This is a genomic window from Janthinobacterium sp. HH102 (assembly GCF_001758625.2).
Classification (GTDB): Bacteria; Pseudomonadota; Gammaproteobacteria; order Burkholderiales; family Burkholderiaceae_D; genus Janthinobacterium.
Map to the genome: position 1 here is coordinate 3,017,321 of NZ_CP062062.1, position 115,343 is coordinate 3,132,663.

Consider the following 115,343-nt stretch of genomic DNA (forward strand, 5'->3'; position numbering starts at 1 on the left):
GGCGTGACCAAGGAGCAGGTGCAGGCGGCCACGGGCGCGGAACTGGACGTTTCCGCCGTATAAACGGATCGTTGCATGCATAAAAAAAGCGGACAGCGATGTCCGCTTTTTTTTTCGCCGCGCACGCACTACGTCTGCGCCATGTCTAAGGCTGTCCCTGGAGTGTGCCTATGCTGGAACGGTGCAGGGCAGACGAAGTCACGACAAGGAGCAGTCATGAAGGCAAACTGGTACGCATCGCCACTACTGAGGCGCATGGCAGGGAGTGTGTTGGCAGCGGGCTTGGCGGCGTTGCTGTCCGCCTGTGCTGCCGCCGGCGGCGAGCACGTCAACCCAGTGGTGACGGAGAAAGTATTCACGGGCGATCCCGCCCTGGCAAAAAACATCTTTGTCTTTCTGGATGGGACGCGCAATGACAGCGCCTCCGGGACCAATGTGCGCCGGGTCTTTGATGCGGTGCTCCATGCCGACGAGGCGCAGACCAGCGCCATCTATATCGAAGGCGTGGGCAGCGTCGAAAGTCCCGTGCTGGGCGCCAGTCTCGGCCTTGGCATGGAGCCGCGTATCCTGCGCGGCTATGACTTCGTCGCGCAGGCGTTTCGCCCCGGTGACAAGCTCTACATTTTGGGCTTCAGCCGTGGCGCCCACCAGGCCCGCGCACTGGCTGGCCTGATCGCCTATGCGGGCGTGCCGGCCAGGTCGGAAGACGATATCGAACAACGGCTTCGGCGCGATAACGCCATCCTCGAAGTGGTCAAGCGCAAGAACGATGAAGCCTATGTGGATGCGTGGAAGGCGTGGCGGCCGGGACAGGAGCCGATCGCCGGTAAAGAACTGCGCGAACGTTTCAAGGTTGCCGTGGTGCCGGTGGAAATCCAATTTCTCGGCCTGTGGGATACCGTGCCCGGTTCCCTGTTCAAGGACTTCGGTGTGTGCAAGGAAATGAGCGACGGCAGGGACGGCGACCGCTACAAGTCCGATTCCTATCCGCCGATCCGCCGCATCCTGCACGCCGTGTCGCGCGATGAAAAGCGCAGCCGCTTCCATCCCATCTTGCTGTGTCCGCCCATTAATGCGGACTACACGAGCGTCAGCGAACTCTGGTTTCCCGGATCGCATGCCGATATCGGTGGTGGTTACGCCGATTCACGGTCGTTGTCCGACCTGTCGCTGGCGTGGATGATGACGGGCCTGGCGCAAGATTATGCGCTCCCGCCGTTGCAGCTGGCTGGCGATCCGCTGGGCCTGGCGCATTGGTCGATCGGCGACCGGCCGGCCAATTTGTTCAGCCATTGCGAGGACAGGGTATTGCCCGACGGCGCCATGCAGGCCCCGGCCCTGCAAGTGAGGACCGTTGCCGGCAGCGCGCCGTTGCGCATGCAGGGTGTGATCGAGCAACGGCCCTATCCGTTGGAGTGCTCGCGCTAGCCCGGTCGTTTATGCGGCGCCAGCCTTGCCGCGCAAGCCGTCCAGGCTGTAGGCGCCAGCGCCAGCAACTGCGAAGTACAGGAAGGTGAAGCAGTACATCACGGCCATTTCGCCGCCGTTCAGGATCGGTAAAAAGCCGGCAGGCGCATGCGCGATGAAATAGGCGGCTGCCATCTGGCCCGACAGGATGAAGGCGACGGGGCGCGTGAACAGGCCGACCAGCAGCAAGCTGCCGCCCACCAGCTCGATGACCCCGGCCGCGCCCATCAGGGAAAACAGTTGCAAGCCGTCGAACATGGCCACGTGCGGCGCACCGAACAGTTTTGCCGTGCCATGCTGCAGGAAAAGAAAGCCGAGGATGATGCGCAGCAAGCCCAGCAAGCGTGGGGACCAGGTGGCGTAGAGGGCGGGCGAGAGGGACATGGCGTACTCCATTCAAAGGTGGATGGTTCGGTGTCTGGCTTGCATTAACGCAATGTCATTATGCGGGAGCCTGGCGGCGAACAATAGACAGCACTGTAATGGTTTTTCATTCATTGATCATCCGATGAAATATTGATGCATGATTTACCATATGTTGATGATGCAATAAAAAACCCCTCGCGCATGCAAAAAGCCCCGCAGATCGCTCTGCGGGGCTTTTCAATGGAGAGTACAGCTTGCTTGGCGGGCTTACTTGACGATATTGACGGTCGGTGCAACGTAGGCGTCGTCGGTCGGGTGGGTGGGATGGGCCAGCTCGCTGTGCAGCTTGTCCATGTCCAGTTCCTTTTCCCATTTCGACACGACGATGGTGGCCACGCCGTTACCGACAAAGTTGGTCAGCGCGCGGCATTCGCTCATGAAGCGGTCGATGCCCAGGATCAGCGCCATGCCGGCCACGGGAATCGTCGGCACCACGGCCAGGGTGGCGGCCAGGGTGATGAAGCCGGCGCCCGTGATGCCGGACGCGCCTTTCGACGTCAGCATCGCCACGCCCAGGATGGTGAGCTCTTGCCAGATCGTCAGTTCCGTGTTGGTTGCCTGTGCCACGAACAGGGCGGCCATGGTCATGTAGATATTGGTGCCGTCCAGGTTGAACGAGTAACCGGTCGGCACGACCAGACCGACGACTGGCTTGGAGCAGCCCAGGCGCTCGAGTTTCTTCATCAGGGCCGGCAGGGCCGATTCCGACGAGCTGGTGCCGAGCACGATCAGCAGTTCTTCCTTGATGTACAGCAAGAAGCGGCCGATGGAGAAGCCCGTGTACTTGGCGATCAGGCCCAGCACGACGAAGACGAACAGGAAGCAGGTCAGGTAGAACGAGCCCATCAGTTTTGCCAGCGGAATCAGCGACGCCAGGCCGTATTTACCGATGGTAAAGGCCATCGCGCCGAACGCGCCGATCGGTGCGACTTTCATGATGATGTTGACCATGCCGAAGATGGCATGCGACAGCTCGTCGATCAGCTTGGTGACCGGACGGCCGCGCTCGCCCAGCAGGGACAGCGAGAAGCCGAACAGGATGGCGATCAACAGCACTTGCAGGATGTCGCCCTTGGCGAAGGCATCGACGAAGGTCTTCGGGATGATATTCATCAGGAAGTCGACGGTGCTCATGCCTTCGGCGTGCGTGTATTGCGCGATCGACTTGGCATCGAGGTGGGCCGGATCGGCGTTGAAGCCGGCGCCCGGTTTCAGGATGTTAGCAACCAGCAAGCCAATGGCCAGCGCGAAGGTGGAGACCACTTCGAAGTACAGCAGGGCCTTGCCGCCCACGCGGCCGATTTTCTTGACGTCCTGCATGCCGGCGATGCCGGAGACCACGGTACAGAAGATCACGGGGGCGATGATCATCTTGATCAGTTTGATAAAGCCGTCGCCCAGCGGTTTCATGTCGACGGCGTTCGAAGGGTAGAACACCCCCAGCAGCACGCCAGCCACGATGGCGAACAGCACCTGTACGTACAGGATTTTATAGAATGGTTTTTTCACGAGTGGTCTCCTCTTGCGGGTTGATGCTGCGAATCATCCGCCCATTGGCAGGCGTGCTCAATTGTGGATAACCGCAGATATGCAGTTTCGCTATATCGGGTATTGCGCCATGGCGAATGTGCCAGTGCTATGCTGCGACGCAGCAATTCAGCCGCGCGCTTGGAGCATTGCCCGCGCTGCGCTACACTGCCGTAGCGTCGCGCGCGGGACATCCCTTGGCAGGCAGAAAGCGGTGCTCTTTTTATATCGAATAAGGAAATCGAATGATCGAAGCGAGCATCAAATCCGTCCAGTGCATCTCCCCCGCAGGCCTGCATACCATGTCGTACAAGGAGTGGGGCGCACCCGACAATCCGAACGTGCTCGTCTGCGCCCATGGCGTGACGCGCGTGGCGGACGACTTCGACAACCTGGCGCGCGCCATGGCCAGCGATTACCGCGTGATCTGCCCCGACGTGGTGGGACGCGGGCGCTCGGGCTGGCTGGCCAATCCCCAGTTCTACCGCGTGCCCCAGTATGTGAGCGACATGGTGACCCTGCTGGCGCGCGTGCTGGCCAATGGCGAGCGCCAGACGGTGGACTGGTTCGGCACCTCGATGGGCGGCTTGATCGGCCTGGGCCTGGCCTCGTTGCCGCACAGCCCGATCAGCAAGCTGGTATTGAACGATATCGGCCCAACCCTGGCGCCGGAAGCCTTGCAGCGCATCGGCGACTACATCGGCCAGGACTTGCGTTTCGATACCTTCGAGCAGGGCGCCAAATTTGTGCGCGACGTGTCCGCCAGCTTCGGCCCGCACACGGATGCGGAATGGCATAAACTGGCAGTCGATGTGTTGCGGCAGGACAAGGATGGCCATTGGCGCCGTCACTATGATATGGGACTGGCCATGCCGTTCCGCTCGGCCACGCCGGAATCGGCGGCCAGCGACGAAGCCATGCTGTGGGCCGCGTACGATGCCGTGCGCTGCCCCACCTTGCTGGTGCGCGGCTCGGAATCCGATCTGCTGTCGCACGAGACGGCGCAGATCATGCTGGGCCGCGGCCCGAAAGCGGAACTGGTGGAAATCGCCGGCGTGGGCCATGCGCCCACTTTCGTCCACGACGACCAGATCGCCATCGCGCGCAAGTTTTTGCTGGGCAAGTAAGAAGGCAACAAGCAATACCGCTGTACAGATTTTGAAACAACCGAAAGAAGAAGCATGGAAATTACACGACTGCACGTAGGCAAACGCCTTTCTGAAGTAGCGATACATAACAACACCATCTACCTGGCGGGACAGATCGCGGAAGACACCACGCAAGGCATCGTCGGCCAGACGCGTGAAGTGCTCGGCCACGTCGACCGTTTGCTGATGGAAGCGGGCAGCGACAAGACGTGCATCCTGTCGTGCCAGATCTACATCGCCGACATGAAGGATTTCGACGGCATGAATGAAGTGTGGGACGACTGGGTCGCTTCCGGTCACACGCCGCCGCGCGCCACCGTGGAAGCGAAACTGGCCAATCCGGCTTGCTTGGTGGAAATCGTCATCATCGCTGCAGAGCGCTAAGTTATTGAGTTGTTAAGTTTATAAGGTATCACATGGTTTCCATCTCGGCCCCGAATAGCGCCACCTCGGAACAACTGGTAGAGGGCTTGAGTGCGCCGGACTGCGCGCGCGTGCTGGACGCGCTCGCGTATGCCACCGCAGCGTATGGCGACAAGCAGACCTTTGCCGGCCGCTCCGCGCTGGACTTCGCCATCGGCGTGGCCACCACCCTGGCGTTCCTGCGCAGCGATGCGGAAACACGCATCGCCGGCCTGATGTTCGAGCTGACCTTGCTGGAACCCGACACGGCGGCCGACATCGAGCCGCGCTTCGGCAAGCAGGTGTGCGACCTGGCGACAGGCGTGCGCCAGCTGATCCGTTTGCGTGCGCTGACCCAGGCGCAGCACGGCGGCGCTGCCGGTCGCGGCAAGAATGCTGCGCAGCAAGCCGTGGCCCAGGTGGAAACCTTGCGCAAGATGTTGCTGGCGATGGCGTCCGACATGCGTGTCGTGCTGGTGCGTCTGGCCGCCTGCGTGACGACCTTGCGTTACTTTGCCGACTTAAAACTGTTCAATGAAATGACGCGCGAGTACGGCAAGGAAACGCTGGATTTGTACGCGCCGCTGGCCAACCGCCTCGGCATCTGGCAACTGAAGTGGGAACTGGAAGATTTGTCGTTCCGCTTCATCGAACCGGAAGCGTATAAACGCATCGCCAAGATGCTGGAAGAAAAGCGCATGATGCGCGAGGGCTTCGTGTCCTCGGCGATTCTGCGCCTGCAGACGGAACTGGCTTCGGCCGGTATCCAGGCGGAAGTGTTTGGCCGCCCGAAACATATTTACAGCATCTGGAACAAGATGCGCGGCAAGGAACTGGATTTCACGGCCCTGTACGACGTGCGCGCCTTCCGCGTCATCGTTGCCGACGTGAAAACTTGCTACACGGTGCTGGGCGTGGTCCACAATATCTGGACCCCCATCCCGAAAGAATTCGACGATTACATTTCGCGCCCGAAACCGAACGGTTACCAGTCGCTGCACACGGTGGTGACGGCCGAGGATGGCCGGCCGCTGGAAGTGCAAATCCGCACGAATGAAATGCACAGCTTTGCCGAATACGGCGTGGCTGCGCACTGGCGCTACAAGGAAGAGGGCGGCTCGAACTTTGCCGGCCAGAAGTACGACGAAAAGATCGCCTGGCTGCGCCAGTTGCTGGCCTGGAAAACGGAGGTGGCCGACGCCGTCGTGGGCCAGGAAGAAATCCAGCGCGAATGGGTGGAAAAGCTCAAGTCCGCCACATTGGACGACCGCATCTTCGTCATGACGCCGCAGGCACGCGTGCTGGAATTGCCTGTCGGCGCCACGCCCGTCGACTTTGCCTATCACCTGCACACGGACGTGGGTCACCGCTGCCGCGGCGCCAAGGTCGACGGCATCATGGTGCCCCTGAATACGCAATTAAAGAATGGCCAGACTTGCGAAATCATCACGGCCAAGGGCGCGCCGGGCACGGCCGGGCCGTCGCGCGACTGGCTCAGCGCCGGCTACGCTGTCAGCACGCGCACGCGCTCGAAGATCCGCGCCTGGTTCCATGCCATCGACATGCAGGAAACCCTGGCCCACGGCCGCGCGCTGGTGGAAAAATCCCTGCAGCGCGAAGGCAAGACGGCCGTCAACCTCGAGGCGCTGGCGCAAAAGCTGGGCTTTGCCAAGGTCGACGAGTTGTTCCTGTCGGTGGGCAAGGATGAATTCAGCCTGCGCCACGTGGAGCAGGCGCTGCACGACAATGGTGAAGTGGTGGTGCCGGAAGACGCCGTGCTGGTGGGTAAAAGCCGCGCTTCCAGCGTGGAGCAGGGCGCCAAGTCCGGCGTGCTGGTGGTCGGTACGGAAGGCTTGATGACGGTGCTGGCCAAGTGCTGCAAGCCCGCGCCGCCGGACAGCATCGTCGGTTTTGTGACGCGCGGCAAGGGCGTTTCCATCCACCGCGCCACCTGTAAAAACTTCGAGGAAATGCGCGCCAAATCGCCCGAGCGCGTGATTTTTACCGAATGGGGCAGCACGGGCGGGCACGACACCGTGTATCCGGTCGACATCTTTATTCTGGCAGGCGACCGCCAGGGCTTGCTGCGCGACATCTCCGAAATCTTTTCGCGCGAAAAGATCAACGTCATCGGCGTCAACACCCAAAGCGCCAAGGGCCAGGCCCGCATGACGTTTACGGCCGAGATCAGCTCGACGGCGCAGCTGTTGAAGGCGCTGAATGTGATCAAGGATGTCAGCGGGGTCCTGGAAGCGCGGCGCAGTTAGTTGGAGTTACCCCGAGAGCAGAGGCTGGGGTCAGACCCGGCGGGTCTGACCCCGGTCTTTGCCGTTGGGTTCAATTAATGCGTCTTGTCACCCTGATGCAGCCCCGCCATTGCCGCCGTCTCCGGCTGCAAAGTAATATGGTCGATGCCATGCTTGGCCAGCAACATCTTCTTGATCGCCCGCAAGACCTTCGGCCAATGGTCGAGGTGCTCGATTTCCACATGGCCGATCAGGGCCGGCTGGCCCGGCGACATGTCCCACACATGCAGATCGTGCACGGCAATCACGCCATCGACTTGTTCCACGTCCGTGCCCACTTCGATGTAGTCGATGTGCAGGGGCACGCCTTCCATCAGGAAGTGGTACGACTCCTTCAATACCCCGAACGTGGATTTCAGGATCAGCAGCGATACCAGCACGGACAGCAGCGGGTCGATCTGCATCCAGCCCGTAAAGTAAATTACGGCGCCCGCGACGATGGCGGCGACCGAGCCGAGCAAATCGCCCATCACGTGCACGAGGGCGGCGCGCGTGTTCACGCTTTGCTTGTCTTTCGACAGTACCCACGCCACCACCACGTTGATCGCCAGGCCGATGAAGGCGACGATGAAGACCATGCCGCCCTTGACGGGTTGCGGGGCGGAAAAGCGCAGCACGGCTTCATAGCAGATCCAGCCCACCACGCACAGCATGGCCAGGCCGTTGACGAAGGCGGCCAGCGCTTCGGCGCGGCCGAAGCCGAACGAGTGGCGCGGCGAGGGCGGGCGGCGGGCGATGATCTGCGCCAGCAGGGCCAGGCCCAGCGCGGCCGCGTCCGTGACCATGTGGCCCGCATCGGAAATCAGGGCCAGCGAATTGGACAGGAAGCCGGCCGCCACCTCGATGCCGGCAAATGACAGGGTCAGGCCCAGCGCCCACGCGAGGATGCTCTGGCTGCGGCCCTCGAAAGAGTGGGTGTGCTTGGCGTCGCCTTTCAGGTGGGCGTGCAAATGGGTGGCGTCGTGTTCGGTGTGGGTCGGCTGCATGGAATGCTTTGTTGAATGAGGTTGCCGCCAGTGTAATTGAAAAGCAACAACATAGTCGGCACGTAAAAAAACCTGCAGGCCTAAAGGCACTGCAGGTTTTTGCTGAGATACATCATTTACTGCGCGGCCGTCTCGCCAAACTTGCCTTCGCGGAAATCCTGTACGGCCTGGAATACTTCCGCCTGGGTATTCATGACAAACGGGCCATACTGCGCGATCGGCTCGTTCAAGGGCTGGCCGGCGACGAGGATCACGCGGCCGCCTTCCGGTGCCTCGATGCGCACGCCGTCGCTGCCCGGTGTGTTGGCGAAGATGGCCATGCGCAGGGCGGGCACGGCCTTGCCATCGACTCGCACTTCGCCGCGGAACGTGTACAGGAAGGCGTTATGGCCTGGCGGCAAGGGCTGCTCGAAGCTGCTGCCAGCTGGCAAGTCGATATCGAGGTACAGCGGTTCCGTCAATTCGCGCTGCACGGCGCCCGTCACGCCATGGCTCTCGCCGGCGATCACTTGCACGGCCACGCCTGCGTCCGTCGTGTAGCGGGGGATTTCGCTGCTCGTGAAATCGCGGTACCACGGCGTGCGCATCTTGTCGCGCGCGGGCAGGTTCAGCCACAGCTGAAAACCTTCCATCACGCCTTCTTCCTGCTCCGGCATTTCCGAATGGATCACGCCGCTGCCGGCCGTCATCCATTGCACGCCGCCCGACGTCAGCAAGCCTTCGTGGCCCGCGCTGTCCTTGTGGCGCATGCGCCCCGTGATCATGTACGACACCGTCTCGAAACCCCGGTGCGGATGCTCGGGGAAGCCGGCAATATAGTCGTTCGGCTTGTCGCTGGCAAAGTTGTCGAGCATCAAAAACGGGTCGAGACGGCGCTGCAGCTGCTGCGTGAGCACGCGGTTGATCTTCACGCCGGCGCCATCCATGACGGCCTGGCCGGAGATCACGCGCTCGACGGCGCGCGGTGTGTTGACGGTAGTGATGTCGCTCATTGTGTTCTCCAGTTGGGAAGAACGGCGCTCGTGCGCCGTCCCGGTTTGATGCCCATGAATCTTTGTACTTATACCAGGATCGCGTTGATCTCGGCATCGGCTTGCGCCTGTGCCTTGGCCACGGCTTCCGGACCCATGCCCATGCCTTCCGAATACACGTATTGCACGTCGGTCATGCCCAGGAAGCCGAACATGGTGTTCAGGTAAGGCACCTGGCTATCGTTGGCGCTATCGCGGTGCAAGCCGCCGCGGGACAGGCCCACGTAGACTTTCTTGCCGGTCAAGAGGCCCACGGGGCCGTTTTCCGTGTACTTGAAGGTGACGTTGGCACGGGCAATCGCGTCGAACCAGCTTTTCAGTTGCACGGTGATGCCGAAGTTGTACATCGGCGCGCCGATGACGATGACGTCGGCCGCTTGTACTTGCGCAATCAGCGCGTCGTCCAGGGCGATGCGGGCCGCCTGTTCCGGCGTGCGCTTGTCGGCCGGGGTGAACAGCGCTTGCAGGGTCGGCTCGTCGAGCACGGGGTGCGGTTGGGCAGCCAGGTCGCGGCGGGCCAGGGTGGCGCCGGGATTGGCCGCTTGTACGCGGGCAACGATGGCGTCAGCCAGGCGGGTCGAGGCGGAACCGGTGCTGCGGGCGCTGGAATTGATTTGCAGGATGTTCATCTTGTTTTCTCCGTTGTGAGGTGTCTTGCGATGGATGAACTATAGCAATTCCAAAAACCATCCGGAAGCCGTTAAAATGGATAACATTAATCCACCCATGGAACAATCAAAGCTATGGATATCGATCCCGGAGATTTATTGCTGTTCGCCCGCGTCGTCGAGTGCGGCAGTTTTTCGCGCGCCGCCGTGCGCGTGGACTTGCCCAAGTCGACCCTGTCGCGCCGCATCTCGCAGCTGGAAGCGAAGCTGGGCGAACGGCTGCTGCTGCGCACCACGCGCAAGCTGGCGCTGACGGAATTTGGCGCCAGCCTGCTCGAGCATGCGCGCAAGGTGGTCGAGGAAACGGAGGCGGCCGGCGCGCTGGCCCAGCACCGCCAGGCGGGACCCAGCGGCTTGCTGCGCATTTCCATGCCGGCCGACTTCGGCGACGCGCTGATGCGCCAGGTGCTGGCCGAATTCGTGCGCCGCTATCCGGCCATTTCGCTGGAACTGGACTTGTCGGCGCGCCGCGTGGATTTACTGGAAGAAAATTTCGACCTGGCCATCCGCATGGGCAACTTGCCCGACGACGCCAGCCTGTCCGCGCGCCGCGTGGCCTTCAGTACGCTGGCCTTGTATGCCTCGCCGCAATACACGAGCGTGCACGGCTTGCCCGAGCATCCCGACGATTTATATGGCCATGATTTGCTCAGCTTGCCACGGGCCGTGCATGGCCTCGTGCATTGGACTTTGATCCGCGGCAAGACGACGTGGGAGCGCGACTTGCCCGTGCGCTTGCTGGCAAACTCGCCGGAATTGCTGGTGCGCATGGCCTGCACGGGCGTGGGCATCGCGGCCAGCACGGACCGCTTCGCCAAGGCCTATGTGGCGACGGGGGAACTGGTGCGCGTGTTGCCGGAGTGGAGTTTCCCGCTGGTCACGGGCTGGGCCGTATTTCCCGGCCGGCGCCTGATGCCGGCCAAGACGCGGGCGTTTCTGGACTTGATGGAAGAGATGTATCGCACGGACGCGCCCGTGTAGGCGCGCATCCTGTTGGCTTAGCTGGGCACGTTGCCCATGACTTCGCCCAGTTGCACGGGGCCGGCCGGTTGCCAGTTGGCGTTGAATTGCACGGTGTCTTTCGGGAACAGCATCACGACGGTGGAACCGAGCAGGAAGCGGCCCAGCTCTTCGCCCTGTTTCAGCACCACATTGTCGTTGGCATAGCTCCAGTCGCGGATCTCGCCCGTGCGGGGCGGGTTGACGACGCCGTGCCAGACGGTGGCCATGCTGCCGACGATGGTGGCGCCCACCAGGGTCATGACGAAGGGGCCGTTGGCCGTGTCGAACACGCAGACGACGCGCTCGTTGCGGGCGAACAGGCCGGGAATGCCGCGCGCCGTCGTCGGGTTGACGGAGAACAATTCACCGGGCACATAAATCATGCGCGTCAAGCGGCCGTCGCACGGCATGTGGATGCGGTGGTAGTCGCGCGGGCTCAGGTACAGGTTGGCGAAGCTGCCATGTTCGAACTGGGCCGCCAAGGCCGCGTCGCCGCCCACCAGGGCCGTGGTGCTGAAGTTGTGGCCCTTGGCCTGGAAGATCTGGTCCTTGTCGATCTTGCCGAACTGGCTGATGCGGCCATCGACGGGGCAGATGTAGTCGGCCTTGGCCAGCGGACGGGCATCGGGGCGCAGCGCGCGCGTGAAAAAGTCGTTGAAGCTCGTGTAGTGCGTGATGTCCGGGTCCAGCGCCTCATCCATGTTGACGTTGTAACGGCCGACGAACCAGCGGATCAAACGCGTGGTCATGGCGCCGCCTTTGGCGCCGGCGATCCGGCCGGCAAAGTTGGTCAATGCTCCTTTTGGAAGCAGATATTGAGGCAGGACGGCAAGACGGTCAGACACGATGGGAAGCCTTTGACGGGGTGATGGGAACAATGGTGAAAACGCATTATAGCGGCGATGTGGCGCGCAATGATATGCGCCGTATGCAAGGGGACGTATCGCAGCCTGCCGCCGAATTTAATTTGCTATAGGAAATATTTTCGGGAAACTGTGCCAGTCAGAAAAAATTACAGCACAATACGGCGGCCTGTTTTTTAGCTTTCAGCCATTTTTATTCAGCCAACTTTTTTCAGTCAGGTCATGATGCCACGCCGTTGCCTCCGCCTCACCGTCCTTTGTTCCGCCGTTTTACTTGCATGGAATGCCCATGCCCAGCAATCCGAAACGCCGGCCGTTGATACCGCCGCCGTGCCGTTGAAGGCCGAAAAGGCTGAAAATCCCATGCAAACCGTCGAAGTCAAGGGCAGCGGCTACGATCCGCGCCGCGACGATACGGCCAGCAAGATGATCGTGGGCAGCGAGGAAATCCTCAAGTATGGCGACACGAACGTCACCGACGTGCTCAAACGCTTGCCCGGCATTACCGTGTCCGGCGCAGCCGGGCGCTCGGGCGGCGAAATCCGCATGCGCGGGCTGGGCAGCGGCTACACGCAGATATTGCTCAACGGCGAACGGGCGCCGGCCGGTTTTTCGCTCGACACCCTGTCGCCCGACGTGATCGAGCGCATCGAGATTTTGCATGCGGCCAGCGCCGAATACAGCACGCAGTCGATCGCCGGCACCATCAATGTGGTGCTCAAGAAAGCCGTGAAGACGGCGCAGCGCGAACTCAAGCTGGGTGTGCAGGGCAGCGACGTGAGCTTTTCGCCCAGCGTGAATCTGCAACTGTCTGACCGCGACGGCAATTTTTCATACTCGCTGGCCGGTTCGCTGTACCGCTACGACTACCATTACGACAATCCCGGCCTGGAACTGGGCTACGCGCCCGACGGCCGGCAAAACCTGCTGCGTCGCACGAACGGCACGGGCGATGGCCGCCCGGAAGGCATCAATCTGTCGCCGCGCCTGAACTGGGTGCTGGCCAACGGCGACAACGTGACGGCGCAATTCTTTTTCAACGGCGGGCGCTCGAACCACCGCAATTTCAGCCGCGCGGAAACAGAACTGGGCTTGCGCCCCGATTACGACACCAACGCGGGCAGCTCCAGCAACCACAATGCCTTCGGCCGCAGCGACTTGACGTGGATGCACAAGCTGGGCGGCGGCGCCAAACTGGAACTGAAAATCGGCGCCTCGGCCGCCCGCAATACGTCCGACAGCCTGCAGCAAGGCTTTATCGACGGCGGCGGCCTGGCGCTCGAGCGCAAGGTGGGCGTGAAGGCGACGGAAAACGGCGTCAGTTCCACCGGCAAGTATTCCTCGCCCCTGCTGCCCGGCCATGCCCTGTCGATGGGCTGGGATGGCGCCTACACGGAGCGCGAGGAAACGCGCCGGCAGCGCGAAGCGGCCCTGGGCGTGCGTCCGCCCGTCAACAGCGACGAGGGTTTCGACGCCACCATCAAGCGCCTGGCGCTGTACGTGCAGGATGAATGGGAAATCACGCCGCGCTGGTCCATGTATGCGGGCGTGCGCTGGGAAGGCATCGATACGCGCAGCGCGGGCGATACCTACGACGAAGTGAACCAGCGTACCAGCGTGTGGAGCCCGCTGCTGCAAACCCTGTGGAAGTTGCCCGATACCAAGGGCGACCAGGTGCGCCTTGCCCTGACGCGCACCTACAAGGCGCAGCCGACGTCGAGCCTGATTCCGCGCCGCAATACCTCGACGAATAACAGCCAGACGGACCCTGACCGCGAAGGCAATCCTTACCTGAAACCGGAGCTGGCGCTGGGCATCGACGCTTCCTACGAGCATTACTGGGCCGAAGGCGCCTTGCTCAGCGCGCGCGCCTCGGCCCGCCGTATCGATGGTTATACGCGCCAGGGTTTGCTGTTTATCAATGAGCGCTGGGTCTCCACGCCCGTCAACGATGGCCGCGCCAATACGCAGACACTGGAACTGGAAGCGAAGTTCCCGCTGCGCGCCGTGCTGGCCGCGCCCGTGCCGGCCATCGACCTGCGCGCCAGCGTCAGCCGCAACTGGTCGCAAGTGGAGCAGGTGCCGGGGCCAAACAACCGGCTCGACCAGCAAACGCCCGTCAGCGGCAACGTTGGCCTCGACTACAAGACGCCGGACGGCGTCTTGACCACGGGCGGCAGCTTCAACTTCCGCAATGGCGGCCCCGTGCGCATCACCGAGCGCCAGAGCGCCTATACGTCGCCGCGGCGCGACCTCGACATTTATGCGCTGTGGAAATTCGATGCGAAGAACCAGCTGCGCCTGGCCGTGTCGAACCTGCTGGCGCAAGACTTCGAAAGCGATACCATCTATGCGGACGCCAGCGGAACCATCGTGCGCAACAGCATCTCGCCGAGCTCGCCGCAGGCGCGCGCCACCCTGGAAATGAAGTTCTGATGGCGATGTTCTCGCGCTGAAAACCCCGGCCGGCATCCCCGCTGGCCTATAATCTCGGCAATTGCGCGCGCGGCCAGCCCGTGCGCGCCGCCTTTTCATTTGCCAAGATTGCTTTCCCCATGACGTTTTCCTCCCTCGGCCTGATCGATCCCCTGGCCCGCAAACTCGATGAGCTCGGCTATGCCAAGCCCACGCCCGTGCAGGCACAGGCAATCCCGGCCGTGCTGGCCGGGCGCGACCTGATGGCCGCCGCCCAGACGGGCACGGGCAAGACGGCGGGCTTTGCCGTGCCGCTGCTGCAGCGCCTGACCCTGGAAGGCGTGGTGGCGCCGCAATGCGTGCGCGTGCTGGTGCTGGTGCCCACGCGCGAGCTGGCCGAGCAAGTCTATGCCAGCTTCCGCAGCTATGGCGGCAACTTGCCGCTGCGCAGCTTTGTCGCCTATGGCGGCGTGCCCATCGAGCCGCAGATCAGCAAGCTGCGCAAGGGCCTCGACGTGCTGGTGGCCACGCCGGGCCGTTTGCTGGACTTGCAGACGCAGGGCGCCGTCAAGTTCGAGCAGGTGCAGACGCTGGTGCTGGATGAGGCGGACCGCATGCTGGACCTCGGCTTCGAGCGCGAACTCGATATCTTGCTGATGACGATGCCCAAGCAGCGCCAGACCCTGCTGTTCTCGGCCACCTTCTCGGACGCCATCCGCGCCATGGCGAAAACCATGCTGAAGGACCCCGTGTCGGTGGAAGTGAGCGCGCGCAACAGCACGGTGAAAGCCGTCAAGCAGTCGGTGATCGTGTGCGACAAGAAACGCAAGCCGGAACTGTTCTTGCACTTGCTGAAGAAAAAGCGCTGGGGCCAGGTCCTCGTCTTCGTCAAAACGCGCAAGGGCGTCGAGCTGCTGGTGAACACCTTGCTGGAGCAGGGCGTGCGCGCCGATTCCATCCACGGCGACAAGACGCAGCCGAACCGCTTGCGCGCGCTGGCCCGTTTCAAATCTGCCGAGGTGCAGGTGCTGGTGGCCACCGACGTGGCCGCCCGTGGCCTCGACATCGACCAGTTGCCCGTCGTCGTCAATTTCGACTTGCCCACCGTGGCGGAAGACTATATCCACCGCATCGGCCGCACGGGCCGCGCGGGCGCCTCGGGCGAAGCCATTTCCCTCGTCTGCGCCGACGAAGTCGAATTGCTGTCGGCCGTTGAAGCGCTGACGCGGCAAACCCTCAAACGCAACGAGGAGCCTGGTTTTGAGGCGGAACACCGCGTGCCGGGCACATCCGCTGGCGGCACGATTCAGAAAAAGATCGTGAAAGTGCTGGCGCCGAAGGCGGCGGAGCGGGCGAAAAAGCGCCGTTTTTATAAGTAAAGGACGCACAAGGCGCGCAGCACGGATATCGCATTCGTGCCATCATGCGCCATGACCTCGATACCTTTGTTCCCGCTCAATACGGTGCTGTATCCCGATGGCTATCTGCCCCTGCAGATCTGCGAGGTGCGCTACCTGGACATGATACGTCAGTGCATCATGGGAGAGCAGCCGTTCGGCGTGGTGCAGCTGCTGGACGGCGCGGAAGTGCGCAAGCCGGGCCAGCTGGAAACCCTGGCGCCCGTGGGTACCCTGGCGCGCGTCATCGACTGGGCCGCGCCCTTGTCGGGCTTGCTGCAAATCAAATGCATGGGCATGCAGCGCTTTCATATCGTCTCCAGCGAACAGCTGAAAAACGGCTTGTGGATGGCGCAGGTCGAAACCTTGCCGCCCGATAAAACCATTCCCATCCCCCAGGAGCAGCAGAACGTGGCCGACGCACTCGGTGCCCTGATCCGCACCTTGCAGGAGCAAAAGATTCCGCCCGATCAAATGCCCCTGCAGCCGCCGTACCGCCTCGACGAGTGCGGCTGGGTGGCGAACCGCTGGTGCGAGCTGCTGTCCCTGAGCGCCATGCAAAAGCAATTGCTGCTGAGCCAGGACAATCCCGTGCTGCGCCTGGAACTGGTGCAGGATATGCTCACTGAAAACGGCTTGCTGGAAGAGTAGACACGCCAGCCCGCATGTTTTCTCGCGCTTCCGTTGTGCAATTGCAATTTCTATTGAGAAATACTTTACGCTTTGCCGCCGCTGGCATAAGATAATGCCCCTGGGCAAGATTGCCCTGGGCAACATTCAAGAGCAGACGACATGGCAAAAGTAAGCGCGGAACAGATCAATGCGGCAATGGAATCGATGGCGGGTGAAGGCCAGGCCATCACGGTGCGCGCCTTGCGCGAACGGCTCGGCAACGCTGCCTGCCTGGGCACCATCAGCAAGCTCTTGCAGCGTCGCAAGGCGGGCGCGCAGCGCCAGATCGCTGCCGCCGCCGAACTTTCGCCCGTGCTGCAGCAAGCCATCCTCGATTATGTAGGGCAGGAATTAAGCGCCAGCCACAGCGCGCATGAAGCCGAGATGAACGACAATCAACAGGAATTGATGGACCTGGCCAGCGAGAACGAGCGCCAGCAAGAGTTGCTCGACTTGCAGGCGGGCGAGCTGGAAACCTTGCGCGAGGAACTCGAGCGCGAGCGGCAGGTGGCGAATCAGGCTAGAACGGACCTGGCCAAGGCGCAGCTGCGCCTGGAAGGCTTGCCGCGCCTGGAAGAGGCGGCCGAGCAGGCGCGCATGGACCTGGCCAAGGCGCAGTTCAAGCTCGAAGGCATCCCGCGCCTGGAAGAGGCCGCCGAAGCGGCGCGCGCGGAACTGATCCAGGCCCAGCTGAAGCTGGAAAGCCTGACGCGCGTGGAAACGGAACTGGCGGCCGCGCGCCTGGAACTGGAAGCGGAACGCGAAGAGCTGGGCGAAACGCGCGCCGAGCTGGACGAAGAACGCACCTTGCGCATCAAGGCGCAGCAGTTTATCGTCGATCCGATCTTCAAAACACCTGTCTGAGGACGCCTGGCCTAAGCTGCTGCGCGTCGGTATAGGTAGCTCGCGACGGTTTTGTCAGGTGTCGATACGTCGGGGGAATATGTCATGCGGGCCTTGCTGGCTTAAAATGGCGCACTGTTGCGCCATGCCATGCCATGCCATGCCATGTGACGCCTTGATCGCAAAGAAGGTTTATGTCTGTAGAAAAAGAAGTACCGCTCCCGCTTGCGGCCGCCCCCATCGCGCCGCGCGCGCTGCCGCCCCGGCCGGCAGCCGAATTCAGCTCGCCCGAAGCGGCCCTGGCACGCAAGCTGGCGCGCGAAGACAAGGATGCGCAGGTGCGCGGCGTTACGTCCATCGACGCCATGCGCGAGGCCATCAAGCGGGCGGCGCGTGACTTGCCCGCCATTACCGAAGTGCCGCGCCTGGCCATGCTGGACGCCGCCGCCTTTCGTGCGCGCGCCGCGCTGGGCTTGCCCTTCCTGATGCGCGGGCTGGTGCGGCGCTGGCCTTTGTCGGCATTGGGGCCAGAGGTCTTGCGCGAACGGTTCAGCCACGTGCCCGTGCGCGCGCGGGTGGGCGACTATATCAATACGGCGTTCGCGGCCGACCGCGCCATGCAAGACATGTCGATGGGGCAATATCTGGATATGGTGGAAGAAGGGGCGCACGCGTTGCCGCCGTACCTGGGCAATCTGGAATTGCGCGAGCTGAACCGCCTGTGCCACTGGCCCACGTATTTCGACAAGATGGGCCCGCCGCGCTTCTGGGTGGGGCCGGCCGGCACGGTGACGCCATTGCATTGCGATTACGACGATAATATTTTCGCGCAAGTGTGGGGCCGCAAGCGCATCTTCCTGGCGCCGCCGCACCACGATGTCTTCCTGTACCCCAGCGAAGCGAACGCCATCCTGTTCGGTTCGCCGTTCGACCCGGAAGCACCCGATTTCCAGCGCTTTCCCCTGGCGCGCCAGGCAACCATGATCGAATGCCTCGTCGAGCCGGGCGACATGCTGTACGTGCCCGCCGGCTGGTACCACCAGGTGCGCGCGCTGACGTTTTCGCTGTCGTCGAACCGCTGGGCCAGGGCCATGCCGCTGGCCCTGCATGGCGGAGCGGCGCTGCGGCGTACGGAGGCCTGATCTTATGGCGCGATGGCCAGTGCCGGCAGGCGCAGCGCGGCACCTCGTGCTGGCAGTGGAAACCGGATGAGTGTGGCCAGCCAGGAATCCACGGAGAATCATGATGACCTCAACTTTGCACAAACCAACCTTGCACAAGCGCTATCTGGGCGCCTTGCTGGGGCTTGCCTGCGGCGATGCCGTCGGTACCACAGTGGAATTTTCTCCGCGCGGCAGCTTTGCGCCGGTGACGGGCATGACTGGTGGCGGTCCGTTCGGCTTGCAGCCGGGACAATGGACCGACGATACGTCGATGGCGCTGTGCCTGGCCGAAAGCCTGGTCCAGAAAGGGGCGTTCGATGCGGCGGACCAGATGGTGCGGTACTTGAACTGGTGGCAATGGGGCTACCTGAGTTCCACCGGCACCTGCTTCGATATCGGCGGCACGGTAAGGAGCGCGCTGGCCAGTTTCCAGGAGACGGGCAATCCCTGGAGCGGCTCCGCCGCGCCTGACACGGCGGGCAATGGGTCGCTCATGCGCCTGGTCCCCGTCGTGCTGTTTGCCTATCCCGATGCCGAAGCGGCCATGGCCTGCGCTGCCGACAGTTCCCGCACCACTCACGCGGCGCCGGAAGCCGTCGAAAGCTGCCAGCTGCTCGCCGCCTTGCTGTGCAGCGCGCTGGCGGGCACGGCGAAAGACGCGCTGCTGGACAGCATTGCGTTCCGGCCTGCGGAACCGAAGCTGGTGGAGCTGGCCAGCGGCAGTTTCCTCGCCAAAACGGAGCAGCAGATACGCGGCACCGGTTATTGCGTGGAATCGCTGGAAGCGGCGCTCTGGTGCTTCTTCCATACCGACTCACTGGAAGCGGCGGTATTGCGCGCTGTCAATCTGGGCGAAGATGCCGATACGACCGGCGCCATCGTCGGCCAGCTTGCCGGCGCCTATTATGGCGCCCAGGCGATTCCCCCGCTATGGCTGGATGCGCTGGCCATGCGCCGCGATATCGAGGAACTGGCGGGCAAATTGTTCGAGCGGGCTAGGGACTAGCGCAGGCTGCAGCCCACCAGCAGCAGCATCGGCCGCTCGCGCTCTTCCGCCAGGGCCGGCTGCTGCGCCACCTGCGCATCTGTCGGCCCCCATTCTTCCACGTGTTCCAGCTGGAAATCCGCTTGCAGCAGCGCATTGATGGTCGTGCCCAGGGTGCGGTGCTGCTTGATCACGCCGGGCGCCAGCCAGTCCGACACGCGCGGACCTTGCTGCTGGTAGCTGTCGACGGGCCAGCGCTTGCGGCCCTGTCCATCCGTCAGCCAGCCCGGCTGGCGCGGCGCCATGAAAATCGGGTGCTCGATGGAAAACACCAGCTTGCCGCCCGGCTTCAAGCCGTGGCGGATGGCGGCCAGCAAGGTGGCGAAACCTTCGACGTAGTGCAAGGCCAGCGAGCTATAGACGAGGTCGTAGCCGGCTGGCGGCAAGGCCAGTTGTTCCAGATCAAGCCGGGCATAGCTGACAGCTGCATGTTCTCCCATGCCGCCTGCCTGCGCCAGCATCTTTTCCGACACGTCCACGCCCAATACCCGCGCCGCGCCCTGTTCTGCCGCCCAGCGGCAGAACCAGCCATAGCCGCAACCCAGGTCGAGTACTTGCTTGCCTTGTACGTCTGGCAGCATGGCGCGCAGGGCCGGCCATTCGGGCGCGCTGTCGAGGCCGCCGATGGAGCGGGGCAGCTGGCTGTAGGCCGTGAAAAAGGCGTCGTTGTCGTAGATATTTTGGGTCATGGTTCAAGATCCTGATGGGCGCTGCGCTTGGCATGGCCGCCCCGCTGCGCCCGGTAAATGCCAGCGTGGCCGGAAAACAGGTAGGCCACGACGCAGGCGATGGCTGCGTACACGCCGATCTCGGCGCCGAACAGCTCCATCGCCATCAGGGTCGAGGCGATCGGCGTGTTGGCGGCGCCGGCGAATACGGCGACGAAGCCGATGGCGGCCAGCAGAGCGAAGGGCTGGTGCAGTACAGGCCCCAGCGCATTGCCCAGGGTCGCGCCGATGAAGAACAATGGCGTCACTTCACCGCCCTTGAAACTGGTGCCCAATGACACGATGGTGAACGCCATCTTGCCGAGGAAATCGTATGCAGGCAGCGGTTCCTTGAGCGCGTCGACGATGGTGGGAATGCCCAGGCCGATATATTTGTCGGTGCCCAGCAGCCACACGGCGAGCGCGACGGCGAGGCCGCCCGCCAGCGGGCGCAGCGGCGCGTAGGCGATCTTGCGCTTCATCAGTGCGCTCAAGCCGTGCGTGACGTGCGCAAACACCTTACCGGTCACGCCGAACAGCACGCCCGCGACCACCATGGCGGATAAAGTCCAGGCGGAGAGGGCGGGGATCAAAGGCACGGCGTAATGCGTATGCTGGACGCCCCACAGCAAGCCTACCTGGTCGGCGATGACGGCGGCAGCCAGGCAGGGCAGCATGGCTTCGTAGCGCAAGCGGCCGATGGCCAGCACTTCCAGGCCGAAGATGGTGCCCGCCAGCGGCGTGCCGAAGACGGAGGCAAAGCCGGCGCTGATGCCGGCCATCAGGATGATGCGGCGGTCTTCATTGTTCAGGCGAAACATGCGCGTGAGCTGGTCGGCCAGCGCGCCGCCCATCTGCACGGCCGTGCCTTCGCGTCCGACGGAGGCGCCGAACAGATGCGAGATGACGGTGGCGCCCAGCACCAGCGGCGCCATGCGCAGCGGAATGATTTTTTTCGGATCGTGGATTTCATCGATGAGCAGATTCGCGCCGCCCTCGACACTGCTGCCGTAGCGCAGATATAGCCAGCCGACGGCAAAGCCGGCCACGGGCAGCAGCCAGATCAGCCAGGCGTGCGCCAGGCGCGTCGCGGTTGCCCATTCAAGGGCGAACAGGAAACCGGCCGAGGCGGTGCCAGCCAGCACGGCCACGACAAAGGCCAGCAGCAGCCATTTCAAAAGATGCTGCAGCAGATCGGTGAGGGCGCTCAGGCGGTGCATCGGTCATCCAGTCATGGGCGATGGGTGGGTGTTTCTTACAGGCCCAGTTCCGCCACCAGCGCCTGGCCGATGGCCCGCTGTTCGGCCAAAATGGCGCGCAGGTGGTGGGGGCGCGTCTTGACGTTCGTCATGACCACGCGCAATACATTCGTCGGGCCAGGGTAGCGCGTCGATTCCAGGACCGTGCGCGACACAAAACTGTGGCCTTGCGCCTTTTGCCGGTTTTGCAGCTTGGCGTTCAAGGTGTTCAGTTGCTTGTTCAGCTCGGTCGCCGCCTCGACCTGTCCGCCGGCTAGCAGGCTGTCCATGCGCTGGCGCAAGGGCGCGGGCACGTAGCGGTAGGTGAGAATGAAGGTGTCGGAGCGCGTGACGAGTTCGAAATCCTGCTGGTCGGCCAACAAGTCCTGCAACTGGCCGGACAGGGTGGCCGCCTGCTGCAGCAAGGTCGTGTAGCCGGACACGCCCAGCACCTTGAACGAGGTCCACAGTTTCAAGGCGTCGAAGCGGCGCGAGCCTTCCAGCGAGGTCTGGCCCAGGTCGCCCGAGTTATCGCGCAGGATGTAGTTGGCGTTGTGCTTCAGCAGGTTCAGGCTGGCGCCATCCTTGAACAGCACCATGCTTTGCGCCATCGGCACCCACAGCAATTTATGCCCGTCGATGACGACGGAGTCGGCCAGGGCGATGCCGTCGTACAGGGGGCGGTACTGTTCCGCGATCAAGAGCGCGCCGCCCCAGGCCGCATCTACGTGGAACCAGATGCCTTCCCGCGCGGCAATGGCCGCCATGGCGGCCAGCGGGTCGATGGCGCCCGTTTCCGTCGTGCCGGCGATGCCGATCATGGCGACGACCTTGATCTTGCGCGATTTCAAATCGGCAATCGTCGCTTCCAGCGCGGTGACGTCGATGCGGTTGTCGCGGTCGACGGCCACCAGGTGCAGGGCGTTTTCGCCGAGGCCCAGGGTCGCCAGCGCCTTTTTCACGGAATAATGGCTGCGGGCCGAACCGATCACGGCCAGTCCCGCGTAGCCGGATTCTTGCATGGCGGCAAACAGACCGCGTTTGCGCGTGCCGGGCAATTGTTTTTCCAGTGCCACGGCCAGCGCCGTCAGGTTGCCCATGGTGCCGCCATTGACGACATTGCCCAGCGCGCCGCTGGTGGCGGCCATGGCCTGCGCGTAGACGGCGTCCGGCTGCTGGTACACCTGGCGGTGCAGCCAGCCCAGGATCTGCTTTTCGATCAGGGTCGATACGTACGCCGTCTCGATCTTGACCTGGTTCTGGTTAAGGGTGGCCGTAAACGCTTCGGCCAGCACGCTGATCCAGGGCAAGGCCTGCGTCATGTGGCCGATGTATTGCGGATGGTTCAGCTGGGCCGTATTGGCCAGCACGGTGGTGTCGAGCTCCTGCAGGAAATCCGTTATGGGCATGCCATGCGCGGGCAGGCAGGTATCGGACAGCTGCGTCAGCAGTTCCGCGTACGGCGTGTGCGGATACGGTTCGGCGCGTTCGGCCGCCAGCCAGCCGCCCAGCATGTGCAAGGCCTGCTGCAAGGGCGCGGGTGCCTGCTGTAGCGCATCGATGGAAAAATGCTGCTGCAGCAGTTGTTCGATAGGGGTCTCGGTCATGGCGCGTTGTCTTCTCTACGGATTGCTGGTGCCACGGTGACAAACGAATTGCGCCCAGGCGGAAGCGGGATTTTACCCGACTCCGCCTGGGCGCATCAGTTTGCTATTGCTGCGGGCGATCAGAAGTAGTTGAGGCCCAGCGCCGACTTGACTTCGTCGGCCGTGCGGGCCGCCACTTCGCGCGCCTTGAAGGTGCCTTCCTTGAGCATCTGGATGACCTGGCCCTTGTCTTTGGCGAACTCTTCGCGGCGGGCGCGGATCGGCGCCAGCATTTCCTGCAAGACCACATCCAGGCGCTTCTTGACGATGCTGTCGCCCAGGCCGCCGCGCACGTAATGGGCTTTCATTTCGGCCAGTGCCGCTTTTTCCGGATCGAACGCGTCCAGGTAAGTAAACGCGATGTTGCCTTCCAGGTGGCCCGGGTCTTCCACGCGCAGGTGCAGCGGGTCCGTATAAACTTTTTTCACGGCAGCCGTGATTTCGGCCGGGGTCGCGCCCAGGTTGATGGTGTTGCCCAGCGACTTGCTCATCTTCGCCTTGCCGTCGATGCCGGGCAGGCGGCCGATGTCCGGCACCAGCGCCTTGCATTCCATCAGCACTTCGCGGTTGTACATGCGGTTGAAGCGGCGCACGATTTCATTCGTTTGCTCGATCATCGGGATCTGGTCTTCGCCCACGGGCACCACGCCCGCCTTGAATGCCGTGATGTCGGCCGCCTGGCTGGCCGGGTAGGTCAAGAAACCGGCTGGAATGTCGCGCTCGAAGCCGCGCAGGCGGATTTCTTCCTTGACGGTGGGATTGCGCTCGAGGCGCGCCACGGTGACGATGTTCAGGTAGTAAAAGGTCAGCTCGGCCAGTTCCGGAATCTGCGACTGGATGAAGACCGTGGTCTTGCTCGGGTCGATGCCGACGGCCAGGTAGTCGAGCGCCACTTCGACGACGTTGCGGTGCACCTTGTCGATGTCTTCCATATTGTCCGTCAGCGCTTGCGCGTCGGCCAGCATGATGAATTGCTTGTAGCTGTTCTGGTAGCGGACGCGGTCGCGCAGGCTGCCCACGTAGTGACCCAGGTGCAGGGGGCCGGTCGGGCGGTCGCCCGTCAGGATCACGGATTGCGAAGCGATGGCAGCGGGCGACAGCGGTGCTGCCGGTGCGTCGTGCTGGTCTTGGGTATCTGGGGTGTTAGGCAAGCTCATCAAGTTTCCTTTTGAGCCGCCTGCATCGGGGATGATCCAGGCTGAGCCTGTTACGCCACCGATCGAGGCGGCGTGGATCAAATTCACATCACTGTAGAGTGGCCGCGCGAAAGTGAGCGGGACCACCAATTCAAGCAGGCGTGTTGTGACGGGATAAATTTCATGGCGTTATGGTTGCAGTTCGGACGCGTTCTGTCAAGTTGCGTGCCCATATATCTGCTGCGCTGCGTCAGAGGCTAGCCTATTGTGGAACTTGCTTTCCGGGTACTATTGCCATTCGGCCACTTTTGCGTGGCATGAATCATTGGAGAACAGTATGCGCGTGTCGTCCCCCGTCCGGCTCACCGGCCTGGCTTTTGTTATCAGTTCCTTGTTTGCAGTACCGGCGATGGCGCAAACGCCGCCGATGACGCCCGATATCGGCGCCAAGCTGGTGCTGCCCGATATGAATGATTACGTCAAGCGCGTGGTGATGATCCCCATGCGCGACGGCGTCAAGCTGTACACGGTGATCGTCGTGCCGAAAGACGCCAAGCGGGCGCCCATCATGCTCACGCGCACGCCGTACAACGCGGCGCGCCGCGCCCAGCGCGCCACCAGCGCCAGCATGCTGGCCACCTTGCCGCAGGGCGACGACACCCTGGTGGAAAACGGCTACATCCGCGTGTTCCAGGACGTGCGCGGCAAGCATGGCTCGGAAGGCGATTACGTGATGACGCGCCCCGTGCGCGGCCCGCTGAACAATACCAAGGTCGATAACGTGACCGATGCGTGGGACACCATCGAGTGGCTGTCGAAAAATATTCCGGAAAGCAATGGCAAAGTGGGCATGCTCGGTTCCTCATATGAGGGACATACGGTGCTGATGGCCCTGGTCGATCCGCATCCGGCGCTGAAGGTGGCCATTCCCATGAGCGCCATGGTCGACGGCTGGCGCGGCGACGACTGGTTCCATAACGGCGCCTTCCGCATGCCGAGCTTGTCTTACCTGGCGTGGCAAACGAGCGTGCGCGGCAGCGGTGAGGCGCCCGTGCTGGGCGTCTACGACGACTACGACGCGTATCTGCGCATCGGCTCGGCCGGTGATTTCGCGAAGAAATTTGGCATCGACAAGCTGACCTATACGAAAAAGCTGTTCGAGCATCCGGCTTACGACAGTTACTGGCAAGAACAGGCGCTCGATAAAATCCTGGCCAAGCGTCCGCTGATCGTGCCCACCATGCACGTGGTGGGGCAGTGGGACCAGGAAGACATCTATGGCCCCTACGCCACCTACGCGGCGATGGAAGGGCGCGACAAGCACAACAACCTCAATTACCTGGCCATCGGCCCGTGGCGTCACAGCGGCGTCAACTATGACGGTTCCAGCCTGGGCGCCCTGAAGTTTGACGGCGATACGGCGCGCCAGTTCCGCGAAAAAGTCATGCAGCCATTCCTCAATCAATACCTGAAGGATGGCGCGCCGGAAGCGAACACGGCGCCCGTCGTGTCCTATCAGAGCGGCACCAACCAGTGGCAGCGCCTGCAGCAGTGGCCGCTCTCCTGCGAGACGTGCGACACCAAGCTGACGCCGATCTACCTGCAGGACGGTTCCAGGCTGGGCTTTGCGGCGCCATCGGGCGCTGCGGATGCGGCGCAAGGCGCGTTCGACGAATACGTGGCCGATCCCGCCAAACCCGTGCCTTTCGTGCCCCGTCCCGTGCGCCTCGGCGATGCCGACGTGTGGAAACCATGGCTGGTCAGCGACCAGCGCGGCTATGCGGACCGCACGGACGTGCTCAGCTATGTTTCGGAACCGTTGAAAACGGCCGTGCGCATCGCCGGCGCGCCGATGGTCAACCTGTTCGCGGCCACCAGCGGCACGGATGCCGACTGGGTGGTGAAACTGATCGACGTGTATCCGGACGAAGTACCGTCGCAGCCGGCCATGGGCGGCTACCAGCTGGGCGTGGCCATGGATATCTTCCGCGGCCGTTACCGCGACAGCTTCGAGCACCCGACACCGATACCGGCGGGCAAAGTGGAGCGCTACCGCTTCGCCTTGCCGAACGCGAATCATGTCTTCCTGCCCGGTCACCGCATTGCCGTGCAAGTACAGTCGAGCTGGTTCCCGCTGTACGACCGCAACCCGCAAAACTACGTGCCGAACATCTTCCTGGCCGACCCGGGCCATTATAGAAAGGCGACGCAGCGCGTGTACCACGCGGCAGGGGCGGCCAGCGCCATCGAGTTGCCTATCGCGCCGCTCGACGCCCGCTAGGCGATGCGCATCAAGACTGCTCCCGCCGCGATCAGGCCGATGGCCAGGTAGCGGCGGGGGCTGATTTTTTCGCGCAGGAACAGGGCCGCAATGGCGATGGCGAACAGGATCGACGTTTCGCGCAGGGCCGCGATGGCGGCTACGGGCGCCTGCGTCATGGCCCACAGGGCCAGTCCATACGAGGCCAGGGTGCCGAAACCGCCGAGCGCGGCCAAACGCCATTGCGTTTGCGCATAGGCAAGCAGGCCGGCGCGGCGGCGCAGCACCGTCCACAGCAGCAGCCCGGTTCCGTTCAAGACGAAAATCCACATCGTGTAGGCGGCCGGCGCGCCGGACAGGCGCACGCCGATGCCGTCGATCAGGGTATAGCTGGCGATGACGCAGGCGTTGCCCAGTGCAAAGGCGGTGGCGCGTCCCGTGTTTTTCGCGGCGATGGCCGTGGCGGGCCCGCGCGCGGCAATATACAGGCCGAGGATGCCCGCGCAGATGCAGGCGATGGCGCCCATTTGCATGGAAGACAGGCGTTCGCCGATCAGCGGCCAGCTGGCCAGCGCCACGATCAGCGGGGCGCTGCCGCGCATCAGCGGGTAGGCGTGGCTCATGTCGCCCGCCTTGTAGGCGGCCGCCAGCAGAGAATAATAGGCAAGCTGCGCCACGGCCGAGGCGGCCACGTAGGGCCAGCTGGCGGGCGCGGGAGCATCGACGAAGGGCAGGATTGCCAGCGAGATCAGGGCCGCGCCAGCGGAGACGAGCACGGTCGTGAGGAAGGTATCCTTGCCCGACTTGACGATGGCATTCCAGCTGGCATGCAGCAGGGCGGCAAACAGGACGACGGCGACGACGAAACCGGACATGCAGGCCTTAGCGCGGGCGTATGCTCTGCGACAACAGTTCCTGGCGGTGATGGCGCTGGAAGCCTTCCATCAGGGTGCCCGAGCGGCTGGCTTTTTCCAGCAGTTCGCGCAGGGCCGCCTGGTCATCCGCCGTCAGCGACTTGCGCGACAGGTAGACGCCGCTCATGCCCCACGGCAATTCCGGCAAGGCTTCCAGACGCAGGCGGTCGGCCAGGCCATACACGCGCGCATCGTTTTGCGCCACGCCGGCCAGGATGGTGGGGCTCATGATGGTGGCGTCGATGAAGCCGCTTTGCATCAGGCGCGCCACGGACAGCGCATCGACCTCGTAGAACAGGCGGCCCTGGCTGCTCAGTTCCTTGGCCAGCGCCTGGTAAGAGGCGCCATAGTCGTAGCCGCGCACGAGCGCCACGCGCAAGTCGCGCCGCTCGATCAGTTCCTGCATGGTGTTGATGGGCGCGCGTGCGCCTTGCAGCGAGATCAGCAGGGGCCGGTTGCCCATCAAGGGGATGAACAGGCCGTGCTGGTCGCGCCGCGGCGTGCTGCTGGCGGGAATCAGCATATCGGCCTTGCCCGCCTCAAACATCGCCTCCAGGCGCGCCCGGGGCACGGCCGTGAAGATGAAATTGCAGCCCAGCTTGGCGCCCATGCTACGCAGCAAGTCGGGGTAGATGCCGCCGATGGCGGCGCCATTGACCACCACGCTGGCGCCGATGGCCGAGACGGGCACCTGGATGTCGCGCGAGCATTGCGCGCCCGCCAGGGTCGGCAGCGCCAGCGCCAGCATGGCCACGGTCCGGCGCCAGGCGCTGGAATAAAAGTCAGTCATACCCATCCTTGCTCACCATCGAATCGCGGGCGTCGGCAACGTCCGCTTGATTATCCCATTCTCGCCTATTTATTTCTCAAATGCAATATTATCCTGCCGACTACTTTGTGGTGGAAACCGCAAGTCTGGCCAGGCGCTGCGCCTGGAAGTAGCGCCAGGCCACCACGATGCCCAAGGTTTGCATGATGGCGCACAGATAGAAGGTGCTGCCGATGCGCCAGTCCTGTGCTGGCAAGTGGCTCAACTCGCCGAGGATCATGCTGCCGAGCAAAGGCATGATGATGATGCCCAGGCTGCTGATCGATTGCAGGGAGCCCATCAGTTCACCCTGTTCGCCGGCGTTCGATGATTTCGAGATGATGCCCTGCAGGGCCGGACCGGCGGCAAAGGCCAGCAGGTTGCACAGGATCAGCGCGTACATCATCCAGCCTTGCGTGGCCAGGCCGTACAGCAGGTAGGTGAGGGCGCCCGAAGCCATGCCCAGCAGTGACAAACGCACTTCGCCGAAGCGCTTGATGAGGATGCCCAGCAAGCCCGCCTGCACGACGGCCGCGCACAGGCCCACGCAGAACATGGCGATGCCGTTCTGGCGCGGCGTCCAGTCGAAGCGGAAATGCGTGTACAGCACCCAGGTGGTGTTGAGCATCATCTGCGCAAACGTCATCAGGCCGAAGGCCAGCACCAGGCCGCGGATCTCCACGCGGCGCACCAGTTTCAGCAGGGCGGCAAACGGATTGATGCGCGCCCAGGTAAAGGACGCGCGGGGACCGGGCTGCAGCGATTCGGGCACGCAGAAATAGCCGTAGAGGAAATTGGCCGCCGACAGGCCGGCCGCCACGTAAAACGGCAGGCGCAGATTGACCTCGCCCAGCAGGCCGCCCAGCATGGGCCCGCAGATGAAGCCCAGGCCGAAGGCGGCGCCGATCTTGCCGAAACTCTTGGCACGGTTGTCGTGCGTGGAAATATCGGAGGCGTAGGCGGACGCGACCGACATGCTGGCCGACGAGACGCCGCCGATGATGCGGCCGATGAACAGGCAGGCCAGGTTCGGCGCCCAGCCCGTGGCGAGAAAGTTGATGCCCATGCCGGCCATCGAGTACAGCAGCACGGGACGGCGTCCCACGCGGTCGCTGATGGCGCCCAGCATGGGCATGAAGATGAACTGCAGCAAGCCGAAGACGGCCGCCATGATGCCGTACCAGAATGCCTGCGCATCCTTGCCGTCGACAAAGTCGCCGATCAGGATGGGCAGCACGGGCACCACCAGGCCGATGCCCAGCATGTCGATGAAGACGCAGACGAGGATGAAATTGAGATTGCCGGCGCGCGCGGGCGCGGCGGGCGAGGACGGGGAATGGCTGTCGGGGCTGGTTTTATCGGACATGCATGCTTTCGGCGCGTTGGCATCGCGCCGGCGCGTTACAGGATGCTGCTGACGCGCGGCGCGATAGCTGAGGCTTGCATTATAGACAGCATGCGCGTTGCTGGCTATCGCCGCCAAGCTTATGCGCCCATTCCCCATTCGTCGGCAAAGGCGGCGCGGAAATCCGTCAGCACGGCCAGGCGCTGTTCGGCCAGCGCGCGGCCCGCCGCCGTCTGCATCTTGCCGGGCAGCTTGTCGAGCTTGGTGACGATATGGTCGAGTGCGTAGGCCTTGTCGTCGAGCGGGCGATGCGCTGCCAGCGGATCCGTGCCATGCGCCAGCGCGCTATCCATGCGCGCAGCCGTGTAGAACAGGCGCGCCAGTCCCACGGCGCCCAGCGCGTCGATACGGTCGGCATCCTGCACGATCTGCGCTTCGATCGTGTGCGGCGTCAAGTTGGCGGAAAAACTGTGCGTCTCGATGGCGTGGGCCACGCCGGCCAGTTTTTCTGGTGGAAAATCCAGTTCGGCCAGCTGGCGGCAAGCCAGCGCGGCCGCCTGGCGCGAGGCCAGATGGCGCTCGGGGTGGTTTTTCGGCAGGTTGATCAGGTCGTGCAGGTAGCACGCTGCTATCACGGTGAGGGCGTCGGCCTGCGCATATTCCTGCAGCAGAACGCTGGCATTGCGCCAGACGCGGTGCAGGTGGTTGATGTCGTGGGCGCTGTCATCGCCCAGGCCGGCCGAGGCCAGCGCCAGCAGGCGTGGCTGCCATTGGGAAAGCAAAGAATGCATGGTTCACCATCATAAAAAGCGGGGGGCGCCAGTGTGGCATAAAACGTGCGCACGCAACTATCCATTGCTCTAATGGTATTTGCTTTTTTATTTACTTCTGAGCAGAATGCGCGTCTTGGGGTTTTATTGCCCATCAGATATTTTTTTAAAACAATCATTCCACATTGAAAAGGATGCTCATGCACCGTTATTGGCTGATAGTCGGTTTGTTACTTGCCTGCGGTCACGCGGCCACCTGGGCCCAGGAAGCTCCCCGCTATACCTTGACAGAGGATATGGCGCAAACAGGCACAGTCATTAAACACAAGGGTGTGAAGGCCGGTATTCCCTTGAATTACAGCTATGCGCAACTCAGTGCGGAGCAGAAGCTTGCCGTACGGGATCAGTACGAAGGCATGCCGGCCACAGACGAGCCTCCCTATCCGCTCAAGGGCTTAGCACCTTTCTTGCGTGAAGTGTACGCGGCGCAGCGCATCTTGCAGGTGCGGGGCCAACTGGTGCTGGCGGTGCAGGTAAATAGCAAGGGGGAAGGCAAGGAAGTGGCCATCTTCGAGTCTCCGGACGACAAGATGGCGAACTTCGCCGCGGCTGCCGCCATCAAGCAGCGCTACAAGCCGGGGCTGTGCGGCGGCGTGCCTTGCACCATGGATTTTGTGTATACCGTGACATTCAACCTGCCGTCGAACGAGGAGGGCGGGGAGAGGGCGGCACCATAGCGGCTGGCGCCCAGGCGTGATGCTTTTGCTACAAAGTCAGATAATCGCGGTCCAGCGGAAACAACGATGCTCTTTTTTAGTGCACTGAAAATTTACATGCGGTAACATTGCCGTATTGCAATTTCAGTGCATTATTTAATAAATTCCCTATGGGCGTCCAAGATTGGTGATAGGCGCGTCCTGCGACATTTCTAAAGGATCATCATGAACACCAATTCCAGCGACACTGGCGCCACCGTTGCCAAGGCTGCCGAGTACCTGGCCTTTACCCTGGGCCAGGAAGAGTATGGCATCGACATCCAGAAAGTCAGCGAAATCCGCAGCTATGAAACGCCGACCCGCATCGCCAACGCCCCCGAGTTCGTCAAGGGCGTGGTCAACCTGCGCGGCATCATTGTGCCGATCGTCGACATGCGCATCAAGTTCAACCTGGGCACGCCCAGCTATGACCAGTTTACCGTCGTCATCATCCTCAATATCGGCAACCGCGTCGTCGGCATGGTCGTCGACCGCGTCTCCGACGTCACTACCCTGATGCCGGAACAGATCAAGCCGGCGCCGGACATGGGCCGTTCGATCAACACGGAATACGTGATCGGCCTGGGTACCATCGACGAGCGCATGCTGATCCTGGTCGACATTGACCAGCTGATGTCCAGCGCCGACATGGGCCTGATCGAAAAACTCGCAGCCTAGGCCGCCAGGAAAAGTCCGGGACGGCGTTGCATTGCCCCTGAACATTTCCCGACATCCTAATCCGAGAGGGTTTCTTAAAAACAATTGACTCTCGACATTGCTTGGTTTTTCTGCAAGGCGCACGCTAGCGCATTTCCTGGCGCACGGTTCCGCCGAACCGTGCGCCAGTTTCACTTCAGTTTCACTTTTACACCCGCCTTGACACCGCCGCCAGCCAGCGCGCCAAAGGGAAGCCATCAGCCGTGCGGCATGCTGGCATCAGGGCTTTTTAGGATAGTCACATGAATGTATTACGCAACGTCAGCATCGGTGTCCGCCTCGGACTCGGTTTTGCCGTGATTTTGCTGTTTTCCATGCTCATTACGGGCATCAGCGTCTGGCGCCTGCACGACGTGGCCAGCGCCACGCGCGTCATGATGGAGCAGCCGCTGGCGAAGGAACGCTATATTTCCGACTGGTATGGCCGCATCGACAGCGCCGTGCGCCGCACCATCGCCATTGCCCGCAGCAGCGATACCTCGCTCAGCGGTTATTTCGCCGAAGAATCGAAAGTCTCGTCGGCCAGCTCGGCCGAGCTGCAAAAGAAAATCGAGGCCTTGATCGACAAGCCCGAGGAAAAAGCCATGTTCGCGGGCTTGCTGGAGCAGCGCAAGGTGTACATCGGTTCGCGCGACCAGGTCTACAAGCTCAAGGGTGAAGCGCAGGTCGATGCCGCCAATGAAGTGTTTGAAAAGACCTTCGTGCCGGCCGCCGCCAAGTACCAGAAGATGGTGCAGGACTTGCTGGAACACCAGCGCGCCAGCATCGACACGACGGCGCGCGAGATCGACGCCGTCGCCAATACCAGCCGCAACCTGATGCTGGTGCTGGCCGCGCTGGCGCTGGCTTTTGGCGTTGTCTGTGCCTGGGTCTTGACGACGGGCATCGTGCGCCCCCTGCGCACGGCCGTGGATATCGCCCGCAAGGTGGCCGATGGCGACTTGACGGCGCAGATCGACGCCAGCGCCAAGGATGAAACGGGGCAATTGCTGCAGGCGTTGAAGGACATGAACACGAGCCTGCTCAACATCGTTGGCGAAGTGCGCAGCGGCACGGACAGCATCGCCACGTCCTCGACGCAGATTGCCGCCGGCAACCAGGACCTGTCTTCCCGCACGGAAGAGCAGGCCGGTTCCCTGGAAGAGACGGCGTCTTCGATGGAAGAGCTCACTTCCACCGTGAAACAGAATGCGGACAATGCGCGCCAGGCGAACCAGTTGGCGGCGTCGGCCGCGCAAGTGGCCGTCAAGGGCGGCGAAGTCGTGGCGCAAGTGGTGGGCACGATGGAATCGATCAATGCGTCGTCGAACAAGATCGTCGACATCATCAGCGTCATCGATGGCATCGCCTTCCAGACGAATATCCTGGCGCTGAACGCGGCCGTGGAAGCGGCCCGTGCAGGCGAGCAGGGCCGCGGCTTTGCCGTCGTGGCGTCCGAAGTGCGCAACCTGGCGCAGCGCTCGGCCAGCGCCGCGAAAGAAATCAAAACCCTGATCGGCGCGTCCGTCGAGCAAGTCAACGCGGGCAGCATGCTGGTGGCGCAAGCCGGTTCGACCATGAACGATATCGTCGACAGCGTGCAGCGCGTGAGCGACATCATCACGGAAATTACGGCCGCGAGCAGCGAGCAAAGCGTGGGCATCGACGAAATCAACCGGGCCATCGGCCAGATGGATGCCGTCACGCAGCAAAATGCGGCGCTGGTGGAAGAATCGGCGGCCGCCGCCGAATCGATGCAGCACCAGGCGCACAACCTGGCGCAGGTCGTCAGCGTGTTCAAGCTCAACGGCCAGCAGGCCAGCGGTGCGAACGGTGTAACACAAGCGCTGAAACGCCCGGCAGCGCCGCAAACCACCTTGCGCATCGGCACGCGCTGATGCCGCTGCGGCCGCCCCGTGCGGCCGCTTTCTGCTGTCCCCCTTTTATATAGTCTGGTTCCGCTTTTTTAGGATATTCACATGAATTTGTTAAGAAACGTCAGTATTGGTGTGCGCCTCGGCCTGGGTTTTGCCGTGATTTTGCTGTTTTCCATGCTCATCACGGGCATCAGCGTGTGGCGTTTGCACGACGTGGCCACGGCCACGCGCACCATGATGGAACTCCCGCTGGCGAAGGAACGCTATATTTCCGACTGGTATTCCAAGATCGATAGCGGCGTGCGCCGCACCACGGCCATCGCGCGCAGCAGCGACACGACCTTGGGCGCGTATTTTGCGGAAGAGGCGAAACAGTCGTCCGTCGTCTCGGGCGAACTGCAAAAGAAAATCGAAGCCTTGATTTCCAGCCCGGAAGAAAAGGAACTGTTCCGCCTGGTGAGCGAACAGCGCAAGGTTTACCTCGATTCACGCGCGCAAGTATCGAAGCTGAAGGCGGATGGACAGGAAGCGGAAGCGGAGAAGGCTTTCCAGGGTATCTTCGTGCCCGGTTCGACGAAATACCTGAAAGTGGTCAACGACATGCTGCAGCACCAGCGCGCCAGCATCGACACGACGGCGCGCGAGATCGACGATGTCGCCAAGACGAGCCGCAACTTGCTGCTGACCCTGGCCGTGCTGGCGCTGGGCTTTGGCGTCGTCTGCGCCTGGTTGCTGACGATGGGCATCGTGCGTCCCCTGCGCACGGCCGTGGACATTGCCCGCAAGGTGGCCGATGGCGACTTGACGGCGCAGATCGATGCCAGCGCCAAGGATGAAACGGGGCAATTGCTGCAAGCGTTGAAGGACATGAACACGAGCCTGCTCAACATCGTCAGCGAAGTGCGTACGGGCACGGACAGCATTGCGACCTCGTCGACGGAAATTGCCGCCGGCAACCAGGACCTGTCTTCCCGCACGGAAGAGCAAGCCGGTTCCCTGGAAGAGACGGCGTCCTCGATGGAAGAATTGACCAGCACCGTGAAGCAGAATGCGGACAATGCGCGCCAGGCGAACCAGTTGGCGGCATCGGCGGCGCAAGTGGCCGTCAAGGGCGGCGAAGTCGTGGCGCAAGTGGTGGGCACGATGGAATCGATCAATGCGTCGTCGAACAAGATCGTCGACATCATTTCCGTCATCGACGGCATCGCCTTCCAGACGAATATTCTGGCGCTGAACGCGGCCGTGGAAGCGGCCAGGGCCGGCGAGCAGGGCCGCGGCTTTGCCGTGGTGGCCTCGGAAGTGCGCAACCTGGCGCAGCGCTCGGCCAGCGCCGCGAAAGAGATCAAGACCCTGATCGGCGCGTCCGTCGAGCAAGTCAACGCGGGCAGCATGCTGGTGGCGCAGGCAGGCTCGACCATGAACGACATCGTCGACAGCGTGCAGCGCGTGAGCGACATCATCACGGAAATCACGGCGGCCAGCAGCGAGCAAAGCGTGGGCATCGACGAGATCAACCGCGCCATCGGCCAGATGGATGCCGTCACGCAACAGAATGCGGCGCTGGTGGAAGAATCGGCGGCGGCCGCCGAATCGATGCAGCACCAGGCGCACAACCTGGCGCAGGTGGTCAGCGTGTTCAAATTGAATGGGCAGCAGGCCAGTGTCAGCGGCTTGAAGGGGGCCAAGCGTCCGGCAGCCAAGGCGCCAGCAGAAGCATTGCAGCTCGGCCGCGCCGCCTAAGTTGCTTACCCAGTAACGGCTGGGGTCGTACCCTGAGGGTACGACCCTGGTATTCAAGCCTCTGGGGTGAAGCTTGCGATCGCCAGCTGCGACAGCCGGTCCGCCTCGCCATTGCGGTGGCGCGGCAGCCAGCGCAAGCTCACATCCGTGAATTGTTTCAGCAGGGCCACTACGGTGGCCCTCTGCGTTTCCAGCCCCTTGGCGCCGACCGGCGTCGTCCCCAGCACATCATTGATCACCACCTGACTGTCACCGTACAGCAGCAGTTGCACGGGCGGCGGGCGCACGCCGAGTGCCGCCTGCAGCACGGCCGTCAGGGCCGCATACTCCGCGTCGCTGCTGCTGCCATAACCGGCCGCTTCGCTCACTTCGATGCGTTCGCCATGCGGTCCCAGCAGCAGGGCGCCTATGCCCAGCTTGCCAGGGTTCGGGTGGGCGGACCCGTCGAACCAGCCGCGCCAGGCCAGCGGCCCGCCATGGTCCTGGCGCTTGAGCGCCAGCTGTGCGCGGCGCGCCTGCATCCTGGCTTCCTTGCGCAGTTTGCGCGCCTCTGCTTCCGCCGTCATGGCTTGATCAGGAAGGTGTCGATGAGGCTGCCGATCCAGCACGCCACCAGCACACACACGGCCACCGTCATGGCGGGGCCGTCGTTGGCGGAGAGGGCCTCCACTTTTTCCATGATCAGCTGCACGTCGAGGGGCAGGGCGCCGCTGTCGATCTGTGCCATAACCTGGTCTAACCGTGCCATGATCTGGCGCACTATGATCGCCAGCGCAACCAGGGCCGGCACGAGGAAGAGGCAGCCACGGGCCTTGCGTTGCAAGACAAAATGCCCGCTGCCGGGGAAGACGAGGGCCGACAGCAGCAGGGCGAGATGACGTTTGGAAAGGGAGGAGCCGCTCATGCGTGCCTTTTGTAGGGGAAAGAGCGGCTCATCATACTATTGCCAGCCGAATTTGCGCAGATACACGCGTTTCATGAACGTCGTCAGCACGGTGTAGCAGACGAGGATGCCCAGCAGCCATGGGAAATAGCCCAACGGCAAGGCTTGCAGCTTGAAGTAGGTCGCCAGCGGTCCCATCGGCAGGAACACGCCCACAGCCATGATGACGGTGGTGGCCACCAGCAGGGGCACGGACGCGATGCTGTCGATGAAGGGCAGCTTGGGTGTGCGGATCAGGTGCACGATCAGCGTCTGCGTCAGCAAGCCGACGACGAACCAGCCGGACTGGAACAGGGTCTGTTGTTCCGGCGTATTCGCGCCGAACACATGCCACATCAGGATAAACGTGCTGATGTCGAAGATCGAGCTGATGGGCCCGAAGAACACCATGAAGCGGCCGATGTCGCGCGGGTTCCAGGTCAAAGGCTGCTGGATCAGCTCGGCGTCGACATTGTCGAACGGGATGGCGATCTGCGACACGTCATACAGCAGGTTTTGCACCAGCAAGTGCAGCGGCAGCATGGGCAAGAACGGCAAAAAGGCGCTGGCCACCAGCACGGAAAACACATTGCCGAAGTTCGAGCTGGCCGTCATGCGGATGTATTTGAGCATGTTGCTGAAGGTGCGCCGGCCTTCCAGCACGCCTTCTTCCAGCACCATCAGGCTTTTTTCCAGCAGGATGATGTCGGCCGCTTCCTTAGCGATATCGACGGCCGAGTCGACGGAAATACCGATGTCGGCCGCGCGCAGGGCGGGCGCGTCGTTGATGCCGTCGCCCATGAAGCCGACGATATGGCCGTTGCCGCGCAGGGCGCGCACGAGGCGTTCCTTGTGCAGCGGGCTGAGCTTGGCAAACACGGTATTCTCTTCCGCAGCGCGGGCCAAAGTGGCGTCGTCCATGTCGTCCAGTTGCGGGCCTTGCAGCACGCCGTGCACGGCCAGGCCCACTTCGCGGCAAATCTTCGCCGTCACCAGGTGGTTGTCTCCCGTCAATACTTTCACGGTGACGCCATGTTCCGCCAGCGCGCGAAGGGCGGGCGCCGTCGATTCCTTCGGCGGATCAAGAAACGCCACATAGCCGATCAGGGTCAGCGCCGTTTCATCGGCCACGCCGTACACGGTCTTATGGGGCGGCACTTCCTTGACGGCCACGGCCACTACGCGCAATCCTTCCGCGTTGAGGCCATGCGTGGTTTCCAGTACCTTGTCCAGCAGCGCGGCATCGAGCGGAATGTTGACGCCGCCGAGGCGCAGATGGCTGCAGGCGGCGAGGATTTCCTCGACGGCGCCCTTGCAGATCAGTTCATGGTGGTCATTCTTTTCAGAGACGACAACGGACATGCGGCGGCGCACGAAATCGAAGGGGATTTCATCGACTTTCACGTAATCGCGGGCCAGTTGCATTTCCGTCTGCAATTCCACATGGTCGAGCACGGCGCGGTCGAGCAGGTTTTTCAGGCCGGTCTGGTAGTGGCTGTTCAGGTAGGCGAATTGCAGTACTTCATCGGACGGCTGGCCGAACACGTCCGTATGGCGTTCCAGCACGATCTTGTCCTGAGTCAAGGTGCCCGTTTTATCTGTGCACAGCACGTCCATGGCGCCGAAGTTCTGGATCGCATCCAGGCGCTTCACGACGACTTTCTTTTTCGACAGTTTCACGGCGCCCTTGGCCAGGGTGCTGGTGACGATCATGGGCAGCATTTCCGGCGTCAGGCCCACGGCGACGGACAGGGCGAACAGGAACGCTTCCATCCAGTCGCCCTTGGTCCAGCCATTGATCAGGAACACGAGCGGCGCCATCACGAGGGCGAAGCGGATCAAGAGCCAGCTGACGCTGTTCACGCCCGCCTCGAACGCCGTGGGCGTGCGCTCGGTGGCCGTCACTCGCGTGGCGATGGTGCCGAAATAGGTGCGGTTTCCCGTGGCCAATACCAGCGCCGTGGCCGCGCCGGAGATTACATTCGTGCCCATGAACAGCAGATTGGCCAGTTCCATCGGGTCTTTGCCATGGGCGTCGGCCAGCTCTGCCATCTTTTCCACGGGCAGGGATTCGCCCGTCATGGCGGCCTGGCTGACGAACAGGTCTTTCGCGGACAGCAGCCGGCAGTCGGCGGGGATCATGTCGCCGGCCGACAGCACGATGATGTCGCCCTGTACCAGCTGGCGGATGGGCAGCTCAATCTGCTGGCCATTGCGCAGCACGGTGGCGGTATTGCTGACCATGGCTTTCAGGCGTTCGGCGGCGCGGTTCGAGCGGCCTTCCTGCACGAAACGCAGCAGGGTTGATAAAATCACCATGGTGCCGATGACGATGGTCGCCTTCGGGTCTTCCGTCAGGTAGGACACGATGGCCAGCACGGTGAGCAGCAGGTTGAACGGATTCTTGTAGCACAGCCACAGGTGCTGGTACCAGGCCAGCGGTTTCTCATGTTCGACCTCGTTCGGCCCCGTCTGCGCGCCGATGACTTGCGCCTCGGCATCGCGCAAGCCTTCCAGGCGCGTGTGCAGGCGGTTCAGGGCGCTGTCCAGGTCTTCATGGGCGGCGGCCAGCAGCTGGCGCGCCAGGTGGTCGGGCACGGGCCGGGCCGTGCTGTTTTCCAGCGGCATGGCGCGGCGCCGGAAGTTGCCGGCCGTATGGCGCTTGCGCAGGAACGATTCGAATAAGCGGGTGAAGAGATTCATGGCTCTTCCTTTCACGACGAGGTGTTGACGGGCGGCGCAGCCGCAGGCAAGACTTGCGTGCCGCCAAGACACAATCGTGCTGGCGGGCAATCCGGGTCAGTAGCCGGTCGCGATCGGAAAGAGGGGGGGGGAGAGGCGCGCAGCCGGAGTGGCCGCGCGAGACACCGCACCTTGCTCAGCAAGGCACGGAGGAAAGAGCGTTCCGCGTTGCTTGCTGCTTAGCTGCCGAGGCAATCACCGATACAAGATCGGCTACTGTCACTAGAACAAGTACCCACGTGGGACTCCGTAAATGAATAATGGGGGCATCTTATGGATGGGCTGCGAGGGTGTCAACTGAAGAAATCTTAGGTTTCCAAAGTGTAATGTGGGTGTGGGTGTTGTTTTGGCCGGACGCGGCCATTCGCGTTGCTGTGACAATGTGTGATCCTTTCTGCTTGGCAATCCGTTATGCTCGGGTACGCTGATGGGCTGTAAATAGCCATGGTGAACACGATGCAAATACAGAAAAACACATGTCTATGGAATTCATCGTTGGGGCAGTCATAGCGGGACTTGTTGTCATGTTCTTTGCCGGCAAGCACTTTTCAAAAAAACTGCCCAAAGAAACACATTTCGAATGTGCCCGTTGCGGCACGCTTGCACGCCATACCGATCGCACCATCGACGCCTGGCGCAACAACAAAACCACATTCTTTTGCCAGTCCTGTCATCTCAAATGGGTGCGTGCCAGGGCGCCGCGCGAGTGTGAGCGTAGCGCTTCCCCTGCAGGATCCAGACCTGGAGCGAGATCAGGTTGCCTTGGCGTTGTTGTGTTGTTTGCCGTCGTTCCGCTGGCTGGCTTTCTACTGGTGTATGCCTATGCCTGACCCATTTTTGGCGTGGCGCGCCTCGCCAAAAAACTATCGTTCCCTGCCAGTTTCCACGCTGCTGCTGCTCCGCATGCGTAGAAACCCGTGGATGCCTGTTTTACGGCAAGCACTATTGGCAGCGACGGACGACTTTCGCCCCATTGTGTTGAGAAAGTCGAGCGGCAATGATTTCCAGAGGCTTCCGGCCGCCAGGCAGCCGGTGATCGTTCACCGGCGGCGGTACAGGCCAGGCTGGGCTGGCAGGATATTGATCTAAGGGTCTACCTGTCTGAGTTTTTCAACATCATAGGGCGTGACCGGCCAACGATAGCAAGCGGCCAGGAGCAGTCGTTCGAAGCGAAACTTGAGTAACTAAAATCAATGATAAAAATTATGGAATCTCAAATACAACTTCAGTTGGGACAGAAAATTTCCCGCATTTCCTTATTTTTTTTTCGCGTCAATTTTCTTTGGCTGCGCCTTTGCTCCTGACGTTGTACCGGCTAATGTAAGGTTTTTTTCCTTGGCTCTATCGGCATTATTTTATTGTGTGGGAAGCAATAAGTCTGCCTTGATTTCACCGACGAAGAGCCTGCAATGGAAGTTCATGCCGCCGATACCACGAGCTTTGTTTCTCGCTTTTTTTCAGTTGCTAGTATTGTCGGCTGTGATGATGCATCCTGGATGCTTAAATTGCCACGATTTCACTAGACACTGCTGAACTGCTCATAAGCTCTGGCTGGGCGACAGTTGCAAACAGTAAGCAATGCATGCAACGGGGCGGAGCCTGCCAACGACGGAAAACGGCGCACGCGGAACTTCGCATGCGAAAAATCCGGCAGCAAGCCGCACCACATTTGAAGGTGGCAAACCGCTGCTTCCGAAGAGTCGATGGCGGCTTGTGTCAGACCTGGTTGTCGGTTCAGCGTGTGACAGTTAGCTATACCGCATCAGGCCGGTTGCGCCGCCATCGCCAGCGAATCGGACAATATCTGCCACAGCGCCGCATGGCGCTGCTGCAGCGCGGCGCCGCCCGCGTAGATCAGCTCCACATGCAGGCTGTCGACGATGCCCAGGTAGGCTTGCGCATACAGGTCGATGCGCGCGGCCGGCAACGCTGGCGCGCAGCGGCCCAGGCTGGCCACGTAGTGCCGCTGCAATTGCGCCAGCAAGGCTTCGTAGCCCGTGCCCACTTCCACGCGCAGGGTGGCGGGCGGCAGGTACGCCGTGCGCAGCAAAAAGCGCAGATGGGCCGAATCTCCGTAGCGTTGGGCCATGCGGTCGCAGTACAGGGCGCCGGCCAGCTGGCCGCCCGGTGCCGCCAGCGCCGCCTCGTCGGCAAAGCAGGCGTCCATGAAGGCTTGCTCTTCGGCCAGTGCGTCGGCAAACACGTCAAGGAAGAGGGCGTCCTTGCCGGTGAAGTGCGAGTACAGCGAAGCCTTGCGCATGCCTGCCTGCGCGGCGATATCGCTGAGGGACGAGGCATCGTAGCCGTGTTCGGAAAAGTGCACGACGGCAACGGCACAGATGTTATCGGCCGAGGCCGAGCGTTTCTTCATATGAGGGTAGTAGTTGTGTGAAGCGTCAGTGCGCTCCCAGGCTGTTGGCGTGTGCCGGATGGACGCGCGCAGTGGCCAGAGTCAGCCATGATACCAGCAGGCCGGCCACCGTCAAGAACAGCAGCCAGGGCAGCGGCCCCCGTTCGGACAGGCCGGCCGCCAGCGGCGTGGCCAGCGACGACAAGGTCATCTGGATGGCGCCCAGCAGGGCGGCCGTGGAACCGAGCGCACGCTGTTGCGAACCCATGGCCATGGCCATCAGCGCCGCTTCCGCGATGCCCAGGCCACACAGGGACGCGAACATGCCGGGCACGACGGCGGCGATGCCGAAGCCTGCCCAGGCACCCAGCAGGGCCAGTCCCGCGCCGCCCAGCATGGCCACGCTGCCCGCCACGCTCAAGCGCGCCACGCCATGGCGGCTTACCAGGCGGCCGCTGGCCATGGCACCGAGCAGCACGGCCACGCCCGTCGCGCCGAACACGAGGCCGAAACTGCCGGCGGACAGGCCGAAATCGCGCTGGTACACGAGCGACGCGCCGCCGATATACGCAAACAGGAAAAAGAAGGCGGCCGACAGGGCCAGCGCGGGCAGCAGGAAGGCGCGGTCCAGGGCGATGCCCGCATACGTGCGGTGCATGCCTTTCGGCGATACACGCTGCTTCGGCGGCAAGGTTTCCTGCAAGAACAGCGCGCTATTAAGCAGGGTCAAGGCGCCCAGCGCGGCCAGGGCCAGCATCACGGCGCGCCAGCCGTAGTAAGAATCGAGCAAGCCGCCCACGGCGGGCGCCAGCACGGGCGCCAGGCCCACGATGGTCATCAACAGGGCAAACAGCTGCGCCGCTTTAACCCCATCGGCCACGTCGCGCACCATGCTCATCACCACGACCAGGGTCAGCGCCGCGCCCAGGCCTTGCACCGTCCGCGCCAGCAGCAGGGTGCTCAATTGATCCGCCTGCGACGCCCACACGGCCGCCATGATGTAGACGGCGATACCGGCCAAGAGCGGACGGCGCCGGCCCAGCATGTCCGTCAGCGGCCCGCACAGCAGCTGCCCGCCGCCCAGGGCCAGCAGGAAGACGGTCAGGCTCAGCTGCACGTTCGCATACGAAGTGTGCAGTTCGCGCGCCATGGCGGGCATCGACGCGAGGTACATATCGATGCCGGCCGGACCGAGCACGGCCACGAGGGCCAGGGAAGCCGCCAGCCCGAGACTGGCGGCGGGGAGAGTGGTTTGCTGCTGCATTGTGCTTCCTTCATCGTTCAAAAACACGGCATGGACATCGCCGTGTTTTTTATTGTACACTTACTGCCTACCGGTAGGTAGCTTGCTCAATCAATGAAAAGGATGGGGACGATGAAAAAGGAAACCATGACGGATGCGTTGCATCCGCAGGGAGGGCTGGCATGACGGAAGTGGGCATTTCACTCAGCGGCGTGGCCGTGGCCTTGCTGTTTGCCGCCTGGAGTTCGCACCGCACGCGCTGCGAGCGGCGCGATGTCGTGTTGCTGACGATGCTGGGCACCGCCCTGGGATTGCCGGGCGCGGCCTTGCTGGCGTTGTAGGTCGGATTAGCGCAGCGTAATCCGACGTCACCATATACGCCAACCATGTTGTCGGATTACGGCCCTTCGGGCCTAATCCGACCTACGATAAAAAAAAGCAGGCCGCGTGGCCTGCCTTTCTATCGCTGGCACGCCCGCCTAAGCGGGCGCGTGGCGCTTACTCTTCCTCGTACGAGCTGATCGGTGCGCAACCGCAGAACAGGTTGCGGTCGCCGTATACGTTGTCGGCGCGGCCGACCGGCGGCCAGTATTTGCGCTGACGCAGGGAAGCGACGGGGTAGGCCGCAATTTCACGGCTGTACTTGCGTTCCCAGTTGTCCGACATCAATACCTGTGCCGTGTGCGGCGCGTTTTTCAGCGGGTTGTCGTCGTGGTCGAATTCGCCGCTGGCGACCTTGGCGATTTCCGCGCGGATGGCGATCATGGCGTCGATGAAGCGGTCGATTTCGACTTTCGATTCGCTTTCCGTCGGCTCGATCATCAGGGTGCCCGGCACGGGGAAGCTCATGGTCGGCGCATGGAAACCGAAGTCCATCAGGCGCTTGGCCACGTCTTCATTGCTGATGCCGGTGGCGTCCGTGATCGGGCGCAGGTCCAGGATGCACTCGTGCGCGACCAGGCCGTCGTGGCCCGAGTACAGCACCGGGTAGTGCGGCGCCAGGCGGCGCGCGATGTAGTTCGCCGCCAGAATCGCCGTCTCGGTCGCTGCCGTCAAGCCTTCCGCGCCCATCATGGCGATGTACATCCACGAAATCGGCAGGATGCTGGCCGAGCCGAATGGCGCGGCGCTGACGGCGCCGATGCCGGCCGCGTCGCGCTGGTAGCCCGACGAACGCTGGTTCGGCAGGAATTTCGCCAGGTGGGCGCCGACGCCGATCGGGCCCACGCCTGGTCCGCCGCCGCCGTGCGGGATGCAGAAGGTCTTGTGCAGGTTCAGGTGCGACACGTCGCCCCCAAAACTGCCGGGAGCGGCCACGCCGACCAGCGCATTCATGTTGGCGCCGTCGATGTAGACCTGGCCGCCGTGCGAGTGGATGATCTCGCACAGTTCCTGGATGCCTTCTTCAAACACGCCGTGGGTGGATGGGTAGGTGACCATCACGCAGGCCAGGTTGGCGCTGTGCTTTTCCGCCTTGGCTTTCAGGTCGGCCAGGTCCACGTTGCCGTTGGCGTCGCAGCTGGTGACGACGACCTGCATGCCGACCATGTTGGCCGATGCGGGGTTGGTGCCGTGCGCCGACGATGGAATCAGACAGATGTTGCGGTGGCCTTCGCCGCGCGACTCGTGGTAGGCCTTGATCACCAGCAGACCCGCGTATTCGCCCTGCGAGCCGGCGTTCGGCTGCAGCGAGACGGCCGCGTAGCCCGTCAAGGCGCACAGCATCTCTTCCAGTTGCGCGATCATTTCGCGGTAGCCGACCGTTTGCGCGTCGGGGGCGAACGGGTGGATGTTCGAGAACTCGGGCCAGGTGACGGGAATCATTTCGCTCGTCGCGTTCAGCTTCATGGTGCACGAACCGAGCGGGATCATGGTGCGGTCCAGCGCCAGGTCCTTGTCGGCCAGGCTGCGCAGGTAGCGCAGCATTTCGTGTTCCGAGTGGTAGCTGTTGAAGACGGGGTGCGTCAGGTAGGCGCTCTCGCGCGCCAGCTGCGCCGGCAGCGCGCTGGTCACCGCCGCTTCGACGGCGTCCAGGTCAGGCGCGGCAGGCGCGTTGGCCAGGCCGTGCGCGAACACCTTCCACAGCAGCGCGATGTCGTCGCGCGTGGTGGTTTCGTCGAGCGACACGCCCACATGGGTATTGTCGATCTTGCGCAGGTTGACACCGTGGTGCATGGCCGTCGCGTGCAGCTGCGCCGCATCGGCCACATTGATGGTCAGGGTGTCGAAGTAAGTCGCGTTGACGACGCCGTAGCCCAGGGTCTTCAGGTTGGCGGCCAGCACGCCCGTAAAGCGGTGCACGCGCTGGGCGATCTGCAGCAGGCCGGCAGGGCCGTGGTAGACGGCGTACATCGAGGCCATCACGGCCAGCAGCACTTGCGCCGTGCAGATATTCGACGTCGCTTTTTCGCGGCGGATGTGCTGTTCGCGCGTTTGCAGGGCCAAACGGTACGCCTTGTTGCCTTGCGCATCGACGGTCACGCCCACCAGGCGGCCCGACATATTGCGCTTGAATTCATCGCGCGTGGACAAATAGCCCGCGTGCGGGCCGCCGAAACCGAGCGGCACGCCGAAGCGCTGGCTGTTGCCGACGACGACGTCGGCGCCCCATTCGCCCGGTGGCGTGAGCATGGTCAGGGCCAGCAGGTCGGCCGCGACGATGACCATGGCACCATTCGCGTGCAGCTTTTCCACGCCGGCGCGGTAGTCGCGCACGACACCGTTTACGCCAGGGTATTGCAGCAGCACGCCGAAGCAGGCGTCCAGCGACTCGATTTCGGCCGGGTCGAAGGTGCGCACTTCGATGCCGATCGGCTGGGCGCGCGTCTGCACCACTTCCAGTGTTTGCGGCAGCACGTCATTGGCGACGTACAGCACGTTCGATTTCGACTTGCCCACGCGCTGGATCAGGGTCATCGCTTCGGCGGCGGCCGTGCCTTCGTCCAGCATCGAGGCGTTCGAGATGCCCATGCCGGTCAGGTCCGTGATCACTTGCTGGAAGTTCAGAATCGCTTCCAGGCGGCCTTGCGAAATCTCGGGCTGGTAAGGCGTGTACGCCGTGTACCAGGCCGGGTTTTCAAAGATGTTGCGCAGCACGACGCCTGGCGTAAACGTGTTGTAATAGCCCTGGCCGATCAGGGACTTCAATACCTGGTTCTTGCCGGCGATGGCTTTCAGGCGCGACAGGGCTTCCTGTTCCGGCATCGGCTGCGAGTACGCGCCCAGGGGCAGGGCACCCTTGTTGCGGATGTTGGCCGGTACCAGGGCGTCGATCAGCGCGGCGCGCGATGGATAGCCGAGGGTCGCCAGCATGGCTTGCTGTTCGGTGGCGGAAGGGCCGATGTGGCGGGCGATGAAGGCATCGCGTGCTTCGAGTTGGGTCAGGCTGGTGCGGGTCATGATATAGAGGCCAAAAAAGACTGAAAAACCGGGAGGCGGCGCGCGGGCGCGGCGGCGGGGTATCGCTACAAAATTAAATGCAAACGGGCCGCAAACGCGGCCCGTGAGTCAAACGCGATTACGCGCTGGTGGTGGCGCCATAGGCGGCGGCGTCGAGCAAGCCGTCCAGGGCCGACACGTCGGCTGGCTTGATCTTGAACAGCCAGTTGGCGTAGGCGTCGGCGTTGATCGATTCAGGCGAGTTGACGACGTCGTCGTTGACGGCCACGACTTCGCCGGCGATCGGCGCGTAGATGTCGCTCGCTGCCTTGACCGATTCCACCACGGCGGCGTCGTCGCCGGCGCCGTAGCTGTTGCCCACGGTTGGCAGTTCGACGAAGACGATATCGCCCAGCGCGTCCTGCGCGTACTCGGTGATGCCGACGGTGATGGTGCCGTCGCCTTCAAGGCGTACCCATTCGTGGGAAGCGGTGTACTTCAGGTCTGCAGGAATGTTCATGTGTGGCTCCAGATGGTAAGTGTTCGTTATTGATTATGGTTGTACGGTCTTGCGGGCGGCTCTATAAATACGCTTACGCAGCCAGGATTTTACCGTTACGCACGAAAGGCAGCTTGACGACGGAAGCGGCCAGCTGCTTGCCACGGATTTCCACGTGCACGGTGTCGCCCACGGCCACGCCGTTGGGCACGCGCGCGAGAGCAATGGCTTCCTGCATCGTCGGGCTGAAGGTGCCGCTGGTGATTTCACCGGCGGCGTCGCTGCCGGCGATGATGACTTTCTGGTGCGCGCGCAGCACGCCGCCTTTTTCGCGCAGGATCAGGCCCACGAATTGCGCGTTCTGGCCCTTGGCCAGCAGGGCGGCCTTGCCGATGAAGTCGCGCTCGCTGACCAGGTCGATGGTCCACGCCAGGCCCGCGTCGAGCGGGTTGACGCTTTCGTCCATGTCCTGGCCGTACAGATTCATGCCTGCTTCCAGGCGCAGGGTGTCGCGCGCACCGAGGCCGGCCGGCTTGACGCCTGCGGCAGCCAGGGCGTTCCACAGCGCTTCCACCTGGGTGGCGGCCACGCCGATTTCAAAGCCGTCTTCGCCCGTGTAGCCGGTACGCGCCAGCATGACTTCGCCGAAGGCCGTATCCTTGACGATGACGACGTTGAACGGCTTGATGGCTTCGGACGCGGCTTGCGTTTCCGGCAGCACTTGCCACACCTTGGCGCGCGCGTTCGGGCCTTGCACGGCCACCAGGGCCATCGGATTGTTGGCATTGCGGCGCTCGGTAATCGTCAGGCCGCTGTTGGTGTTGGTGTTTTGCTGCTGCATCCAGGCTACGTCTTTTTCAGCCGTGCCCGCGTTGACGACGAGGCGGAACCAGTTTTCGTTGAAGAAGTAGACGATCAGGTCATCGATGACGGTACCTTCGGCATTCAACATGCACGAGTACAGCGCCTTGCCCGACACTTGCAGCTTGTCGACGTTGTTGGCCAGCAAGCCGCGCAGGAAGGCGCGCACGTTCGGGCCCTCGATATCGACCACGCACATATGGGACACGTCGAACATGCCGGCGTCGCCGCGCACGGCGTTGTGTTCTTCGATTTGCGAGCCGTAGTTGACAGGCATGTCCCAGCCGCCGAAATCGACCATGCGGGCGCCGAGGGCACGGTGGGCGTTGTTGAGTGGGGTCGCTTTGAGCGTCATGGATTCCTCGGGACGAAGGTAAAGGGGAAGTTAACAAAACATAGAATAGCCAAACACGGCTTTCCAGCGTGATCACTGACCCCCCTGTCCTTTGTACCTGAGAGATTACGGGGGCTTGCCCCGTGCGCCCCTTCGGTGGGCCGCCGGCATGTGCCGCGGCCGCTCTCCAGAGTTGAGCTGTAGTGTCGCCAAAGCAACAGCTTCAGTCCGCCTGATCGGTCCTTTTGCCTGAGAGTTTTTGGGTAGTGCCCCTTCGGCGGCAACGCTGGGTTGCCCTCTCCCGATCAAGTGGGAGGAATATATGCCAGCGGGGTGTTTCTGTCAATCTGTAAAGACGTTGCCAAATTGCAGCAAAAGCCCCGGTTTGCGGGGCTGGCGAGGGGAATGTTCCGCTGCAAAAGGGCGCCCGGGCGCGCGGGAATGCGCTATGATGAAATCCTGGCTTTCTTGCGGGTGCCTGCCATGAACACTACACAAAGCGAGACGCAAAACAACACCGAGCAGCACGGTTACTTTACCCTCTCGGGCGACGTCAACAGCGACATGGTGCGGCGCGTCTTCAATGCCGCTGCCGACATCACGGAAGACAAGCTCACCACCGCGCACATCCTGATCCAGTCCAACGGCGGCTATGTCAGCGATGGCATCTGTCTGTACAACTTCCTCAGCAAGTTGCCGCTCGACATCATCACCTACAACGCGGGCGCCGTGGCGTCCATCGCCGTCACCCTGTTCCTGGCGGGGCGGCACCGCCATGCCAGCGACACGGCCCGTTTCATGGTGCACAAGTCGCATGCGACCGCCTCGCCCGGTTCGCGCCCCGATGCGCTCAGCATCATCGTCGAGGGCTTGCGCGCCGACGACATGCGCACCGAGCGCATCCTGCGCGGCCACGTCAAGCTGACGGACGAGCAGTGGCAGGTGCACGCATATTCGGACCTGCACCTGACGGCCGACCAGGCGCTGGAAGTGGGCATGGTCGAATCGATCCGCGACTTTGCGCCGCCCAAGGGCAAGCGCCTGACGAATATCTGACGCGCCGCCGGTGCGGCATCCGCGAGATATTTTCGTATGGCAATTTCTGAGATGGAAATTGTAATGGAATGTAATTCTTCTCCGTAGTTGATGAAAACCCGGGCGCAAGCAGGGCCAGTCGTGGCATAGTGCACGCTGATCATGAAATAAGCGTAGGCACGATGACTTGGTGGAATGGGATTTCTTTTGCGGCCGACATGTCCGTCATGGGGCCGGCTGGCGTGGCGATTGCTCTGTGGCTGCTCGTGTCGCGCCAGTGGCGGCTGGTACTCAGCTGGAGCTTGTGGTACGGCGGCGGCCTGGCCCTCGTGGTGCTGTCGAAGCTGGCCTTCATGAGTTGGGGCGTGGGCAGCAGCACGCTCGATTTTACCGGTTTCAGCGGCCACGCCATGCGCGCCGGCGCCGTGTTTCCCGTGCTGATGTATGTGCTGCTGCAGCGGGCCGAACCGCGCTGGCGCCATGCCGGCGTGCTGGTCGGCGTGGCCTTTGCCGTGCTGGTGGCCATTTCCCGCGTGGTCGTGCATGCGCACAGCGTGTCCGAAGCCGTCAGCGGCTGCGTGCTGGGCCTGGCGCTGGCGCTGGGTTTCATGTGGAGCGCCCGTGGCGCCGTGAATTTTGCCGTCAGCCATGCGCTGGCCCTGGCCAGCCTGGCGCTGATGGTGGTGCTGAGCTTCAAGGCGGAGCCCATGCCGACCGAACAATGGCTGCAAAAACTGGCCCTGGTGCTGTCCGGCCATGAGCGCGTTTTTTCCCGCGCGGACTGGAAACTGGCGCAGGATGGCCGTCCTGCCCCCTGATCCGCTGCCGGCAGGCACCTGGCGCGACGGTTTTTTGGCCAGAAAAGCATCAGGAAATGGTATGATGAACCACTTTTTTGCGGCGAGCGGCCAGGCTGCCGTCGCGATGCGGCATCTGAACTGAACATGAACCGGGTTCACCCATAATATAACCGCCAGCATAGGCCAGGAACTCTAAAACACGTGCGTCTCTCTTCCATCAAGTTGTCGGGATTTAAGTCTTTCGTCGATCCCACCAATTTTCAGGTGCCAGGCCAGCTCGTGGGCGTGGTCGGGCCGAATGGCTGCGGCAAGTCGAACATCATCGACGCCGTGCGCTGGGTGCTGGGCGAATCGAAAGCGTCCGAATTGCGCGGCGAATCGATGCAGGACGTCATTTTCAACGGCTCCACGCACCGCAAGCCGGCTGGCCGCGCCTCGGTCGAGCTGGTGTTCGATAACAACGATGGCAAGGCGTCCGGCCAGTGGGGCCAGTACGCCGAGATCGCCGTCAAGCGCACCTTGACGCGCGACGGCACCTCCACCTATTACATCAATGGCCAGCCCGTGCGCCGGCGCGACATCCAGGATATCTTCCTCGGCACGGGCCTCGGTCCGCGCGCCTACGCCATCATCGGCCAGGGCATGATTTCGCGCATCATCGAATCGCGCCCCGAAGAATTGCGCGTGTTCCTGGAAGAAGCGGCCGGCGTATCGAAATACAAGGAACGCCGCCGCGAGACGGAAAACCGCTTGCAGGACACGCGCGAGAATTTGCTGCGCGTGGAAGACATCTTGCGCGAGCTCAATGCCAACCTGGAAAAGCTGGAAGCGCAGGCGGCCGTGGCCACGCGTTTCCACGCCTTGCAGGCGGACCAGGAAGAAAAGCAGAAACTGTTGTGGCTGCTGCGCAAGAACGAGGCGCAAAACGAGCAGACGCGCTATTTCCGCGAAGTGGAACAGGCGCAGACGGACCTGGAAGAGCAGACGGCCAAGCTGCGCAACGTGGAACTGACCCTGGAGCAGATGCGCCAGGCGCACTTTGCCGTGGGCGACCGGCTGCATACGGCGCAAGGCCATCTGTACCAGACGAATGCGGAAATCGGCAGCCTGGAAGCGCAGATCAAGTTCGTCATCGAATCGCGCGCCCGCCTGCAGGCCCAGCTGGCCACCCTGACGGCCCAGCGCGACCAGTGGACGCAACAGGGTAGCGAATACCAGGAACAGATCGAAGAGGCGGAGTTCCACCTCGAGGAACTGGCGGCCAAGGTGGAACAGTCGCAAATGATGGCCGAGCAGAAGGGCGAGCAATTGCCCGAGCTGGACGCGGCCTGGCGCGCCGCGCAAAACAAGAGCACGGAATCGCGCGCGCGGATTATGCAGGCCCAGCAGCAGCTGGAACTGGAATCGGCGCACCAGCGCAATGCATCGAACATCCTGGCCAGCCTGTTGACGCGCCGCGAGCGGCTGCAGCAGGAAAAGAACAGCCTGAGTTTGCCCGATAGCAGCCACCTGGAAAACCTGAAACTGCAGCTGGAAGAAAAGCAGCAAACCCTGGAAGAGCAGGGTTTCTACCTGGAAGAAGCGCTGGAGCAGCAGCCGAAGCTGGAGCAGGAGCGGGCCGAGGCGCAGGCGCAAGTCAATGCCGAGACGGCCGCCAACGCCCAGCTGGAAGCGCGTCTTTCTGCTTTGAAACAATTGCAGGAACGGGTGCAGACGCAGGGCAAGGTCCAGCCGTGGCTGAAAAAGCACGAACTCGACACCTTGCCCCGTCTGTGGCAAAAGCTGCAGATCGAAGCGGGCTGGGAAGCGGCCATGGAGTCGATCCTGCGCGAGCGTACGTCGGCCCTGCAACTGTCGAATATCGACTGGGCCAAGGCTTTCTTTGCGGACGCGCCGCCGGCCAAGCTGGCCCTGTACGCGCCATCGACCGTGGCGCCGCTGCCGTTGCCGGATGTGCCAGGCCTGAAACCGTTTTTGAACTTGTTGAAACTCAACGATCCCGGCTTGCGCGGCTTGCTGCAGGATTGGCTGTACAACGCCTACGCCGTGGAAGACGCGGCCGAGGCGCTGGCCGAACGGGCGAAATTGCCGCCGGGCGGCTATTTCGTCACGCGCGCCGGCCACGTGGTCACGGCCACCAGCGTGCGCTTCTATGCGGCCGATTCGGAGCAGGAAGGCATGCTGGGCCGCCAGCAGGAAATCGAGAATATCGGCAAGCAGCTGCGCGCCCAGCAACTGCTGGCCGAAGAGGCGCGCGCCCGTTCCGTGCGGGCCGACGCCGCCGTGGCGACGCTCACGCGCAACCTGTCCGACTTGCGCCTGCGCATACAGCAGCTCACTTCCTCCGTGCATACCCTGCAACTGGACGTGGTGAAACTGTCGGAAGTGGAAGCGCGCTTCAACCAGCGCAGCACGCAGATCGGCGCCGACCTGGCGGAAATCGCCGCGCAGGAAGCGGAGCAGCAGCAGATCAAGGCCGAATCGGAAGAGAAATTCGAACAGCTGGACATGGAACTGGGCAACTTGCAGGAAGCGCACGAAGACGGCCACACGGATTTCCTGCAGAAGGAACAGCGGCTGGCCGAGGCGCGCGAAGCCTTGCGCGACCTGGAGCGGGCCGCCAAGGATACGGAATACGCGGAAAAAGCCCACCGCGCGAAGATCGAGGAATTGCGCCGCAATATCGCCACGGCCAGTACGCAGGCCCAGCAAGTGACGGAAAGCCTGGAAGCTGGTCAGCAGGAACTGGCCAGCCTGGAAAGCGGCGCGGCCGCCGACGGCTTGCAGGATCTGCTCGAGCGCCGCACGACGCAGGAGCGGGCGCTGGCCGACGCGCGCCATGAACTCGATCAAATTACGCAGCAGCTGCGCCTGTCCGAAGATGCGCGCACGCAATCGGAACGCAGCCTGCAGCCGCAGCGCGACAAGATCATGGAAATGCAGCTCAAGGAACAGGCCGCGCGCCTGAACCAGGAGCAATTCGCCCAGCAACTGCTGGAGTCGGGCGCCGACGAGGCCGCCCTGACGGAAAAACTGCATCCGGATATGCGTCCATCGTATCTGCAGGGCGAAGTCACGCGCCTGACCAATGCCATCACGTCCTTGGGGGCCGTCAACCTGGCCGCGCTGGACGAACTGGCGCAGGCGTCGGAGCGCAAGAATTTCCTCGACGCGCAGAACGCCGACCTGACGGAAGCGATCAACACGCTGGAAGACGCGATCCACAAGATCGACAAGGAAACGCGCGACTTGCTGCAAGACACGTTCGACAAGGTCAACCACCACTTTTCCGAGCTGTTCCCCATCCTGTTCGGCGGGGGACAGGCTAGGCTGACCATGACGGGCGACGAGATTCTCGATTCCGGTGTACAAGTCATGGCGCAGCCTCCCGGCAAGAAAAATGCCACCATCCACCTGTTGTCCGGTGGAGAGAAGGCGCTGACCGCGACCGCATTGGTGTTTTCCATGTTCCGCCTGAATCCGGCGCCGTTCTGCCTGCTCGACGAAGTCGATGCACCGCTGGACGATTCGAACACGGAACGCTTCTGCCGCATGGTCAAGCGCATGTCCGACCAGACCCAATTCCTTTTCATTTCGCATAACAAGATTGCGATGGAAATGGCCCATCAATTGATCGGTGTGACGATGCAGGAGCAGGGCGTATCGCGCATCGTGGCGGTGGACATGGAGTCCGCCGCAAATTTTGCAACCGAGGCACAAGCAGCATGACAGACCTTCAAATTACCTTGTTCGGCGCCGGCGGCGTTTTTATCGTCGGCGTTTTCTCGTACAACAAATGGCAGGAATACAAGGCCAAGAAAAGCGTGGAGCGGGCTTTTTCCACCGACCACGATGACGTGCTGATGCGCGAGGGCGACGCCCCTGCGGTGGAAGCCCAGGAACCCGTCTTGCGTCAGGAACCGCGCTTTGACGCCGCGCCCGCCGCCAAGGCCGAACCGTCGTTCGGCGCGCCGCCCGCTAGCGCCGTGCCCGAAGCCCCCGTGCATGCGGAACCGTCGCTCGGCGATGCCGGCGTGGAAGCGCCTGCTGCCGTGGCCGCGCCGCTGCAGCAGGAAGTGAGCGCCGCCAGCGAACAGGCGACCAGCCTGGTCGACCCGCTGATCGATTGCCTGCTGCCTTTGTCGCTGGAAGCGCCCGTGCGCGGCGACAAGATCCTGCCCGTGCTGCAAACCCTGCGCCTGGTGGGCAACAAGCCCGTCCACTTCATCGGCTTGCACGTGAATGGCGACTGGGAACCGATCACGCATGGCGGTGTCTACACCAAGATGCAGGGCGGCGTACAGCTGGCCAGCCGCAGCACGGCCCTGAATGAACTCGAATACTCGGAACTGGTCACGCGCCTGCGCGGCGTTGCCGACGAGATCGGCGCCGAGCCGGAAGTGCCCGACATGATGGAAGTGATGGCCGAAGCGCGCAATCTGCACCGTTTCGTCGCCGGTCACGACGCCCAGCTGGGCGTGAACCTGCATACAAATGGCGCGCCATGGGCCATTTCCACCTTGCTGTTCGCGTTGGAAAAGCAGGGCTTCGACGTGCGTCCGGACGGCCGTTTCGTCATGCCCGACGGCGAAGGCAGTTATCTGTTCTCGCTGTCGACGAATGTCACCCTGGCCGAGGAAACCACGCCCCGTTTGACACTGCTGCTGGACGTGCCCTGCGTGGCGCCCGCGCGCGACGGTTTCGGCGCCATGGTCGCCTGCGCCAAGGCGCTGGTGGGCCGCCTCGACGCGACCATCGTCGACGATTACAACCAGGCCTTGTCCGATGCGGCGCTGGCCGAGATCGCCGGCCAGGTGCAAGAGTTTTACCAGGAAATGGATGCGGCCGACATTCCGGCCGGTTCCACCCGCGCCCTGCGTTTATTTAGCTGAAGAATCCCGCAACAATGACTGATCCGATCAACCAGGACGCCGCCGCTCGCGTCCTGGCACTCACGGCCGAACTCAACCGGCATCTGCACGCCTACCACGTGCTCGACAATCCCACCATCCCCGACGCCGAGTACGACAAGCTGTTCGTCGAACTGCAAACGCTGGAAGCGGCCCATCCCGACTTGCGTACGCCCGATTCGCCCACCTTGCGCGTGGGCGCGGCGCCCCTGCCGCAATTCGAGCAAGTCACGCACACGGTGCCGATGCTGTCGCTGAACAATGGTTTCACCGATGACGATATCATCAACTTCGACCGCCGCGTGCGCGAAGGCCTGGACCTTGATGGTACGGATGTCGACTATGCTGCCGAAGTGAAATTCGACGGCCTGGCCATCAACCTGCGCTATGAGCGCGGCCTGTTCGTGCAGGCGGCCACGCGCGGCGATGGCGCCACGGGCGAGGACGTGACGGCGAATATCCGCACCATTTCCGGCATCCCGCTGCGCTTGCATGGCGACAAGATTCCAGCCGTGCTCGACGTGCGCGGCGAAGTGATGATGTTCAAGGGCGATTTTGCCCGCCTGAACGAACGCCAGCGCGAAGCGGGGCAGAAGGAATTCGCCAACCCCCGCAATGCGGCGGCCGGCAGCCTGCGCCAGCTCGATTCGCGCATCACGGCGCAGCGCAAGCTGCGTTTCTATGCCTACGGCATCGGTGCGCTGGAAGGCGCCGCCATGCCGGTGTCGCACTCGGCCTTGCTGGACTGGTACGAAACCCTGGGCATCCCCGTGTCCAAGGAGCGCAAGGTGGTGCAGGGCGCGCAGGGCTTGCTTGCCTACTACGCCGATATCGGCGCGCGCCGGCCCTCCTTGCCGTATGAAATCGACGGCGTCGTCTACAAGGTGAACGCGACGGAAGACCAGCAGGAGCTGGGTTTTGTGTCGCGCGCGCCGCGTTTTGCGCTGGCGCACAAGTTCCCCGCCGAAGAAGCGCTGACGCAAGTGCTGGGCATCGATATCCAGGTGGGCCGCACGGGCGCCATGACGCCCGTGGCGCGCCTGGCGCCCGTGTCCGTGGGCGGTGTGACGGTGACCAACGCCACCTTGCACAATGAAGACGAAGTGCTGCGCAAGGATGTGCGCGTGGGCGATACCGTCATCGTGCGCCGCGCCGGCGACGTGATTCCGGAAGTGCTGAGCGTGGTGCTGGAAAAACGCTTGGCGCCGGCGCCGCTGCCGTTCAAGATGCTGGAAGCGTGCCCCGTGTGCGGCTCGCACGTGGTGCGCGAAGAGGGCGAGGCCATCGCCCGCTGCTCGGGCGGCCTGTTCTGCTCGGCACAGCGCAAGGAGGCTTTCCGTCATTTCGCGGGCCGCCGCATGATGGATATCGAAGGTCTGGGGGAACGTTATATCGATACCCTGGTCGAACTCGAATACGTGCATGGCCTGGCTGACCTGTACAGCCTGACCCTGGATAAATTGCTGGAAATGAAGCTGCGCGCCGACGAGCGCGACGGTTCGACGCCGGAAACAGTGCAACAAGGCAAGATTCCCACCAAGTGGGCGGAAAATCTGCTGGCAGGCATCGAAGCGAGCAAGCGCCCGCCGCTCGAGCGTTTCCTGTTTGCGCTGGGCATCCGCCACGTGGGCGAATCGACGGCCAAGACCCTGGCCGAGTGGTTGGGCAGTCTCGATTATGTGCGCCGGGCGCCGGCCGCCTTGCTGCGCGTGCTGCCCGACATCGGCGGCACAGTGGCCGAGTCGATTGCCGATTTCTTTGCCGAAGAAAAGAACCAGCAGGCGTTGCAGGCATTGCTGGACGCTGGTGTCACGCCGCAGGGCGAACACGCGCCCAGCGCCAAGCTGCGCGCGCAGCTCGAACAAACCACCTTGCTGGCCGCCATCGGTATTCCGAAGCTGACGGAGCCGCGCAGCAAACAGCTGGTGGAGCGGGGCGTGACCCTGGCCAGTCTGGCGGCGCAGGGTGCCAGCTTCCACGCGGGCTTGCCCGCCGCCGTGGCCGAAGCGCTGGCGCAATGGCTGGCCGATGAGGGCAATGTCAAGCTGCTTGGTCAACTGGACGCGCTACGAAATGAATTACTGTCACAATTGCCTGAAATGCCAGCTGCTGGCGGCAAACTGGACGGCAAGACCTTTGTTTTGACGGGCACTTTGCCCAACATGAGCCGCGACGAGGCTGCGGAGTTGATCGAGGCGGCCGGCGGCAAGGTCAGCGGTTCCGTGTCGAAGAAAACCGCTTACGTCGTGGCCGGTTCGGACGCCGGCAGCAAGCTGGCCAAGGCGCAGGAGCTGGGTGTGGCCATACTCGACGAGGCTGGTCTGCTGACCCTGTTGGCGCAAGACTAATCATTCATTACAGAAGACCCATGAAAAAAATCAGAAAAGCAGTCTTTCCCGTCGCCGGCCTGGGCAGCCGTTTCTTGCCTGCGACCAAGGCGCAACCGAAGGAAATGTTGCCCATCGTTGACAAGCCATTGATACAGTACGCGGTCGAGGAAGCCGTGGCTGCGGGTATCACGGAAATGATCTTCATCACGGGCCGCAACAAGCGCGCCATCGAAGACCATTTCGATACGGCCTATGAGCTCGAGTCGGAACTGGAAGCGGCCGGCAAGCGCCAGTTGCTGGAAATGGTGCAAAACGTCATTCCCAAGCACATCAATTGCATTTACATCCGCCAGTCGGCGCCGCTTGGCCTCGGGCATGCCGTGCTGTGCGCGCGTCCCGTGATCGGCGACGAGCCGTTTGCCGTCTTGCTGGCCGACGATTTCATGGATGTGGAAGAGGGCGTGCGCCCCGTGCTGGCGCAGATGGCCGATGTGTTCCAGTATGAAAACTGTTCGCTGCTGGCGGTGCAGGACGTGCCGCGCGCGGAAACCAGGCAGTACGGTATCGTCAGCGCCCAGCATTATCAGCCTGACCTGGAGCTGGTGTCGGGGATCGTGGAAAAACCCGTGCCGGAAGAGGCGCCGTCGACCCTCGCCGTGGTCGGCCGTTATGTGCTGACCAGCCGCATCTTCGAGCACCTGGAAAAAATCGGTACGGGCGCCGGCGGTGAAATCCAGTTGACGGACGGCATCGCCGCCCTGATGCGTGAAGAGCGCGTGCTGGCTTACCGTTACAAGGGGCAGCGTTATGATTGCGGCTCCAAGCTCGGTTATCTGAAGGCAACGACAGCGATGGGCATGAAACACCCGGAAACGGGCGCGGCCTTTCGCACTTACCTGCAAGAACTGCAATCGACACTGGACGCAAAATGACGGTACGTGAAATCCTGAAGATGGGCGATCCGCGCCTGCTGCGGATGGCCGAGCCCGTGCGTGAATTCGATACGCCCGAACTGCATGCCTTGATCGCCGACATGTTCGACACCATGCACGCGGCCAATGGCGCAGGCCTGGCGGCGCCGCAGATCGGCGTCAACCTGCAAGTGGTGATCTACGGCTTCAAGCAGAACCTGCGCTATCCCGACGCACCGCAAGTGCCGGAAACCGTGCTGATCAACCCCGTGCTGACGCCTTTGTCGGAACGCAAGGAAGAGGGTTTTGAAGGCTGCCTGTCCGTGCCCGGCCTGCGCGGCAGCGTGCCGCGCTGGAGCGAGCTGCACTACGAAGGCGTCGACCAGTTCGGCCAGCCCATCAGCCGCGACTGCGACGGCTTCCATGCGCGCGTGGTGCAGCATGAAGTGGACCACCTGCACGGCATCCTGTATCCGATGCGTATCGTCGACTTCACGCAGTTCGGCTATACCGAGGTCATGTTCCCCGACCTGGATCCGAACGACGACGATTAATTGCCGCTTAACCTGGACGTCCGGGGTCAGACCCCCGGATGCGTTAGCGCAAAGCTATGTGTTGGCGGTGTTGAGGGTCTGACCCCAGTACTCAACTAGCGCACCTTGCGGCTGCTGCCCAGGTTATCGAGCAATGCCTTCAGCTCATCCTGCATGGCATCCGTCAGGTTCAGGAAGCGGCAGCCGATCTGCACCTGCTCGCCCAGCAGGAAGGAGCGGAAGGTGCGCGACAGGCGGATTTCCAGGTCGGCGATCATGACCTTGTCCGGCCCCAGCTCCAGGCGCACGCGCGACAGCTTGCGGCCCACGTACAGGCCTACCGTGTCGCGCGGATGGGCGCGCATGCCGATGCCGCCGGCCGAGAAATCATACAGCTGCAATTCATATGGACGGCCCTCGAGCACGAAGGCGGCCAGGTAGTACACGCCCAGCGGTGTTTCCAGGCGGGCCGATTCGCGCCGCTCCAGGACCAGGCAATGGCTGGGAAAGTTCGTCAGGTAGACGTTCGGCCGCTCGGGATACGCTTGCCATTCGCCATTGATGGTGAACTGCAGTTTGGCGTTTTGTACCCACGACACAAACGTGGCGCCGCCAGGCGGCAGGGTCGCACCTTCATTGAGTTCCAGCACGAATTGCGGCAAGTCATCATCAACGGACAGGACGCGCCCCAGGATGAGGTCTTCGCCGCCAGCCGGGTAGATGGAGATGGCGTCGCCGTTGTCAGCCAGGCTGCACAAGGTTTCGCCGATATCCCACGGATCGCTCATATGGTGCGGCTTGGTGCCGGGGGCCATCGGCTCGGCCACGTCAGCCAGACTGGGCGCGCCCTTGCGCAGGGGATTGGGGATGGGATCGTTCACGACAGCGTATCTCTTTTGTTCTAATGGGGAATAGTGTATAGGTTTAAGGCAATATTTACTAAGTAAATCACAATAATTGATTTTATATCACTATATTCCTGTTGCTTATGTATGCTGGCCTGGCATGCCGCCTTGACGTCGCCGCTTAAAACTGTTCGTCTGCGCTCAAATAACGCCATTGGCCGGTAGGCAAGTCGCCCAGTTTGACCTTGCCGATGCGCACGCGTTTCAAACCCAGCACCTTCAGGCCCACGGCTTCGCACATGCGGCGGATCTGGCGTTTCTTGCCTTCGCGCAAAGTAAAGCTTAGCTGGTCTTCGTTTTGCCAGCGCACCTTGGCCGGCAACAGCGGCTTGCCGTCGAGCCACAGGCCGTGGTTGAGCTTTTTCAGCTCGCTGTCGGGCAGGGTGCCGCCCTTGGTGTAGCTCACGCGCACCAGGTATTCCTTGTCGATGTCGGTATCGTGGCCGATCAGCTGCTTGGCCACGCGGCCGTCCTGCGTCAGGACCAGCAAGCCGACGGAATCGATGTCCAGCCGTCCCGCTGCCACCAGGCTGCGCAGCTGGGTCGGATGGAATTGTTCCGGGCTGCGGTCTTCCGCCCAGCGGTTTTCCGCCTTGATCAGGGCCACGGCGGGCGTGTAGCCGTCTTCGGCCTGGCCGCTGACGTAGCCGACGGGTTTGTTGATCAGCACGGTGACGCGCTTCGATTGCTCGGCCGCCGCCTGGCGTTCCACGGTGACGCGCTGGCTCGGGTAGACCTTGCTGCCCAGTTCGGACACCACCTTGCCATCCACGCGGACCCAGCCGCGGGCGATCCATTCATCGGCTTCGCGGCGCGAGCACAGGCCCAGTTCGGACATGCGTTTGGACAAGCGTAATAATTCTTCGGTCATGTTGTTTCAGTTTCAGTAAGGGTAGGCGCTGCGCGGAAAGCTTACACTTTCAGCGCATCGAGTAAATCGGTTTCCAGCAATATCTGGTTGCGGGCATTGTTGAGCGCGGGGCCGTCGACGAGGAAGACGTCTTCGACCCGCTCGCCCAGGGTCATGATCTTGGCCGTGTGCAAGTTGATGCGGTACTTGGTCAGCACGTTGGCGATCGCGTACAGCAGGCCCGTGCGGTCGTTGGCCGCCACCGACAGCAGGTAGTACTGGCCTTTTTCATCGGGCCGCAAGTCCACCGTCGGCTGGAAGGGGAAGGTGCGCGACAGGCGCGACAGCCGTCCCTTGCCCGGCGGCGGCAGCGGCGTTTGCGACTGCAGCAGCTCGCCCAGCTCATGCTCGATCAGGCTGATGATGTCGCGGTAGCTCTTGGCGAAGTTTTGCTCGGTGACGAGGAAGGTGTCGAGCGCATAGCCATTTTTCGTCGTATGGATCTTCGCGTCGAGGATGCTGAAATTCTTGCGGTCGAAATAGCTGCAGATGCGCGCGAACAGGTCGGGCTGGTCGGGAATGTACACGGCCACCTGCAAGCCTTCGCCGATGGGCGCCAGCCGGCATTTTACCACCGGCAACTTGCTGTCGAGCTTGTCATACAGCGAGCGCGTCTGCCAGGCGATGTCGGACGCGTCGTGGCGCAGGAAATACGCCACGTCCAGCTGTTGCCACAGTTTCTGGTGCGCATCGGGCGGCAAGCCGTACAGGCGCAGGGTGGCCAGCGCTTCCTGCTGGCGGTTTTTGAGCTCGCGGTCGGCCGTGTGCGGCTCGCCGCCCAGCACGCGCAGGGTGATCTTGTACAGGTCTTCCAGCAGCTTGCCCTTCCAGGCATTCCACACTTTCGGGCTGGTGCCGCGGATGTCGGCCACCGTCAGCAGGTACAAGCCCGTCAGGTGGCGCTCGTCCTTGACCACTTTCGCAAAGGCGGCGATGACGTCGGGATCGGACAAGTCCTGCTTTTGCGCCACTTGCGACATGGTCAGGTGATTTTCCACCAAGAAAGCCACCAGTTCCGTGTCCTCGGCAGACAGGCCGTGGTCCTGGCAGAACTGGGTGGCGTCGGCCACGCCCAGCTTCGAGTGGTCGCCGCCGCGGCCCTTGGCGATGTCGTGGAACAGGGCCGCCACGTACAGCAGCCACGATTGCGAGAAATCGGCCATCAGCTGGCTGCAGAACGGATATTCGTGCGCGTGTTCGCTCATGGTGAAGCGGCGCATGTTGCGCACCACCATCAGAATGTGTTGGTCGACCGTGTACACGTGGAACAGGTCGTGCTGCATCTGGCCCACGATGCGGCGGAAATTCGGCAGGTAGCGCCCCAGGATGCTCATCTCGTTCATGCGCCGCAGCGCGTGGATGATGCCGACAGGGGCTTGCATGATGCGCAGGAACAGGGCGCGGTTGACGGGATCCTGGCGGAAGGCGGCGTCGATCTTGAAGCGCGCGTGCCACAGGGCCCGCGTGGCGCGCGAGGTCATGCCCTTCAGGGCCGGGCGCTCCGTCATGAGCACGAAGACTTCCAGCATGGCCGATGGATATTGCTCGAACGTGTCGTCGGCGCTGATGTCGATCAGGCTGTTGACTTCATTGAAGCGCTCGTTGATGGGCACGGCCACGTCGTCCTGCGGGAACAGCCGCGCTTCGATGTTTTGCAGCAAAATCGTGTTGAGCTGGGTCACCGTCTTGGCGGCCCAGTAGTAGCGTTGCATGAGGAATTCGCTGGCACGGCGCATGTGCGGCCCGCTGCCCGTCGCTTGCAGGCCCAGCGATTCGGCGATCGCCGTCTGCACGTCGAACACGAGGCGGTCTTCGCGCCGCCCCGCGTGCAGGTGCAGGCGCACGCGGATATCCTTGAAGGCGCGCTCCTTTTCCATCAGCTGGCGCGCTTCCGTCAGGGTGATCAGGCCGCCCGTGGCCAAGGTGCGCCACGAGTTCGCCAGGCCGGCCGCTTTGGCCACCCACAGGATCACCTGCAGGTCGCGCAGGCCGCCCGGGCTTTCCTTGCAATTCGGTTCCAGGCTGAACGCCGTGTCTTCGTACTTGGCATGACGCTGGCGCATTTCCGCCGTTTTTGCCTGGAAGAAGGCTTGCGGGTCCATGGCCGCGTCATAGCGCTGCTGCAATTGCGCGAACAGGTCCGCGTTGCCGCACACGAGGCGCGCTTCGAGCAAGCTCGTCTGCACGGTGATGTCGGCCTTCGATTCGACCAGGCATTCATCGACCGTGCGGATGCTGTGGCCGATTTCCAGGCCCAGGTCCCACAGCAGTTGCACCAGTTCCTCGAGCTTTTCCTGCGTGGCGGCGTCCGGCGATTGTTGCAGCAGGATCAGCAGGTCGACGTCGGAATACGGAAACAGTTCGCCCCGGCCATAGCCGCCCACGCCCACCAGGGCCGTGCCTGGCGGCAAGCCTGCTTCCTGCCAGGCCCGCGCCAGCACGCCATCGACGCTGTGGCGCAGGCTGCGCAGCAGTTTTTCAGGCTTGCCGTCGGCCTGGAAGGCCGCAATGACGACCTGGCGGTCGGCTTTCAGTTGCTGTTTCAGCTGTTCCCGAACTTGCTTTTTCATCTGGGCCCTGGGTGGCGGTGGGTCGGGTGGGGTCAGGCTTGATTAATGACGCTTATCAGGCTTTATTGCCGATAAAGGCGGGCGGCGGCGGCATGCCCGGCGAGACGGTCAGCACTTCATAGCCCGTTTCCGTGACCAGCACCGTGTGTTCCCATTGCGCCGACAAGCTGCGGTCCTTGGTTTTGATGGTCCAGCCATCGTTCATTTCGCGGATTTCGCGGCGGCCCGAGTTGATCATCGGTTCCACCGTGAAAATCATGCCCGCTTCCAGGCGCTCCAGGGTGCCTGGCTTGCCGTAGTGCAAGACTTGCGGCTCTTCATGGAAGACCTTGCCGATGCCGTGGCCGCAGAATTCGCGTACCACGCTGTAGCCGGCCTTTTCCGCGTGCTGCTGGATGGCGTGGCCGATATCGCCCAGGTGGGCGCCCGGCTTGATCTGATCGATGCCCAGCCACATGCACTCATAGGTGATTTCCGACAGGCGCTTGGCCAGGATGGTCGGCGTGCCGACAAGGAACATGCGGCTGTTGTCGCCGTGGTAGCCATCCTTGATGACGGTGATGTCGAGGTTGACGGAGTCGCCACTTTTCAGGACCTTGTCGCCGGGAATGCCATGGCAGATGACGTCGTTGACGGAGGTGCAGATGGCTTTCGGATAGGGCGTGTAGCCGGGCGGGCAGTAGTTGAGCGGGGCAGGGATGGTGCCTTGCACGTTGACCATGTATTCGTGGCACAGGCGATCGAGTTCGCCCGTCGTGACGCCCACCTTGACGAAGGGGGTGATGTAGTCGAGCACTTCGGCGCCGAGCTTGCCGGCAATGCGCATGCCTTCGATGTCGGCGGCGGTATTGATACGGATGGTGGACATGGTGTAATTCGCAATCTGCAAGAATTCAGGTGAAAAGCACAGACGATTCCTGCTGTATGGGGAAAAGTCTGCAAATATGCCGAAATTATAAACGAGGCGCCCTGAATCCGCCGCCTCCTTCCTATGGCCGGGAGGGGATTTGTGGGGAGAAAGCGGATGAAAAGGCGGTGCGGCCACGCCTTGCACCATCGTGGTGCGCCGGCTGTTTCCGCCGGGCGCGCGATTTGCGGTGCGGACTTGATGCGGCAGGCATTTCAGTGTAGAATCCCGGGTTGCTTGAATTCTCTTTTAAGCAATGCAGTAAAACAGTGTCTTTAATTTATATAAACACGCGAATCCGGTCGACAAGGGTGCCTGTATGGTGACTGATCGGATTCCAGACCCAACCCTGGAGTTAATAATGTCCGTAACAATGCGCGAAATGCTGGAAGCCGGTGTCCACTTTGGTCACCAAACCCGTTTTTGGAATCCAAAAATGGCACCGTTCATCTTCGGCCATCGCAACAAGATCCACATCATCAACCTGGAAAAAACCATGGCGATGTACCAGGACGCAATGAAGCACGTGCGTCAACTGGCTGCAAACCGTGGCACCATCCTGATGGTTGGCACCAAGCGTCAAGCTCGCGAAATCATCGCTGCTGAAGCACAACGCGCTGGCGTGCCTTTCGTTGATCAACGTTGGTTGGGCGGCATGCTGACCAACTTCAAAACGATCAAAACCTCGATCAAGCGTCTGAAAGACATGGAAGTGATGATCGAAGACGGTTCGATCGAGAAGCTGTCGAAAAAAGAAGCGCTGATGTTCTCCCGCGAAATGATCAAGCTGCAAAAATCGATCGGCGGCATCAAGGACATGGGCGGCATTCCTGACGCAATCTTCGTCGTCGACGTCGGCTACCACAAAGGTGCGATCACCGAAGCGGCTAAACTGGGTATCCCGGTCATCGGCGTTGTCGATACCAACCACTCCCCAGAAGGCGTGAACTTCGTGATCCCAGGTAACGATGACTCCTCGAAAGCCATCATGTTGTACGCTCGCGGTGTTGCTGACGCAATCATCGAAGGCCGTGCAGCTGCCGGTAACGAAGTTGTTGAAATGGTTAAAGCAGCCGCTGGCGACGAATTCGTCGAAGTTAACGAACAGGCTTAATGGCCAGGCTATCGCAAGATAGCCGTTTGTAAGCACAGCAGTAAGGGAAAAGGGGTGGCAGCAGCTCCCCCTTTTTTTTAACAAAAAAACGATAGTGACCGCTGGCGAGGCATGCATGCCCGGCCGCGACTATCGACTCACCGAATCAGGAGAAACACATGGCAGCGATTACAGCAGCGATGGTAGGCGAATTGCGCGGCAAAACCGACGCACCAATGATGGAATGCAAAAAAGCACTGACCGAAGCCGAAGGCGACATGGCTCGTGCGGAAGAGATCCTGCGCGTCAAACTGGGCGGCAAGGCATCGAAAGCATCGGCACGCATCACCGCTGAAGGCGTCGTGGCAACCTACATCGCCAATGGCGTAGGCGCCCTGGTCGAAGTGAACTCGGAAACCGACTTCGTTGCGAAAAACGACGATTTCCTGGCACTGGCCAACAACGCTGCCCGTCTGGTAGCGGAACACAACCCGGCTGACGTCGCTGCCCTGCTGGCCCTGCCACTCGATGGCAAGACCCTGGAAGACGTGCGCGCTGCCCTGATCGGCAAAATCGGCGAAAACATGACCATCCGCCGCTTCCAGCGTTTCGAAACCAGCGCCAAGCTGGCTTCGTACCTGCACGGTTCGCGCATTGGCGTGATCGTCGAATTCGACGGCCCCGATGAGCAAGTGGGCAAAGACGTGGCCATGCACATCGCTGCCATGAAGCCAGTGTCGCTGTCGTCGAACGAAGTTCCTGCGGAACTGATCGAAAAAGAGCGTTCGGTTGCACAACTGAAAGCCGAAGAAGACGCAGCCAAAGCGGCCGCCGAAGGCAAGCCAGCGCAATCGCCGGAAATCCTGGCCAAGCGCCTGGAAGGTTCCGTACAGAAGTTCTTGAAAGAAGTTTCCCTGCTGAACCAAGCTTTCGTGAAAAACGACAAGCTGTCGGTTGAGCAAATGCTGAAGGCGGCTAACACCAGCGTCAAAGGTTTCGCCATGTACGTAGTGGGCGAGGGCATCGAGAAGAAGCAAGACGACTTCGCAGCAGAAGTCGCAGCACAGATGGCTGCCTCCCAGGGAGCGTAAGTAAAGCGGGCCGAGAGGCCCGTTTTTTTGGCCCGCCCGCACCTGTGTGCCGGGCGGCGGCATGGGCAGCTTCCTCCCGCCTATCCGGCGCTGCAAGGCGCTGCGCCATGTCATACTCGAATAACCTCATTTATGGAGCCCCAGCTCATGTCAAAACCAGCCTACAAGCGCGTCCTCCTCAAGTTGTCCGGCGAAGCCCTGATGGGCGATGATCCCTACGGCATCAACCGCGCCACGATCGAGCGCATGGTGGCCGATGTGGCCGAGGTGGCGAAGTTGGGTGTGGAACTGGCAATCGTGATTGGCGGCGGCAATATCTTCCGCGGCGTCGCGCCTGGTGCGCAAGGCATGGACCGCGCCACCGCCGACTACATGGGCATGCTTGCCACGGTGATGAACGCACTGGCCCTGGCCGATGCCATGCGCCATGTCGGCATTACCGCGCGCGTCATGTCGGCCATCGGCATCGAACAAGTGGTCGAGCCGTACGTCCGCCCGAAAGCCCTGCAATACCTGGAAGAAGGCAAAGTGGTCGTCTTTGCTGCCGGTACCGGCAATCCGTTCTTCACCACCGATACGGCAGCCGCCCTGCGCGGTTCCGAGATCAGCGCCGAGATCGTCCTGAAGGCCACCAAGGTCGACGGCGTCTACACAGCCGATCCGAAGAAGGATCCGAACGCCACCCTGTTCCACACGATTACGTTCGACGACGCCATCGCCAAGCATCTGCAAGTAATGGATGCCACCGCATTCGCCCTGTGCCGCGACCAGAAACTGCCGATTAAAGTGTTTTCGATCACCAAGCCGGGCGCGCTGATGCGCGTCATCATGGGCGAAGACGAAGGCACCTTGGTTCACGTATAAGGGAAGCGGAGCGCCGAGAAGCCGTCCATGGCTGCGTTGCAGTGCCTTGCCGTACATTCGGCGCCGCGCCTTGCCCTGAACGGTTTTTGGCACTCCCGACTGCGCTGGTGTTTTCATCGCAAGCGAAGTAGCAATATTCATTATTATCAAGACAAGGAGTACAGCAATGTCCTTAGCTGACGTTAAGAAAAATACCCAGGAACGCATGACGAAGTCGCTGGAAACACTGCGGGCCGACCTGGCCAAAGTGCGTACCGGCCGCGCCCATACGGGTATCCTGGACCACGTGATGGTCGAGTACTACGGTTCGCCGACGGCGTTGACCCAGGTGGCCAACGTGACCCTGATCGATGCGCGCACCATCGGCGTGCAGCCGTACGAGAAGAAGATGGCCAACACCATCGAAAAAGCCATCCGCGACGCCGACCTGGGTCTGAACCCATCGGCACAGGGCGACCTGATCCGCGTTCCGACGCCGCCGCTGACGGAAGAGCGCCGCAAGGAAATGGTCAAGCTGGTCAAGAGCGAAGCGGAAGACGCGAAAATCGCCGTGCGTAACATTCGCCGCGATGCGAATGAGTCGCTGAAAAAACTGGTCAAGGAAAAAGCCTGCTCCGAGGACGATGAGCGTCGCTCGTCGGAAGAAGTGCAGAAGCTGACGGACAAGTTTATTGCCGACATCGACAAGATGGTTGTCGACAAAGAAAAAGAAGTGCTGACCGTCTAGTTTTCAGTCCTTTTGGCGCTGCCCGGAAAAGCACGGCTTTTCCGGGCAGTGCTATTTGGAGCATAATAGTTATCTTTTATTTTTTGGTATTCGTGTTTTCATGATCTATTCGAGTTCGACAACGGCAGTACCTGAAGTGGGCACGGTGCCGCGCCATGTGGCAATCATTATGGATGGCAATGGTCGCTGGGCAACCAAGCGCTTCCTGCCGCGTGTGGCTGGCCACGTCAAGGGCGCGGATGCCGTGCGCGGCATCGTCGAGGCTTGCATCGAGCGCGGCGTCGAATACCTGACCCTGTTTGCTTTCAGCTCGGAAAACTGGCGCCGCCCGGAAGAAGAGGTGTCGATGCTGATGCGCCTGTTCGTCACGATGCTGGAACGCGAAGTGGTCAAGATGCATGCGAACGACATCCGCCTGAAGGTGGTGGGTGACTTGTCGCGCTTCAACGACGAGCTGCAAACCCTGATCGCCAATGCGGAGCGCAAGACGGCGAACAACACGCGCCTGACGGTGTCCATCTGCGCCAACTACGGCGGCCGCTGGGACATCATGCAGGCAGTCAATAAAATGACGGCCCAGGCGCTCGCCGATGGCCAGTCTGCCGGACACGCTTACACGGAAGAGCAACTGGCGCCGCACCTGGCCATGGCTTACGCACCCGAGCCCGACCTGTTCATCCGCACGGGCGGCGAGCAGCGCATTTCCAATTTCCTCCTGTGGCAACTGGCGTACACTGAGTTGTTTTTCACCGAAACTTTCTGGCCCGACTTCAATGGCGAGTGCCTCGACGCGGCAATCGCGTCTTACCAGCAGCGCGAACGGCGCTTTGGCCGTACCAGCGCGCAATTAACTGAAAAGACAAACTGATGCTGAAAACACGGATAATCACCGCCCTGGTCCTCCTGGCGGTCTTGCTGCCGGTTCTGTATCTGAATTATTTCCCCGCCTTCGCCGTGATCGCCACGGCGTTCTTCGGCGCCGCCGTCTGGGAAAGCTTCCGCATCTTCAAAAATCGCCACGCGCTGCTGATCGCCGCCGTCTGGACTGCCGCCTTCGCGTATACTTTTTTTGTCGGCAACGGCATGGCGCAGCTCAATTTCTGGTTCGCCCTGTGCGTGGCCATCTGGCTGATCCGCTTCGTGCCTTCGCTGGCAACAGGCTTGCCGCCCACCGAAGGCCTGGGCAATACCTTGCTCAGCTTCGTGTACCCGGTGACCATCGTCGGCTGCTTCGTCGCCATCATCGCCCTGTTCCTGCATAGCCCTTTGTACCTGCTGTCCGTGATGGCCCTCGTGTGGATCGCCGATATCGGCGCCTATTTCTCGGGCAAGGCGTTCGGCAAGCGCAAACTGGCGCCAAGTATTTCCCCAGGTAAGTCCTGGGAAGGCGCCATCGGCGGCGGCATCGCCGTGCTGGTCATCTCCGCCATCACCATCGTGGCCGCGCCATCGCTGCCGGTATTGCAAGACACCTTCGCCGTGCAGCTGCAATTGCGCCGCGGCTGGCTGGTGGCCTTGCTGGTGCTGCTGCTGATCGTTGCGGCCAGCATCGTCGGCGACCTGTTCGAATCCCAGCTGAAGCGCCGCGCCGGCATCAAGGACAGCAGCAAGCTGCTGCCCGGCCATGGCGGCGTACTCGACCGTATCGATGCGCTGATCCCGGTCTTGCCATTTGCCGCCCTCGTGGCCAGCTGGCTTTAAGGAAACTCATGCAATACATCACCATTCTTGGCGCGACCGGCTCGATCGGCGTGTCCACCCTGGACGTCCTCGCGCGTCATCCGGAGCAATACAGCGTGTATGCGCTGAGCGCCCACAGCCGCGTGGCCGAACTGGCCGCCCAGTGCCTGCAATTTCGCCCCCGGCGCGCCGTCGTCGGCACGGCCGACGCCGCCCTTGAACTGACGCGTTTGCTGCGCGGGCAGGGCGTCGATACGCAAGTCGAGTACGGCGTGGACGCCCTGTGCGACATCGCCAGCGCGCCACAGGTGACGGGCGTGATGGCGGCCATCGTCGGCGCGGCCGGCCTGGCGCCCACCCTGGCGGCAGCGCGTGCCGGCAAGAAAGTATTGCTGGCCAATAAAGAAGCGCTGGTCATGTCCGGCCAGCTGTTCATCGATGCCGTGCATGACAACGGCGCCGTGCTGCTGCCCATCGACAGCGAACACAACGCCATCTTCCAATGCATGCCGCACGCCCATGGCCGCGCGCCGGGCGCCGCGGGCGTGGCGAAAATCGTGCTGACGGCTTCCGGCGGCCCTTTCCTGACGCGCGACGTCGAGACGCTCGACACGGTCACGCCGGACCAGGCATGCAGGCATCCGACCTGGGCCATGGGGCGCAAGATTTCCGTCGATTCGGCCACCATGATGAACAAGGGCCTGGAAGTGATCGAGGCGCACTGGCTGTTCGGCGCGCCGGCCGACCAGATCGAGGTGTTGATCCACCCGCAAAGCGTGATCCATTCGATGGTTTCGTACATCGACGGTTCCGTGCTGGCCCAGCTGGGTAATCCGGACATGCGCACGCCGATCGCCCATGCGCTGGCGTATCCGCAGCGCATCGCGTCCGGCGTGGCGCAGCTGGACCTGGCCCAAGTGGCCACCTTGCAGTTCGAACGTCCCGATTTCCGCCGTTTCCCCTGCCTGGCGCTGGCCTTCGACGCCTTGCGCGCGGGCGGCACGGCGCCGGCTTTGCTCAATGCGGCCAATGAAGTGGCCGTGCAAGCGTTTCTTGACGAACAGATCGGCTTCCGCCAGATCGACAGGGTCATCGCGCACGTGATCGAGACGGTGCCGCATGGCGCCGCTTCGAGCATCGACGCCGTGATGGAGCAGGACCGCCTGGCCAGAGCGGCCGCGCACGCGTATATCGCGCAAAGGCTGGCTGCATGACGCTCATCACCACGTTGCTGGCCTTTATCGTCGCGCTCGGTTCGCTGATTACCCTGCACGAGCTGGGCCACTACCTGGTGGCGCGCTGGTGCGGCGTGAAAGTGCTGCGTTTCTCGATCGGCATGGGAAAAGTGGTGTATTCGCGCAAGTTTGGCAAGGACCAGACGGAATGGGCGATCTCCGCGCTGCCGCTGGGCGGCTATGTCAGCATGCTCGACAGCCGCGCGCAAGACCTCAGCGACTTGTCGGAAAGCGAATTGCGCCGCGAATTCACGCGCCAGAGCGTGTGGCGCCGCATCGCCATCGTGGCCGCCGGCCCGCTGGCCAACTTCCTCGTCGCCATCGTGCTGTACGCGGGCCTGTTCATGCATGGCATCGAAGAGCCGTCGAGCAAGCTCGGTCCCGTGGCCGAACAGACTGCCGCCTATGCGGCCGGCTTGCGCAGCGGCGATACGGTCGAGTCGGTAAATGGCAAGCCCGTGGCCAGCTGGTCCGAGCTGCGCTGGGAACTGATCCAGGCTACCCTCGACAAGCTGCCGGCGCGCATCGAAGTGCGCCGTCCCGACCGTGGTCAGCAGGAAGCGACCTTGCCGACGGCCAGCCTGACGGAGACGGACCTGGAAGGCGACGTGCTGGGCAAGCTGGGGTTGACCCTGGCCCGTTCCGCGCCCACCCTGATGGAAATCATGCCCGATGGCGCCGCCGCGCGCGCCGGCCTGCAGAAAAACGACCAGATCCTGGCCATCGACGAACAACCCGTGCACGACGTGGCGGCCGTCATCGCCACCCTGAGCCAGGCGCCGGGCCGCACCTTGCAATTGCAGCTCTTGCGCCAGGGCCAGGACCTGACTTTGCCCATTACGCCGGACGCCGTGCCGGGCGCCGGGGCAGAGGGAGCTGTAACAGTTGGTAAGATACAAGCAAAGCTGGGACAGGTGCCGGATATGATCACCGTGGCCTCCGGACCGTTCTCTGCCGTGGGCAAGGCGTCCGCCAAGGTCTGGGATACCAGTGTCATGAGCCTGAAAATGCTGGGCAAAATGATCACCGGCCAGGTTTCTCTGAAGAATGTGACGGGACCCATTACCATCGCCGATTACGCGGGCCAGACGGCGCGCATCGGCTTGGTAAGCTACCTGAGCTTCATCGCCTTCATCAGTATCAGTCTGGGCGTGATGAATTTGCTACCCATTCCTGTTCTGGATGGCGGGCATTTGCTGTATTATTCGCTGGAAGTTTTGACCGGACGCCCCTTGCCGGAGCGCGTAGGCGAGATTGCCCAGCGCCTGGGGATAGGTTTGTTGCTGACCTTGATGGTGCTTGCCGTCTTTAATGACGTGTTGCGATTGCTGAATTAGGACGCTGGTTGAGGCCATTGCGTGAGTCGCACAAGCAATCTTTTGTGTATGTTGTCCATTGATTTACCCATTGAATAACCCCAATGAAATTACATTCTGCTCGTTTTGCCTTGCCTTCCTTTCGCCGCAGCCTGATCGGCGCCGCCGTCATGGCCATCTGTTCCGGCCACGCGCTGGCCGTCCAGCCATTTACTGTCAAGGACATCCGGGTCGAAGGGATCCAGCGTACTGAAGCGGGCACCGTCTTTGCCTACCTGCCGGTGCGTGTCGGCGAAACGTTCTCCGACGAGAAGAGCGTTGCCGCCATCAAGGCCCTGTATGCGACGGGCATGTTCAAGGATGTGCGCCTGGAAGCCGATGGCGACGTGCTGGTGGTGCTGGTCGAGGAACGTCCGGCCATCGCCAGCGTGGCATTTACCGGTACCAAGGAATTTGAAAAGGACGTGCTGGTCAAGGCGCTGAAGGAAATCGGCGTCGGTGAAGCCAAGATTTTCGACAAGGCCTCCGTCGACCGCGCGGAACAGGAACTCAAGCGCCAGTACCTGTCGCATGGCCTGTACGGCGTGAAGATCACCACCACCGTCACGCCGATCGAGCGCAACCGCGTCAACGTGGTGTTCGCCGTCGACGAGGGCGACGTGGCCCGCATCAAGCAGATCAACATCGTCGGCAACAAGGCCTTCACGGACAAGGAACTGCGCGAGCAGCTGGCCCTGAACACGGGCGGCTGGTTCAGCTGGTACACCAAGGCCGACCAGTATTCGAAGACCAAGCTGACGGGCGACATCGAAGCGCTGAAGTCCTACTATCTGGACCGCGGCTACATCGAGATGCAGGTCGATTCGACGCAAGTGTCGATCACGCCCGATAAAAAAGACATCTACCTGACGATCAACATCACCGAAGGTGAAAAGTACAAGATCGCCGGCACCAAGTTCGAAGGCGAGATGTTCGGCCGCGAAGAAGAGCTCAAAGCGCTGAACCTGATGCGCGAAGGCGACATCTACTCGGGCGCGCGCCTGACGGCGACGAACAAGCGCATCCAGGACCGCCTGGCCACGTTCGGCTATGCGTTTGCCAACGTTAACGCCAATCCCGAGATCAACCGCGAAAAGCATGAAGTCGGTTTCACCTTCTTCATCGATCCGGGCAAGCGCGTCTACGTGCGCCACATGAATATCGCCGGCAACACCACCACGCGCGATGAAGTCATCCGCCGCGAATTCCGCCAGTTCGAATCGTCCTGGTACGACAGCAACAAGATCAAGCTGTCGCGCGACCGTGTCGACCGCCTCGGCTACTTCAAGGACGTGACCATCGACACGCCGGAAGCGCAGGGTACGACCGACCAGGTCGACGTCAACGTGACGGTGGTGGAAAAACCGACCGGTAACTTCCTGATCGGCGGCGCCTTCTCGCAATCGGAAAAATTCACCCTGTCGGCCTCGATTTCGCAAGCCAACTTCGCCGGTAGCGGCAACACGGTCGGCATTGAACTCAATACCAGCCATTACAGCCGCACGATCGCGTTTTCGCAAACCAATCCGTACTTCACGGACGACGGCATTTCGCGCAGCTTCGAAGTCTATCTGCGCACGACGGAACCGCCGGCGCTGAACATCGGCAGCTACAAGATCAAGCAGACCGGTGGCCGCGTCAGTTTCGGCGTGCCGTTCTCGGAAGTCGACACCGTCTTCTTCGGCATCGGCGCCGAGCGCTCGCGCATCGAAACCGATATCACCAGCCCGATCCGCTTCAAGCAGTACGTGATCGACAATGGCGGCCCGTCCGACGGTATCGGTTCGGCCACCACGAATTCCATCCCGCTGACGGCGGCATGGCAGCGCGACAGCCGCGACAGCGCCCTGACGCCATCGATCGGCCGCTACCAGCGCGTCAACCTCGAGGCCGACCTGATCGGCGACCAGAAATACTTCCGCGCCATTTATGAGCACCAGTATTTCCGTCCGTTGTTCAGCAAGGTCACCCTGGCGCTGAAGGGCGAGATCGATTACGGCCACGGTATCGGCAAGCACGTGTATCCGGTCTTCAAGAACTTCTACGGCGGCGGCATCGGTTCGGTGCGCGGCTACCTGAGTTCCTCGCTGGGCGCGGTCGAACCGAGCACCAACGATGCCTTGGGCGGCGCTTCGCGCCTGATCGGTAATGCGGAACTGCAGATGCCATTCCCCGGTTCGGGCAATGACCGCAGCTTGCGCTGGTTCGGTTTCCTTGACGGCGGCCAGGTCTACCAGGAAGGCGAAAAAATGCGGATCTCGCAATTGCGCTATTCTGCTGGCTTGGGCATCAGCTGGATTTCACCGGTGGGCCCGCTCAAGCTGAGCTACGCCAAGCCCCTGAACGCCAAGCCGACGGACCGCCTGGAGCGCTTCCAGTTCCAGATGGGCACCGGTTTCTGACCGGCCATCTGAACGGGGGCGACAGCTTTTACTTTTTGACCATGGAGTATCATGAACACCGCATCCGCTACCCTGCCCAAGACCCTTGCCGTGATCGCATTGTGCTGGAGTTCGCTGTTGCCGGTGCAGGCGCAGGCTCAGGAGTCGAAGATCGCCTGGATCAGCAGCGAACGTATTTATAACGAATCGAGGCTGGCCAAGCTGGCCAGCGCCAAGCTGGCCGAAGAGTTCCGCTCGCGCGAAAAAGCCGTGCAGGAACTGGCTGCCCGCTTCAAGGTGGCCAACGAAGCCCTGGAAAAGGACATGCCGACCCTGAGCGAGGCGGAGCGCGCCAAGCGCCAGCGCGAGTTTTTCGAGCTGGACAAGGAGCTGCAACGCCGCCAGCGCGAGTTCCGCGAAGACCTGAGCCAGCGCACGAATGAAGAGCGCAGCGCCATCGCGGAAAAGGCCAACACCATCATCCAGCAGATGGCGCATATCGAAGGATATGACATCGTGCTGCAGGAAGCCCTGTGGGCCAGCCCGCGCATCGACATTACCGACAAGGTATTGAAGGCGCTGGACAAGTGATATTAGAATAGAGGTAATTAGATGGGCACTCGACTAGGAGAATTGGTCGAACGCTTCGGCGGGCAGTTGGCGGGCGATCCCAACCTGGAAGTGTCAGGTATCGCACCGCTGGCCGACGCCGGCGCTTCGCACATCAGCTTTCTGAGCAATAGCAAATTCCGCGCACAGGCGGCCCAGAGCGGCGCCGCCGCGCTGATCCTCACGCCGGCCGACGATGCGCTGATCGGCGTCGACTACGCCGGCGCGCGCATCGTCACCCCGAATCCCTATGTGTATTTCGCGCGCGCGGCGCAGTATTTCGCCGCCCTGCACGAGATCACGGCACCAATCGGCATCCATCCGGGCGCCTTTGTCGACGCCAGCGCGCAGGTTGACGCCAGCGCCTCCGTCGGCGTGCATGCGGTGATCGAAGCGGGCGCCGTGATCGGCGCCGGCTGCGTCATCGGCCCCGGCTGCGTGGTGGGGCGCGACGCCGTCATCGGCGCCGGTACCCAGCTGTTCGCCAACGTGACCTTTCACGCGCGCTGCGTGATCGGCCAGCGCGGCATCATCCATTCGGGCGCCGTGATCGGCACCGACGGATTCGGCTTCGCCAACGAAGGCGGCGTCTACATCAAGATACCGCAGACGGGCAGGGTGGTGATCGGTGACGATGTCGATATCGGCGCCAACACCACCATCGACCGCGGCGCACTGGCCGACACCATCATCGAAGATGGCGTCAAGCTCGATAACCAGATCCAGATCGGCCACAACTGCCATATCGGCGCGCACACGGCCATGGCCGGCTGTGTCGGCGTGGCCGGCAGCGCCATCATCGGCAAGTACTGCACCTTTGGCGGCGCCGCCATGGTGCTGGGCCACCTGACCATTGCCGACCGCGTCCACGTGGGCTCGGGCAGCATGGTCTCGCGTTCGATCCTGGAAGCGGGCCAGTACACGGGCTTTTATCCGCTGGCCAAGAACGCCGACTGGGAAAAGAGCGCGGCCATCGTGCGCAACCTGTCAAGCATGCGCGAGAAGATCCGCGCGCTTGAAAAAACAATTAAAACACTGACCACGCAAGACGAAAAATGACTACTGAAAAAAAGACCCTCGACATCCTCGCCATCAAATCGCTGCTGCCGCATCGCTACCCGCTGCTGCTGGTCGACCGCGTGCTGGACTGGGAAGCCGATAAAACCATCACCGCCATCAAGAATGTAACGGTCAACGAAGAGTTCTTCCAGGGCCATTTCCCGCACAAGCCGGTCATGCCCGGCGTGCTGATGATCGAAGCGCTGGCGCAGACGGCGGCCCTGCTGTCGTTCCTGTCGATGGGCGTGAAGCCGGACGAGAATTCGGTCGTGTACTTTGTCGGTATCGACAATGCGCGCTTCAAGCGTCCAGTCGAACCGGGCGACCAATTGAAGATGGACGTCGAAATCCTGCGCGTCTCGCGCGGCATCTGGAAATACAAGGCCGTCGGTACGGTCGACGGCAAGCTGGCGGTGGAAGCGGAACTGATGTGCACCATCCGCAGCGCGCAAGATGCCAGCCAGTCTGCGAGCCAGCCAGCGGGGCAGTAACATGGCGGCCATCCACTCCACGGCAGTCATCGATCCGAAGGCCGAGCTCGACAGCTCGGTCGAGGTGGGTCCGTACACCATCATCGGTCCGCATGTGCGCATCGGCGCCGGCACCAGGGTCGGCCCGCACGTGGTGATCGACGGCCACACGACGATCGGCAGCGACAACCACCTGTTCCAGTTTTCTTCCATCGGTGCGCAGCCGCAGGATAAAAAATGGGCGGGCGAGGCGACGCGCCTGGAAATCGGCGACCGCAACACCATCCGCGAGTTCTGCACCTTCAACACGGGCACCGTGCAGGGCGGCGGCGTGACGCGCCTGGGCAATGACAACTGGATCTCGGCGTATGTGCACCTGGCGCACGACTGCCTGGTGGGCAACAACACTATCTTTTCGAACAACGCGCAGCTGGCGGGCCACGTGGAAATCGGCGACTGGGTCATCATGAGCGGCTTCGCCAATGTGCACCAGTTCTGCAAGATCGGCGCGCACGCCTTTGTCGGCATGAGCACCAGCCTGACGCAGGACGTGCCGCCGTTCGTCCTGTTGAACGGCAACCCGGCGCAGGCCCATGGCGTCAATATCGAAGGCTTGAAACGCCGCGGCTTTACGCGCGAGCAGATCAACGGCATCCGCGCCGCGTATAAGCTCATCTACCGCGCGGGACTGACCCTGGAAGAGTCCAAGGCGGCCCTGTTCGAAGAAGAGCAGGCTTCCTCGCCCGAGGTGGCGCAACACATTCGCGCCATGCGCGAATTCCTTGGCGTGGCGTCGCGTGGCATCGTCCGCTGACCAGGACCGCGGCCTCGGTGTCGCCAATGTCGCCATCGTCGCCGGCGAGGTGTCGGGCGACCTGCTGGCCAGCCGGCTGCTGTCCGGCCTCGTGCCGCAGCTGCCCGGCGCGCGCTTCCACGGCATCGGCGGCGAGCACATGGCCAGGCAGGGCTTCGTGTCCGACTGGCCGCTCGACAAATTGACCGTGCGCGGCCTGTTCGAGATCATTCCCCGCTACCGCGAAATCAAGGGCATCCAGAACGCGCTGCGCGACCAGCTGCTGGCGGAGCGTCCCGCCGTCTTCATCGGCGCCGACTACCCGGGCTTTAACCTGGGACTCGAGCAGCAACTGAAGGAAGGCGGCATCCCTACCGTGCACTACATCGGGCCGCAGATCTGGGCCTGGCGCGGTGGACGCATCAAGAAAATCATCAAGGCCGTCTCGCATATGCTGGTGATCTTCCCCTTCGAGGAAGAGATCTACCGCAAGGCAGGCGTGCCCGTTACCTATGTCGGCCATCCGCTGGCCGAGATGATCCCCCTGCAGCCCGACGAAGCGGCCGCGCGCCGTGTCCTTGGCTTGCCGGAAGACGCGAATGTCGTGACCCTGATGCCGGGCAGCCGCATGGGCGAACTCAAATACAATACCGTGGCGTTTGTCGGCGCCTGCAAGCTGCTGCTGGCGCGCGACCGCTCCCTGCGTTTCGTCGCGCCCATGGCCGGCGAAAAGCAGCGCCAGTACTTTTTGCAACTGATCCGTGAGGCGGGCTTGCAGGACGTCGAAATCCTGCTCACCGATGGCGGCTCGCACACGGCCATCTGCGCCGCCGATGCGGTGCTGGTGGCTTCCGGAACGGCGTCGCTGGAAGTGGCGCTGTACAAGAAACCGATGGTCATCGCCTACAAGATGATGCGCGCTTCGTGGGAAATCATGCGCCACATGGGCTACCAGCCATGGATAGGCTTGCCGAACATCCTGGCGCGCGATTACCTGGTGCCCGAGCTGCTGCAAAACGCGGCCAGCCCGCAAGCGCTGGCCGATGCCATGTGGCAGCAGCTGAGCGACGTGCCGGGCCGTTTGCGCCTGGTGCAGCGCTTCACGGACATGCACCACAGCCTGCTGCGCGACAGCGCGCGCGAGAGCGCCAACGCCGTCATGCAGGTCATCGCCGCCAACCGCAAGTAAGCTCGAATCACCGCTTCAACCGCAGCACCAACCAAAGATTCAACGTGAAAAATATCTATCCCGGCCTGTTTGACGACTTGCCATTCTCGCTCGATGAAATCATCTGCGGCGTCGACGAGGCAGGCCGCGGTCCGCTGGCCGGCCCCGTGTTCGCCGCCGCCGTGATCCTCGACCCGAACCAGCCCATCGACGGCTTGCGCGATTCGAAAAAACTCAGCGAAGCCAGGCGCGACCTGCTGGCGCCGCAAATCAAGGCCAAGGCCCTGGCCTGGGCCATCGCCGAAGCGTCGGAAGAAGAGATCGACAACCTGAACATCTTGCAGGCGTCGATGCTGGCCATGCGCCGCGCCGTCGAGTCCCTGGCGACCGTGCCGACCCTGGCACTGATCGACGGCAACCGCTGCCCCGTGATGCCGATACGCGGCATGGCCATCATCGGCGGCGACGACAAGGTCGATTCCATTTCCGCCGCTTCCATCCTGGCCAAGACGGCGCGCGATGCGGCGCTGGTGCACCTGCATGCGGCCTATCCCGAGTACTGCTTCGACCAGCACAAGGGCTATGGCACCAAGCTGCACCTGGAGCGCCTGCACCTGCACGGCGCCTCGCCCGTGCACCGCCGCTCGTTCGCGCCCGTGCGCAACGTGATCGCGCTGTTTGGCGGGCAGGAGGTGGCGGCATGAAGACGATCACCTCGCGCGACAATGCGCAATACAAGGATTTATTGAAGCTGGCGGGCAGTTCGCAGGCGCGCCGCAAGTCGGGCCGCACCCTGCTCGACGGCGTGCACCTGTGCCAATCCTATCTGCAGCTGCGCGGCATGCCGGAGCAGTGCATCGTCAGCGAAAGCGCCTTGCAGAACCCCGAAGTGGCGGACATCGTCGGCCAGCTGGAAAGCCGGCGCGCGCATGTACTGGGCTTGCCCGATGCCTTGTATAACGCGGTGAGCCAGGTCGAGCACGGCGTGGGCGTGATGTTCCTCGTCGAAACGCCGGAACGGGCCGTCACGCAGCCCCTGAGCGTGTCGGCCGTGCTGCTCGATAACCTGCAAGACCCGGGCAACGTGGGCTCCATCCTGCGCAGCGCTGCCGCCGCCGGCATCACGCAGGTGTACTGCAGCGCCGGCACGGCCTTCTGCTGGTCGCCCAAGGTGCTGCGCGCGGCGATGGGCGCGCACTTCGTGCTCGACATCTTTGAAAACGTCGACCTGGCGGCACTCGTATCGAACGCCAAGGTGGCGACGCTGGCCACCAGCGGCTACGCCACGCAGCGTCTGTACGACGTCGACCTGCGCCAGCCCGTCGCCTGGCTGTTCGGCCATGAAGGGCAGGGCGTGGCCGACGACCTGCTGTCGATGGCCACGCACCAGGTAGTCATTCCCCACCTGGGCCAGATCGAATCGCTGAACGTGGCCGCCTGCGCCGCCGTGTGCTTCTTCGAGCAGCTGCGCCAGGGTCAGTCCTGATACTTTCACAGCAAGGCCCGCCATGCCTGACCATGCAGTTCTGCCCTTGCTTGCCGACGGTGCCACGCGTGACGAGGCCTGGTGGCGCCAGGTAGCCAGGTTTTATCCCGCGCCGCCCGACGCCATCGTCAATCTCGAGCACGGCTATTTCGGCGCCATGGCCGCCCCCGTGCAAGCGGCCTTCGAGCAGGCCGTGCGCTACACCAACGAGCAACTGAGTCCTTTCGTGCGCGGCGAATTCACGCGCACGCATGTGGATATTCTGCGCCGGCGCGTCGCCGCGCTGATCCATGCCGAACCGCATGAAATCCTGCTGACCCGCAGCGGCACCGAGTCGATGCAGGTGCTGATCACGCAATACCACGGCCTGGCGCCCGGCGATACCGTGCTGTGGAGTAATCTCGACTATCCGGCCATGCGCACGGCCATGCGCTGGCTGGCGCAGCGCCGTGGCGTCACCAGCACGCCAGTCGCATTGAACTTGCCCATCGGCGATGACGAGATCATCGCCCGCTACGCGCAAGCCATGCGCCAGGCCGTCAAGCCCAAATTGCTGCTGCTGTCGCAGGTGACGCCGGCCAATGGGCAGCAGTTGCCGCTGAAGGCCATCATGGCGCTGGCGCGCGAACACGGTATCGACGTGCTGCTTGACAGCGCCCATGCGCTGGGGCAGGTCGACGTCGACGTGCAGGCCATGGGTGTCGATTTTGCCGGATTCAATCTGCACAAATGGCTGGGGGCGCCGGCGGGACTCGGTGTCGTGTATATCCGCGCCTCGCAATTGCACAAGATCGAGCCGCATTGTGGCGACGACGATTATCCGCTGGACGATATCCGCAGCCGCCTGCACATGGGCATGCCGCCGATCGGCGCCATCCTGGCCGCGCCTGCCGCCTTGGACTTCCATGCGCGCCTGGGCGGCACGCCGGCCAAGAACGAACGCCTGGCCTGGCTGCGCAATTACTGGGTCGAGCGGGCGGCGCAGTTGCCCGGCGTGCGCATCCTGTCGCCGCTCGATGCCAAACGCGGCACGGCGCTGGTCGCCTTTGCCGTCGACGGCATGGAGGCGCGCGCGCTGCAGCAAGCCTTGCTGCAGCGTTTTGGCGTCTTTACCGTGCAGCGCAATATCGGCGATGCCGACATCGTGCGCGCCACGGTGGCAATCACCACCACCACCGCTGAACTGGACCAATTGGTGGCGGCGCTGACGGTGCTGTCCCGCGAGGCGAACGCCTGACAAAACCTTCGCGAGCGGAAGGGAGAGGTGGCCGAGAAGCGCAACCGTACTTGAGTACGGGGGCGCCGAGCCGGTGAGCATCGCAAGCCGCCTATACCGACGCGCAGCAGGTTTGGTCAGGCGTGCTAGTACTCGCGGCGGTTCGGCTTGATCTCTTGCAGGATCGTCGTGGAGATCTCTTCGATCGACTTGGTGGTCGAGGAAAGCCAGCGGATACCCTCGCGTTTCATCATTTTTTCCGCCTCGTTGACTTCGTAACGGCAGTTTTCAATTGCCGCATACTTGCTTCCAGCGCGTCTTTCGTTGCGTATTTCCGACAAACGTTCGGGCGTAATGCTCAATCCGAAAATTTTATTCTTAAATTCCAGCAGGGCCGATGGCAGCTTGTCGCGCTCGAAATCGTCGGGAATCAGCGGATAATTGGCCGCCTTGATACCGTATTGCATGGCCAGATACAGGCTGGTCGGGGTCTTGCCAGAGCGCGAAACACCCACCAGAATGACATCGGCCGAGGACAGGTTCTTGTGCGACTGCCCATCGTCATGCGCCAGCGAATAGTTGATCGCCTCGATGCGGTTCTTGTATTCCTCGCTGTCGACGATGTTGTGCGAGCGCCCGATGGTATGGGTCGACATCACGCCCAGCTCCTGCTCCAGCGGGGCCACAAAGGTCTGGATCAGGTCCATGTGCATGCCGCTGGACTTGCGGATCACGGCCGACAGGTCGTTCTTCACCAGGGTGGAGAAAATGATCGGGCGCTGGCCATCGGTGGCGAAGGCTTCGTTGATCTTGCGCGCCGCATCGTATGCCTTGTCCATGGTGTCGATGAAGGGCAGGCGGATCTGACGGAAGCGCAGATCGAACTGTGTCAGCACCGAGTGGCCGAACGTCTCGGCGGTGATGCCGGTACCGTCGGAAACGAAGAAGACGGTGCGGGCCGCGGAGGGCAGAGGAGGGCGTGGTTCTTGTGTCATGGGTTTTCGGATCAAGATTGTGCGTCGTCAATTTGCGCCGCACAAGGTAAAATGGCTGCAACGGTATGATTGTGCTGCACGACGCCAAGAATAACAAGAAGACTGTCTGTGCGCCGCGCGTAAAGATTTCTATCATCAGTAAGGGTGTCATTATGACCAACGCAGTATCGCAACAGCAGGAAGACAAGGATGCGGTGTATGTTGCCTCGTTCGAGCATTTGCGCATGACGGATGTCGAATCCGTCGGCGGCAAGAACGCCTCCCTGGGCGAAATGATCAGCCAGCTGGCGGAAGCCGGCGTGCGCGTGCCCGGTGGCTTTGCCACCACGGCGCAGGCATTCCGCGATTTCCTTTCGTATAGCGCCAACGGCGGCTTGCCGCTGGCCGAACGCATCGCCCAGCGCCTCGAAGGGCTGAACATCGATGACGTGCGTGCGCTGGCGCAAGCCGGCGCCGAGATCCGTCAATGGATCGTCGAAACGCCGTTCCAGCCACGCCTGGCCGCTGAAATCGATCAGTTCTACGCCAAGCTGGTGGCCGATTCCGACACCGAAATGTCGTTTGCCGTGCGTTCCTCGGCCACGGCGGAAGACTTGCCGGACGCCTCTTTTGCTGGTCAGCAAGAAACCTTCCTGAACGTGGTCGGCATCGACAACGTGCTCGAAGCCATGAAACAGGTGTTCGCGTCGCTGTACAACGACCGCGCCATCTCGTATCGCGTGCACAAGGGCTTTACGCACGCTGAAGTGGCCTTGTCGGCCGGCGTGCAGCGCATGGTGCGTTCCGACCTGGGCGCGGCCGGCGTGATGTTCACCATCGATACCGAGTCGGGCTTCAAGGACGTGGTCTTCGTCACTTCCAGCTATGGCCTGGGCGAAACCGTGGTGCAGGGCGCCGTCAATCCCGATGAATTCTATGTGCACAAGCCGATGCTGGAAAAAGGCAAGTCGCCTGTGATCCGCCGCAATATCGGCTCGAAGCTGCTGAAGATGGAATTCACGAACGAAGCGAAAGCCGGCCGTTCCGTGAAAACCGTCGACGTGCCCGTCGAAATGCGCAACCGCTACTCGCTGAACGACAGCGAAGTGGTGGAGCTGGCCAAGTACGCCGTCATCATCGAAAACCACTACGGCCGTCCGATGGACATCGAGTGGGGCAAGGATGGCCGCGACGGCAAGCTGTACATCCTGCAGGCGCGTCCTGAAACCGTCAAGTCGCAGCAAAAGGCGACCGACGTGCAGGAACGCTTCAAGCTGAAAAGCACGGGCACCGTGCTGACGTCCGGTCGCGCCATCGGTCAGAAGATCGGCGCCGGCCCCGTGCGCGTGATCCACGACCCGGCCGACATGGAGCGCGTGCAGCCAGGCGACGTGCTCGTTGCCGACATGACGGACCCGAACTGGGAACCGGTCATGAAGCGCGCATCGGCCATCGTCACCAACCGTGGCGGCCGCACTTGCCACGCAGCAATTATTGCCCGTGAACTCGGCGTGCCTGCCGTCGTCGGCTGCGGCGACGCGACCGACGTGCTGAAAGACGGCACGTTCGTCACCGTCGTCTGCTCCGAAGGCGACGAAGGCAAGATCTACGATGGCTTGCTGGAAACGGAAGTGTCGGAAGTGTCGCGCGGCGAATTGCCGAAACTCGATACCAAGATCATGCTCAACGTGGGCAATCCGCAGCTGGCGTTCGACTTCCAGTCCGTGCCGAATGCGGGCGTGGGCCTGGCGCGCCTGGAATTCATCATCAATAACAATATTGGTGTGCATCCGCGCGCGATCCTGGAATACCCGAACATCGACGCCGACCTGAAAAAGGCCGTGGAATCGGTGGCGCGCGGTCACGCTTCGCCGAAAGCGTTCTATATCGACAAGCTGGCCGAAGGCATCGCCACCATCGCCGCCGCGTTCTGGCCGAAGAAAGTCATCGTGCGCCTGTCCGACTTCAAGTCGAACGAGTACAAGAAGCTGATCGGCGGTTCGCGCTACGAGCCGGACGAGGAAAACCCGATGCTGGGCTTCCGCGGCGCGGCGCGCTACCTGTCGGCCGACTTCTCCGAAGCGTTCAACATGGAATGCGAAGCGATGAAGCGCGTGCGCAATGACATGGGCCTGACGAACGTGGAAATCATGGTGCCATTCGTGCGCACCCTGGGCCAGGCCGAAAAAGTCATCGACCTGCTGGCAAAGAATGGCCTGAAGCGCGGCGAGAACGACCTGCGCGTCATCATGATGTGCGAAGTGCCGTCGAACGCCATCCTGGCCGACCAGTTCCTCGACCATTTCGACGGCTTCTCGATCGGTTCGAACGACCTGACCCAGCTGACCCTGGGCCTGGACCGCGATTCCGGCATGGAATTGCTGGCCGCCGATTTCGACGAGCGCGATCCCGCCGTGAAAGCCCTGCTGGCCCTGGCCATCAAGGCTTGCCTGGCACGCGGCAAGTACATCGGCATCTGCGGCCAGGGTCCTTCCGACCATCCGGACTTCGCCGTCTGGCTGATGGAGCAGGGCATCGAATCGATGTCCCTGAATCCCGACTCGGTGATCGATACGTGGCAAAAGCTCGCTGCGCTGAAAGCGTAAGCTTCTTTATTGCCCCTTGAAAACCCGCTGCCACTGACCCGGCAGCGGGTTTTTTTATGCCTGCCATGGAGCGCACGGCAGTATCCGATGGGCTTGCGCCAGATCAGCTAAAATGATTCCACCAATACATTGAAACGGGAGTTCACATGGCAAGCAAGAAACCGAGCAAAGTGGCAAAGATCGACATCGGCATTTCCGAAGCGGACCGCGCGAAAATTGCGGAAGGCCTGTCCGGCCTGCTGGCCGACAGCTACACCTTGTACCTGATGACCCATAATTTTCACTGGAACGTCAAGGGGCCGATGTTCAACACCCTGCACCTGATGTTCATGACGCAATACACGGAGCAGTGGGCCGCGCTGGACCTGATCGCCGAGCGTATCCGCGCCCTCGGCTATCCGGCGCCGGGCACCTACAAGGAATTCGTCAAGCTCGCTTCGATCAAGGAAATCGACGGCGTGCCGCCGGCGCTGGACATGGTCAGCCACCTGGTGTCGGCACAGGAAGCGACCGCGCGCACGGCGCGCCGTTTGTTCCCGCTGCTCGAGAAAGCCAATGACCAGCCGACGGCCGATTTGATCACGCAGCGCCTCGATTTGCATGAGAAGACGGCGTGGATGTTGCGCAGCCTGCTCGAGAAATAAACGCCGGGCCGGCGGCGCTAATTCGCCGCGGGCTATTGACGCCATCCGGAATTGCGTTAGACTGCTTGTATATAGGTGTTTGGCAAGAATAATATCAGGCAGTGCAGCGCATTAAACCCCGTCGCTTATATAGGCTGCGGGGTTTTTTATTTTGGATTCACAAGGATGGAGGCATCATGGCTGAATGGGTGGGCTGGTTTGTCGCGGCTGGCGCGGTATTGATCCTGGAGCTGTTTACGGGCACGTTTTATCTGCTGATGATCGCCATCGGCGTCAGCGCCGGAGGATTGGTGGCGCTGGCGGGCGGAAATGGCAGCTGGCAGGCCCTGACGGCCGCTATTGTCGGCGTGGCGGCTACGCTGTTATTGCGGCGCAGCCGTTTTGGCAGGGCGGCGCGGCGCGATGCGGCGCAGGATCCGAATGTGAATCTCGATATCGGCCAAAGCGTGGCGGTCGCGCACTGGGTCGATGGTGCGGCGCGCGTCATGTATCGCGGCGCCTTGTGGGATGTGGAATTGATTCCCGGCAGCGATACGCAGGCCGGTCATTACACCATACGTGCCGTGCGTGGCAGCCGTTTGATTGTTGGATAACCTGGAGAATAGATTATGGAAGTAAGCATCGGAAGCGTGTCGCTGATCTTGTTATTGCTGGCGTTGGTATTTGTCTTCAAGACGGTCAATGTGGTGCCGCAGCAGCATGCCTGGGTGGTGGAACGGCTGGGCAAGTTCCATGCGGTATTGGGGCCTGGCCTGAATATTGTCGTGCCTTTTGTTGACCGCATCGCTTATAAGCATGTACTCAAGGAAATTCCACTCGACGTGCCGCCGCAGGTGTGCATTACGCGTGACAATACGCAATTGCAGGTCGATGGCATTCTGTATTTCCAGATTACCGATGCGATGCGTGCTTCATATGGTTCGTCGAATTATATTGCCGCCATTACGCAATTGGCGCAAACGACCTTGCGATCGGTGATCGGTAAAATGGAACTCGACAAGACATTTGAAGAGCGCGACCATATCAATACTGCCATCGTGAATGCCATCGATGAATCGGCGGCGAATTGGGGCGTCAAGGTATTGCGCTATGAAATCAAGGATTTGACACCGCCCAAGGAAATCCTGCATGCGATGCAGGCGCAGATCACGGCCGAGCGTGAAAAGCGCGCGCTGATTGCCGCCTCGGAAGGACGCAAGCAGGAGCAGATCAATATCGCCAGCGGCGAGCGCGAAGCGAACATTGCCCGCTCCGAAGGCGAGAAACAGGCATCGATCAACCGCGCCGAAGGTCAGGCCACAGCCATCGTTGCGCTGGCACAGGCCAGTGCCGAGGCGCTGCGCCAGGTCGGCGCCGCCATCCGCGAGCCGGGCGGCGAAGATGCCGTCAACCTGAAAGTTGCCGAACAGTATGTGGGCGCCTTCGCGCAATTGGCGAAGACAAATAACTCGATTATCGTGCCGGCCAATCTGGGCGATATGAGTGGTTTGATCGCCGCGGCAATGCAGGTGGTCAAAACCCAGAAGCCGAAAGGTGGCGTGGCGATTCCTTGATTGCCGGTGAATAGCAAACTCGTAGCAAGTTTTCGTCAATACTGCCCGCCATATCGCGGGCAGTTTTCATTTGCGCCACTGGAATATATGGCAGCAGCAGAGCTGGAGTATCAGCGTTGGAATCAGTAGCGCTGAGAATATTTTCTTTATGCTATGCTGTGCGCACTTTCTGGGTTATATGTTGTCGTGCGACGCTTATCTTTTTGATTGAAGTGGAATCTGCTGCACCGATGTCCGCGATGGACGACGACGCGGGATTGGAGGCCGGTGCATGGTGGCCGATAGTATTGGCCCCGTGTATGTTTTGAATTGCAATTTTTAATTACTATAAATTGCAATGAAACAAAAAATACTGCAGAATAAATGTGACCGATGGCGCTGTATTGAATCGCCGCCGCACAAAATACAGGTACTGGCGCAGACGGTACACTGCGGTGTCCGTCCCCTTGATTGAAGACTTGCATCGCCTGAAAGCCGGGAAGTGGGGGTTTTGGGAAAAGAATTGTAAAAAACAATCAAATCTTCAGAAAAAATCACCTCAATCGCGTTACAATTGGATAGAATTTAACTGTTCAGTTATATTTTTCAACTCACACAAGGAAATATCATGGATCTGTCCAGCTTATCCCTGTCCGAACTGCGCACCTTGCAGGACGACATCAAGAAGCAAATGAAAAAACGCGAACAAGACGATCTGTCCAAAGCGCGTGAACAAATCCTGGCGATCGCACAGAGCGTCGGCGTTTCCGTAAAAGATCTGGTTGGTACGGGTATCCGCGCTAAAACCGGCACGGTTGCCGTACGCTATCGCAATCCGGATGATGCGACGCAGCAATGGACTGGCCGTGGCCGTCAACCGAAATGGGTCAAAGAGTGGACCGATTCGGGCAAGTCGCGTGACCTGCTGAAGGTGTAATGTAATACGCCATTCATTCGGATGCTTGTCCTGTGCGGTAATACAGGTGTACAAGGCAGCATGCAAGCATCCGGAACTTTCCTCGTTTTTTGTCTTTGGCGAGGCAGGCCGAGTTGATGTCCTTCGCCGTATCTCCATGGCTTTTTCGCCAATACCGCTTTATTTCCCGCCTTACCTCTTTCTTTTCCCTGCTTTATTCCGTCGCGCTGAGTTTTTCCCGCTTGCCGCAGGCAATCGGCAAAATAAAACCCGGCATATAGCCGGGCTTGTTGGTATTGGCGCAGCACGCTGCGCGCGGTGCCGGATCAGCGGCGGTGCGATTTCATGGCCGCTTGCACTTCGCGCGCGCCATCGCGGTCGCGTTCCGCAGCGCGTTTGTCGTGCTGTTTCTTGCCCTTGGCCAGGCCGATTTCGCATTTCACGCGACCGCCCTTGTAGTGCAGGTTGAGCGGCACCAAGGTATAGCCGGAGCGTTCCACCTTGCCGATCAGTTTATCCATTTCAGCGCGGTGCAGCAGCAGCTTGCGCGTGCGTACGGCTTCCGGGTGGATATGGGTGGAGGCGGTCGGCAGGGCGCTGATATGCGCGCCGAACAGGAAGAGTTCATCGCCGCGGACGACGACGTAGGCTTCCTTGATTTGTACGCGGGCGTCGCGGATGGCTTTGACTTCCCAGCCTTCCAGCACGATGCCCGCTTCGTAGCGATCCTCGATAAAGTAGTCGTGGAAGGCTTTTCTGTTGTCTGCTATGGTCATGAGATGGTAAATGTGCGCGGGTCGGTTAAACTACTGTCTCGCGCAAGCGCGATAAAATCAAATGTATCCAACATCATAGCAAATGGTTCTTCAATGGCAGTAGTACATAAATCAGTTTTTCTCGGCTATAGCGCCGAACAAATGTTCGCGCTGGTGGCGGCGGTGGAAGATTATCCCAAATTCCTGCCCTGGTGCGGTGCGGTCGAGATTCGCGAGCGGGGCGAGAACACGGTCGTCGCCAGCGTGGGCATACATTACCACGGCGTGCGCCAAAGCTTCACCACGTCCAACGAGAACGTGCCGCCGACGTCCATCAAGATGAAGCTGGTGGACGGTCCTTTCAAGACCCTCGACGGCGTGTGGACCTTCAAGGCCCTGCGCGAAGACGCCTGCAAGATCGAACTGGACCTGCACTACGAGTTTTCCAGCCGCGTACTGGAACAGATCATCGGCCCCGTCTTCGGCATGATTGCCAACAGCATGGTCGATTCCTTCTGCAAGCGCGCGGAGACCGTGTATGGCTGAGACCAGCATGCAGGTGCAAGTGTGTCACGCGCTGCCGGACAGCAGCTTTTTGCGTACCTTGACGGTGCCTGCCGGCACCACCATCGGGCAGGCGGTGGCGCTGAGCGGCTTGCTGCAGGAAATGCCCGGCATCGACCTGGCCGTGAACATGGTCGGCATCTATGGCAAGAAGAAGCCGCTCGATACCGTATTGCACGAGCATGACCGCGTGGAAGTGTACCGCCCCTTGCAGGCGGACCCGAAAGAGGCGCGCCGGCGCAGGGCCAGCGGCAAGCCTGCCAAGGGCTGAGCGGGCAGGGCGGCCGCTGCCTGGCGCGCGCCATTTTTTGCTATTTTCAAATATCTTTTCTATGCTGCAAGGACGGAGGGCGCTTTTTTCTGTATAATCTGCTTTTGCGCCAATAGGAAATGCTATGCGTCTACTTCAAAAAGCACTCACATTCGATGACGTGCTGCTCGTCCCAGCCTACTCCAACGTTCTGCCCGCCGATACGTCCCTCAAAACTCGCCTGACCCGCAACATCACCTTGAATATTCCCTTGCTGTCCGCAGCCATGGATACGGTGACGGAAGCCCGTCTGGCGATCGCGATGGCCCAGGAAGGCGGCATCGGCATCATCCACAAGAATTTGAATCCGAAGGATCAGGCTCGTGAAGTGGCCCGCGTAAAGCGTTTCGAAGCTGGCGTGCTGCGTGATCCGATCACGATTCCGCCGGAAATGAAAATCCGCGACGTGATCGCCCTGACGGAACAATACGGCATCAGCGGTTTCCCTGTCGTCAAAGGCAAGGAAGTCGTCGGCATCATCACCAACCGCGATTTGCGCTTTGAGCAGGAACTCGACGCGGAAGCTTCCGCCAAGATGACCCCGCGCGAAAAACTCGTCGTCGTCAAGGAAGACGCCGATACGGCCGAAGCCAAGCGCCTGATGAACAAGCACCGCCTCGAGCGCGTGCTGGTCGTCAACGACGCATTTGAGTTACGCGGCCTGATTACCGTCAAGGATATCCAGAAGTCGACCTCCCACCCGTTCGCGTCGAAAGACAGCCAGGGCAAACTGCTGGTCGGCGCTGCCGTCGGCGTCGGTGCCAAGGATGAAGAGCGCATCGACCTGCTGGTCGCCGCCGGTGTCGACGTGCTGGTGGTCGACACGGCCCACGGCCACTCGCAAGGCATCCTCGACCGCGTACGCTGGATCAAGACCAAGTACCCGCAAGTAGAAGTGATTGGTGGCAACATCGCTACCGCCGCCGCCGCCAAGGCGCTGGTGGAATACGGCGCCGATGCGGTCAAGGTCGGCATCGGTCCTGGCTCGATCTGCACCACGCGTATCGTCGCCGGTGTGGGCGTGCCGCAAATCACGGCCATCTCGAATGTTGCCGAAGCACTGGAAGGCACGGGCGTGCCATGTATCGCCGACGGCGGTATCCGTTTCTCGGGTGATATCTCGAAAGCGCTGGCCGCTGGCGCCTCGACCGTCATGATGGGTTCCATGTTTGCCGGTACGGAAGAAGCACCAGGCGAAGTGATCCTGTATCAGGGCCGCAGCTACAAATCGTACCGCGGCATGGGTTCGCTGGGCGCGATGTCCGACGGTTCGGCTGACCGTTATTTCCAGGATGCCACCATGAAGGCCGACAAGTTCGTGCCTGAAGGTATCGAAGGCCGCGTGGCCTACAAGGGCAGCGTGCTGGCGATCATCTTCCAGCTGGTGGGCGGCGTGCGTCAATCGATGGGGTACTGCGGCTGCGCCACCATCGACGAGCTGCGCGAAAAGGCGGAATTCGTGGAAATCACCTCGGCCGGCATGCGCGAGTCGCATGTCCATGATGTGCAGATCACGAAAGAAGCGCCAAATTATCGCTCCGAGTAAGCGGTAACGAAAGTCCAGACCGGCGCCCAGTGCGCCGGTTTTGCAATTGACCCTGAATAAAGCTCCGACCATGCATTCTAAAATCCTCATTCTCGATTTCGGCTCCCAAGTTACCCAGCTGATCGCCCGCCGCGTGCGCGATTCCGGCGTGTTTTCCGAAGTCTTTCCGTATGACGTCAGCGACGAATTCGTGCGCAACTATGGCGCCGCCGGCGTGATCCTGTCGGGCAGCCACAACTCCACGCTGGACGGCGATTCGCCGCGCGCGCCGCAAGCCGTGTTCGAGCTGGGCGTGCCCGTGCTGGGCATCTGCTACGGCATGCAAACCATGGCGGCCCAGCTGGGCGGCAAGGTGGAAAACGGCCTGGTACGCGAATTCGGCTACGCCGAAGTGCGCGCCCGCAGCCATACCAAGTTGCTCAACGGTATTGCCGACTTCGTCACCGACGAAGGCCACGGCATGCTGAAAGTGTGGATGAGCCATGGCGACAAGGTGCTGGAAATGCCGCCAGGCTTCAAACTGATGGGCAACACCCCAACCTGCCCGATCGCCGCCATGGCCGATGAAGAGCGCCAGTTCTACGGTGTGCAGTTCCACCCGGAAGTAACGCACACGGTGCAGGGCAAGGCCATGATCGGCCGTTTCGTGCATGAAATCTGCGGCTGCAAGTCGGACTGGAACATGCCTGACTACATCAGCGAAGCGGTGGAAAAGATCCGCGCGCAAGTGGGCACCGATGACGTCATCCTGGGCTTGTCCGGCGGCGTCGATTCGTCCGTGGCCGCTGCCCTGATCCACCGCGCCATCGGCGACCAGCTGACCTGCGTCTTCGTCGACCACGGCCTGCTGCGCCTCGACGAAGGCAAGATGGTGATGGACATGTTCGCCAAGAACCTGGGCGTGAAAGTCATCCGCGTTGACGCGGAAGACCAGTTCATGGGCCACCTGGCCGGCGTCACCGACCCCGAGCAAAAGCGCAAGATCATCGGCCGCGAGTTCGTCGAAGTGTTCCAGGTCGAATCGGGCAAGCTGGTCAACGCAAAATGGCTGGCGCAAGGCACGATCTACCCGGACGTGATCGAATCGGCGGGTAAAGGTAAAAAAGGCCAGACCATCAAGAGCCACCACAACGTGGGCGGCTTGCCGGACACCATGAAGCTCAAACTGCTCGAACCCCTGCGCGAACTGTTCAAGGATGAAGTGCGCAAACTGGGCGTGGCCCTGGGCTTGCCGCATGACATGGTCTACCGCCACCCGTTCCCGGGTCCGGGCCTGGGCGTGCGCATCCTCGGCGAAGTCAAGAAAGACTACGCCGACCTGCTGCGCCGCGCCGACGCCATCTTCATCGAAGAACTGCGCAATACGCCGTATGAACCGGTGGTGGTGCCTGGCTTCGACCAGGATAGCGTGCCGACCAACTGGTACGAAGCGACGAGCCAGGCTTTTGCCGTCTTCCTGCCCGTCAAATCGGTGGGCGTGATGGGCGATGGCCGCACCTACGAATACGTGGTGGCCCTGCGCGCCGTGCAGACGCAGGACTTCATGACGGCTCACTGGGCACACCTGCCGCACAGTCTGCTGGGCAAGGTCTCGAACCGCATCATCAATGAAGTGCGCGGAATCAACCGCGTCGTCTACGATATTTCGGGCAAGCCGCCGGCGACCATTGAGTGGGAGTGAGTTCCCATAAGGAAACTTTGCATTTCCGAATAAGCGAGTAAGCCAAAGCCCTGTTTTTACAGGGCTTTTTTTATGCATCGATGCCGGACGCCATTGCCTGCTCTGCCGCCGCCAGGCCGCGCGGGGTTTTATTAGTGGTAATTGGATAGTTGAAAGACAGTTACCAAACAGCTAAAGTTCTCAAGAAATAAATAAAGTTGCCCTATAGAAATAATTAATTTATAATTTCCTTACGCAAATAATTACTTAAGGCAACATATGCACCTGCGCTTGACGCCATGGTGCGGTGTATTTTTGTTCAGCGGCACCTTGTGTGCCGCCGTGTCCGCGCAGACCCGTCCCGAAATCGCGCCGCCCCTTCCCACCCCGCCTGGCAGCAGCCAGCGCGACGATGCCAGCCAAGAATTGATACGCCAGCAAGAACGCGAGCGCCTCCTGCGACAGCAGCAGGAGCGCACGCCCGACGTGCGCCTGCTCGAGGCGCCCGCGGCCGCTTCCGCCAACCGCCTGCCCACAGGCGAATCGCCGTGCTTTACCATCGATCATCTGCAATTGCGGGGCGAGGACGCCGCCCAGTTCCAGTGGGCGCTGGCCGTCGCCGGGCACGACGACCTGGGGGCACCGGACTCGCCGCTGGGACGCTGCCTGGGCACGCAGGCCATCAATGTGCTGATGGGGCGCATGCAGAACGCCATCATCGCGCGCGGCTTTGTCACCACGCGCGTGCTGGCCGAGCCGCAGGACCTGAGCCGTGGCACCCTGGCCTTGACGCTGATACCGGGGCGTATCCGCCAGATCGGCTTTGCGCCCGGCACCAACCCCCGCGCCACCTGGTGGAATGCCGTGCCGGCGCGGCCGGGCGACTTGCTCAATGTGCGCGATACGGAGCAGGCGCTGGAAAACTTCAAGCGCGTGCCGACGGCCGAAGCCGATATCCAGATCATGCCGGCCGAGGGCGGCAATGCGAAGCCGGGCGAGAGCGACCTGCAGATCCAGTGGAAGCAGGGTTTGCCGTTCCGCCTGGCGCTGGGCCTCGACGACGGCGGTTCGCGCTCGACGGGCAAACTGCAGGGCAGCGTGACTCTGTCGTATGACCACTGGCTGACCCTGAACGATCTGTTTTACCTGAGCCTGAACCAGAACGTCGACGGCAACCGCAATGGTCCGCGCGGCACAGGCGGCATGGTGGCCCACTATTCGATTCCCTACGCCTACTGGCTGCTGGCCTTCACGGCCAGCGACAGCCGCTACCACCAGTCCGTGGCCGGCATCAGCCAGGATTACAACTACAGCGGCGCCAGCCAGAATCGCGAAGTCAAGTTGTCGCGTCTGGTGTACCGCGACGCGTCGCGCAAGACGACGCTGTCCCTGCGCGGCTGGCAGCGCGCCGCGCAAAACTTCATCGACGACACGGAAGTGGAAGTGCAGCGCCGCCGCATGGCCGGCTGGGAACTGGGCCTTGGCCACCGCGAATTCCTGGGGCAGGCCACCCTGGACCTCAACCTGCAATACCGGCGCGGCACGGGCGCGATGCACGCGATGGCCGCGCCCGAGGAAGCGTTTGGCGAGGGCACGTCGCGGTTCAAGCTCATCCTGGCCGACGCGGCCCTGTCGGCGCCGTTCACGCTGGCCGGCCAGCCGCTGCGCTACGCGGGCAGCTGGCGCATGCAGCACAACCGCACGCCGCTGGTGCCGCAGGATCGCTTCGCCATCGGCGGGCGCTACACGGTGCGCGGCTATGACGGCGAAAGCAGCCTCTCGGCCGAACGGGGTTGGCTGCTGCGCAACGAGCTCGGCGTGCCGCTGGGCAGCAGCGGCCAGGAAGCGTATGCGGGCCTGGACCATGGCGAGGTAGCGGGGCCGTCCGCCGAATGGCTGATCGCGCGCCGTCTGACAGGCGCTTTTGTGGGCTTGCGCGGCCAGTGGCTGGGCGTGCAGTACGACGCCTTTACCGGCTGGCCCGTGCGCAAACCTGAGCTGTTCCGTACGGCCAGCCATACGGCCGGCTTCAATTTGAACGCGAGCTTTTAATCATATATCCGACACCATGAGTACCTCTTCTTTGGACATTATCGCCCCCGCCTTGGGCTTGCCTGGGCACAGCGAGGCAGAACTGTTTGGCGCGCTGACATGGCTTTGCATGCATTCTAAGAATCATCGCGATCTGCCGCTAGCGTCTTTCAGCCAGACTTTGTTGAATCCGATCAAACAGCAGCAGTTCATGCTGGCGTTGACGTCGCTCGATGGCGTTCAGCAGCCGGTGGCTTACGTGGCCTGGGCAAATTTCGATGCCGATGCCGAAAGCCGCTATCTGGCAGACGGTAACCATACCTTGATGCGCCCGGAAGACTGGAATAGCGGCGACCGCATGTGGATTACGGACTGGGTCGCTCCATTTGGCCACACGGCATCGTTCGTACGCGAAGTTTCTACACGCCTTTCCGAATCCTGTTACCGGTTTTTGTATCACAAGGGAGACGAGACGGGTTTGCAAGTAAAAACATCCCGCGGCTGCGCGGTTTCCAAGGAGCAGGCGGCCAGCTGGTGGAGCGCCAGGCCCATGCATGCCAATTACGCCAAAACGACATCCATTTAAATATTTATAACACCTAGCGCAGCAAGTTTTGTTAGGTGTTCTCAACGAGAAGAATCCATGAATAAGCACCTGTACCGCATCATATTCAATCAACGCCGTGGCCAATTGATGGTGGTGGGCGAGAATGCCACGTCGCAAGGTAAAGCTCCTGGCGGCGAAAGTGTCATGAACGACGGTGCAGGGGGAGGTGGCGCGGAATTGACGCTGGCAACGTTGCGGCCGGCCTGCCTCGCGGTATTCAGTGCCTTGGGCATGCTGCTTTTTGTGACCGGTGCTGCGCATGGTCAGGTCGTGGCGGATCGCAATGCCCCGGGAGGCCAGCGTCCAACCGTGTTGCAGACAGCAAATGGCATACCGCAAGTGAATATCCAGACGCCGAGCGGGGCAGGCGTGTCGCGCAATACGTATAGCCAGTTTGACGTGCAGAGCAATGGCGTCATCCTGAATAACAGCCGTGGCAATACGCAAACCCAGACCGGTGGCTGGGTACAAGGCAATCCGTGGCTGGCCGGCGGCAGCGCGCGCGTCATCCTGAACGAAGTCAATTCCGCCAATCCCAGCCAGTTGCGCGGCTATGTCGAAGTGGCGGGACAACGCGCAGAGGTCATCATCGCCAATCCTTCCGGGGTAGCTGTGGATGGCGGCGGCTTTATCAACGCCAGCCGCGTGACGTTGACGACAGGTTCTCCCATTGTCAATGGCGGCAATCTCGACGGCTATGTGGTGCAGCGGGGCATGGTCACCGTCAGCGGCAGGGGACTGGATACGTCACAAAGCGATTACACGTCCATTCTGGCGCGGGCTGTGCAAGTGAATGCTGGCATATGGGCCAATGATCTGCGGGTCGTCACGGGCGCGAACCGGATGGATGCAAATCATGCGGTCGAGACTGCCGCATCTGGCGATGGCGCGAAGCCTGCGTTTGCACTGGATGTCGCCCAGTTGGGCGGCATGTATGCCGGAAAAATTACACTGATAGGCACCGAGGCTGGTATCGGTACGCGTAACGCCGGAACCGTGGCCGCATCGGTGGGTAATGTGGTGCTGCATTCGGATGGTTGGATCAGCAACAGTGGCTATATTCAGTCTGGTGCTGAAGGTGGCCAGGTACAGGCCAGCGCAGCGGGGGATTTGCAAAATGCGGGCACGATTTATGCCGCAGGCGATACTGGTATTTCAAGCGGTGGTGATATCAGCAACAACGGCGTGATCGCTGCTGCTGGCAATACTGCGCTGCATGGAGGCGGCCGCGTTGATTCAGCCGCCGGTGCGGTGCTGGCTGCTGGCCTGAATGCTGACAATATGCTTCGTCCAACGGGCGATTTGACCGTCGAGGCAAATGCCGGTGCAGGTATCCATGGCATCGGCGCCGCGGGCAATACGGTGCGGATTGCGGCAACCGCAGTCGATCTCGCCGGGGCTAATCTGTCCGCCAGACAGCTTTCTGCCATGGCAAGCCAGGGAGACCTGGATGCCCGGCACGCCGGGCTGGCCGCGCGCGACACGCTGGCGCTGCAGACCACGCGTTTACTGCGTACCGATGGTGCGCAGGCAACGGGCGGAGAGGTGAGTATTGCTGCGCATGACATATCGAATGTGGGCGGCCAGATTTTGCAACTTGGCGAAGGCGACCTTGCGCTTCGTCTGCCTGGTCAACTCGATAATAGTGCTGGACGGATTGCCACCAATAGCCACAACCTGACCGTGGATGTGGCGGAGCTGGTCAATACAGGCGGCAAGATCGAACATGCGGGCACGGGTGCCCTTGCTATTCATGCCGCCTCGCTGGCAAATCAGCGTGGACAGATAACCGGCAATGGCGACCTTGCGCTCGCGGCTGACGCAGTGGACCACCGGGAGGCGACAACGCTGGCCAGGCATCTGACTGTGCAAGCTGGTACGCTGGATAACCGCGGTGGCAGCCTCATTCAAACGGGAACCGAGCAAACAACGGTGGATGTTGCGCGGGGGCTGGAGAATAGCGGCGGCAGGCTGGAAACCAACGGCAGTCTTGGCCTGTCGGCAGCCAGTGTGCTGAGCGAGCATGGCCGCATTGCCGCAGCGCAGGCCGTCAACATGAACGTGGCCGGGGGCCTGAACAACACGGGCGGTGTGTTGGCTGCTGGACTTTCCCTGACCTTGAATGCTGGCGACGTGAACAATACGCGCGGCCAGATCCAGGCGGTATCCGGTGCGGCCAGCCTGGCCATCGGCGATTTGCAGAATACGGCCGGCAGCGTGTTTGCAGCGGGCGACCTGGCGATTGCGGCCGGCAAGGTCGACAACAGCGGCAGCCTGTACGCAGGCGCGCATCAAACGCTCAAGGCGACGGGCGCCATTGTGAACACGGGCGTGATCGCGGCGCAGGGCAATGCGACGCTCCAGGCGGCCAGCCTGGACAGTTCGGCATCGAGCCTGCTGGGCGCGGGCGTGAAGGCCGATGGCGGCTTGCTGGCGACAGGCGACTTGCGCGTGACGACGGCACAGGCGCTGCTGGCCAAGGGACAAAACCTGGCGGCGGGCCAGCTGGCCTTGAGCGGCGCGGCGCTGGACCTGACGGGCAGCCAGACGGGCGCGGCGAACATCGCATTGACGGCGACACAGGGCGATGTGCTGACGCGCCAGGCGCTGCTGACGACGCCGGGCACCCTGGCGGTGACGGCGGGAGCACATGCGGGCCAGACCCTGGTCAATGAACAGGGACAACTGAGCGCGGGGCAGCTGGACTTGCAACTGAGTAACCTGGACAACCGCCGCGGCACCGTGGTGCAGACGGGCACCGGCGATACGCGCATCGTGTTGAGCATGCCGGCCGGCGTACTGGACAACACCAGCGGCCGCATCGCCGTCAACAGCGCGAATGCGACCCTGGATGCGGGCAAGCTGATGAATACGGATGGCAAGCTCGAACATGCGGGCAACGGCACGCTGGCGCTCCACGCGGCAACGCTCGATGGCGAGCGCGGCAGCATCCTCGGCAATGGCCTGGTGCGCATCGACGCGGGCATCATGCGGCATGACCAGGCCAGCACGGTGGGGCAGCAAGTGACGCTGCAGGCCGATAGCCTGAGCAACCGTGGCGGCCATGTGCTGCAGACGGGCGATGCGGCGATGACGGTAGCCACGACGGGACAGCTCGACAACAGCGGCGGCGAGATCGGCGGCAACGGCGGCGTGCAGGTGCGGGCCGGCGTGCTGGACAACAGCAAGGGCCGCATCACGTCCGCGGCTGCGGCATCTGTCGCCAGCAAGGGCGCTGTGAATAACACCGATGGCGTGCTGGCGGCGACCACCGACCTGCAGGTCGGTGGTGCCGCGCTGGACAATACGCGTGGTGTCGTGCAAACGGGCACCGGTGCCTTGGCGCTGGATGTGGCCAGCCTGCTGAACCAGCAGGGCACGCTGAGCGCGGGCACGGACCTGGCGGCCAAGGTCGGCGGGGATCTGAACAACTCCGGCTTGCTGTATGCGGGCCGCGACCAGCTCCTGGTCGTCGGCGGCACGCTCGGCAACAGCGGCTCGCTGGCGGCGGGGCGCGATGTCAGTGTGCAAGCAGGCAGCATCGACAGCAGCGGTTTGCTGGGCGCGGGCATGCGGGCCGATGGCACGCTGGGCCAGGCAGGCAGCCTGGTCGTAACGGCTACGCAGGCTTTGCGGGCGACAGGCCAGAACTTGGCAGGGGGCGACGCAGTGCTGGACGGCGCCGCGCTGGACCTCACGGGCAGCCAGAGCAGTGCCGCGAATATTGCGCTGACGGCGCACGCAGGCGACGTCCTCACCAGCCAGGCGCAGGTGAGCACGGCAGGCTTGCTGGCGATCACGGCCAACGGCAACAATGGGCAGGTACTGGTGAATGCGGGCGGCCAGCTGAGTGCGGGACAACTGGCGCTGGCGGCGGCCAATGTGCGCAATGTGAAGGGGACGATCGTGCAGTCGGGCGCGGGCAGTACCGTCATCGACACGGGCGTGCTGGACAATACGGGCGGGCGCATCGCCGTCAACAGCGGCAACTTGAGTCTGGGCGCAGGGGCGCTGACGAATATCGATGGCAAGATCGAACATGCGGGCACGGGCACGCTGGCGATTCGCGCCACGAACCTGTATGGACAGCGGGGCCAGATCTCAGGCAACGGTGCATTGGTCGTGACGGCCGATAGCTTCGACCACCGCGACGGCGCATTGCTGGTCAGGCAGGTGACGCTGCATACCGGCACCCTGGATAATCGCCAGGGCAGCGTCACGCAGACGGGAACTGGCAGTGGCAGCGTGGCGGCCACCGGTCATCTGGACAACCGTGGCGGCAAGATTGAAGGCAATGGCGACATGGCGCTGAGCGCCGACATGCTGTTGAATCAGAACGGGCGCCTGGCGTTCGCCGGCGCGGCCGAGATCGTTACTGGCTCGCTGGACAATACCGATGGAGGCGTGCTGGCAGGCGGCCTGAATATACGTGGCGGCGACGTGAACAATACGCGCGGCCAGATCCAGGCGGTATCCGGTGCGGCCAGCCTGGCCATCGGCGATTTGCGGAATACGGCCGGCAGCGTGTTTGCGGCGGGTGACCTGGCGATTGCGGCCGGCAAGGTCGACAACAGCGGCAGCCTGTACGCAGGCGCGCATCAAACGCTCAAGGCGACGGGCGCCATTGTGAACACGGGCGTGATCGCGGCGCAGGGCAATGCGACGATCCAAGCGGCCAGCCTGGACAGTTCGGCATCGAGCCTGCTGGGCGCGGGCGTGAAGGCCGATGGCGGCTTGCTGGCGACAGGCGACTTGCGCGTGACGACGGCACAGGCGCTGCTGGCCAAGGGACAAAACCTGGCGGCGGGCCAGCTGGCCTTGAGCGGCGCGGCGCTGGACCTGACGGGCAGCCAGACGGGCGCGGCGAACATCGCATTGACGGCGACACAGGGCGATGTGCTGACGCGCCAGGCACTGCTGACGACGCCGGGCACCCTGGCGGTGACGGCGGGAGCACATGCGGGCCAGACCCTGGTCAATGAACAGGGACAACTGAGCGCGGGGCAGCTGGACTTGCAACTGAGTAACCTGGACAACCGCCGCGGCACCGTGGTGCAGACGGGCACCGGCGATACGCGCATCGTGTTGAGCATGCCGGCCGGCGTACTGGACAACACCAGCGGCCGCATCGCCGTCAACAGCGCGAATGCGACCCTGGATGCGGGCAAGCTGATGAATACGGATGGCAAGCTCGAACATGCGGGCAACGGCACGCTGGCGCTCCACGCGGCAACGCTCGATGGCGAGCGCGGCAGCATCCTCGGCAATGGCCTGGTGCGCATCGACGCGGGCATCATGCGGCATGACCAGGCCAGCACGGTGGGGCAGCAAGTGACGCTGCAGGCCGATAGCCTGAGCAACCGTGGCGGCCATGTGCTGCAGACGGGCGATGCGGCGATGACGGTAGCCACGACGGGACAGCTCGACAACAGCGGCGGCGAGATCGGCGGCAACGGCGGCGTGCAGGTGCGGGCCGGCGTGCTGGACAACAGCAAGGGCCGCATCACGTCCGCGGCTGCGGCATCTGTCGCCAGCAAGGGCGCTGTGAATAACACCGATGGCGTGCTGGCGGCGACCACCGACCTGCAGGTCGGTGGTGCCGCGCTGGACAATACGCGTGGTGTCGTGCAAACGGGCACCGGTGCCTTGGCGCTGGATGTGGCCAGCCTGCTGAACCAGCAGGGCACGCTGAGCGCGGGCACGGACCTGGCGGCCAGGGTCAGTGGCGATCTGAACAACTCCGGCTTGCTGTATGCGGGCCGCGACCAGCAGCTGACCGTGGGCGGTCTGCTGAACAACACGGCTTCCATCGCCGCCGCCAATCACACAACGATCTCCGCTGGCAGCGTCACCAGCAGCGGCTTGCTGGGTGCCGGCATGAAAGCGGATGGCAGCCTGGGTACGGCAGGCAATCTGACCGTCAACGCGGATGGCGTGCTGCAAGCGAACGGGCAGAACCTGGCCGCGGGCAGCGCCGTGCTAATGGGTTCCAGCGTGGATCTGTCGGCCAGCCAAACGGGCGCCGGCAATATCGCCATCACCGCGCGCAGCGGCGACGTACTGACGAACAAGGCAGTCATTTCCGCCAGCAACGTGCTGGCCATCACCGCCAATGCCAATAATGCCCAGGCGTTGGTGAATAGCCAGGGCCAGCTGGTGGCGGGCCAATTGCAGTTGAATGTGGCGAATCTGGACAACGCCAGCGGCGACATCGTGCAGACGGGCACAGGCGATACCGTGATTACCACCGGTAAGCTGGACAACACGGCCGGCCGCATCGCCGTCAACAGTAATAACCTGGCCCTGAACGCGACGGTGTTGACGAACCTTAACGGCAAGCTGGAGCATGCAGGTGCGGGCATCCTGGCCATCAACGCGGGCCAGTTCAACAACCAGTTCGGCAAGATCACGGGCAATGGCAAGCTCGACATCACGGCAGTCGCCTTCGATCACCGCAATGCGACGACGGTGGCGAATCAGATGACCGTCAACGCCGGCAGTCTGGATAATCGCGCCGGCAGTCTGGCGCAGACGGGCGCGGGCATGCTGACGGTGACTGCCACCGGGCAGCTGGACAATACGGGCGGCAAGATCGAGAGCAATGGCGATGCATTGGTGAAAGCTGGCGCCTTGCTGAACAATACGGGCCGCGTCGTGGCGGCGCAAGATGTCGAATTGAAAGCGGGAAGCCTGGACAATACGGAAGGCACGGTGGCGGCCGGGCGTCACTTGGTCTTGAACGGTGGTGACATCGACAATACCAAGGGGCAATTGCAAGCCGTTGCCGGTAACGCGACCCTGAACGTCGGCAAGCTCCACAACACTGCTGGCAGCGTGTTTGCAGGCGCCAACTTGAACGCCACGCTTTCCAGCTTGAATAACACGGGCAGCATGTATGCTGCCGGGAATCAATCCATTACCGCCAGCGGCGGCGTCGCCAATACGGGTGTGATTGCGGCGCAAGGCAATACCAGTCTTGCGGCCAATAGCCTCGATAGCAGTGCAAGCAGCTTGATCGGTGCAGGCATGCAGGCCGATGGCAAGCTGGGCACGGTTGGTGACTTGACGATCAATACCGCGCACATGCTGGCCGCACATGGCCAGAACCTGGCGGCAGGCGTGGCGAACCTGTCGGGCGCCAATGTGGATATCACGGGTAGCCAGACCGGTGCAACGCAGATCAGCCTGGCCGCGACGAGCGGCGATGTGTTGGCCGCCAAGGCCGTGGTGAGCACGCCGGGCACGCTGACGGTCCGCGCGCACGATACCTTGCGCAATACGGAAGGGCAACTCAGTGCCGGCCAGCTTGACCTGCACGTGGGTCACCTGGATAACACCAAGGGCACCGTGATCCAGACGGGCACGGGCGACACTGTCATCCAGACGGGCAAACTGGACAATAGCGTGGGACGCATCGCTGTCAATAGTAATAATTTGATCTTGGGCGCGGCCAGCTTGACGAATGCGGGCGGCAAGATCGAGCATGCGGGTGCAGGTACCCTGGCCATCACGGCGGCCACCTTGCAGGGCGCAGGCGGCAGCATCATCGGCAATGGCGCCGTCGATCTCAAGGCCGGTCTGTTTGACCATGCCAACGCCACCACCACGGGGCGGTCCCTGAGCGTGCAGGCTGACAGCTTGAGCAACCGGGGTGGCCATTTGCTGCAGACGGGCGTGGGCGGTATGACGGTGGCCGTCAGTGGCCAGCTCGATAATACGAATGGGGAGATGGCCGGCAACGGCGTGTTGTCGCTGCAGACCGGCAGCCTGGACAATACCAAGGGCAAAATCACCTCGGCAACGTCCGCCGACATCGTCAGCACTGGCGCACTCGTCAATACCGACGGCGTGATCGCGGCGGCGACCGATCTGCACCTGGGCGGCGCCATCGACAATACGCGCGGCCTGCTGCAGGCAGGCACGGGCGCCTTGAGCCTGGATGCGGCCAGCGTGCGCAACGTACAAGGCACACTCGGCGCGGGCACGGATATCACGGCCAAGGTCAGCGGCGACGTCCTCAACGCTGGCGTGCTGTATGCGGGCCGCAACCAGACCCTGGAGATCGGTGGTTTGCTCAGCAATACCGGTTCGCTGGCGGCCCTGGGCAATACGGCGATCACGGCGGGCAGCCTGGGCGGCAATGGATTGCTGGCGGCAGGCATGCGCGCCGATGGCAGCTTTGCCTCGGCTGGCGATTTGACGGTGAAAACGGCCGGCGCCTTGCAAGCTGGCGGCCAGAACATGGCGGCGGGCCAGTTGCAATTGACGGGCGGGTCGGTCGACGTGGGCGGCAGCCAGACCAGCGCAGCCAATGTCGGCTTGACGGCCTTTGCGGGCAATGTGACGACCAGCAAGGCCATCGTATCGACGAATGGCTTGCTGGCCATCACGGCGAATGCCGCCAATGGGCAGGCATTGGTGAACCAAAGCGGCAGCCTGAGCGCCGGGCAGCTGGCCTTGCGCGTTGCCAATCTGGACAATACCAAGGGTACCTTGATACAGACGGGCACGGGCGACACGGTCATCGAGACGGGCAAGCTGGATAACACCGGCGGGCGCATCGCCGTCAACAGCGCCAATCTGCGCCTGCAGGCGGGCGACCTGACGAATATCGATGGCAAGATCGAACATGCGGGCAAGGGCTTGCTGGATATCCGCGCCACGCATCTTTACGGCCAGCGTGGCCAGCTCACGGGTAATGGCGCGCTGCAAGTGGCGGCCGATTACGTCGATCACCGCAATGCCAGCACGATTGCGCGCCAGCTGACGGTGACGAGCGGTGCCCTGGACAATCGTCAGGGCGAAATCATCCAGTTAGGAACCGACCTGGCGAGCATCGTTGCCACGCGTAGTCTGGACAACAGCGGCGGCAAGATCGAGGGCAATGGCGATGTGCAGGTCGAAACGGCGACCCTGCTCAACGACCATGGCCGTCTTGTTTCGGCACAGAATCTCGGTGTGAACGCCAGTACGGCTTTGAACAATACTGAGGGAAATATTCTGGGTGGGCGCAAGCTGACATTGCGCGGTGGTGCAGTGGATAATACGCGCGGCCAGATCCAGGCGCTCGATGGCAATGCGGAGCTGGCTATCGGCGACCTGAACAATAATGGCGGCAAGGTGTTTGCCAGTATCGACCTGAATACGGTTGCCGCCAACGTCGTCAACAGCGGCAGCCTGTATGCTGGTGCCAACCAGACTCTGCGTGCCTCGGGCGATGTCAGCAATACTGGCACTATCCTGGCGCAAGGACACAACACGATCAATGCAGGCAGTCTGACCGGTTCCGCGTCGAGTTTGCTGGCTGCGGGCGTCAAGGCCGATGGCAGTTTGTTGGCCGCAGGCAACCTGAACGTGACGACGGCCCAGGCCTTGCGCGCCTCCGGTCAGAATCTGGCTGCGGGCAACATGGTTTTCAGCGGTGCTACGGTGGATGTGACGGGCAGCCAAACCAGTGCGTCGAACATCGCGCTGAACGCGAGCGCGGGTGACGTCTCCACCAGCGGCGCCGTGGTAACGACCCTTGGCACACTTGAAGTCCATGCCGCCAATCACTATGGCCAGCGTTGGGAGAACGGCCGCGGCCAGGTCAGCGCAGGTCAATTGACCGTGCAAGTGGCGAACCTGGGCAATGTACAGGGCAGCATCATCCAGACGGGCAGTGGCGCCAGTTCGCTCAACCTCACTTCGCCCGGCGGCGTACTCGATAATACGAGCGGACGCATCGCCGTCAACAGCGTCAGTTTGAACCTGAACGCTGGCGTGCTGGCAAATACGGACGGCAAGATCGAACATGCGGGTAGCGGAACATTGACGATGCATGCAGGCCAGATCAGCGGCCAGCGGGGCCAGATCACCTCGAATGGCAGTCTGGACATGACCGCGGCGGCGCTTGACCATCGCAATGCCAGCACGATCGCGCAGCAGGTAACGATCTCATCCGATACGCTCGACAATCGTCAAGGAAATATTACCCAACTCGGCCTCGGACAGACCGCTATCGGCGCCAGCCAGAGCCTGGATAACCGCGGCGGCACGATCGCCAGCAATGGCAGCACCAGCATCGCTGCCTACTCTTTGAATAACCAGGGCGGCACGCTGCAGGCGGCTGGCAGCGGCAGCCTGGATATTCGCGGTGGCGGCACGCTGGACAACAGCAAGAGTGGCGTGATCGCAGCCGGCGGCAATTTCACGGCGGCGGTGGGCGAGCTGTTGAACCAGGGCGGCAAACTGACGGCTGGCGGTACGCTGCACGCCAGCGCGGCCCAGGTGCTGCGCAACGAGGCCGGCTTGCTGGCCGCGACGGGTAACGTCGAACTGGCGGCTGGGTTCCTGGACAATACCGGCGGTAAGGTTGCCACAGTGGCAGGTAACTTGAATGTCATCAGCGGCGGCGTCTTGAAAAACGACGGCGGCACGCTGCAGGCCGTTGGCGACATCACGCTTCGGAGTGCTGACTTGAGCAATACGGTCGCTGCCGGACAAGACGCCGCCGGTATGATTGTTGGCAAGAATATCCGGATCGATACGGGCCTATGGGCGCTGGATAACCATCTGGGCACCATCGCCGCCAGCGAGACGCTGAGCGTGTACTCCGGCCCGTTGACGAATGATGGCGGCCTGTTGCAGTCTGGCGCTGGCATGCGCATCGACACGCGCGGCCAGGTCCTGAGCAACGGTAGCGCTGGCGCCTATGCTGCGCGCAACCAGGGCAATGCCGGCGGCATCGTCAGCGGTGGCGACGCCGTTCTGTCGATAGGCAGCTGGAACAACACGGCAGGTTATTTCGGTGCGGCAGGGGCGATCAGCGGCACCACCGGTTTGATCAACAATGCGGGTGGGCAGATCGTCGGCCAATCCAGCCTGGCGTTGTCTGGCGCTGGCCTCGATAACCAGAATGGCCAGATACAGGTGGTGGGCAAGCTGTCGTTCGCTACTCCCGGCGGCATCGACAACCGGAATGGATTGATACGCTCCGGCGCCACGGTCAGCCTGACGGCGGGCACGATCGACAACAGCACGACGCAAGGCAGTAACCAGGGTATCGAGGCGATTAACGCCATCCTGACGACGGGCTCGCTGAGCAACCGGGCGGGAGCGTTGCGCACCGATGGCAATCTGGATATCGTCGGCTCAGGTGTTTTTGATAATACACAAGGTCTGGCCAGCGCCGGCAGGGCGCTGAGCGTGGCCGATCTGGCGGCGAACCGCAGCCTTGCCATCATCAATACGGGAGGGACGGTGATTGCCGGCGCGCTGGCCGATGTGCGTGCCGCCAGTCTGACGGGCGATGGACGCCTGTTGTCGCAGCTGGACATGAACCTCGATCTGAGCGGTGGCTATAGCCATGGCGCCGGTGCGGAGCTCGTCGCCAACCGCAACCTTGGCATCGCCACCGGTGGTCAATTCCTGAACATGGGCAAAGTGCGCGCGGGCGGCACATTGACCCTGCGTACCAATTCCAACATCGATAACACGGCCTACGGTGACATCAGCGCGACCATCACACGCCTCAGTGCCGGCGGTCTGCTGGTGAATCGGGGCGTGATCGACGGTGTTGCCACTGAGATTAATGCAAACATCATTCATAACATTGGCACCGGACGCATCTATGGTGATCAGCTCAGCATTGGTGCCGGGACCCTGAACAATGATGTGGAAAATGGTGTTGCCGCGACCATCGCTGCGCGCAACGACCTGCAGATTGGCGCACAAACCATCAATAACTTCGAACACGCGCTGATTTTCAGCGCCAACAGCCTGTCTATCGGCGGCAGTATTGACGGCAATCGCCAGGCGACCGGGCGCACGGCGGTCTTGAATAACGCCAGCGCCACCATCGAAGCGTTGGGCAGCCTGAGCATGAGCGCTGCCCAGATCAATAATCTGAATAAGCATATTCAGATGAAAATGTCCTCATCGACGAAACAGGAGTCCGTGACCGAGTACCAGGGCGCCGGCGCGGCGAAACGCTATGTCGCCGGCACGCCGGGCGTGGAGACATATGATGACGAGTCGCTGCATCTGCGCACGCCAGATGGCACGTATGAAGTGTGGACGCTCTACAAGACCACGCGTACTTCGCGCCAGAGCGAGATCGTCAGTTCCGACCCCGGGCGCATCATTGCTGGCGGCAATATCTCCATCAGTGCCGACCTGGTTGCCAACGAAGACAGCCATATCATCGCGGGCGGGCTGCTGGACATGCATGGCAGCCGCATCAGGAATGGACAGACGCAGGGACAGAAAATCAGTACTGACAAAGGTACGGCGACCCTATACAAGCGAAAGTTCAAAAAAGGGCGCGATAGTACCAGCATTGGAAAACCGGCGGCTTTTACCGGGGCCGAGAAAACCGAGAGCATCACTCTTAACATTGCGCGGGAAGAACAGTTTGCCACGCCGCAGGGCAGCGGCATCAGCTTGTCCGGCGCCGCTACTGGCGGCGTCAATGCCTCCACCAGCGCGGCCGGCGCGGCCAGCGCGCAAGTGCAGGGCAAGGCCATTGTCAGCGTGCTGGCAGGCCTGGCCGGGGTTGCCAATGCGGCAGGCCGTCAGGCCGGCGCGGCCAGCGGCGGCAGTGGGCCGAACGGAACGACGCGGGTGGCGGGGGCCGGCCTGGGCGGCACTGTCGGCAGCGTCTCCGGGAGCGCAGTCGATGCGGTTCAACAAGGCAATGGCCCGACTGGTGCTTACCCGGGCGCCATTGCGCTTGGCACGGCGGCAACGGGTGCCATGGCCCAAGAGGTGCAGCATGTCGGCGGTACAGCTTCAACTACTGGCACGGATCGCCTCGGCCAGGCCGGCCAGGGGGGATTCGTTCGTACGGTCGCCGGCGCGCTTGCCGCCACCGTGACAGGTTCGAATCAGCTTGGCCAGGTCAGCCTGGCGTCCGGGAGCACGACTAGCATCGGCAATGCCTCCGGAGGCGTTTCCGCGGCGACCGGCGTCGGTGGCGTGCCGGGTGCGGCGCGCGGGGCCGGCGTCACGGAAGCGGCACTGGGCGTGCTGCCCGCCGACATGCAGGTGGGGCGCGTGACGGGGGCGGATGCACACGGCCAGGCCAGCCTGGCGCCGGCGGGCAGCACCAGCATCGGCAATGCATCCGGCACCGCCGCGCAGGCTGCCGGCCTGGGTGGCGTACCGGGCCAGACACGCCTGCCGGGCATTGCGCAAGTGGCGCTTACGGACGCTTCCGGCCGGGCGCAGTTCGTGCGCACCAGCAGCCCGTCAACGGCCTTGCCCAATGCAAGCCTGTTCCGCACCTTGCCGTCGTTGTCGTCGCGTTACCTGGTCGAGACGGATCCGCGCTTTGCCAATTTCCGCGAATGGACAGGTTCCGACTATCTGCTCAATCAGGTCAAGGTGGACCCGTCGGTGACGCAAAAACGCCTGGGTGACGGCTTCTATGAACAAAAGCTGATCCGCGAACAGGTGGCGCAGTTGACGGGGCAGCGCTTTGTCGGCGACTACACGAACGACGAGCAGCAATACCGTGCCTTGATGGACGCCGGCGTGGCATATGCGAAGAATTACGATCTGCATCCTGGTGTTGCATTGACGGCCGAGCAAATGGCAGCGCTGACGAGCGATATTGTCTGGCTGGTCGAACGCGACGTGGCGCTGCCAGATGGCTCGGTGCAGAAAGCGCTGGTACCGCAAATTTATCTGCGCCTGCGTGAAGGAGACCTGGACGGTAGCGGAGCACTGCTGGCCGGCAAGGACATCAATATCAATCTGTCGGGCGACCTGACCAACAGTGGCACGATTGCCGGGCGCAGCGTTGTCAAGCTGACCGCGGACAATGTGGAAAACATGGGTGGCCGCCTGAACGGCGACGCCGTCGCCGTGGCCGCAAGGAACGACCTGAATAATATCGGCGGCACGATCTCGGCCAACAGCGAGTTGATCGCTACCGCCGGGCGCGACATCCATATTGCCAGCACCACGCAAAGTGCCAGCAGCAGCGCTGGAGGCAACAGTTTCAGCCGCACGGATATCGACCGTGTGGCGGGGCTGTACGTGACCGGTGATGGCAGCAGTGGCGGCGGAACGCTGGTGGTGTCTGCGGGCCGCGACGTGAGCATGCTTGCCGGGGTCATCGGCAATGCCGGCAAGGATGGCCAGACCATCGTCAATGCCGGCCGCGACATCAACCTGGGAACCTTGACGACGGCCAGCAGCAGCAGCCTGAGCTGGGATGCGAAAAACTACCGCAAGGACAGCAGCAGTACCGAGGTGGGTAGCCAGATCCAGGGCAGTGGCAGCATTGTGCTGCAGGCCGGCAACGATCTGACTGCCCGGGCAGCCGATGTGCAGGCAGGCGCGGGCCTGTCTGTGACGGCGGGCCATGACATCGTGCTGAGCGCAGGCGCGAACCAGCTTACCGTCGACGAGGGACATGTACAGACCGGCAAGGGTTTCCTGAACAAGAAGACCATCACCACGCGCGACATGCTGGACCTGGGTACCTCGGCCGGCAGCGCTTTTGGCGGCGCCACGGTGGCGTTTGCTGCAGGCAACGACATCAAGCTTACGGGCGCGCAAATTCTCAGCGATGGCTCCGCCAGTTTGCTGGCGAAGAACGATATCAGCATAGGCGCGGCAAGCGAAACGAGCAAGGAACTGCACCACCGCGACGTCAAGGAAAGCGGCTTCATGAGCGGTGGCGGTTTTGGCTTCAGCTATGGCACGCGCACCACGACTACCGACCAGGAGCGTGACGCCGTCATCCAGAGCGGCCAGGCGCGCAGCACCGTGGGTTCAACCAGCGGCGCCTTGACCATCGTTGCAGGCAAGGACCTGAAGATCGGCGGCAGCGATATTGTCGCGGCCACTGACCTGAACCTGGCGGGCACCAGCGTGAAAATTACGCCGGGACAAGATAGTGATAAGGGGAAATTCGAGACCAAGACCACGCAGGATGGCTTTACCGTCGCCTTGGGCGGCAGCGTGGTGAGCGCCATCCAGACCTTGCAAACCATGAGCACGGCAGCCAGCACGGCGAAGAACAGCCGGGTGACGGCCATGGCTGCGGCGACCACGGCCATGGCGGCGAACGCCGCGGCCAAGGACATGATGAAGGAAGGCGGACCAAGCATCAGCATCAGCCTGACGGCGGGCCATTCGGAAAGCCAGCAGACGCAAACGACGGCGAGCACCACGCACAGCGGCAGCGTGTTGACGGGCAACAATATCAACATCACGGCCACGGGTGGCGGCAAGGATAGCAATATCACCATCCTGGGCAGCGACCTGAACGCGAAGAACGATATCCGCCTGCATGCCGACAACAACGTCAATCTGCTGGCCGCGCAGGATACGGAAAGCCAGCACAGCAAGAGCTCAAGCATGAGTGCATCGGTGGGCGTGCAAGCCATTGTCAGCACCAAGGGCACCTCGTTCGGCTTCACTGCCAGCCTCAGCGGCAGCAAGGGGCATGAGGACGGCGATGGCACGACGCAGCTCAACACGCATGTGAACGCGGGCGACAAGCTGATCATCAGCAGCGGCGGCGACACCAACATCAAGGGCGCCGTGGCCAGCGCCAACCAGGTGATTGCCGACATCAAGGGCAACCTGAACCTGGAAAGCCTGCAGGACACGGCCAAGTTCGACAGCAAGAGCCAGAGCATCTCCGCCAGCGGTACCGTCGGCTTTGGCGCCAGCGTCAGCGGCAGTTATAGCCAGAGCAATATGCACAACGACTACGCCAGCGTGCAGGAGCAAAGCGGCATCAAGGCGGGTGATGGCGGCTTCCAGATCAAGGTGGGTGGCAATACTGACTTGAAGGGCGCCGTCATCAGCGCCACGGAGGCGGGTAAGCTGGGCAGCAGCCTGGTTACGTCGACCTTGACGCACAGCGACATTGCCAACCATGCGATATCGAAGGGTAGCAGTGTGGGGGTGTCAGGTGGTTTTTCAGTAGCGGGCAAGGAGACCGAAGAGAATAAGAATTTGACCAATGTTGGCGGTAAAGGCGGTACTACCGCAGGCTTGCCCGCCATTGTCGCGCTCAGCGAGAACGCCAGCAGTACGACGCGTAGCGGCATCAGCGGCGGCACTCTGGTCATCACCGATGACGCGGCTCAGCGCGCGGCGACGGGCAAGGGAGCGGACGAGGCTATCGCGGGTGTGAACCGCGATGTGACCACCGGAGTGGATTCCAGCGGCAAGATTGGTAATAACTTCGACAAGGCTGCGTTGCAGGCGACGATGGATGTGACGGCGGCGTTTGCGGCAGCGGCGGCGAAGGAGGTGGGAGATTATGCCGACAAACGCTTGGCGGAATCAAAAGAACTCGCGAAGCAAGCGAATGATGAAAAAGATCCTGTCAAAAAAGCCGAGTTACTGCAGCAGAGTAAGGAGCTGGCAGAAACATGGAAGGAGGGTGGTTTTGCTAAGACTGCTATGCATACTGCAATTGGTGGTATCGTCGGCGGGGCTGGTGGGGCATTAGGTGCGGGGGCGGCAGAAATGACGACCCAAGCCCTATCGGGGCAAATTGCTAAGTTGGGCCTGCCTAAAGAACTGCATAGTGCATTGTTGTTGGCAGCTAGTGCATCCGTAGGGGCTGCGGTCGGCGGTGGCGCTGGGGCGAATAGCGCGTTAAATGAGGTGGCGAATAATTACCTTAATCACAACAAGGTAGGCATTAAAAATTCGGAGCAGGAGCAATATGATGCGGCACGGGCTGCTTGTAAGAGCTCTAGTGATCCGTCTTGTAAAACCGCCGAAGCTTTGGCGAAAAAGTCGGAGGAGCGGGATGCGTTGTTGACTTCGGCCTGTGCTGTAGGTCCGACAGAAGATTGTGCCGTGCTGACAAATAGAGCTATTGCATATGGTAATAGAGTTATTTACGATCATAAAAATCTGCCACATGCGATATCGAAGAATGAGCCGATGCTGCAGGCAATTCCAGATTATCGTGCTGGAACTTATCACTATACCCAGGCCGCCAGTTTGCGCGATGGCATGGAGATGGCGGCGACTGATTTTTTGATTGGTAAAGCGCTGGGTGGTATTGCTGCAGGTGGGAAGTATGTATATGATGGTTTGGCCAGTAGCGCGAAGGGGATCGCGCCAGCGCTTGGTGAGGCTGTTTTTAAGTATGCTGAGCGTACGGGCGTAATTTTCTATGCGGTAGAGAATACAGGTGTTTCGACAGTAAAAAACGGAGGTTTGTCCCAAGGGGCAAATATGCAACCTTCCGTTGCCAGCACGAGTGTCGCGGATGCGCGCAATACATATATGGGGAGAACCCCCGATAAGTTTTCAAGAGCTGGTAGTGAAGTGCTAGAGCGAATGCGCAGTGATGGAATGATTGTTGGGGATGGACCATTACTGCGTGGTAATCCAAATAATTTGGAACTTGTAACGCCAAAAGGACCGGTTCGGATCGATGAAACCATTGATATGGCTCACAGAACCGATGCCGTCACATGGTGGAATAGTACCGGTCGTTTTTTTGGCTCAAAGGCACCTGAAGTACGGCAATTTATGTTGAATTCAGATAATTACATGTTTCAAATGAGATCGGAAAATCGTTCGGCGGGAGCTAGTCTTGGTGTAACCTATTTGCCACCGGTTCTTCCAAAAAAAACAAATCTTAAGAGGTAAGCATGAGTAACCAGTTGGAAATTGATGAAAAAACACATAAAACTATTCAGGAGTTGTGCGCGCTTGGTGATAAGTTTGCCAATTCTCGGGAGTTTGAGTCTGCTATTGCTGAATATAATAAAGCCTGGGATTTAATTCCCGACCCGAAAAATGAATGGAATGCGGCGACATGGGTACTCGCTGCTATTGCGGATTCTGCATATTTGGCAGGTTATAAGACCTCTGCGCGTGAAGCGCTTGAATACGCAATGACTTGTCCACGTGCGATAGGAAATCCGTTCTTGCATATGAGGTATGGACAGGTGCTTTTCGATGCAGGAGAGTTGGACGCGGCGGCTGAGGAGCTAATGCGAGCATACATGGGAGCCGGAAAGGATATTTTTTCAGCAGAAGATTCGAAATACCTTGTATTTTTAGGAAGCCGAGCAAAGCTGTAAATTATTGGGAAAGCGAGGTGGGGGCACGAGGTCAGGTCCGCCATTCGTGCACAATCTCAGCTTAGACTGTCTCGATGAGAAGCAAGTTGCGCTTTATTAAATGCCGATACTGCCCGACTGACTGTCCTGCTAGAAATGTGAAAAGTGGCTGCGATATGGGCTATGGAAAAAACGGTTGAGGGGCGGGGTCAGGTCCGTCATTTGTACACGACCTCAGCTTTGGCCATCTCTTTTTTGGGTAAGTTGCGCCTTATTAAATGCCGTTATGGCTCGACTGACTGTCTTGCTCGACACGTGAAAAGCTGCGGCGATGTGAGATATGGTAAAGGCGGTTGACAGATGGGCGCGTGCCAATGCCTCGTCTCTGTCGCTATAGCGGGCCTGATATTGCGCGAGTGACAGTGTGACTGCGCGACGCTGCTGCCTTGGCGCATCTTTGAATGCATTGGACCGCTGCGATTGTTGATGTGCCGAAACGAAGGCGTCATCACTCAGAAGAATCTGATGGCAGGTGCTAGCGAGGGGGCTAGTTTTCCCATCTCGCCGGCGACAAATCGGCAATGACGGATTTTGGCGATGAGGGTATTTTTGAGGGTATCGGTAACTGAGTAACGTGGAAAACACTGAAAAATCAAAGGCATGGCAGCTTCATTGAGCATCGAGTGGGAGTGAGTTTCCTTTGAAGAATATTCTTGTCAACATGATTGACTAAGCTAAAGCCCTGTTTTTACAGGGCTTTTTTTATACTGGCTCGTAGAACAACTATCGCCGTGGTGCTGGACTATCGCTTATCCGATAGCAAAAAACAGTTGCAAGACAAATAAAGTTCTCAAGAAATAAATAAAATTGCCATACAGAAATAATTATTTTATAATCTACTTAAGAAAATAATTACGTAAGGCAACATATGCACCTGCGCTTGACGCCATGGTGCGGTGTATTTTGTTCAGTGGCACCTTGTGTGCCGCCGTGTCCGCAGGTCCGCAGGTCCGCAGGTCCCGGGGTCAGGTCCGCCATTTGTACACGATCTCAGCTTTGGCCGTCTCTTTTTTTGGCAAGTTGCGCTTTATTAAATGCCGATACGGCTCGACTGACTGTCTTGCTCGAGACGTGAAAAGCGGCGGCGATATGGGACATGGTAAAAGCGGTAGACAGATACGCGCGTGCCATTGCCTCGTCTCTGTCGCTATAGCGGGCCTGATATTGCGCGAGTGACAGTGTGACTGCGCGGCGTTGCTGCCTTGGCGCATCTTTGAATGCATTGGACCGCTGCGATTTCTGATGTGCCGAAACAAAGGCGTCATCGCCCAGTAGCATCTGGTGGCAAGTGTGGGCGAGCGGACTAGTTTCACCCATACCGGCCGCGACAAACCGAGAATAGTTGGCGGCCGCCTCGTCGCGCGTGGCGCCAAACTGGCTCAAGAGCCAGTCACGCGACAACCAGCATGGAGACGCTGCTTCGTCCAAAACGTAGTGATGGCTGCTCCAGTACCAGTCGCCGGGTGATGCCACCATGTGCGCCCGGACTGGATTCAAGACGATGTAGCGGGCCAATTCCAACAGATAATTTTCCTGCTGTACCAAGATGGCTTTGTAGCGGCCTTGCAATACGTGCCCGACAAGCTTGTGGCGCCGATTGAAATGCTGGGTATAAACGCCATTCAGTTGGCGCATGCCCTGCGACAGATTCGCTTCCACCGTTTCAACGAGCAGATGATAATGATTGCTCATCTGGCAGAAACTGTGCACGACAAAATGGTACCGCTCGCAGACTAGGGCTAGTACCTCTTGCCAGGCAAGGCGATCGGTATCGTCCCGGTAAATGGTGCCACGCCGGTCGCCGCGCGAAGTAACGTGGTAGAGGGTGCCGGGAAATTCAAGGCGTAGGGGGCGGGTCATGCGGTAGACGTTATCTGATCCGTACGCATTGGCACCGAGATTGCGCAAAGGTTTGGACAATGGCATGGCTGAGGCCGTGTCTGAATACCGGACCTGACCCCGTCCTCCCCGGTCGCCGCGCGAAGTAACGTGGTAGAGGGCGCCGGGAAATTCAAGGCGTAGTGGTCGCGTCATGCGGTAGACGTTATCTGATTCGTACGCATTGACACTGAGATCGCGCAGAGGTTTGGACATTGGCATGGCTGAGGCTGTGTCTGAATACCGGACCTGACCCCGTGACCCCGTCCCCCATGATGTTTATGTAATTCGGGATGCAAAATCGGGAGAGTTACTTCACTTCGGGAAAACAGGTCGTGACTACCTTACACGGTTTACAGAGCATCAGCGTGTTTTCGCGAAAAAAGATATAGCACTAGATGTCGATTTATTGCGTACGGTAGAGGGGAAGAAAAATGCAAAGGAGCTTGAGTTAAAATATATACAAACCTATACTAAAACTTTCGGAAAACGCCCTCCGTATAACCCAGTAAACCATTAGTGATATGAAAATTTCTCTCAGTTTTGCAGAAAAAAACCCTCAATTTTTAAAAAAAATACGCCGAATTAGATCGGACTTTGAAGGT

General features: G+C 61.7%; 86 protein-coding genes and 2 riboswitches (2 of these 88 running past the window's edge). Of the genes, 57 read left to right on the forward strand and 29 right to left on the reverse strand.

Annotated features, from left to right (window positions below; all coding sequences use genetic code 11):
- Both JAB4_RS13875 and JAB4_RS13880 read left to right on the forward strand, forming a co-directional pair.
- Positions 1 to 63: the 3' end of a CoA transferase subunit B gene (locus tag JAB4_RS13875; protein WP_070221586.1), read on the forward strand. 588 nt of this gene lie to the left of the window's left edge; only the last 63 of its 651 coding nucleotides appear in the window; the start codon falls outside the window, past its left edge; its stop codon occupies positions 61 to 63.
- Between the two features lie 153 nt (positions 64 to 216).
- The gene (locus JAB4_RS13880) at positions 217 to 1,428 is read left to right on the forward strand and encodes a DUF2235 domain-containing protein (RefSeq protein WP_162995627.1); all 1,212 of its coding nucleotides are present in this window, start codon (positions 217 to 219) and stop codon (positions 1,426 to 1,428) included.
- Between the two features lie 9 nt (positions 1,429 to 1,437).
- On the opposite strand, the gene JAB4_RS13885 is transcribed toward JAB4_RS13880, so the two are convergent.
- Together JAB4_RS13885 and JAB4_RS13890 are read right to left on the reverse strand one after the other, a co-directional pair.
- On the reverse strand, positions 1,438 to 1,851 hold the full coding sequence (locus tag JAB4_RS13885; protein ID WP_070221585.1) for a DoxX family protein: 414 nt from the start codon (positions 1,849 to 1,851) through the stop codon (positions 1,438 to 1,440).
- A gap of 249 nt (positions 1,852 to 2,100) precedes the next feature.
- Positions 2,101 to 3,402, reverse strand: coding sequence for a dicarboxylate/amino acid:cation symporter (locus JAB4_RS13890; protein WP_070221559.1), 1,302 nt, complete (start codon positions 3,400 to 3,402; stop codon positions 2,101 to 2,103).
- Between the two features lie 263 nt (positions 3,403 to 3,665).
- Here JAB4_RS13890 and JAB4_RS13895 point away from each other — a divergent pair, with 263 nt between their 5' ends.
- The 3 genes from JAB4_RS13895 to JAB4_RS13905 are packed head-to-tail and all read left to right on the forward strand — an operon-like array spanning position 3,666 to position 7,237.
- Positions 3,666 to 4,547 carry an alpha/beta hydrolase gene (locus JAB4_RS13895; RefSeq protein WP_070221558.1) on the forward strand — a complete coding sequence of 294 codons (882 nt, stop codon included), beginning with the start codon at positions 3,666 to 3,668 and terminating at the stop codon, positions 4,545 to 4,547.
- 54 nt (positions 4,548 to 4,601) lie between these two features.
- A complete protein-coding gene (locus tag JAB4_RS13900; protein ID WP_070221557.1) occupies positions 4,602 to 4,952 on the forward strand; it encodes a RidA family protein in 351 nt (116 codons plus the stop codon).
- 32 nt (positions 4,953 to 4,984) lie between these two features.
- Positions 4,985 to 7,237 carry a bifunctional (p)ppGpp synthetase/guanosine-3',5'-bis(diphosphate) 3'-pyrophosphohydrolase gene (locus JAB4_RS13905; RefSeq protein WP_070221556.1) on the forward strand — a complete coding sequence of 751 codons (2,253 nt, stop codon included), beginning with the start codon at positions 4,985 to 4,987 and terminating at the stop codon, positions 7,235 to 7,237.
- A gap of 74 nt (positions 7,238 to 7,311) precedes the next feature.
- On the opposite strand, the gene JAB4_RS13910 is transcribed toward JAB4_RS13905, so the two are convergent.
- From JAB4_RS13910 to JAB4_RS13920, 3 genes are all read right to left on the reverse strand, one after another.
- On the reverse strand, positions 7,312 to 8,262 hold the full coding sequence (locus JAB4_RS13910; protein WP_070221555.1) for a cation diffusion facilitator family transporter: 951 nt from the start codon (positions 8,260 to 8,262) through the stop codon (positions 7,312 to 7,314).
- Positions 8,263 to 8,378: 116 nt separating this feature from the next.
- Positions 8,379 to 9,254: a pirin family protein gene (locus JAB4_RS13915; RefSeq protein WP_070221554.1), complete on the reverse strand. Its 876-nt coding sequence runs from the start codon at positions 9,252 to 9,254 to the stop codon at positions 8,379 to 8,381.
- 68 nt (positions 9,255 to 9,322) lie between these two features.
- On the reverse strand, positions 9,323 to 9,922 hold the full coding sequence (locus JAB4_RS13920) for an NAD(P)H-dependent oxidoreductase (protein ID WP_070221553.1): 600 nt from the start codon (positions 9,920 to 9,922) through the stop codon (positions 9,323 to 9,325).
- A 114-nt stretch (positions 9,923 to 10,036) separates the two neighbouring features.
- On the opposite strand from JAB4_RS13920, the gene JAB4_RS13925 reads away from it, so the two are divergent.
- Positions 10,037 to 10,942, forward strand: a complete 906-nt coding sequence (locus JAB4_RS13925) for a LysR family transcriptional regulator (protein WP_070221552.1) — start codon at positions 10,037 to 10,039, stop codon at positions 10,940 to 10,942.
- A gap of 17 nt (positions 10,943 to 10,959) precedes the next feature.
- Here JAB4_RS13925 and asd read toward each other — a convergent pair whose 3' ends face one another.
- On the reverse strand, positions 10,960 to 11,808 hold the full coding sequence (asd, locus tag JAB4_RS13930; protein WP_070221551.1) for an archaetidylserine decarboxylase: 849 nt from the start codon (positions 11,806 to 11,808) through the stop codon (positions 10,960 to 10,962).
- A gap of 381 nt (positions 11,809 to 12,189) precedes the next feature.
- Here asd and JAB4_RS13935 point away from each other — a divergent pair, with 381 nt between their 5' ends.
- The 6 genes from JAB4_RS13935 (at position 12,190) to JAB4_RS13960 (ending at position 19,322) form a co-directional block, all read left to right on the forward strand.
- Positions 12,190 to 14,262: a TonB-dependent receptor gene (locus tag JAB4_RS13935; protein WP_070221584.1), complete on the forward strand. Its 2,073-nt coding sequence runs from the start codon at positions 12,190 to 12,192 to the stop codon at positions 14,260 to 14,262.
- 119 nt (positions 14,263 to 14,381) lie between these two features.
- Complete coding sequence (locus JAB4_RS13940) at positions 14,382 to 15,620, forward strand: DEAD/DEAH box helicase (protein WP_070221583.1); 1,239 nt, start codon at positions 14,382 to 14,384, stop codon at positions 15,618 to 15,620.
- Between the two features lie 51 nt (positions 15,621 to 15,671).
- The gene (locus JAB4_RS13945; RefSeq protein WP_070221550.1) at positions 15,672 to 16,289 is read left to right on the forward strand and encodes an LON peptidase substrate-binding domain-containing protein; all 618 of its coding nucleotides are present in this window, start codon (positions 15,672 to 15,674) and stop codon (positions 16,287 to 16,289) included.
- A gap of 141 nt (positions 16,290 to 16,430) precedes the next feature.
- Positions 16,431 to 17,174, forward strand: a complete 744-nt coding sequence (locus JAB4_RS13950; protein WP_070221549.1) for a DNA-binding protein — start codon at positions 16,431 to 16,433, stop codon at positions 17,172 to 17,174.
- Between the two features lie 173 nt (positions 17,175 to 17,347).
- Positions 17,348 to 18,295, forward strand: coding sequence for a cupin-like domain-containing protein (locus JAB4_RS13955; RefSeq protein ID WP_070221548.1), 948 nt, complete (start codon positions 17,348 to 17,350; stop codon positions 18,293 to 18,295).
- Positions 18,296 to 18,395: 100 nt separating this feature from the next.
- Positions 18,396 to 19,322 carry an ADP-ribosylglycohydrolase family protein gene (locus JAB4_RS13960; RefSeq protein WP_227742153.1) on the forward strand — a complete coding sequence of 309 codons (927 nt, stop codon included), beginning with the start codon at positions 18,396 to 18,398 and terminating at the stop codon, positions 19,320 to 19,322.
- Here JAB4_RS13960 and JAB4_RS13965 read toward each other — a convergent pair.
- The 4 genes from JAB4_RS13965 to trpS all read right to left on the reverse strand — a co-directional run bounded on the left by JAB4_RS13965 (position 19,319) and on the right by trpS (position 24,109).
- A complete protein-coding gene (locus JAB4_RS13965) occupies positions 19,319 to 20,050 on the reverse strand; it encodes a class I SAM-dependent methyltransferase (protein ID WP_070221547.1) in 732 nt (243 codons plus the stop codon). The two genes, JAB4_RS13960 and JAB4_RS13965, sit on opposite strands and share 4 nt — an antisense overlap.
- On the reverse strand, positions 20,047 to 21,288 hold the full coding sequence (locus JAB4_RS13970) for a voltage-gated chloride channel family protein (protein WP_070221546.1): 1,242 nt from the start codon (positions 21,286 to 21,288) through the stop codon (positions 20,047 to 20,049). Before JAB4_RS13970 ends, JAB4_RS13965 begins: the two co-directional genes overlap by 4 nt.
- A 35-nt stretch (positions 21,289 to 21,323) precedes the next feature.
- On the reverse strand, positions 21,324 to 22,913 hold the full coding sequence (locus JAB4_RS13975; protein ID WP_070221545.1) for a pyridoxal-dependent decarboxylase: 1,590 nt from the start codon (positions 22,911 to 22,913) through the stop codon (positions 21,324 to 21,326).
- Positions 22,914 to 23,032: 119 nt separating this feature from the next.
- Positions 23,033 to 24,109, reverse strand: a complete 1,077-nt coding sequence (gene trpS / locus JAB4_RS13980; RefSeq protein WP_227742154.1) for a tryptophan--tRNA ligase — start codon at positions 24,107 to 24,109, stop codon at positions 23,033 to 23,035.
- A gap of 316 nt (positions 24,110 to 24,425) precedes the next feature.
- Here trpS and JAB4_RS13985 point away from each other — a divergent pair, with 316 nt between their 5' ends.
- A complete protein-coding gene (locus tag JAB4_RS13985) occupies positions 24,426 to 26,369 on the forward strand; it encodes a CocE/NonD family hydrolase (protein ID WP_070221544.1) in 1,944 nt (647 codons plus the stop codon).
- On the opposite strand, the gene JAB4_RS13990 is transcribed toward JAB4_RS13985, so the two are convergent.
- From JAB4_RS13990 to JAB4_RS14005, 4 genes are all read right to left on the reverse strand, one after another.
- Positions 26,366 to 27,223 (reverse strand): DMT family transporter, encoded by an 858-nt coding sequence (locus JAB4_RS13990; RefSeq protein WP_070221543.1) that lies wholly within the window; start codon positions 27,221 to 27,223, stop codon positions 26,366 to 26,368. The genes JAB4_RS13985 and JAB4_RS13990 overlap by 4 nt on opposite strands.
- 7 nt (positions 27,224 to 27,230) lie before the next feature.
- On the reverse strand, positions 27,231 to 28,052 hold the full coding sequence (locus tag JAB4_RS13995; RefSeq protein WP_070221542.1) for a transporter substrate-binding domain-containing protein: 822 nt from the start codon (positions 28,050 to 28,052) through the stop codon (positions 27,231 to 27,233).
- 100 nt (positions 28,053 to 28,152) lie between these two features.
- Entirely contained in the window at positions 28,153 to 29,436 is a 1,284-nt protein-coding gene (locus JAB4_RS14000; RefSeq protein ID WP_070221580.1) for a TCR/Tet family MFS transporter, read from the reverse strand.
- A gap of 119 nt (positions 29,437 to 29,555) precedes the next feature.
- The gene (locus tag JAB4_RS14005) at positions 29,556 to 30,206 is read right to left on the reverse strand and encodes an HD domain-containing protein (protein ID WP_070221541.1); all 651 of its coding nucleotides are present in this window, start codon (positions 30,204 to 30,206) and stop codon (positions 29,556 to 29,558) included.
- Between the two features lie 179 nt (positions 30,207 to 30,385).
- Between JAB4_RS14005 and JAB4_RS14010 the strand changes: the two genes are divergently transcribed.
- The 4 genes from JAB4_RS14010 to JAB4_RS14025 all read left to right on the forward strand — a co-directional run bounded on the left by JAB4_RS14010 (position 30,386) and on the right by JAB4_RS14025 (position 35,253).
- Positions 30,386 to 30,922, forward strand: a complete 537-nt coding sequence (locus JAB4_RS14010) for an energy transducer TonB (RefSeq protein WP_139142882.1) — start codon at positions 30,386 to 30,388, stop codon at positions 30,920 to 30,922.
- Between the two features lie 204 nt (positions 30,923 to 31,126).
- Positions 31,127 to 31,618 carry a chemotaxis protein CheW gene (locus tag JAB4_RS14015; RefSeq protein WP_034752308.1) on the forward strand — a complete coding sequence of 164 codons (492 nt, stop codon included), beginning with the start codon at positions 31,127 to 31,129 and terminating at the stop codon, positions 31,616 to 31,618.
- Between the two features lie 281 nt (positions 31,619 to 31,899).
- Positions 31,900 to 33,534 (forward strand): methyl-accepting chemotaxis protein, encoded by a 1,635-nt coding sequence (locus JAB4_RS14020; protein WP_070221539.1) that lies wholly within the window; start codon positions 31,900 to 31,902, stop codon positions 33,532 to 33,534.
- Positions 33,535 to 33,615: 81 nt separating this feature from the next.
- On the forward strand, positions 33,616 to 35,253 hold the full coding sequence (locus tag JAB4_RS14025) for a methyl-accepting chemotaxis protein (protein WP_070221538.1): 1,638 nt from the start codon (positions 33,616 to 33,618) through the stop codon (positions 35,251 to 35,253).
- A gap of 53 nt (positions 35,254 to 35,306) precedes the next feature.
- On the opposite strand, the gene JAB4_RS14030 is transcribed toward JAB4_RS14025, so the two are convergent.
- The 3 genes from JAB4_RS14030 to mgtA are packed head-to-tail and all read right to left on the reverse strand — an operon-like array spanning position 35,307 to position 38,878.
- A complete protein-coding gene (locus JAB4_RS14030; protein ID WP_070221537.1) occupies positions 35,307 to 35,819 on the reverse strand; it encodes a ribonuclease HI family protein in 513 nt (170 codons plus the stop codon).
- Positions 35,816 to 36,157, reverse strand: coding sequence for a hypothetical protein (locus tag JAB4_RS14035; protein WP_070221536.1), 342 nt, complete (start codon positions 36,155 to 36,157; stop codon positions 35,816 to 35,818). Before JAB4_RS14035 ends, JAB4_RS14030 begins: the two co-directional genes overlap by 4 nt.
- Positions 36,158 to 36,193: 36 nt before the next feature.
- Entirely contained in the window at positions 36,194 to 38,878 is a 2,685-nt protein-coding gene (gene mgtA / locus JAB4_RS14040) for a magnesium-translocating P-type ATPase (protein WP_070221535.1), read from the reverse strand.
- 515 nt (positions 38,879 to 39,393) lie between these two features.
- On the opposite strand from mgtA, the gene JAB4_RS14045 reads away from it, so the two are divergent.
- On the forward strand, positions 39,394 to 39,747 hold the full coding sequence (locus JAB4_RS14045; protein ID WP_139143612.1) for a hypothetical protein: 354 nt from the start codon (positions 39,394 to 39,396) through the stop codon (positions 39,745 to 39,747).
- A gap of 932 nt (positions 39,748 to 40,679) precedes the next feature.
- Here JAB4_RS14045 and JAB4_RS14050 read toward each other — a convergent pair.
- Positions 40,680 to 41,288 carry a TetR/AcrR family transcriptional regulator gene (locus JAB4_RS14050; protein ID WP_070221534.1) on the reverse strand — a complete coding sequence of 203 codons (609 nt, stop codon included), beginning with the start codon at positions 41,286 to 41,288 and terminating at the stop codon, positions 40,680 to 40,682.
- A 25-nt stretch (positions 41,289 to 41,313) separates the two neighbouring features.
- The gene (locus tag JAB4_RS14055; RefSeq protein WP_070221579.1) at positions 41,314 to 42,531 is read right to left on the reverse strand and encodes a Bcr/CflA family efflux MFS transporter; all 1,218 of its coding nucleotides are present in this window, start codon (positions 42,529 to 42,531) and stop codon (positions 41,314 to 41,316) included.
- Between the two features lie 161 nt (positions 42,532 to 42,692).
- Here JAB4_RS14055 and JAB4_RS14060 point away from each other — a divergent pair, with 161 nt between their 5' ends.
- Positions 42,693 to 42,851 carry a hypothetical protein gene (locus tag JAB4_RS14060; protein ID WP_162995629.1) on the forward strand — a complete coding sequence of 53 codons (159 nt, stop codon included), beginning with the start codon at positions 42,693 to 42,695 and terminating at the stop codon, positions 42,849 to 42,851.
- Positions 42,852 to 43,008: 157 nt separating this feature from the next.
- Here JAB4_RS14060 and gcvP read toward each other — a convergent pair whose 3' ends face one another.
- The 3 genes from gcvP to gcvT all read right to left on the reverse strand — a co-directional run bounded on the left by gcvP (position 43,009) and on the right by gcvT (position 47,603).
- On the reverse strand, positions 43,009 to 45,909 hold the full coding sequence (gene gcvP, locus JAB4_RS14065) for an aminomethyl-transferring glycine dehydrogenase (RefSeq protein ID WP_070221533.1): 2,901 nt from the start codon (positions 45,907 to 45,909) through the stop codon (positions 43,009 to 43,011).
- A 118-nt stretch (positions 45,910 to 46,027) separates the two neighbouring features.
- The gene (gene gcvH, locus JAB4_RS14070) at positions 46,028 to 46,408 is read right to left on the reverse strand and encodes a glycine cleavage system protein GcvH (protein ID WP_070221532.1); all 381 of its coding nucleotides are present in this window, start codon (positions 46,406 to 46,408) and stop codon (positions 46,028 to 46,030) included.
- A 73-nt stretch (positions 46,409 to 46,481) separates the two neighbouring features.
- Positions 46,482 to 47,603, reverse strand: a complete 1,122-nt coding sequence (gcvT, locus tag JAB4_RS14075) for a glycine cleavage system aminomethyltransferase GcvT (RefSeq protein WP_070221531.1) — start codon at positions 47,601 to 47,603, stop codon at positions 46,482 to 46,484.
- 74 nt (positions 47,604 to 47,677) lie between these two features.
- Positions 47,678 to 47,783: riboswitch (glycine riboswitch) on the reverse strand.
- A gap of 26 nt (positions 47,784 to 47,809) precedes the next feature.
- A riboswitch (glycine riboswitch) is annotated at positions 47,810 to 47,896 on the reverse strand.
- Between the two features lie 169 nt (positions 47,897 to 48,065).
- On the opposite strand from gcvT, the gene JAB4_RS14080 reads away from it, so the two are divergent.
- From JAB4_RS14080 to def, 7 genes are all read left to right on the forward strand, one after another.
- On the forward strand, positions 48,066 to 48,638 hold the full coding sequence (locus JAB4_RS14080) for an ATP-dependent Clp protease proteolytic subunit (RefSeq protein WP_070221578.1): 573 nt from the start codon (positions 48,066 to 48,068) through the stop codon (positions 48,636 to 48,638).
- Between the two features lie 161 nt (positions 48,639 to 48,799).
- Positions 48,800 to 49,435: a phosphatase PAP2 family protein gene (locus JAB4_RS14085; RefSeq protein ID WP_227742155.1), complete on the forward strand. Its 636-nt coding sequence runs from the start codon at positions 48,800 to 48,802 to the stop codon at positions 49,433 to 49,435.
- 183 nt (positions 49,436 to 49,618) lie between these two features.
- Positions 49,619 to 53,146 carry a chromosome segregation protein SMC gene (gene smc / locus JAB4_RS14090; protein ID WP_071650209.1) on the forward strand — a complete coding sequence of 1,176 codons (3,528 nt, stop codon included), beginning with the start codon at positions 49,619 to 49,621 and terminating at the stop codon, positions 53,144 to 53,146.
- The gene (locus tag JAB4_RS14095) at positions 53,143 to 54,309 is read left to right on the forward strand and encodes a cell division protein ZipA C-terminal FtsZ-binding domain-containing protein (protein WP_070221528.1); all 1,167 of its coding nucleotides are present in this window, start codon (positions 53,143 to 53,145) and stop codon (positions 54,307 to 54,309) included. Before smc ends, JAB4_RS14095 begins: the two co-directional genes overlap by 4 nt.
- Before the next feature lie 14 nt (positions 54,310 to 54,323).
- On the forward strand, positions 54,324 to 56,675 hold the full coding sequence (gene ligA / locus JAB4_RS14100) for an NAD-dependent DNA ligase LigA (protein ID WP_070221527.1): 2,352 nt from the start codon (positions 54,324 to 54,326) through the stop codon (positions 56,673 to 56,675).
- Between the two features lie 20 nt (positions 56,676 to 56,695).
- On the forward strand, positions 56,696 to 57,589 hold the full coding sequence (galU, locus tag JAB4_RS14105; protein ID WP_070221526.1) for a UTP--glucose-1-phosphate uridylyltransferase GalU: 894 nt from the start codon (positions 56,696 to 56,698) through the stop codon (positions 57,587 to 57,589).
- Complete coding sequence (def, locus tag JAB4_RS14110) at positions 57,586 to 58,122, forward strand: peptide deformylase (protein WP_070221525.1); 537 nt, start codon at positions 57,586 to 57,588, stop codon at positions 58,120 to 58,122. Before galU ends, def begins: the two co-directional genes overlap by 4 nt.
- Before the next feature lie 95 nt (positions 58,123 to 58,217).
- On the opposite strand, the gene JAB4_RS14115 is transcribed toward def, so the two are convergent.
- The 4 genes from JAB4_RS14115 to map form a co-directional block, all read right to left on the reverse strand.
- A complete protein-coding gene (locus JAB4_RS14115; protein ID WP_083287073.1) occupies positions 58,218 to 58,982 on the reverse strand; it encodes a PilZ domain-containing protein in 765 nt (254 codons plus the stop codon).
- Between the two features lie 145 nt (positions 58,983 to 59,127).
- Entirely contained in the window at positions 59,128 to 59,877 is a 750-nt protein-coding gene (locus JAB4_RS14120; RefSeq protein ID WP_034752263.1) for a pseudouridine synthase, read from the reverse strand.
- Between the two features lie 41 nt (positions 59,878 to 59,918).
- Entirely contained in the window at positions 59,919 to 62,486 is a 2,568-nt protein-coding gene (locus JAB4_RS14125; protein WP_070221524.1) for a [protein-PII] uridylyltransferase, read from the reverse strand.
- A 55-nt stretch (positions 62,487 to 62,541) separates the two neighbouring features.
- Positions 62,542 to 63,354, reverse strand: coding sequence for a type I methionyl aminopeptidase (map, locus tag JAB4_RS14130; RefSeq protein ID WP_070221576.1), 813 nt, complete (start codon positions 63,352 to 63,354; stop codon positions 62,542 to 62,544).
- 400 nt (positions 63,355 to 63,754) lie between these two features.
- Between map and rpsB the strand changes: the two genes are divergently transcribed.
- The 17 genes from rpsB (at position 63,755) to JAB4_RS14215 (ending at position 80,641) form a co-directional block, all read left to right on the forward strand.
- Positions 63,755 to 64,507 (forward strand): 30S ribosomal protein S2, encoded by a 753-nt coding sequence (gene rpsB / locus JAB4_RS14135; protein WP_010397614.1) that lies wholly within the window; start codon positions 63,755 to 63,757, stop codon positions 64,505 to 64,507.
- A gap of 158 nt (positions 64,508 to 64,665) precedes the next feature.
- Positions 64,666 to 65,577 carry a translation elongation factor Ts gene (gene tsf / locus JAB4_RS14140; RefSeq protein WP_070221523.1) on the forward strand — a complete coding sequence of 304 codons (912 nt, stop codon included), beginning with the start codon at positions 64,666 to 64,668 and terminating at the stop codon, positions 65,575 to 65,577.
- A 147-nt stretch (positions 65,578 to 65,724) separates the two neighbouring features.
- Positions 65,725 to 66,441 (forward strand): UMP kinase, encoded by a 717-nt coding sequence (gene pyrH / locus JAB4_RS14145; protein ID WP_034752258.1) that lies wholly within the window; start codon positions 65,725 to 65,727, stop codon positions 66,439 to 66,441.
- A 166-nt stretch (positions 66,442 to 66,607) separates the two neighbouring features.
- Positions 66,608 to 67,168 (forward strand): ribosome recycling factor, encoded by a 561-nt coding sequence (frr, locus tag JAB4_RS14150; protein WP_070221522.1) that lies wholly within the window; start codon positions 66,608 to 66,610, stop codon positions 67,166 to 67,168.
- 100 nt (positions 67,169 to 67,268) lie between these two features.
- The gene (gene uppS, locus JAB4_RS14155) at positions 67,269 to 68,036 is read left to right on the forward strand and encodes a polyprenyl diphosphate synthase (protein WP_070221521.1); all 768 of its coding nucleotides are present in this window, start codon (positions 67,269 to 67,271) and stop codon (positions 68,034 to 68,036) included.
- Positions 68,036 to 68,869, forward strand: coding sequence for a phosphatidate cytidylyltransferase (locus tag JAB4_RS14160; protein ID WP_070221520.1), 834 nt, complete (start codon positions 68,036 to 68,038; stop codon positions 68,867 to 68,869). The genes uppS and JAB4_RS14160 overlap by 1 nt, the downstream gene beginning before the upstream one ends.
- An 8-nt stretch (positions 68,870 to 68,877) precedes the next feature.
- Positions 68,878 to 70,062: a 1-deoxy-D-xylulose-5-phosphate reductoisomerase gene (gene ispC, locus JAB4_RS14165; protein WP_070221519.1), complete on the forward strand. Its 1,185-nt coding sequence runs from the start codon at positions 68,878 to 68,880 to the stop codon at positions 70,060 to 70,062.
- Positions 70,059 to 71,420 (forward strand): RIP metalloprotease RseP, encoded by a 1,362-nt coding sequence (rseP, locus tag JAB4_RS14170; protein ID WP_070221518.1) that lies wholly within the window; start codon positions 70,059 to 70,061, stop codon positions 71,418 to 71,420. Before ispC ends, rseP begins: the two co-directional genes overlap by 4 nt.
- 83 nt (positions 71,421 to 71,503) lie before the next feature.
- Positions 71,504 to 73,840 carry an outer membrane protein assembly factor BamA gene (gene bamA / locus JAB4_RS14175; RefSeq protein WP_070221517.1) on the forward strand — a complete coding sequence of 779 codons (2,337 nt, stop codon included), beginning with the start codon at positions 71,504 to 71,506 and terminating at the stop codon, positions 73,838 to 73,840.
- Between the two features lie 51 nt (positions 73,841 to 73,891).
- On the forward strand, positions 73,892 to 74,410 hold the full coding sequence (locus JAB4_RS14180; protein WP_046684967.1) for an OmpH family outer membrane protein: 519 nt from the start codon (positions 73,892 to 73,894) through the stop codon (positions 74,408 to 74,410).
- 21 nt (positions 74,411 to 74,431) lie between these two features.
- Entirely contained in the window at positions 74,432 to 75,487 is a 1,056-nt protein-coding gene (gene lpxD / locus JAB4_RS14185) for a UDP-3-O-(3-hydroxymyristoyl)glucosamine N-acyltransferase (protein ID WP_070221516.1), read from the forward strand.
- Positions 75,484 to 75,978 carry a 3-hydroxyacyl-ACP dehydratase FabZ gene (fabZ, locus tag JAB4_RS14190; RefSeq protein ID WP_034752234.1) on the forward strand — a complete coding sequence of 165 codons (495 nt, stop codon included), beginning with the start codon at positions 75,484 to 75,486 and terminating at the stop codon, positions 75,976 to 75,978. The genes lpxD and fabZ overlap by 4 nt, the downstream gene beginning before the upstream one ends.
- Position 75,979: 1 nt before the next feature.
- A complete protein-coding gene (gene lpxA / locus JAB4_RS14195) occupies positions 75,980 to 76,771 on the forward strand; it encodes an acyl-ACP--UDP-N-acetylglucosamine O-acyltransferase (RefSeq protein ID WP_070221515.1) in 792 nt (263 codons plus the stop codon).
- On the forward strand, positions 76,755 to 77,939 hold the full coding sequence (lpxB, locus tag JAB4_RS14200; RefSeq protein ID WP_070221575.1) for a lipid-A-disaccharide synthase: 1,185 nt from the start codon (positions 76,755 to 76,757) through the stop codon (positions 77,937 to 77,939). Before lpxA ends, lpxB begins: the two co-directional genes overlap by 17 nt.
- A 44-nt stretch (positions 77,940 to 77,983) precedes the next feature.
- Complete coding sequence (gene rnhB / locus JAB4_RS14205; protein ID WP_070221514.1) at positions 77,984 to 78,622, forward strand: ribonuclease HII; 639 nt, start codon at positions 77,984 to 77,986, stop codon at positions 78,620 to 78,622.
- Positions 78,619 to 79,404 carry an RNA methyltransferase gene (locus JAB4_RS14210; RefSeq protein WP_070221513.1) on the forward strand — a complete coding sequence of 262 codons (786 nt, stop codon included), beginning with the start codon at positions 78,619 to 78,621 and terminating at the stop codon, positions 79,402 to 79,404. Before rnhB ends, JAB4_RS14210 begins: the two co-directional genes overlap by 4 nt.
- Positions 79,405 to 79,426: 22 nt before the next feature.
- A complete protein-coding gene (locus JAB4_RS14215) occupies positions 79,427 to 80,641 on the forward strand; it encodes an aminotransferase class V-fold PLP-dependent enzyme (protein ID WP_083287074.1) in 1,215 nt (404 codons plus the stop codon).
- Positions 80,642 to 80,766: 125 nt separating this feature from the next.
- On the opposite strand, the gene JAB4_RS14220 is transcribed toward JAB4_RS14215, so the two are convergent.
- The gene (locus JAB4_RS14220; protein ID WP_070221512.1) at positions 80,767 to 81,615 is read right to left on the reverse strand and encodes a pyruvate, water dikinase regulatory protein; all 849 of its coding nucleotides are present in this window, start codon (positions 81,613 to 81,615) and stop codon (positions 80,767 to 80,769) included.
- A 152-nt stretch (positions 81,616 to 81,767) separates the two neighbouring features.
- On the opposite strand from JAB4_RS14220, the gene ppsA reads away from it, so the two are divergent.
- From ppsA to JAB4_RS14245, 5 genes are all read left to right on the forward strand, one after another.
- Positions 81,768 to 84,200: a phosphoenolpyruvate synthase gene (gene ppsA / locus JAB4_RS14225; RefSeq protein ID WP_070221573.1), complete on the forward strand. Its 2,433-nt coding sequence runs from the start codon at positions 81,768 to 81,770 to the stop codon at positions 84,198 to 84,200.
- Between the two features lie 146 nt (positions 84,201 to 84,346).
- Positions 84,347 to 84,844, forward strand: coding sequence for a Dps family protein (locus JAB4_RS14230; protein ID WP_070221511.1), 498 nt, complete (start codon positions 84,347 to 84,349; stop codon positions 84,842 to 84,844).
- Positions 84,845 to 85,020: 176 nt separating this feature from the next.
- Positions 85,021 to 85,437 (forward strand): NfeD family protein, encoded by a 417-nt coding sequence (locus tag JAB4_RS14235; protein ID WP_070221510.1) that lies wholly within the window; start codon positions 85,021 to 85,023, stop codon positions 85,435 to 85,437.
- A gap of 15 nt (positions 85,438 to 85,452) precedes the next feature.
- Positions 85,453 to 86,397, forward strand: a complete 945-nt coding sequence (locus JAB4_RS14240) for a stomatin-like protein (RefSeq protein ID WP_070221509.1) — start codon at positions 85,453 to 85,455, stop codon at positions 86,395 to 86,397.
- A gap of 607 nt (positions 86,398 to 87,004) precedes the next feature.
- Positions 87,005 to 87,313, forward strand: coding sequence for an H-NS histone family protein (locus tag JAB4_RS14245; RefSeq protein ID WP_010397665.1), 309 nt, complete (start codon positions 87,005 to 87,007; stop codon positions 87,311 to 87,313).
- Positions 87,314 to 87,618: 305 nt separating this feature from the next.
- Here JAB4_RS14245 and smpB read toward each other — a convergent pair whose 3' ends face one another.
- The gene (gene smpB / locus JAB4_RS14250; protein ID WP_034784131.1) at positions 87,619 to 88,068 is read right to left on the reverse strand and encodes an SsrA-binding protein SmpB; all 450 of its coding nucleotides are present in this window, start codon (positions 88,066 to 88,068) and stop codon (positions 87,619 to 87,621) included.
- A gap of 93 nt (positions 88,069 to 88,161) precedes the next feature.
- Between smpB and JAB4_RS14255 the strand changes: the two genes are divergently transcribed.
- From JAB4_RS14255 to JAB4_RS14290, 8 genes are all read left to right on the forward strand, one after another.
- Positions 88,162 to 88,593: a type II toxin-antitoxin system RatA family toxin gene (locus JAB4_RS14255; protein ID WP_035818194.1), complete on the forward strand. Its 432-nt coding sequence runs from the start codon at positions 88,162 to 88,164 to the stop codon at positions 88,591 to 88,593.
- Positions 88,586 to 88,882, forward strand: a complete 297-nt coding sequence (locus JAB4_RS14260) for an RnfH family protein (protein WP_070221508.1) — start codon at positions 88,586 to 88,588, stop codon at positions 88,880 to 88,882. The genes JAB4_RS14255 and JAB4_RS14260 overlap by 8 nt, the downstream gene beginning before the upstream one ends.
- Before the next feature lie 124 nt (positions 88,883 to 89,006).
- Entirely contained in the window at positions 89,007 to 90,467 is a 1,461-nt protein-coding gene (gene guaB / locus JAB4_RS14265; RefSeq protein ID WP_034752206.1) for an IMP dehydrogenase, read from the forward strand.
- A 70-nt stretch (positions 90,468 to 90,537) separates the two neighbouring features.
- Positions 90,538 to 92,148: a glutamine-hydrolyzing GMP synthase gene (guaA, locus tag JAB4_RS14270; protein WP_070221507.1), complete on the forward strand. Its 1,611-nt coding sequence runs from the start codon at positions 90,538 to 90,540 to the stop codon at positions 92,146 to 92,148.
- A gap of 258 nt (positions 92,149 to 92,406) precedes the next feature.
- Positions 92,407 to 94,179, forward strand: a complete 1,773-nt coding sequence (locus tag JAB4_RS14275) for a ShlB/FhaC/HecB family hemolysin secretion/activation protein (RefSeq protein WP_083287075.1) — start codon at positions 92,407 to 92,409, stop codon at positions 94,177 to 94,179.
- A 16-nt stretch (positions 94,180 to 94,195) separates the two neighbouring features.
- Positions 94,196 to 94,744, forward strand: coding sequence for a toxin-activating lysine-acyltransferase (locus JAB4_RS14280; protein ID WP_070221506.1), 549 nt, complete (start codon positions 94,196 to 94,198; stop codon positions 94,742 to 94,744).
- Positions 94,745 to 94,801: 57 nt separating this feature from the next.
- A complete protein-coding gene (locus tag JAB4_RS14285; protein ID WP_070221505.1) occupies positions 94,802 to 112,384 on the forward strand; it encodes a hemagglutinin repeat-containing protein in 17,583 nt (5,860 codons plus the stop codon).
- 2 nt (positions 112,385 to 112,386) lie between these two features.
- Positions 112,387 to 112,821, forward strand: a complete 435-nt coding sequence (locus tag JAB4_RS14290) for a hypothetical protein (RefSeq protein WP_070221504.1) — start codon at positions 112,387 to 112,389, stop codon at positions 112,819 to 112,821.
- Between the two features lie 1,029 nt (positions 112,822 to 113,850).
- Here JAB4_RS14290 and JAB4_RS14300 read toward each other — a convergent pair.
- Complete coding sequence (locus JAB4_RS14300; protein WP_227742156.1) at positions 113,851 to 114,954, reverse strand: transposase; 1,104 nt, start codon at positions 114,952 to 114,954, stop codon at positions 113,851 to 113,853.
- Positions 114,955 to 115,262: 308 nt separating this feature from the next.
- On the opposite strand from JAB4_RS14300, the gene JAB4_RS14310 reads away from it, so the two are divergent.
- Positions 115,263 to 115,343, forward strand: partial view of a hypothetical protein gene (locus tag JAB4_RS14310; RefSeq protein WP_139143613.1) — the 5' portion only. The gene runs 285 nt beyond the window's last position; 81 of the gene's 366 nt are visible here — the first part of the coding sequence; the start codon lies at positions 115,263 to 115,265; its stop codon lies beyond the right edge, outside the window.

Coding starts and splice junctions, on each gene's coding strand:
- JAB4_RS13935 (WP_070221584.1), top strand. CDS start 12,190: ATGCAAACCGTCGAAGTCAAGGGCAGCGGCTACGATCCGCGCCGCGAC.
- JAB4_RS13960 (WP_227742153.1), top strand. CDS start 18,396: ATGATGACCTCAACTTTGCACAAACCAACCTTGCACAAGCGCTATCTG.
- JAB4_RS14020 (WP_070221539.1), top strand. CDS start 31,900: ATGAATGTATTACGCAACGTCAGCATCGGTGTCCGCCTCGGACTCGGT.
- JAB4_RS14035 (WP_070221536.1), bottom strand. CDS start 36,157: ATGAGCGGCTCCTCCCTTTCCAAACGTCATCTCGCCCTGCTGCTGTCG.
- JAB4_RS14285 (WP_070221505.1), top strand. CDS start 94,802: ATGAATAAGCACCTGTACCGCATCATATTCAATCAACGCCGTGGCCAA.
- uppS (WP_070221521.1), top strand. CDS start 67,269: ATGATCTATTCGAGTTCGACAACGGCAGTACCTGAAGTGGGCACGGTG.
- JAB4_RS14030 (WP_070221537.1), bottom strand. CDS start 35,819: ATGACGGCGGAAGCAGAGGCGCGCAAACTGCGCAAGGAAGCCAGGATG.
- lpxA (WP_070221515.1), top strand. CDS start 75,980: ATGGCGGCCATCCACTCCACGGCAGTCATCGATCCGAAGGCCGAGCTC.
- JAB4_RS14275 (WP_083287075.1), top strand. CDS start 92,407: ATGCACCTGCGCTTGACGCCATGGTGCGGTGTATTTTTGTTCAGCGGC.
- JAB4_RS14120 (WP_034752263.1), bottom strand. CDS start 59,877: ATGACCGAAGAATTATTACGCTTGTCCAAACGCATGTCCGAACTGGGC.
- JAB4_RS14255 (WP_035818194.1), top strand. CDS start 88,162: ATGGCAGTAGTACATAAATCAGTTTTTCTCGGCTATAGCGCCGAACAA.
- bamA (WP_070221517.1), top strand. CDS start 71,504: ATGAAATTACATTCTGCTCGTTTTGCCTTGCCTTCCTTTCGCCGCAGC.
- fabZ (WP_034752234.1), top strand. CDS start 75,484: ATGACTACTGAAAAAAAGACCCTCGACATCCTCGCCATCAAATCGCTG.
- JAB4_RS13940 (WP_070221583.1), top strand. CDS start 14,382: ATGACGTTTTCCTCCCTCGGCCTGATCGATCCCCTGGCCCGCAAACTC.
- JAB4_RS14000 (WP_070221580.1), bottom strand. CDS start 29,436: ATGTCCGATAAAACCAGCCCCGACAGCCATTCCCCGTCCTCGCCCGCC.
- tsf (WP_070221523.1), top strand. CDS start 64,666: ATGGCAGCGATTACAGCAGCGATGGTAGGCGAATTGCGCGGCAAAACC.
- lpxD (WP_070221516.1), top strand. CDS start 74,432: ATGGGCACTCGACTAGGAGAATTGGTCGAACGCTTCGGCGGGCAGTTG.
- JAB4_RS13975 (WP_070221545.1), bottom strand. CDS start 22,913: ATGACCGAGACCCCTATCGAACAACTGCTGCAGCAGCATTTTTCCATC.
- JAB4_RS14160 (WP_070221520.1), top strand. CDS start 68,036: ATGCTGAAAACACGGATAATCACCGCCCTGGTCCTCCTGGCGGTCTTG.
- frr (WP_070221522.1), top strand. CDS start 66,608: ATGTCCTTAGCTGACGTTAAGAAAAATACCCAGGAACGCATGACGAAG.
- trpS (WP_227742154.1), bottom strand. CDS start 24,109: ATGAGCTTGCCTAACACCCCAGATACCCAAGACCAGCACGACGCACCG.
- JAB4_RS14080 (WP_070221578.1), top strand. CDS start 48,066: ATGAACACTACACAAAGCGAGACGCAAAACAACACCGAGCAGCACGGT.
- JAB4_RS14025 (WP_070221538.1), top strand. CDS start 33,616: ATGAATTTGTTAAGAAACGTCAGTATTGGTGTGCGCCTCGGCCTGGGT.
- gcvH (WP_070221532.1), bottom strand. CDS start 46,408: ATGAACATTCCTGCAGACCTGAAGTACACCGCTTCCCACGAATGGGTA.
- gcvP (WP_070221533.1), bottom strand. CDS start 45,909: ATGACCCGCACCAGCCTGACCCAACTCGAAGCACGCGATGCCTTCATC.
- JAB4_RS14055 (WP_070221579.1), bottom strand. CDS start 42,531: ATGCAGCAGCAAACCACTCTCCCCGCCGCCAGTCTCGGGCTGGCGGCT.
- map (WP_070221576.1), bottom strand. CDS start 63,354: ATGTCCACCATCCGTATCAATACCGCCGCCGACATCGAAGGCATGCGC.
- guaA (WP_070221507.1), top strand. CDS start 90,538: ATGCATTCTAAAATCCTCATTCTCGATTTCGGCTCCCAAGTTACCCAG.
- JAB4_RS14015 (WP_034752308.1), top strand. CDS start 31,127: ATGAACACCAATTCCAGCGACACTGGCGCCACCGTTGCCAAGGCTGCC.
- JAB4_RS13895 (WP_070221558.1), top strand. CDS start 3,666: ATGATCGAAGCGAGCATCAAATCCGTCCAGTGCATCTCCCCCGCAGGC.
- JAB4_RS14245 (WP_010397665.1), top strand. CDS start 87,005: ATGGATCTGTCCAGCTTATCCCTGTCCGAACTGCGCACCTTGCAGGAC.
- JAB4_RS13945 (WP_070221550.1), top strand. CDS start 15,672: ATGACCTCGATACCTTTGTTCCCGCTCAATACGGTGCTGTATCCCGAT.
- JAB4_RS14230 (WP_070221511.1), top strand. CDS start 84,347: ATGGCAAGCAAGAAACCGAGCAAAGTGGCAAAGATCGACATCGGCATT.
- JAB4_RS13900 (WP_070221557.1), top strand. CDS start 4,602: ATGGAAATTACACGACTGCACGTAGGCAAACGCCTTTCTGAAGTAGCG.
- JAB4_RS13880 (WP_162995627.1), top strand. CDS start 217: ATGAAGGCAAACTGGTACGCATCGCCACTACTGAGGCGCATGGCAGGG.
- def (WP_070221525.1), top strand. CDS start 57,586: ATGACGGTACGTGAAATCCTGAAGATGGGCGATCCGCGCCTGCTGCGG.
- JAB4_RS13910 (WP_070221555.1), bottom strand. CDS start 8,262: ATGCAGCCGACCCACACCGAACACGACGCCACCCATTTGCACGCCCAC.
- JAB4_RS14260 (WP_070221508.1), top strand. CDS start 88,586: ATGGCTGAGACCAGCATGCAGGTGCAAGTGTGTCACGCGCTGCCGGAC.
- JAB4_RS13955 (WP_070221548.1), top strand. CDS start 17,348: ATGTCTGTAGAAAAAGAAGTACCGCTCCCGCTTGCGGCCGCCCCCATC.
- JAB4_RS13885 (WP_070221585.1), bottom strand. CDS start 1,851: ATGTCCCTCTCGCCCGCCCTCTACGCCACCTGGTCCCCACGCTTGCTG.
- gcvT (WP_070221531.1), bottom strand. CDS start 47,603: ATGACGCTCAAAGCGACCCCACTCAACAACGCCCACCGTGCCCTCGGC.
- JAB4_RS13985 (WP_070221544.1), top strand. CDS start 24,426: ATGCGCGTGTCGTCCCCCGTCCGGCTCACCGGCCTGGCTTTTGTTATC.
- JAB4_RS14235 (WP_070221510.1), top strand. CDS start 85,021: ATGGCTGAATGGGTGGGCTGGTTTGTCGCGGCTGGCGCGGTATTGATC.
- JAB4_RS13995 (WP_070221542.1), bottom strand. CDS start 28,052: ATGACTGACTTTTATTCCAGCGCCTGGCGCCGGACCGTGGCCATGCTG.
- smpB (WP_034784131.1), bottom strand. CDS start 88,068: ATGACCATAGCAGACAACAGAAAAGCCTTCCACGACTACTTTATCGAG.
- ispC (WP_070221519.1), top strand. CDS start 68,878: ATGCAATACATCACCATTCTTGGCGCGACCGGCTCGATCGGCGTGTCC.
- JAB4_RS13965 (WP_070221547.1), bottom strand. CDS start 20,050: ATGACCCAAAATATCTACGACAACGACGCCTTTTTCACGGCCTACAGC.
- JAB4_RS13990 (WP_070221543.1), bottom strand. CDS start 27,223: ATGTCCGGTTTCGTCGTCGCCGTCGTCCTGTTTGCCGCCCTGCTGCAT.
- pyrH (WP_034752258.1), top strand. CDS start 65,725: ATGTCAAAACCAGCCTACAAGCGCGTCCTCCTCAAGTTGTCCGGCGAA.
- rpsB (WP_010397614.1), top strand. CDS start 63,755: ATGTCCGTAACAATGCGCGAAATGCTGGAAGCCGGTGTCCACTTTGGT.
- JAB4_RS13920 (WP_070221553.1), bottom strand. CDS start 9,922: ATGAACATCCTGCAAATCAATTCCAGCGCCCGCAGCACCGGTTCCGCC.
- JAB4_RS14300 (WP_227742156.1), bottom strand. CDS start 114,954: ATGTCCAAACCTCTGCGCGATCTCAGTGTCAATGCGTACGAATCAGAT.
- JAB4_RS14045 (WP_139143612.1), top strand. CDS start 39,394: ATGTCTATGGAATTCATCGTTGGGGCAGTCATAGCGGGACTTGTTGTC.
- JAB4_RS14180 (WP_046684967.1), top strand. CDS start 73,892: ATGAACACCGCATCCGCTACCCTGCCCAAGACCCTTGCCGTGATCGCA.
- JAB4_RS13970 (WP_070221546.1), bottom strand. CDS start 21,288: ATGCACCGCCTGAGCGCCCTCACCGATCTGCTGCAGCATCTTTTGAAA.
- JAB4_RS14050 (WP_070221534.1), bottom strand. CDS start 41,288: ATGAAGAAACGCTCGGCCTCGGCCGATAACATCTGTGCCGTTGCCGTC.
- JAB4_RS14060 (WP_162995629.1), top strand. CDS start 42,693: ATGACGGAAGTGGGCATTTCACTCAGCGGCGTGGCCGTGGCCTTGCTG.
- ppsA (WP_070221573.1), top strand. CDS start 81,768: ATGACCAACGCAGTATCGCAACAGCAGGAAGACAAGGATGCGGTGTAT.
- JAB4_RS14220 (WP_070221512.1), bottom strand. CDS start 81,615: ATGACACAAGAACCACGCCCTCCTCTGCCCTCCGCGGCCCGCACCGTC.
- JAB4_RS14010 (WP_139142882.1), top strand. CDS start 30,386: ATGCACCGTTATTGGCTGATAGTCGGTTTGTTACTTGCCTGCGGTCAC.
- rseP (WP_070221518.1), top strand. CDS start 70,059: ATGACGCTCATCACCACGTTGCTGGCCTTTATCGTCGCGCTCGGTTCG.
- JAB4_RS13905 (WP_070221556.1), top strand. CDS start 4,985: ATGGTTTCCATCTCGGCCCCGAATAGCGCCACCTCGGAACAACTGGTA.
- mgtA (WP_070221535.1), bottom strand. CDS start 38,878: ATGAATCTCTTCACCCGCTTATTCGAATCGTTCCTGCGCAAGCGCCAT.
- galU (WP_070221526.1), top strand. CDS start 56,696: ATGAAAAAAATCAGAAAAGCAGTCTTTCCCGTCGCCGGCCTGGGCAGC.
- JAB4_RS13925 (WP_070221552.1), top strand. CDS start 10,037: ATGGATATCGATCCCGGAGATTTATTGCTGTTCGCCCGCGTCGTCGAG.
- JAB4_RS14085 (WP_227742155.1), top strand. CDS start 48,800: ATGACTTGGTGGAATGGGATTTCTTTTGCGGCCGACATGTCCGTCATG.
- JAB4_RS14095 (WP_070221528.1), top strand. CDS start 53,143: ATGACAGACCTTCAAATTACCTTGTTCGGCGCCGGCGGCGTTTTTATC.
- guaB (WP_034752206.1), top strand. CDS start 89,007: ATGCGTCTACTTCAAAAAGCACTCACATTCGATGACGTGCTGCTCGTC.
- JAB4_RS14290 (WP_070221504.1), top strand. CDS start 112,387: ATGAGTAACCAGTTGGAAATTGATGAAAAAACACATAAAACTATTCAG.
- JAB4_RS14005 (WP_070221541.1), bottom strand. CDS start 30,206: ATGCATTCTTTGCTTTCCCAATGGCAGCCACGCCTGCTGGCGCTGGCC.
- JAB4_RS14215 (WP_083287074.1), top strand. CDS start 79,427: ATGCCTGACCATGCAGTTCTGCCCTTGCTTGCCGACGGTGCCACGCGT.
- JAB4_RS14280 (WP_070221506.1), top strand. CDS start 94,196: ATGAGTACCTCTTCTTTGGACATTATCGCCCCCGCCTTGGGCTTGCCT.
- JAB4_RS14240 (WP_070221509.1), top strand. CDS start 85,453: ATGGAAGTAAGCATCGGAAGCGTGTCGCTGATCTTGTTATTGCTGGCG.
- JAB4_RS13950 (WP_070221549.1), top strand. CDS start 16,431: ATGGCAAAAGTAAGCGCGGAACAGATCAATGCGGCAATGGAATCGATG.
- ligA (WP_070221527.1), top strand. CDS start 54,324: ATGACTGATCCGATCAACCAGGACGCCGCCGCTCGCGTCCTGGCACTC.
- JAB4_RS14125 (WP_070221524.1), bottom strand. CDS start 62,486: ATGAAAAAGCAAGTTCGGGAACAGCTGAAACAGCAACTGAAAGCCGAC.
- JAB4_RS14210 (WP_070221513.1), top strand. CDS start 78,619: ATGAAGACGATCACCTCGCGCGACAATGCGCAATACAAGGATTTATTG.
- JAB4_RS13915 (WP_070221554.1), bottom strand. CDS start 9,254: ATGAGCGACATCACTACCGTCAACACACCGCGCGCCGTCGAGCGCGTG.